The organism is Nonlabens sp. (assembly GCF_051251825.1).
Classification (GTDB): Bacteria; Bacteroidota; Bacteroidia; order Flavobacteriales; family Flavobacteriaceae; genus Nonlabens.
Genome location: NZ_JBPOGG010000007.1, coordinates 1 through 115343, shown reverse-complemented (window position 1 = coordinate 115343; position 115343 = coordinate 1). Strand labels below are relative to the sequence as shown.

Here is a 115343-nt window from a genome sequence, read left to right as displayed (position 1 = left end):
TCCCGAAGTTGTTTCTCATAACATGGAAACCGTAAGGCGTTTAACTCGTGAGGTACGTATCCAGGCAAAATATGATACAAGTCTTGAAGTTTTAAGATACTTAAAGCAACAAGGAATTAAAAGAACTAAATCTGGGATCATGCTAGGTTTAGGTGAACGTGAAGAAGAGGTGATTCAAGTAATGAAAGACTTGAGAGCAAATGATGTGGATGTTGTAACAATAGGTCAGTATCTACAACCTTCAAAAAAACATTTACCTGTAAAAGAATTTATCACACCAGAGCAGTTTAAGAAATATGAAACAATAGGTCTTGAAATGGGTTTCCGTCATGTGGAGAGTGGTGCTTTAGTGCGTAGTTCTTATAAGGCTCATAAGCACATATTATAGGCGTGAAGTTTTCCAAAAGAACTTTAAAAATACTACTGATTTTTACAGTCATTATTACTGTAATTCAAATAGCAATGGCAATTGATAGAAGTAAGTTTGACCTAGATTTCTATTTAATTAGTTTAAGTGGGATTTGCACTAGTTTAGTCTTTTATTTAGCTCTAAGACGAAAAAATGATTAAAGTCGCCATAAATGGATTCGGTCGTATAGGACGTACTTTTCTAAGAACAGTTCTTGATAATAAAGACATTGAAGTTGTCGCTATTAACGATCTTGCTCCTACTCATGTCATGGCGCATTTATTAAAGTATGATTCCATTCATGGGACTCTTATGCATGATGTTACTCATACTGACCATTCCATTATTGTAAACGATAAATCGATACAATTTACACATCATAAAAACTTAGACGATTTAAATTGGCATGATGTGGATGTAGTCATTGAATCTACTGGTAAATTTAAGACTCGTGAAGACCTAGACAAACACTTAAAAGCTGGTGCTAAAAAAGTGATTCTAAGCGCGCCACCAATAGATGACGATATAAAAACCGTGGTTCTCGGAGTTAATGATCACATTATCAATGATGATGACACTATTCTTTCAAACGCTAGTTGCACTACTAATAATGCGGCTCCATTTATAAAAGTCCTCGATGAACTATGTGGTGTGGAACAAGCCTACATTACAACGGTTCATAGTTATACTACAGATCAAAGTTTGCACGACCAGCCTCACAATGATTTGCGACGAGCTCGTGCTGCAGGACAATCCATCGTTCCTACTACCACAGGTGCTGCCAAAGCTCTTACCAAGATTTTTCCTCACTTAAGCAATGTCATCGGTGGTTGCGGAATACGTGTTCCAGTGCCTAACGGTAGTCTTACAGACATGACCATTAATGTAAAACGTGACACCAGTATAGAAGAAGTTAATGCTGCTTTTTTAGCTTTCGCGAAAGCGAATCCTAATACATTCTCTTACACAGACGTACCTCTTGTTTCTATAGACATATCTGGCAGTCCTTACTCCTGTATATTTGACTCACAAATGACATCTGTCATCGGGAAATTAATTAAAGTTATAGGCTGGTACGACAATGAAAGTGGTTACAGCAATAGGCTCAAAGACCTCACTTTGTTGATAAGAAACTCATAACTACAGAGCAAAATTCACGCACTTGGCAATCCATTATTACCCACAAGAATTTTAAAACAATCTTTTACTCTGAGAGAAAGACTGGTATTTTCCTATCTAAAACATCGATGAAATACACTCTATACTAGGTAAATCACCATGTTTTAAGGCTATTGAGCTACGGAATTCTATATTTGCTTTAAAGCAAAACAGGCAGTTATTAGTACTTTAAAACAAATATCATTTATTCTAATCCTTTTCATAGGTGGATTGTGTCTCGCCCAGAGCGATGATGACTCAAGTTTATCTATAGATAGTCAAGAGATTGCTGTAGACGCTATGCAGGATAAAGCTCGTATGGCTTTACAGAAAACTGATTATTTAAAAGCACAAAAAATCATCAATGGTGCAGTAGAAATAGCAAAAGATTCTGTTTTATATGCACACACACAGCTGTTACAGGCTGAGTATCACTTAATAAATAATCAAACAGATATTGCAAATTCTAAGATCGCTAAAATTGAGCATCTTATACCTGCAAAATCCATAGACCAAACCAGGTTATTTCTTTTACAAGCAACTATATTCCTGAAGAATAAGAATTATGTAGAAACTGATCAAACTCTTAATAGTGCAAAAATCAGTGCATCACAATCTTCAAATTCAATTACAAATGCTCAAATAGCTTTTTTAAGAGCTCAACTTCAACTAGAGACAAACAATCTGACTGAGGCTGTGAATGGTCTTAGAGCTGTGATTCCTCAGCTAGAAGATCAAAATTTACACTACTATAAAGCTCAGGCAACTTTATACCTTGCTCAAGCATATTACAAGAAACAAGAGTTTGACGAAGCAAATGCTGCCACAAATGAGGTTCTTAAAACGAGCAAGCAGTATGGATTTACATTTACAGAACTAGAAACTTACAATCTTAAATCTGCTATAGCTAGAGATCAAGGAGATTATAAGAAAGGTCTAGAATATATGGATCGTTTTCTTGAGCTTAAAAAATCCAGTGAATTTAAAAGTGAAGGTAGCAACGCAACGTCAATTAATAATCAAGAAATTGATTCCTTAAAAAAACAACTTGCCAAAAAACAAAAAGATTTAGATAGACATGATTATACTAATATCATGTTCTTCGTTTTATTGACACTATTGTCATTATTAACGATGTCATTATTTAAAAATAATAAGTTTAGACTACGAGCAAATAAAACACTTGTCGTTAAAAATAAATCCCTAATTGAAGAAAGAGATCGTGCTCAAGATGCTGCAAAAATAAAAGCCGATTTCCTTTCTACAATCACGCATGAATTAAGAACACCTATGTATGCTGTGACTGGATTAACTCATTTATTGCTTGAGAATACTCCTAGAAAAGACCAAAAGGAACATCTAGAGACTCTACAATCCTCAGGAGAATATTTACTATCCTTAATAGACAACATACTTAATTTCAACAAACTTGAAGCAAATAAAGTAGAACTGGAATCTATACCGTTTGGTCTCAAAAAACGTATTACAGATCTTACTAATTCACTTTCTAGTCAAGCTACAGATCGTAACAATAAACTACAACTAGAGTTTGATAGCGCTATTCCTAGTCGTATTAATGGTGATCCTGTAAAAGTCTCTCAAATTCTTATAAACCTTATAGGAAACGCTATTAAGTTTACTCAGAATGGTAATATATGGATAAGAGCAAATCGTGTAAAGCAACTTGATGATCGCTGTTTAATAAGATTTGAAGTAGAAGATAACGGTAAAGGAATATCCCAAGAAAAGCAAGAAGCTATTTTTGAAAACTTTGCTCAAGAAGAATCGAGCACCACTCGTGAATATGGAGGAACTGGTCTAGGACTTGCGATTGTTAAAAACCTAGTAGAATTAATGGGTAGTGATGTAAAGCTAGATAGTAAATTAGGTCGTGGTAGTATTTTCTCATTTGACATTTGGTTTGAATTACCAGATTCAAATAAATTCTATGATGAGTATCAATCGAATGCCGCAGAAATACCTGAAACTACTAATACAGCATTACCTGTTGAAGAAGAAATTACCGATAATATCCCTGCAGAGAAGACTATTCAACAAGATGTTATTGCAGAAAAACCACTTGCTCCTGGCGAACTGCTAGAAAAAAAGATTCTCGTAGTTGAGGACAATAAAATTAACCAAATGATTACTCGTAAAATTCTTGAAGGCAAGAACTTTACATGTGACGTGGCAAACCATGGCGCACAGGCCTTGAGAATGGTTCAAGATAAAGAGTATGATTTAATTCTTATGGACATTCACATGCCTGTTATGGATGGGAAACAAGCCACTAGAGAAATACGTAAAATAAACAGAGAAATTCCTATAATCGCACTTACCGCTGTAACTCTTAATGATTCTGAAAAGGAGCTTTATGAGATAGGATTTGATGATATTATTCCTAAACCATTTAAGATAGAAGAATTTTTTGGCAAGATTCAAAAAGCTTTTACTAACTATCAGGTTTTATAAAACGGGTTTCTTCCCTAGAAACTGCATTTTCATTCTTACATAATACACATTAGATAGTTCGTGAGAACTTAGTCTTGTATAATCCTTCTCGGTCGTGATGACCATTTTTTTCTTTTTGATGTCATTTATTTCGCTTTCGCGGAAGCGGTGATGGTCTCCATACTCTATATGTTCCACATCAAATCGTTTCTCCAGAAAATCTATAAAAGGTGCTGGCTTTGCGATTCCAGTAACTGCAGTAATCGAGTTAAAAGTGACATCATTCCATTCAATTTGAGAATCTTTACTAATCAAAACCTCATCATAAGCTATGGTTGAAAAACATACTTGTTGAGATGGTTGAGGCTTTATCTTTTTAATAATCGCCGCCTTTTCATCATCAGATATATCAACAGGACATTTAGTAACAATAATGGTATGAGCACGATTTGCTCCTTCTCTAGACTCTCTTAAATCGCCCGTAGGAAGTAAATAATCATTGTAATACGGTTTATCGAAACTGGTAAGTAAAATGTAATGACTGGCTTTTACATGTCTATGTTGATAAGCGTCATCAAGTAAAATGAGGTCAAGTGAATGATCAGAAAGCAGTTTTTGAATACCGTCCACTCTTTTCTCACAAACTGCACTTACTATAGAATCGCCAAATTTATTTTTTATTTGCAATGGCTCATCTCCTACTTCAAGTGCTGTGTGGGAATCATTAATCTCTATAAAACCGCTCGTTTTACGACCATAACCTCTGCTTAAAACTGCTATTTTTTTTCCTTGATGATGATTTACAAGCCACTCAATCATAGGAGTTTTTCCAGTACCACCAGTTGATAAATTACCAACTACAATAACAGGAACATCAAATGATTCTTGTTTTAAATAACCTTTTTCAAATGCCCAATTACGTGCAGTTGTGATGCCGTCATAAAGCACAGAAAACGGAAACAATAAATTTCTTAGCAATTGCATGATTCAAAAGTAGGTTAAATTTTATCTTTAGCTTTTTAAATACAGCTATGAAGATTCAAGAAGTACTTTCCTATATCGAGAAACTCGCACCTAGATACTATGCCGAAGATTTTGACAACACAGGTTTATTAACGGGTGATGCTAGTGATGAGATAAAAGGAGTTTTAGTAACACTCGACTGCCTTGAAAATGTAGTTGATGAAGCGATTGAAAAAAATTGTAATCTCATCGTTGCCTTCCATCCTATTATTTTTAGTGGATTGAAAAACTTGCGACCAGACGATTATGTAAAAAAAGCAGTTGTAAAAGCAATCAAAAATAATATTGCTATTTATGCAACACATACCGCACTTGATAATGCAAAGTATGGTGTGAGCTATAGAATGGCGCAAGAATTAAATCTTGAAAACATCAGCACTTTAATTCCTCAAAAAGGAATAATTAGAAAGCTACAGACTTATGTTCCTAAGGATGCATTTGAGGCTGTAAGAGAAGCGTTATTTCAAGTCGGTGCTGGACACTTAGGTAATTACTCAGAATGTAGTTTTACCATCGACGGATTAGGAACATTTAAAGGAAATGAAAACAGCAATCCAGTTATCGGTAATTCAGGTGTGCGATCTACGGTAGATGAAAAATTACTATCAATGACGTTTCTGCCGCATTTAGAGAATCAGGTACTCAAAACACTTCTTAAAAGTCATCCTTATGAAGAGGTAGCTTACGAGTTAACGACATTAAATAACAATTATGAGCATATAGGAATGGGAGCGATAGGTGATTTAAAAAAACCTATGAACATCAATGATTTTCTTAAACTCACAAAATCGACCTTTAAAACTGGAGTAGTTAGACATTCTCAACCTGATATAAAGGAAATCAAAACAGTAGCATTACTAGGTGGTTCAGGAGCTTTTGGGATAAAAAATGCTTTACAATCAGGCGCAGATGCTTACTTAACTGCTGACCTGAAATACCACGATTTCTTTCAAGGTGAGAACATCCTTTTATGTGATGTGGGACATTATGAAAGTGAACAGTTTACAAAAAACCTTTTACACGAATATCTTAGCAAAAAATTTAGTAATTTTGCAATCCTTTGTGCAGATGCGCAAACAAATCCAGTAAACTATTATTAAACAGATGGCAAAAAAGACTGAAGCTACTGTAGAAGACAAGCTTAGAGAGCTTTACAATCTACAAATAATCGATTCCAGAATAGATGAGATTCGCAATGTGCGCGGTGAATTACCTCTTGAGGTAAAAGATCTAGAAGATGAAGTGGAAGGATTAAACACACGTGTGGTTAAGCTGAGCGCTAAACTTGAAGAACTTACAGATTCTATCAAGGATAAGAAAAATAGAATTGAAGAATCTAAAGGTCTTATCAAAAAATATACAGAGCAACAAAAGAATGTGCGTAACAATCGTGAATTCAACTCTCTTTCTAAAGAAATAGAATTTCAAGAACTTGAAATGGAACTTGCTGAAAAGCACATCCGTGAATTTAAGGCTCAAATAGAGCAACAAAACGAAGTTGTTGATGCAAGTAAAGAACGTATGTCTCAACGTGCTGAGCACTTGAAACATAAAAAAGCTGAACTTGAAGAGATTCTTAAAGAAACAGAAAAGGAAGAGCAAGCTCTTTTGAAAATGTCTCAAGATCACGCAACATCAGTAGAACCTCGATTGATTAAAGCTTATACTCGCATCAGAACTAGTGTACGTAACGGTCTTGCAGTTGTGCCTATTGAGCGTGGAGCATCAGGAGGATCGTACTTCACTATACCGCCACAAGTACAGGTGGAAATTGCAAGTCGCAAAAAAATCATCACAGATGAGCACTCAGGACGTATCCTAGTAGATGCTGCTCTTGCAGATGAACAAGTTACAGCAATGGAAAAAGTTTTTGCTAAGTTGTAAAAACTAATTAGTTATATAGAGATCCCTTATTTAGTAATAGATAAGGGATTTTTTATTTAACGATGTTTTAATAGATGTACCTACATCAATTTATAACTTTACCTTTCTAAAAGTTGAAAGCTATGAAATTATTAAGCACATTACTATTTGTCATCCTCGCATCCACATGCAATGAAAAAGCAAACACTGAAATTGCTGAAGTAACATCCTCACCTGTAGAAGTCCCATCTCAAGACGGAATGGAACGCGCTTATTTTGCGAGCGGTTGTTTCTGGTGTGTTGAAGAAATTTATGAAAGCGTAGAAGGTGTAAGTGAAGCTATTTCTGGATACAGTGGTGGAAATACTGAAAACCCATCATATCGCAACCATGCAGATCATGCAGAAGCAAATGAAGTGATATACGACCCAAACAAAGTAAGCTTTAAAACACTAGTAGATGTATACTTTGCTTCTCAAAACATAGAGCAAGTAAACGGCCAAGGACCAGATAACGGAAAATCCTACCGCAGTATCATATTTTATCAGAATGATGAACAAAAGAAAATTATAGATGATAAAATCGCAGATTTAACCAAAGAAGGATATGATGTTGCAGCCGAAGTAAAAGCTTTTCAAAAATTTTGGGTAGGTGAAGATTATCATCAAGATTATGCAAAACTCCATCCTAACCAAGGTTATATCCAAGGTGTATCCATACCTCGATGGAGAAAATTTGCAGCAAAAATGCCTGAAGTAATTAAGAAATCTGTCAGCCATTAACATAATTAATACAGAGAATCATTCATTTATTCTTAATTAGAATTTGTTTCTCTCAATAATTTCTTTACATTTACCATGTTATGTTAAACAATAATAATTTCAGAACTAATAATAATCCTTCACAAACGTAGGGTAGTCTCTGATATTTAAAATATTTATAAGGTCTACTTCACAGTAGGCCTTTTTTCATTTAAAAACTAAAATTATGTGCGGAATTGTAGGGATGTTCCAGCTGAAGAAAGACAGCCAGGACTTAAGAGAAACAGTACTAGAACTGTCAAAAAAACTTAGACATCGAGGACCAGACTGGTCAGGAATCTATTGTGGTGATAATGCCATTCTAGCTCACGAGAGACTTACCATAGTTGATCCACAATCTGGTGGTCAACCATTATATAGTCCTGACGGGAAAATAGTTCTTGCAGTAAATGGAGAGATTTATAACCATCAAAACATCAGAGAGCAATACAGCGATTATGATTTTAAAACAAAATCTGATTGTGAAGTTATTCTTGCACTCTATCAAGATAAAGGTGTCAACTTTATGGATGAGCTTACTGGCATGTATGGTTTTGCGCTATATGATAGTGAGAAAGATGTTTTCCTTTGTGCTAGAGATCATCAAGGAATCATTCCATTGTATTATGGAACTGACGAGTTGGGACAATTTTATGTGGCTAGCGAACTCAAAGCTCTTGAAGGAACTTGTAACGAAATAAGCCCATTTCCACCTGGACATTATTATTATAGTGAAGATGGAGATTTCACAAAATGGTATGATCGTGAATGGAAAGACTATGATGCGGTAAAAGATAACACGAGCTCTGTCGCTGAACTTAAAAAAGCAATGGAAGATTCTGTTCACAGACACTTAATGAGCGATGTACCTTATGGCGTGCTACTTTCTGGTGGACTTGACAGCTCTATAGTTAGCGCTGTGGCAAAAAAATATGCAGCAAAACGTATTGAATCTGGAGATAGTAGTGACGCATGGTGGCCTCAACTCCACTCTTTTGCAATAGGTCTTGAAGGTAGTCCTGATCTTGCTGCGGCACAAACCGTAGCAGATCACATAGGCACCGTACACCACAGTGTGAACTTCACTATTCAAGAAGGACTAGATGCTATTAGAGATGTAGTATATTACTTAGAAACCTATGATGTAACTACCATAAGAGCTTCCACACCTATGTATTTGCTCGCTCGAGTCATAAAATCCATGGGAATAAAAATGGTATTATCTGGTGAAGGAAGTGATGAGATTTTTGGAGGTTATTTGTATTTCCACAAAGCTCCTAATGCCGAAGAATTCCATAAAGAAACAGTTAGAAAACTGGACACGCTCCATCTATACGATAACTTGCGAGCAAATAAATCTCTTGCTGCATGGGGAATTGAAGGTCGTGTACCGTTTTTAGATAAAGAATTTATGGATGTGGCGATGCGTTTAAATCCACAAGATAAAATGTGTGGTGGTGGTAAAATGGAAAAACATATTTTACGTGAAGCATTTGAAGATTATCTACCGCATAGTGTTGCATGGAGGCAAAAAGAACAATTTAGCGATGGTGTAGGTTATAGTTGGATCGACACTTTAAAAGAAGTCGTTAATGAAGTGGTTAGCGATGATATGATGGAAGCAGCTCCATTTAAATTCAAAATTAATCCACCACAGAACAAAGAAGAATATTACTACCGCAGTATTTTCAGTGAACACTTCCCTAGTGATGCTGCCGCAAATTGTGTTCCTTCTTTGAAATCAGTAGCATGTTCTACGCCAGTTGCTCTAGAATGGGATGAGGCATTTAAAAACATGAATGATCCATCTGGTCGTGCAGTGAGCGGTGTACATGATGAAGGTTATTAAAATTAGGTTAAGGACTTGTATGTTCTTTAAAGCCTACTTACTTTTACATTTATAATGAAGAATACAAATCATACTTGGTGGTGGAATCATACAGCTCAACAGCCGTAAAGTTACCCGTATGTTTATATAACAAAAGGTCTGCTTAACGGCAGACCTTTTTTATTTTATCAAGATTAAATTGAATTAATGCAAAAATTTACCGCTCAGACCACTCATCAATCCCTACTAGCAGACATGCTCACGCCTGTCGCTATTTACATGCGATTGCGCGATAAATATCCAGGCAGCATTTTACTTGAAAGTAATGAATATGGAGAGCGCAGTAACAGCTATTCCTTTATTTGCTGTAATCCAGTAGCGCAATTTTCAGTGAGCGATAAAAGTATTGATAGTGAATTTCCCGATGGAACACATGAGCAAATACCATTTAGCACAAACTATGACCTAGCAGCTGGACTTACAGAATTTAAAGATTCATTTGAGCATTCATCCGGCAGTTTTCCTTTTCCTGATCATGGCCTTTTCGGCTATTTAGGGTATGATGCTGTTCAATTGTTTGAGTCGTTGGAATTCCGCTTTCGCGAAAGCGAGAACAACATACCTCTAGCTCATTATCAAGTATTTCAAAATGTAATGGTTTTTGATCATTATCATAATCAATTACATGTGTTTGAGCATCTTTATGATGGTAAAGAACCTAAACTTGATGAACTGCTGAGTGTTATAAAACATAAAGATGTGGCGCAATACGGTTTCAACACTACACATCAGGAAACCTCAGAAATGACCGATGAGGATTTCAAAAGTCTAGTAGAAAAAGGCAAAGAGCATTGCCGCCGTGGAGACGTATTTCAAATCGTTTTGTCACGTAAATTTTCGCAGGAGTTTCAAGGAGACGACTTTAATGTGTACAGGGAATTAAGAGCTATTAATCCGAGTCCATATTTGTTCTACTTTGACTACGGTAATTATAGAATCTTTGGTTCATCGCCTGAAGCGCAATTAATCATCAAAGGTAATCACGCCAGTATACAACCTATCGCTGGAACTTATAAAAGAACTGGAAACGACACCGCAGATTTAAAGGCAGCCGAAGAACTTAAAAAAGACCCTAAAGAAACTGCAGAGCATGTCATGCTCGTAGATCTTGCGCGTAATGATTTGAGTAGGCATGCTCGTAAAGTTACGGTCACTGATTATCAAAACATTCATTTCTACTCTCACGTCATCCACATGGTAAGTAAAGTTACCGGTGTTATAGATGAAAACGACAAAATTGAATTAATAGGAGATACATTTCCCGCAGGAACATTGAGCGGTGCACCTAAATATAATGCCATGCAACTTATAGATAGATACGAGAAATCTAATCGTAGTTTTTATGGTGGTGCTATAGGATATCTAGGATTCAATGGGGATTTTAATCATGCTATAATTATACGTAGTATTCTATCTCAAGGTAAAACACTTAATTTTAGAGCTGGAGCTGGTGTAGTAGTACATAGCGACATTAATGATGAGACTCAAGAAGTATATAATAAGACCAATGCCCTAAGAAAAGCAATTAATCAAGCAACTCAAAACCATTCATAACATGAACACTATTTTTAAGACAGCTGCCATTTTATTAATCCTAGCACTAGGTTCTTGCTCGCAAGAAAAGAAGATTTTTAAAACAGACGTCATAACTGAAAACGAAAAAAACTCAATAACCTTTACTCCAAATATGGATTTTAAAAAATCTGTAGACAGTGCCTTTTATTATTTCAATCAGGACGATTATAAAAAAACACTTTCTGGTGAAGTGAAATTAGGAGAAGACATTTATAGCAATAATAACTTCAAGGTTAAAGTAATTCTAAGAGAATTCCCTAAACCAGATAGGATTGACTACGAGATCTTATTACGCACTTATGGGAAAGACCTTAGAATCATAGACAGTTTTGTGATAGGAAGCACGGTTAAAGGAGAATTATGTCATGGGTATTTAACAAATGACTTAAACGTAATCCGCTATCGCAAAAATGGAACCATGCTTGCAGGTCACATCAATGAGTTAGGTAAATTTTTAATTCCTAAAGAATGAAAAACATACTCATCATCGATAACTACGACTCATTCACCTTTAATCTTGTTCATTATTTAGAAGATTTAAACGTGCGAGTTACGGTCATACGCAATGATAAAATCACGCCTCAAGAATGTGAGAAATATGACGCAGTGGTACTTTCTCCAGGACCAGGAATCCCAAGCGAAGCTGGAAACCTCATTCCTATCATTGATTATATGAAAGATAAAAAACCACTATTAGGAATTTGTTTAGGACATCAAGCGATTACTGAGGTTTTTGGCGGTAAAATCATCAATCTAGAAAAAGTGTATCATGGTATTTCTACCCAAATGACTCATAATGGTAACACTATTTTTAAGGATATCGATTCAAATTTTGAAGCTGGTAGATATCATTCCTGGGCTGCCGAAAACAGTAGCTTTCCAGATAGTCTAGAAATCACTGCAACCGATGAAAACGGTCAGATTATGGCTTTAAAACATAAAACATTACCTCTCTACGGTTTACAATTCCATCCAGAAAGTATCATGACGCCTCAAGGAAAAACGATGTTGAAGAATTTTATAGATACCTTATAGGATGAAAGATATTTTAAACGAACTCTTTAATCACGGTACGCTTTCGCGAAAAGCGGCATACGACATTCTCACTGCTATAACTAGCGGTACTATTAATGATGCACAAATCGCTGCATTTCTTACCGTTTATGGTATGCGTAGTATTACGGTTGAAGAGTTAGCTGGTTTTAGAGATGCCATGTTAGAACAAGCTAACCTGATAGACCTATCTGAATTTAATCCAATAGATCTATGTGGTACTGGTGGCGATGGAAAAGACACTTTTAACATTAGCACGCTGGCTAGTTTTGTTACTGCTGGCGCTGGAATTCCTGTGGCAAAACACGGTAACTATGGAGTAAGTTCTGTAAGTGGTTCAAGTAACGTTATGGAACATCTAGGATTTGTATTTACAAATGACCATGAGGTTCTTAGAAAACAAATTACAGAGGCAAACATTTGCTTCCTGCACGCACCATTATTTCATCCAGCGATGAAAGCCGTTGCGCCTATTAGAAAACAATTAGGTGTAAAAACCTTTTTCAATATGTTAGGTCCATTAGTAAATCCAGCAAGACCTAAATTACAAAGTGTAGGTGTTTTTAATTTACAGCTCGCACGTAATTATGAATATCTTTTTCAATCAGAAGCCGATAAGAAATACGCAATTCTTCATGCTCACGCAGGCTATGACGAAGTGAGTCTTACTGGTAAAGTACGCATGGCTAGAAATAATGGAGTAAGCGATTTATCTGCTGCAGACTTTGGTATGAAAGCTTTAAAACAATCTGACATTTATGGAGGAGATACAGTAGAAGATGCCGCACAAATTTTCATAGCTGTTTTAAATAACGCGGCGACAGATGCTCAAAAAAACGTAGTCATCGCAAATGCTGCAACCGCAATTTCAGTGGCAAAAGATATAGACATTTTAAATGCGGTGGAAACAGCAAAAGCATCTCTAGAATCTGGAAATGCCTTAACAAGCTTTCAAAAACTCATGGAAGTGAAGCCTTAACGATTCCATTCATTCAATTTTCAAATTCGATTTCAAGTTCAAGTGCTCATGGAAGACATACTAAAAAAAATAACCACTCAAACCGCTCAAGACTTAAAAGCTAGAAAGACTAAAACTTCACTTGCTGACTTGAGAGCGATGTCAGGTTATAGTCGCAAAACTATTTCCCTACATGCTAGTTTAAAAAACGGCAGTGGTATTATTGCCGAGCATAAAAGGCAAAGTCCAAGCAAAGGTTCATTTAGCTGCCCAGCGAGCTTGCAGGATGTAGTTACAGGATATGAGAAAGCTGGTGCGAGCGCCATAAGTTGTTTGACAGACCAACCGTTTTTCGGTGGTACGTTAGAAGATTTATTAGAAGCTAGAGCACAAGTTAACATTCCTATTCTACGCAAAGATTTCATGATCGATTTGTATCAAATTCATGAAGCCAAAGCCTATGGAGCAGATGCTATTTTATTGATTGCAGCATGTTTAACTAATGAAGAGATTAAAACCATGTCGCTAGAAGCCATGAATCTAGGTTTAGAAATTCTTTATGAAGTTCATGATCTGGAAGAGCTTAACCACATAAAAGAAATTACATCTTCATTCAACACTGAAAAGTTTGTCATAGGCGTGAACAATCGTGATTTAAAACGTTTTAAAACAGATATCCAAAACAGCAAAAACCTCTTACCTCATTTTCCTAAAGGCGTTCTCGCCATAAGTGAAAGTGGTATTTCAAATCCTGAAGTGGTAAAAGAGCTGAAATCTTTAGGCTTTCAAGGCTTTCTCATTGGTGAAAACTTCATGAAAACAGATCATCCTGGAAAAAGCTGCGGTAAATTTATAAAAGCTATAAACTCATGATGATTAAAGTATGCGGCATGCGCGACATAGAAAACATCAACCAGCTACAAGAACTGGATATTGATTTTATGGGCATCATTAGGTATCCTAAATCGAAGCGTTTTGTTAGCGATTCTCAAAAAGAACTTGTCTCTCAACAGACCATGAATAAAGGAACTGTAGGCGTTTATGTAAATGAAACTCTCGAGAACATCTTGCAGGATTTCATACCATTGCAACTAGACGTTATTCAATTACATGGTGATGAGAATCCCGCTTTCGCGAAAGCGTTACTAGAAATAGATATCAAAGTTTTTAAAGCGTTTCAGATTACAGAAACATTTGATTTTGACAGCTTAAAGGAATGGGAAAAACTTGCAAAACAACACGTTGGAAAACTATTCTTCCTATTTGACACCGCAACTCCAGATTATGGTGGCAGTGGCAAGAAATTTAATTGGGAAATTCTCGACTCTTACAACGGCGAAGTTCCGTTTTTATTAAGCGGCGGTATCTCAAAAGAAGATGTGAAAGCCATAAAAGAAATCAAACACAAGATGTTTCTAGGTGTGGATTTGAATTCAAAATTTGAGTCAGAACCTGGCGTTAAAAACATATTAGAAATTAAGAATTTCATAGAAAAATTAAGATAATGAGCTATCAAGTAGATGAAAAAGGGTTTTATGGTGATTTTGGCGGTGCGTTCATTCCAGAATTGCTCTACCCTAATATTGAAGAACTTCAAGAAAATTATCTAGCGATTGAAAAATCTGCAGAATTTCAAGAAGAGTTTCATCAGTTACTTAAGGATTATGTAGGTAGGCCTACTCCACTGTTTCATGCAAAAAGATTATCAGCAAAATACGGTGCAGAGATCTGGTTAAAGCGTGAAGATTTGTGCCACACAGGTGCTCATAAAGTGAATAATACCATAGGTCAAATTCTACTTGCTGAGAAATTAGGCAAAAAAAGAATCATTGCCGAGACTGGCGCAGGACAACATGGCGTTGCTACCGCTACAGTTTGTGCCCTAAAAGGATTGGAATGCATCGTCTATATGGGCGAGAAAGACATAGAACGTCAAGCTCCTAATGTGGCTAGAATGAAAATGCTAGGCGCAACGGTAAAACCAGCAACGAGTGGTTCTAAAACCTTAAAAGATGCTACTAACGAAGCGATGCGTGACTGGATCAATAATCCTGAAGATACACATTACATTATAGGTTCTGTCGTAGGACCACATCCTTATCCAGATATGGTGGCGCGTTACCAGTCAGTAATTTCAGAAGAAATTAAAAAACAAATGGATGGATTACCAGATTATGTGATAGCTTGTGTAGGTGGTGGCTCAAATGCTATGGGCGCCTTTTATCATTTTTTAGATGATCAAAGTGTGAAACTTATAGGAGTTGAAGCTGCTGGATTAGGTGTTGATACTGATAAAACAGCAGCAACATTAACCTTAGGAACACCAGGTGTTTTACACGCCAGCCGTTCTTTTATGATGCAAGATAAAGATGGACAGGTCATAGAGCCGCACAGTATAAGCGCAGGACTGGACTATCCAGGAATAGGGCCAGCACACGCATGGTTAAAGGTTTCAAATCGTGCTCAATACATGGCAGTGACTGATGCTGATGCATTAAAAGCCGCAGTTGAAGTTAGCCGTCTAGAAGGAATCATTCCAGCTCTAGAAACCGCACATGCATTTTCAGTATTAAAAAACCTTGACTTAAAATCTACCGATCGAGTGATTATCAACTTATCTGGTCGTGGTGACAAGGATATGAACACTTATATGGAAGAGCTAGATCTGTAGACTGAGCTCTGCAAGGGCGGATTGCATCCGCCAGTAACCGCAATGAACGCAATGCATCGAAAACAAGTCGCAGGTGATGATCTCCAAGAGATTCCTGCCTACGCAGGAATAATATGAAAAACAAACTCACACAACTACTTCAATCTAAGCCTCAAAACTTATTGAATATATTCTTCACAGCTGGTTATCCTAAATTGGATGACACCACTACTCTACTTGCTGCACTTGAAAATGCAAACGTAGATTTAGTAGAAATCGGTATTCCATTTAGTGATCCACTAGCAGATGGACCTACGATTCAAGAAAGCAGTAAAATCGCCCTTGAAAACGGAATGTCTATCGAGAAACTATTTTCTCAATTAGAGCATCATTCTCCTAAAGTTCCCGTTTTATTGATGGGCTATTTAAATCCTGTGACGCAATACGGTCTGGAGGCATTTTGTAAAAAGTGTCAAGAAGTAGGCGTCGACGGCCTTATCGTTCCAGACTTACCCATGGCTATTTATCAAACTGAGTTTAAGGAAGTATTTGAGAAGTACAACATCAGCAATATATTTCTGGTAACGCCGCACACCTCAGAAAAACGGATTAGAGAGATTGACGAGAACTCAAACGGATTCATATATGCAGTAAGTTCTGCAAGCACGACAGGTTCTAAAACAGACTTCTCTGCTGCGGCAGATTACCTAGGCAAACTCAAAGAAATGAACTTAAAAACTCCTATTCTTACTGGTTTCAACATAAAAAATCAACGAAACTTTCAGGATGCTTGTGAGTATGTAAACGGTGCTATTATTGGCAGTGAATTCATTAGACAGATTACCGATGTGGAAGACATAAGTACGGCAGCAACTCGTTATGTAAAATCGATTAAAAGTTAATTTAATGTGATTTTTTAAGAAATCGCTTTCGCGGAAGCGTTACACAACTTACATTTGTATCCACAATGAAAACAATTAACCTACATCATCATCTTTTCACTTACCGACAGGCGAGCTAAAAGTGTATGGATGTAATTCAAACATATTTTAAAAACCGTCTGTTTCAGGCGGTTTTTTTGTTTTTAATTCCCACGAAAGTAGGAATCTCTGACTCAAAAAGCGCAAGCAAATGGAATCAGACATAACTAACAACAATGAACAACGACATAAATTCAAAAGATTTGGACAACAATAAAAAGACATCTACCGGCTCAGGTATTCGCATAGCAGTACAAAAATCAGGAAGACTCTCAGATAAATCTTTGCAACTCTTAAAAGATTGCGGGATCAAATTTGACAATGGTGGTCGTAAATTATCAACTCAAGCAAAAAACTTTCCCATGGAAATACTTTTCTTGAGAGATGATGATATTCCACAATATGTTGCAAATGGTGTTGCTGACCTTGGAATTCTAGGTCTTAATGAAGTTGAAGAAAAAGATCAAAACGTAGATGTGATTAAACAACTAGGTTTTGCAGGTTGTCGTTTAAGTCTTGCCGTTCAAAAAGATGTTGATTATACAGGACTAGAATGGTTTAATGGTAAAAAAGTAGCGAGTAGTTACACGACTATCGTAAAAAAATTCTTTACAGACAAAGGGATCAACGCCACTACTGAAGAAATAGGTGGATCTGTAGAGATTGCTCCAGGAATAGGTCTTGCAGAAGGGATTTGCGACATCGTTTCAACAGGATCAACTCTTATAATGAATGGTCTTAAAGAAGTAGAAACAGTGATGTATAGTGAAGCTGTTTTAATTTCAAATCCTGGTTTAAATGCAGAGAAAAAGCAAATACTAGATAAGCTGACCTTTAGAATAGAAGCTGTTCAAAACGCGCAAAAAAGTAAGTACATATTACTTAATGCGCCTAATGATAAGATTGCTGAAATATCAGCACTATTGCCAGGCATGAAAAGCCCAACGGTGCTACCTCTTGCAGAAGAAGGCTGGTCTAGTTTACACTCTGTAATTGAAGAAAATGATTTTTGGAACGTGATCGATCAATTAAAAGAAGCTGGAGCACAAGGTATTTTAGTGAGCCCTATTGAAAAATTAATTGCATAATGAAAATCATTTCAAATCCAGATATCTCAAAACAGCAAGAGCTTTTGCAGCGTCCACAGCAGGAACGAGCAAATGTAGATGCAGCAGTGAAAGATATTATTAAACTAGTGCAAGAAAGTGGTGATCAAGCCTTATTTGCTTTTGCAGAGAAATTTGACAACGCAAAGCTGACCACTCTTAGAGTTACAGAAGCAGAAATTGAAAAGGCTAAAAGTCAAATCGCTACAGAGTTAAAAGCTGCTATTCAAACAGCTTATCAAAACATTTATAAGTTTCACGAGGCTTGTTTTACTAGAGAATATCCAGTCGTAGAAACTATGCCTGGAATGACCTGCTGGAGAAAGTCATTACCTATTCAAAAAGTAGGACTATACATTCCTGGTGGCTCTGCTCCTCTTTTTTCTACCGTTTTAATGCTTGCCATTCCCGCAAAAATAGCCGGAAATAAACGAGTAATATTATGCAGTCCTACTGACGCAAATGGAAACATTAATCCAGCGGTTTTATATACAGCAAACCTATGTGGCGTTACTGAAATATATAAAGCTGGTGGCGCACAAGCGATTGCTGCCATGACTTATGGTACAGAAAGTATTCCAGCAGTCGATAAAATTTTCGGTCCTGGAAATGCCTTTGTAACTCGAGCTAAAGAACTAGCACAACAACAAGGTGTTGCCATTGATATGCCTGCTGGTCCATCAGAAGTTTTGGTGATTGCAGACGAGGATGCAAATCCAGCTTTTGTGGCAGCAGATCTTCTCGCTCAAGCAGAACATGGTCCCGATTCTCAGGTAATATTACTCACAGATTCCATCTCGTTAGCCGAAGCTGTAAATGAGCAATTAAGCATTCAATTGAGTACGCTTTCGCGAAAGCAAACAGCAGAAAAAGCAATTGATAACAGTAAAACGATCGTTCTAGATAACATGTCAGCATGTATCAAATGGTCTGACGCTTATGCACCAGAACACTTAATCATTAATACAACAAATGCTGAAGAAGTTGCTGAGCAAATTCAGGTTGCTGGATCAATTTTTATAGGTTCTTACACTTGCGAAAGTTTAGGCGATTATGCCAGCGGTACTAATCATACTTTACCAACTTATGGTTATGCTCGCAATTACAGCGGTGTTTCTGTTGATAGTTTTGTAAACAAAGTAACCTATCAAAAAGCAACCGCTCAGGGAATAAAAAACTTAGGACCTGCCGTTGAAATAATGGCAACAGCTGAAGGTCTTGATGCGCACAAAAATGCGGTTACTTTAAGGTTAAACACATTGAAGAATGAGTAATTTTAATTTAAAAAACATAGTGCGCAAAAACATCTGGGAATTAAAGCCCTACTCCAGCGCGCGTAGTGAGTTTGACCTTTACGGTAGTGATAAGAATGATTTGACTTTACTGGATGCAAATGAAAATCCTAAAGGAGATTTGAACCGCTATCCAGATCCATTGCAGACTTCCATAAAGAAAGAACTTGCAAAACAAAAAGGCATTTCTGCCAATCAAATTTTTGTAGGTAATGGAAGTGATGAAGCTATTGATTTACTATACCGCATTTTCTGTGAACCTGGAAAAGATCAAGTAATTACTTGTCCGCCTACTTACGGAATGTATGAAGTAAGTGCTGGGATTAATGATGTAGAAGTTTTGAAAGTTCCGTTGAATGAGCGTTTTGAATTAAATGTAGATGAGATCTTGAAACAAGTTCAGGATGACAGTTCCATAAAAATGATTTGGATTTGTTCACCTAATAATCCTACAGGAAATGTATTACTTAAAGCCGACTTAAAACACGACTGGCAAGCACAAAATTACACGCGTGGTGGCATGATGGATATACCATTTGCACCAGAGTTTGAAGCAGAAATGCTAGAAAATCAACGACAGCTAGATCGTTTATTCGGTAATTTCAACGGAATTATTGTGGTAGATGAAGCTTATCAAGATTTTACTGAGAACATGAGTTTTATAAAAAGACTGGAAGACTATCCTAACCTTGTAGTATTACAAACCATGTCTAAAGCTCATGGACTAGCCGGCGCACGTTGCGGATTTGCATTTGCATCACCAGAAATAATTGAATTATTCAATCGCACAAAACCACCTTACAATGTAAATGAATTGACACAACAAGCTGTTCTTAAATCATTACAAAACGAAGAAAAAACAAAAACTGAAATACAAGAAATTATCCATAACAGAGACTTTTTGGTAGAACACTTAAATAGTTTTGACTTTATAAAAGAAGTATATCCTAGTGAAGCAAATTTCGTTTTGGCAAAAGTAGAAAACGCCACACAAGTTTATAATTACCTACGTGATAAAGGTATTATTATACGTAATCGCAGTAGTCAGATTGAAGATACGTTGCGATTTACCGTTGGGACAATGATGGAATGTAAAGCGGTTGTTACTGCATTGCGAGAAATTAAAAAGATTTAGATTAATAAAAACCGAAGCCGTTATGCAACGGCTTGACCTATGAAAAAAGTATTATTTATAGATCGTGATGGAACGATAGTGAAAGAACCACCAGTGGACTATCAGCTGGATAGTTATGAAAAATTAGAGTTCTTGCCTATGGCTATTACACAATTGCACCGTATTGCTCGTGAGTTGGATTATGAACTTGTGATGGTGACTAATCAAGATGGATTAGGAACGGACAGTTTTCCTGAAAATACCTTCTGGCCAGTTCATAATTTAATGATGAACGTGCTCGAAAACGAAGGTGTTACTTTTAGCGAGGTTTTAATAGACCGTTCTTTTCCTGAGCAAAATGCTCCTACTCGCAAACCACAAACTGGTCTAATAACTCATTACATTAAAGGTAATTACGACCTAGAAAATAGTTTTGTCATAGGTGATCGCAATAGCGATATGCAACTGGCAAAAAACTTAGGCTGTAAAGGAATTCAGTTGCCATCGATTACTGATGATAGCGAATTTGAAGACGAGTTAGTAGTTCTTAAAACCGACAGCTGGAAAGAGATTTTTCAATTCCTTCGTGGGCAACCACGTAAAGTATCGGTAAGTCGTAAAACGAATGAAACCGATATTAACATCACTTTAAACCTAGATGGTTCTGGTAATGGAACGATTGATACAGGTCTTAAGTTCTACGACCACATGCTGGAGCAGTTACAACGTCACGGCTCTTTGGATCTGGACATTAAGGTAAACGGCGATTTAGAAATAGACGAGCACCACACTATTGAAGATACGGCGATCGCTTTGGGTGACGCTTTCGCGAAAGCGTTATCCTCAAAAAAAGGAATCAATAGATATGGCTTTTTGCTACCTATGGATGACTCATTAGCCCAAGTAGGAATCGACTTCGGTGGAAGACCATGGATCGTTTGGGAAGCCGAATTTAAACGTGAATATGTAGGTGACATGCCTACAGAATTGTTCTTTCACTTCTTCAAATCTTTCAGCGATGCGGCAAAATGCAACCTGAATATAAAAGTAGAAGGCGATAATGAGCACCATAAAATAGAGTCACTTTTCAAAGCGTTTGCCAAAGCCATAAAAATGGCCGTAAAACAAACGGGCGACGGAAAATTACCGAGCACAAAAGGTACGTTATGATTGCAATCGTAAAATATAACGCGGGAAATATAGGTAGTGTCACAAATGCACTTAATAGACTAGAAATAGACAATAAAGTGACCGATGATCCTGCTGAATTAAAAGCGGCGGACAAAGTGATTTTCCCTGGTGTAGGAGAAGCTGGAACGGCTATGAAATATTTGCGAGAACGTGGACTGGACAAAATTATTAAGGAACTTAAGCAACCGGTTTTAGGAATCTGTTTAGGGATGCAATTGATGTGTAATCATAGTGAAGAAGGTGATACAAATTGTCTTGGGATTTTTGATACTGATGTGAAGAGATTCCCGATCAAGTCGGGAACTAAGGTACCGCATATGGGATGGAATAGTTTGAGTTATGAGTTAGGAGTTCAGAGTTCAGAGTCACTCATAACTCCTAACTCTGAACTCTTAACTTCTCTGCACAACAGTGATGATGTTTATTATGTTCATTCTTATTATGCCGAAGTTTGTAAATCCACAGTTGCGGCTTGTGATTACATTTTACCTTTTAGTAGTGTGTTACAAAAAGACAATTTTTATGCGACACAATTTCATCCAGAGAAGAGTGCTGATGTTGGAGAACAGATATTGAAAAATTTTATCGCAATTCCTGCGTAGGCAGGAATCTAGCTGGTTGAAAAAAGCCGTTTCAATAGGCGATGAGAATAATATAAAGCGAAGCCATCCTGTGACGGCTTGACATAAGTAATTAACTAAATAAAAAGTAGGTGATGAATCGAAGAGATTCCCACCTACGTGGGAATTCATGAGAATAATACCAGCAATAGATATTATAGACGGTAAATGTGTACGTCTATCACAAGGTGATTATAACCAGAAAACGATTTATAATGAAGATCCGCTTGAGGTCGCAAAAGAGTTTGAGGCAAATGGAATCAAGCACCTACATTTAGTAGATCTCGATGGCGCAAAAAGTAGTCACGTAGTGAACTGGAAAGTACTAGAGCGCATTGCTGTACAGACTGGATTGCAAGTCGATTTTGGCGGTGGCGTGAAAACTGATGAAGATATTAAAGTGGTTTTTGAAAGTGGTGCGAAACAGGTTACTGGCGGAAGTATTGCAGTTAAAGATGCAGCAATATTTGAAGGTTGGATTTCAAAATATGGCAACGATAAAATCATCCTCGGAGCAGATGCTAAAGATGGTAGGATCGCCACACACGGCTGGCTAGAAAGCAGTGAGCTAGAAGTGGTAGAGTTCATTAAGGAATGGAACAAAAAAGGAATCGAATACGTGATTTGTACTGATATTGCAAAGGATGGAATGCTTGCTGGGACTAGTAATGAGTTGTATGAGGAGATACTTGGTCTTAACAAACTTCGCGACAATAATATAGCGAAGCCGTCCTTCGACGGCTTGACAAGTAAGGATGAGATTCCTGCCTTCGCAGGAATTAAACTTATAGCTAGTGGTGGTGTTGCGGTAGTGGATGACTTATATCGCTTGCGCGAAATGGATTGTGAAGGAGCCATAGTAGGAAAAGCATTCTATGAAGGAAGAATTACATTTAAGCAATTGAGAGAATTTGTATAGTGAACGATTGACATACCAGCTTTTAGAATCAAGTGATTTAGAGGATTTGCATGAATTGAATTTAATACCTGAGGTAGATAGATTTAATACGATGGGAATCCCTGATAGTATCGAAGTGACTAAAGATTTATTAGATGACAAAATCAAAGATCACCTAGAAGAAACGATTAGTAAACTCACCTACCCGATCCGTTTGAAAGATAGAAATGACTTTATTGGGATCTGCGGAATACTATTCGGTCAACCCAAGTATAAGAAAGCAGAGCTTTGGATGAAGTTCAATCCTAAGTTTTGGAATCAAGGTTATGCGACTGAAACCATAACTCGATTATTGAAGTCTTGTTTTGAAGAACACCAACTTCATAGAATAGAAGCTGGTTGTGCTATTGAAAATCACGCATCGAAAAAAGTACTAGAAAAATGTGGTTTTGTAGTTGAAGGAATTCAAAGAAAGAACTTGCCTTTAAAATCTGGATGGAGTGATAACTATGAGTTTGGGATATTAGAAGATGAGTGGAATAATAAGAATAGAGATTAATTTATAGCGAAGCCGTCCTGCGACGGCTTGACAATATGAGTTTAAAGAAAAGAATCATACCATGCTTAGACATCAAGGATGGACGTACCGTAAAAGGAATCAACTTTGTAGGATTGCGTGATGCTGGTGATCCGGTAGAACTGGCAAAGCAATATGCTGCTCAAGGTGCTGACGAGTTGTGCTTTCTAGACATCACCGCAACTATAGAAAAACGAGATACGCTCGTACCATTAGTTCGTGAGATTGCGGCAGTTTTGAACATTCCGTTTACCGTAGGTGGTGGCATCAACGATGTAGCGCTTGCAAAAGAAATCATCAAAGCTGGAGCTGATAAAATTGCGATTAATAGTGCTGCCGTAAAAAGACCAGAATTAATTAGTGAACTTGCTGCTGAGTTAGGCAGTCAGTGTGTTGTGGTTGCAGTGGACACGAAGAAAGTTCAGAGTTCAGAGTTAGGAGTTCAGAGTAATCGCAAATCAAACACTGAGATAACAGAAGAGCAGATTCCGCATCAAGTGCGGAATAAGGTGTTTGTCGCTGGTGGAAGTGTGGAGACAGAGCTTGAAACTATTGCTTGGTGTGAAGAGATTGAGCGACTTGGAGCTGGAGAAATCTTGCTAACCAGTATGGATCATGATGGTACTAAGAATGGGTTTGCTCTTGAGATCACAGATTTGATTTCTAGAAAATTGAGTATTCCTATCATCGCTTCTGGTGGCGGCGGAACAAGTGCTCACTTTGAAGAATTATTTAAAGACACTGAAGCCAGTGCTGGACTTGCTGCAAGTATTTTCCATTTTGGAGAATTGCCAGTTCCAGAATTGAAGAGGCAATTGGTTGCGGCTGGAGTTGCTATCAGAATTCCTGCGCATGCAGGAATCTAGTTGGTTAGTAACTTGCTTTACGATTGAAATTAAAGATTTCCGCCTTCGCGGAAAATAAAACTGATTCCGCTATGCAGCGGAATGACAAATTAAATGTCGCCCAACGACGGCTTGACAAAATGAATTAAAAACATTGCAGTGGAAACCAAAGATTTCTGCTTGCTTAAATAAAATCGGAAGTGCTGAATCGAAGAGATTGACACTTTCGTGGGAACTTATATGAAAATAGACTGGAACAAAGGAGAAAACGGATTATTACCTGTAATCGTACAAGATGCTACAAGTAAACAAGTGCTCATGTTAGGTTACATGAATGAAGAGGCATTTGATAAAACCAAAGTTGAGAAAAGAGTTATTTTTTACTCGCGTAGTAAACAACGACTTTGGACTAAAGGAGAATCTTCAAATAACTTTCTAGATGTAGTTTCCATACAAGTGGATTGTGATGCAGATACTATTTTAATTCAGGCAAATGCTCATGGACCGACTTGTCATACAGGAACAGCTTCTTGTTTTGATAATAAGGTGAGTGAAGGAAATTTAGGTGATGAAGCCACAGAGATTTCGCATCAAGTGCGGAATGATCATGACAATTCTAAAAATTTCACTATAAATGATTTAGAAAAGACGATTCACCAGCGTATTGATGATAAAGTAGAAGAATCTTATACCTATTCTTTAATTCAAAAAGGAATTAATAAAGTTGCTCAAAAGGTAGGTGAAGAAGCTGTAGAAACAGTAATTGATGCTATTAATGGCAATGACGAAGACTTCTTATATGAAGCTGGAGATTTAATGTATCATTACCTCGTTTTATTAAAAGCAAAAGGATATTCTCTTGCCGATATTGAGAAAGAATTGGCTAAAAGGCATTAAAATAAATACCGCAAGCTCCCTACAACTTGCAGTATTAGAACTAGGTAATTGTTACCAAGTTTTAATCGCTTCTATTTTCCACCGTTAGCGTTCCATACAAAAGCATTTACGTGAAATTTCATAAACTTTTTCATGGCCATTTTAGCACCTTGAGCATATTGTGATGGATCTACTTTAACAGTTTGATAACTACGTTTTGTAGTTTCCATGTCTGGTGTAGCGTAACTGAAGCTAGTAGTGCCTTTGTATATACCGTTAGACTGCGACACTTTAATTGTTTCTTTTTCTAATACACCATTTACCTCCAGTGGCTTTTTGAGAGTTCCTTCAAAATAATTTCCTTTTTGATCTATAAAGCTGATGCTACTTTTAATAGGATGAGAAGTGTAAGCACCTTTAAATCTGAGTCCTTTTTTCTTTTCTGCAGTTACTGTGGTGGCGCCTACCATTCTGAGATTAGTTTTAATCTTAACCTTTGCACCACCTGGACTCCAACCTTGTTTTTGATCTGAGAACATAAGGAATAAATCAACTTTTGCAACTATTATATTTCCAAGATCTTTGGCTACCTTTTTATTCATTTTAAGATCTGGATCTCCTACTAGACTGTATTTCTTTTTTTCAACACCATTTTTATCAAGCCCTTTAACAAAATAAGAATGACCTACCGGAGTCACTGACACAAAGCCTGGAACGTCAGTAGGAATTAATTCTCCACCTTCCATACGTTGATAATCAGCATAAGAATCCGCTTTACTTGCGGCATCGGCTGTAACGATTTCAAATCCTTGAGCTATCAATTGGTCTTTAAAATCAATAAAGAGCTCATTAGTCATATTCTGAAGATCTAATGGATTTATGCTATCCAGTGCTAGTGCTAGTTTTGCTTTAGCATTTCCACCGCCGAACATTCCTTTTGCCTTGTAGCTAGATGCATCCTTATAGACTTCATAATTAGTCTTGAATTGTGCTATGTAGATTTTCTTTTGTGAATCTTTGAGCTTTTTGGAACGCTGTCCTGCATATTGCTCTTTAAATTCTCCTAACGATTGAGCATTCACCGTAATAAATAATGTGGAAAAAAGTAAGCTTAAAAATAACGATCTAGTTTTCATAATTCTGTTTTTAAATATGTTCCAAAGATGCGGGCACTTCTTAATTTGAGCAATACGGCAATTGTCGTATTATAAAAAAACTCTAATTAACGCAGCCTTAACCCTATTTCCTTGTACCTACAATATCTTTATAAAAAAGATATTATGAACGATAGGCAACCTTTACTTCAACCTATACAATTAGGAGCAATCCAATTAAAAAACAGAGTCATTATGGCTCCACTAACTCGATGCCGAGCGACTAATGAGCACCAAGCTCCAGACGAAAAACATATAGATTATTATACCCAAAGAGCTGGTGCTGGATTAATTATCACAGAAGGAAGCGAGGTCTCAGAAAAAGCGAGAGGTTATCCTTTTGTAGCTGGAATCTTTAACGATGCACAAGTTGAAGGATGGAAAAAAGTAACAGAAAGCGTACATAAAGCAGACGGAAAGATATTCTGTCAGCTATGGCATGTAGGTCGTACTTAACTTCCAGATTATCACAATGGACAGTTGCCATGGGCTCCAAGTGCCGTTAATCCAGAAACGGAATTAAGAAACGATAAAGGCGAAAAGAAAAAAACAGCAACGCCACACGCCATGAGCGTAGAAGAAATTAAGCAGACTGTTAAAGAATTTGGTCAGGCCGCAGCAAATGCCAAAAAAGCTGGATTTGATGGTGTAGAAATTCACAGTTCTAACGGTTATTTAATCCACCAGTTTTTTAATAATAAGTCCAATTTACGTACCGATGAATACGGCGGTAGTAATGAAAATAAAGCTCGTTTTTTCTTTGAAGTCTTAGAAGCGGTAAAAGAATCTTTCCCAGAAAACAGAATAGGTTGTAGAATGAATCCATCGCTTAATGGCGTTTTTGGAATAGAAGGAACACCAGATACGATCCCGTTTTTTGAATATATTATTGATCGATTGAACAATCATGATTTAGTTTATCTACATTTATCTGAGCCGTTTACTGATGTGAGCGAGATACAATTTTTAGAAAGTGATATTGCAAAGCATTTCCGTCCTATTTACAAAGGTAATTTGATGATCAACAATGAATTTGATCAAGAATCTGGAAATAAAGTTATTGAAGAAGATCATGCAGATTTGGTTGCATTTGGAAAATTATTTATTTCAAATCCAGATTTGCCGCATCGTTTTGAGTTAAAAGCTGAAACGGCAGATTGGAATCAAGATACTTTTTATACTCAAGGACGTGAAGGTTATACAGATTATCCTAGACTGGAAGAGTCTAAGAACTAATTCCTGTAAGTAATATTTGAGGCAACTCTTTTTTAAGGTCGGCTACTTCGGTGGCCGACTTTTTTGGTATCCATAAATAGATGGATCTCAATGTGCTTAGTAAATTGAATAGCATCGTTTCTATATTCATCGATTTGAATTCGCCAGATTCCACACCACATTGCAAGATGTTTTTAAAATCTAGCTCGTAGGTTTTTCGCAACGATATATATTCTTGATATTTTGCACCTTCTAAATGCATCCAGTCGGTATTCATGACTGCGAGTGCGTTTGTGTATTCCAGAGCTATTTTTATGTGGAGTAATATTAACTGTTCCGCTTTCGCGAAAGCGGACTTATCATCCAACTCTACGGCATCCATACCAGCCGTAAATTCATGAGCCACCTCGAGAATAAGCGTAGCGAGAATCTCCTGTTTTCCCGAAATATGATTGTACAAACTCGCAGCTTTCATGTCCATAGCCGCAGCGAGATCGCGCATGGTAACAGCGCTGTAGCCACGTTCTTTAAAAAGTTGAGCAGCGGTTTTGAGAATTTGTTTTTTACGAGACATGTGATGCAAATATAATAGATGCTGACTATCTTAAAATTGGTTAAAAGTCAATTAATGCAATTAAGAATAATTGATTTTAGAGTAGCTTTGACCTTTATCCTATGAGAATGCTAGAGAAAATAGAAACAAATCCGCTTATTGAGCGATTGCCACCGCACTTGAAACAGTTTATAAAGCCTCAAAATTATGAGCTTTATACGTATCAAGACCAAGCGGTATGGCGTCATGTAATGCGCAAGAATGTAGAATTCTTGAGCAAAGTGGCACATGGTTCTTATCTCGCTGGATTGAAAAAAACTGGTATTTCTATAGATAACATTCCGTCTATGTATGGAATGAATCGCATTCTTAAAGAGATAGGTTGGGCAGCTGTTGCTGTTGACGGATTTATACCACCAGCGGCATTTATGGAGTTTCAGGCTTATAAAATTCTTGTGATTGCAGCCGATATTAGAAAACTAGATAACATAGAATACACGCCAGCACCAGATATAATTCATGAAGCTGCTGGGCACGCACCTATTATAGCAAGTCCTGATTATGCTGAGTATTTGAGACGATTTGGCGAGATAGGAAGCAAAGCAATTTCTAGCGCGCACGACCATGAAATGTATGAAGCAGTGCGTAAGATCTCTATACTTAAAGAAGTACGTAGCGAGAAAAAAGATGCTGCACTAGATAAAGAAATAGAAGCCGCCGAAGCTGAAATAACTCGCCTCCAAAACAAAAAAGTAGAACCTAGTGAAATGTCTCTCATAAGAAACTTACACTGGTGGACAGTGGAATATGGACTCGTAGGAACTTTAGAAAACCCTAAACTATATGGCGCCGGATTGCTTTCAAGCTTAGGAGAAAGTAAAAGCTGTCTAGAATCAGAAGTTGAGAAAAGACCTTACACGATTGAAGCGGCTTATCAGGATTTTGATATCACGAGAAAGCAACCTCATCTTTATGTAACACCTAATTTTGCCACTTTAAGCGAAGTGCTAGAAGAGTTTGCCAATACCATGGCTGTGCGTAAAGGTGGTCATCGAGGATTGCAAAAACTGATTAATTCTAAATCCTTAGGAACTATAGAGATAAGTACTGGCTTACAAGTAAGCGGCATGTTTACTCGCATGATTAAAAATGATGATAATGATGTCGTGTATTTTGAAACTACAGGACCTAGCGCTCTGGCATATCGAGAAAAAGAATTGATAGGTCATGGAACAGCAACTCATAAACAAGGCTTTTTATCGCCACTAGGGAAATTAAAAGGAATTAATCTTGCCATAGAAGATATGGGTCCTCGTGATTTACAGGCTTATAATTTCTATGATAACGAGCGTATCGAGTTTACTTATGAAAGCGGTATTAAAGTGGAAGGATTGAACGTTACTGGTCAACGTAATGTGAACGGTAAATTAATGTTGATTCAATTTATAGATTGTACCGTTACTTACAAAGATGAAGTTCTCTTCACTCCAGAAGATGGAATGCTCAATCTTGCGGTAGGTAAAGAAATCATAAGTGCATATGCCGGCCCAGCAGACTATCATAGTTTTGACTTGGTATATCATGAAAGCGATACCAAAACTGAAAAACGTCATATTTCTAAAAGAGAAATTGCAATTCAAGCGCTTTATGAAAAAGTACGCCATTACAGAGAAGAGGATAAAATCAATAAACCGCTTTTGGAAAAATTAAAAACTCAGGTGGAAACCGAATATCCTGAGCAGTGGTTGCTTATTGAAGAGATAGAGGAATTGCTGTAGTTAATGGTTAATGGTTAATGGAATTTAGAAAAAATTAAACAGTTTTCTCAAAATTCACAATAGTTCCATTTCCTATTGTACTTGTCAATTTCAAATCGCCATTTAATTTTTCTGTGGCTTCCCGAATTTTTTGAATTCCATTTCCATCATCTATTTCCTTTCTATTGTAACCTATTCCGTTATCATGGGTAATGATATTTAATCGGTTATTTTCTACGGAGGCGATGCTAAAAATGAAATTGGCTTGGGAATGAATTGCAGCATTATGCAATCCTTCGTTGATGATGTTGAGTATATGTAAAGTTTCTAATGGGAAGAACTTTAGCATTTCTTTTTCTGGAAAATTGAATCTATAAATAGAATCTCCATCGAGACTACGTTTATACCAATCTTGTAATTCTATTGTAGCTTTTTCTATGTCTTTGAGCGCAAATCTATTTTGAGACAGGCAGAATTCGTAGCACTTTTCAATCGCTGTATATTTGACAGGATCAGGATGTTTCTGAAGACGTTGAAGTTCTTCTTTTATGGTAAGATGTTCCTGTTTTGAGCGGTTCCACAATTCGCTTTTTTGTAAAGATGTCCTTGAACGTTCCAACTCATCCCATAAAAATGCAATGACGCTTCCTAGAATTAAACCTAAAACGACATATAGTAAGCAGTTTTCCATACCTCTAAATTTAAGTATTTATACTGGAATGAATAGTTGAATTGATGTTCCTTCATCTGAACTATCAAACACTACTTTAGAATTAATTAATCTCGCTCTTTCTTTAATATTTTTAATTCCGTTACCAGGTTCATAATTATTTAGGTCAAATCCTTTTCCATTATCTGTTATGGTAATGATCAAATGACTATTCTGGCTTTCAATCTTCAAAATAATCAGTGATGCCCCTGAGTATTTAATGGCATTGTTAACAGATTCCTGGATGATTCTAAATATATGCATACCATATACTGTAGAAAAAATATATTCATTTCTAATATCAAAATCTACTTCTATACTTTGATTAAGAGATAATACAGTGTTAAGTCTAGAAATCATGGAAGTGGATCGCTCTTCAATATCCTTGAGACTGATTTCTTTTTTATTCATTGCCCAGATGGTATCTCTCAACTCGCCCATAGTGTTTCTCGTAAAATCACTTAAGTTTTCGAGACTATTATTTGCAGTAACTTGATCTACATTTTTTGCATATTTCAAATTGTCAAGAGACGAAATTAAAAATGTAAGTTGACTACCTATGTTATCATGTAAATCTCTAGAAATGCGCAATCGCTGTTCTTGTAATTTGTTTTGAGTTTCTATTTTGGCTATTGCTAGTTGGAGCTCTGATTCTTTTGCTTTCTGCTTATTCTTTAATTGTTGATGTCTATATAAAAGAATTCCTAACATTAAAATTAAGATAGCGATACCCATAAGTATGGCAATGGTTTTGTTTCTTTTTTCAATGTCAAGGTCACGTTCTGCAATTCTAGCACGTTGTTCTGCTATTTCCTGCTCTTTCTGCGCCGCTTGGTACTTTTCATAGTATTCCTGAGCCTGTGCCGTGCGCTGTGTTTCTTCATAGGAATCTCTGTATTCTATTGCTCGAGCATAGGCCTTGGCACTTTCTTTATGATTGTTTTTATAAGCTAAAAGTTTGGCGCTAATGACTTCCATCTCTGCCAGGCGCTTGTACTCGTTATTATCTATTAGATTAATTCCAGATTGAATACTGGCTAAACCATCATCATACTTTCCTGAAAGCATATACATTTCTGCTATTGTTACAAGGTTATTGGCAAGCAATCTTTTATTACCTATTTCTTCATAAAGCAGTTTTGCTTTTTTAGTATAAAACAACGCACTATCTAGTTCTCGGCTTTCTCTGAAGTCTACTCCTAAATTTTGATATGCAATGGCAAGTCCTCTCTTATCATTTGATTCTCTTTTTGTCTCTATAGCTTTTTTCATATAGAACATGGAGCTGTCTAATTTCTGTTCTCTCTTTAAAGAATTTGATAGATTAGAGTAGCTAGCGCCAAGACCATAGGTGTCTTTTATTTTAAGTCTAATTTTGAGTGCTTTATGGTGTGAAGCCGTGGATTCTTCATACCTGCCTAAATCATATAAGATTAAGCCTATATTATTGTAAATACTAGCGAGTCCATTTTCATTTTTGACCTGTTCAAATGCATTAGCTCCTTTTATGAATTGTTGCATAGCGCGCTCCAGCTCATCTCTGTTCCAATAAACCAATCCTTTATCATTGTAGACATTCCCCATGGAAATGAAATCCTTGCGTGGTGCAGCAATCGCATAAGCTTGATCATAAAGAAGTAACGCACTATCCTTTTTAGACGTAACATCATAATATATCCCTTTTCTAATCAATGCTTGAGTATGTAAAAAGGCTGATTTTTCTTCACTAGTTTGATTTACGGTAAAGTCTGAAATTGTACGAGCTACATCAGGTCGTGAATACACATACTTGAAAAAATCTTTGTGTAATTGATCTATTTTTAAAGAATCTGAAGACAATTGCGAGGCATGATTCACTAAGGAATCCAATACCTCATTTTGAGAAAAAGATATAAAGCAGAAAAAGAAAATGAGCAGGGATAGTCTTTTGTACATCTAAAAATGTTTTACTATAGTTTATTAAATAAGGTTGTTCTTTTTTGCCTTTTCTACCGCTTCTAGTTTTGAATGGACTTGCAGCTTTTTGTAAATGTTCTCAATGTGTTTGCGCACCGTACTGGGTGATAAAAAGAGGTTGTCAGCAATTTTAGTATAGCTCAATCCTTTACCTAGTTGCTCCAGCACTTCCGTTTCCCGATCGCTTAATTTAAAATCTTCCTTGACATCTGTTTGAAACTGTGTTGGGTTGCGGAGCAGTTTCAATGTTTTTAAAGCGATTGAAGGTGTCATGGCTGCGCCACCATCTATGGTTTCTAGTATTCCATTTTTAAGTGATTCTGGATCTACATCTTTGAGTAAATAGCCATCTGCTCCTGCTTGTATGGCGTTAAAAATAAGCTCGTCATTATCAAAAACCGTTAACATAATCACCTTTATCTGAGGATATTTTTTCTTTACCAGCGCTGTTGCCGCTACACCATCCATGACTGGCATTTCAATATCCATTAAGAGAAGATCGATATGATTATTTTTATCTAATTGTTCTAGACAGTCTTTTCCATGAATGGCCGTAAACCGCAAATCAAAATCTTCAAAGAAGGACAATTTCTCTTTTGTAGAATGAATCAAAAAAGAATTATCGTCGATAATGGCATATCTTATTTTCATGGTTGGGTATTATATTTTATTCCAGATGCGATGGTAAACACCTATAATTATTGAACAAGTTCTGGCATTTTCAAATAGCTGCATTTGTTTAAGTTTTGGCTCGTTGGTCTCTATAAATTTACTAAAAGATTTATTTAGTATTGCTAACTCATTGTTCATCAATAACTTTTGTGATGACTCTTTGAGTTGTTGTTCATAAATATCCTTATTAAGGATCTCTTTTTCAAGATTCAGCTCAGTAAACATTCTAAGTGCATTGATTTCTTGTCTTAACATCAGAAAAACAATGGTGCCAAATAAAATTACATTCAATAGAACAAATTCTAAGGAAAGACTTTTATATACAGAACTAGCTATGTAGGCAACATTTCCCAAAACATTATCTTCTTCTCATGCGCATTTCAAAAAAGGTATCATATTTAGTAGATCCTGCTTTGGTTCCATCTGTATAGACGACCTCTCTAAATAGGAATCGAGTCATGCTACCTTCTTTTACATATCGTTTCTCCCAATCTGGAAAATTGACATTCTTGGACTCTGCAATAGAAAGAAGAACATCATGTTTAGTGAATTTTTTCCTCATAAAAGTTCCAAATCCATCAGGATTACGATCATATTCTTCTAGTAAATTGCGTATTTCCTTAGTAGTATCATCGCTGTCTAATTCAATACCCATAGTGTAAGCAGGTCGCAAGAAATACATTGCTCTATTCTCACCATCTACTGCTTTAAAAATCGGTCTGCCATTTCGATAATAAATGTAGGATGTGGTCAGGTCATCTTCTTCTGGATAACCACTCGATTCTGCTACATATTTTAAGTCTCCATCCTTGTAAAAATAATCGGTCATAGTCTGTAAACCGTTTTTATGTTTGTAATGAATACGGCTTATGTTTCCATCTCGCAGATAGGTATAAGTGGTTTCATGGTTAGCATATTTACCAGTGGCAATAGATTTAGTTAGTTGACCTTTTTCATTATTAATATAATTGACGGCTGTGTTGAAAGCCGCTGAACTCGCAGTGGTATTCAAACTATCCAACTTTTTCCCGTCATATGTAAAATTATGAGCCGTCTCGCTACCGTATTCACCTACTATTCTTATATATCTCGTTTCAAGCATCTGATGGTCATTAAACACTAAAGCTTCTACCATTTTAGCTTCATAACCGGTGCTATCTGATTTATAATAAACTGTGGCTGTTTTTTGCACTGGTTTGGAAAACCCATAATCTGCCTGATGTATCAAAGGCAACATCTGGTGCAAGTTACGGTCTTTTTCATAAGGTGTTTGTTGTGATTCCGCTTTCGCGAAAGCGAAACATAAAAAAATTAAAGTGACTATATATTTCATATGGAGTTGCATTAAAAGTGTGAAAATTGGATTGTAGAAAAATTATTTTTTTGTGGCATTAGAATGAGCACCACTGTATTTTTGAAGTTCTTTTTTTGCCCGAGCCCTGATAAAAGTTCTTTTTTCTTGGGTTAAAAAACTCTGTGTTTTTTGAACATAGGTATTATTCATATTCATCATTAATTCAAAGGCATATTCTTTATCTATCAGGTATAATGCGTTAAATAAATCTGCGTATTTCTGCGATTTTTGAGTAAAATCAAGACCTTTTTGTGTCATTGTAGATTCCATTTCTGCGAGCATTTTTTTAGTGGCTTTTGCAGGCCAACTTTCTTTTTGTGCTGCAAGAAACTGATTTGTAAATTCTGATTTAATAGCATTAGAACTTGACATTTTTTCAATAGACTGTCCTGAATGAGGTTCTAACTTATAGACCTGATTTACAGGTTTATCGTTATAACCAGACAGAAAATAGGCAGGTTGATTATTCATGTAAATGTGTGCGTTACCATCGTTGTCCCTTTTCCATTTATAATCTGCACCTTTAACTAATGTGCCATTGTTGTAGAAATAAATCCCATTCTCTCCTTTTTCTAACCAAGCGTTATTGATATAAGTATAAGCGCCTTTGTAAACCACATCATCAGGTTGAGTTACTTTCACTAGAGCAGATTTCTTGATGTTTGTTAAATAAATTAAATATTGATCATCTGCCACTGTTGACAGCACATAATCCTCTGCTCCTAGAGCTTTACCGTTGTTATACAAATAGGTAAGTTTACCATTGATGTACTGTGTGATAATTTCATTCTCTCTTGCGATTTGTCTAGCTCTAACTCTTTTATTTAACGGTAAACCTGCATTATCAGCAATCATGAAATCTGCCAGACCGTAACCGAAAATCACATCCTTTTTACTAGCGTCGATAATTACATAACTAGGTAGTTTGATTTGGTTTCCATTCTGAAAAAAGGTGTAGGTGTTATCTTTTATTTTTTGCACATCGATGCTCAATTGTGGATTATATTCTGCAAGAATGGCGTTTTCTGATGAAGGTTGTTTGTTACTAATAGCCCTTAAAGCCTCACCTTTATAGGGAACAGCAGGCATAAGTCTTTTCTCTTCCATTTCAAAGTAGCCCTTGAGAATTAAAATAGGTTTACCATCATAAAAGACAACTGGATCGCCATTTTCTGTGTATTTGTCTTTTTTGATACGTGAGTAGTCTGGTGTTTTACCATTAATGAATAAAATATAATTCCCACCTTTTTTATCATGACCGAAAAATGAAGCATCCATCACATATTTCTTTGCTGGATTCACATAATTGGATGCGTCCACATTTTTAACTAGGTACTGCTTTTGATCTACGGTATCTATGACGAGGTAATCTTTTCCGTAGCTCTTGTATTTAAGTTCCTTTTTCGACTTTCCTTCGTCAAAAAGTCTTGCATATCTACCGTCATATAACATAATAATCTTATCGCCTCTGTGGAGAAATAATGCCTCGCCAGTAGAAGTTTTGTCAAATTTATCTGCATAGGCATTTTTACCAGAGTAGTATGATTGATCTATATCGAGATAAAAGATGACCTCGCCTCCTATTCCTCTACCAGGCGCAATGTTTCTTATTGTTTTATTGTATACATAGATATAAGGTGCGGCGATTTTGCTGCCAGGAACAATTTCTTCCTTCTTCCAAGGAATTTTACCTTTTTTATTAAAACGATCTAGATCTTCATAATACATAACAGATATAGGTCTAGGATCTGCATAGCTACCAGTATAATCTTTGGATATGTAGTTGCCTTTATGGTCAAATTCATAAGTCCATTTAATGACACCCATTCCAGAAAGATTTTCTACCAGCAATCCGTTTTTGAAGATTTTATAATAATCGTATTCTTTTTCTTCTTGGTCAGTCGTACTAATGTCAACTCTAAGCAGGTCGCCTACAGTGGAGTACTTGTATTTGGTAACTTTATCATAGCGATCTTCTTTGTTAAAAGCTGTTTCTTTAATCACTCTACTTTTAGAATCATACTCGTATTTATATTTCCAAAACTCGTTCTCATAATAGGTGATTCTATCCTTATCATCATAAGCAAATAAATCAATATCAGTAGCATAATAAATCTTACGCTCTGTAATCAATCCATTTTCAATTTTGAAATACGTTTTGTTTTCTTTTTTAGCTCGTTCTAGGTCTGCTAATACTTCCTTTTCATGTATGTAATTACCGTTTCTATCATAGTTTCTGAATCCTGCTTGGAACACATCACCTTTAAAATTATTGGCCTCTTTTGTAAATGAGTAAGGCCCGACTTGGTTCAAGGGCGCATTTACCATATCTATAAATGGCTTCTTGATTTTGGCAAGTTCTTCTTGAGGGATTTGTGCTGGTAACGCTTTTGCAAAAGCGAGACATAAACAAACTAACACTAATTTTTTCATGGTCTTGAGTTATATATCAAAAATGCCCTATTCCATTAGTAATTGAAATAAGGCAATTGCCTTAACCTGTCATCTGTTATTTGATCAGGGATTTTTTGAGTTCGTTATTTTCAAAAACTCCTGCTTTATACTGCTTTCCTTGAGAAAAATACCCAAGCCCATTCATTGCGTTATCTTTATAGCTAGCTAGCACGCGTATTTTGTTAATCTCACCGTTGAAAAGCAGCAGTCCGTTTTCATCGCTGTAGGCATGTGCATTTATAGAGCGGTTGGTCATAAAAGATGGCCCAATAGGTTTCCCGTTCTTGAAAAAACTATAACTATAGGTATTATAACCTTGCTCCTTTTTGCGCTGGAATCCATCGGGACAGGTTTCTTTTTCTTTGCAAGTGGTCTCATCTGATAACGCGGCAGTTATATCATTTGATTCTATAAGTTTTCCTTTCTTATAAATACCTGCTTCCACTGGACTTCCATTCTCAAACGTCATCCCACGACCATCGAGAAGTCCATCTTTAAACGTCCCAGATATAAAAGTTTCAAATTTTGAAAGGTCTTGAATCATTCCATAACCATTTAATTTTCCATCTTTAAAATTTCCTTCCCATCGTGTTCCATAATCTACCAGCCAGCCTAAACCGTTAAGCTTGCCTTTTTCATAAAAACCTTGGGAAATAGAAACCTCATTTTTGAATCCGTTCCAGTATAAACCGTTATCCTTGATGACTAATCCATCGGTTATATCATCGTGTGGATATGTACTTACAGTTCCATCTTTATAATAAAACTTCTTGACATCAGATATTTTTTGATCTACATCTGAAAAGTTATAAATAACGTTTCCTTTTTTATCTCGTACGTAAGTGAAGTTAGTCACCTTAGGAGTTTGTGTCCAGTAACTGGTAGTAGAGATCAAGTCGCCATATCGATCATATACATATTGAAAAGACTGTTTATCGCCTTCCATGACATCTATAGTCAGCTTTTTGCCTTCTACGGTATATTTGAAAACATAATCATCTTCTTTAATCAACCTGCCTACCTCATCATATTCATAGGTTCTGGTATCATCTTCTACCATTCTATAAACTCCTTTTCTCACTTGCTTACGTTTCCATTTGGTATAGGTTTTAAGCAATCCACTTGCGTAATAGGAATAGGTTCTTTTACTTTCGTCTCCATCTGATTCTGACCTGGATTCTTCGATAATAAGCCCTTGTTCATTCTTAGATGGAGTGTACTTATCAAAACTGTATTCGTTTATTTTATCATTGGTAGATATTGAATCCAAAACTCCATCACGATTATAATGACTGGAAGTCAGCACTTTTCCAGATTGCCATATTTTATCTACTCTGACCACATCGCCTACATAATTATGAGCAACTGGTGCCATGAGCATATAAGGTTGCGGATTTTTAGGCGCATAGGTATCCAGATCTACCTTTTTCTGGGCGTGTGATAAGTTCGCTTTCGCGAAAGCGAAACATAAACAAACTAAAATTATATTTTTCATGATTGAATTATTTAAAACAAAATTGCCCTATTCCATAACGAAATGAAATAAGGCAATTGACCTAAAACTAACCCCAATTTATATGTTGTTGACACTCAAAATCACCTGGCTTCTGGGCGCCATAACCAATCTTACTACGGCATGAAGCTCACATTTTTTGATCTGTTTGGACGACAGGTGAAATATCTTATCAGAAATAATAATGTATCGTGTTTGGTTATTTCTATTCCGCTTTCGCGAAAGCGAACTACTTTTAAAATGTACCAGTTTATTAATCCTGCCGGTATATTCAATGACTTCATTTGCCGTGATATCCTGTATTTTCTTAAAATGATGCTGTGTAAAAATAAACGTCGCTGCTGTAGGGATGATAACTGCTGCGGCACGCATGACCACCGGCAATGAATCAAAATAATAAGCAACCGTTAGAAACAGAATCAATTCTGAAATAATCAAGAAAATAATCCAGCTGGACTTTTTGAGTTGAAGCGCTTCCTGTGGCAGCATGGTCCTGGTTTTCTTTTTAAGTTCCATTATTAGATGACCCTAAAAAATAAAGCGCCCAACAATCCTATGAAAATAGCTGCCATCTGGACGATAAGGAGTGGTCTTATCACACGCCAATTCCTACTAATCCTGAATGCTAGAAATCCCAACAAAAGAGAAACTATTAATGCTGGCAAACTACTGTACAAACTAAAATAGTACAGCCAGATCCAACTGGTCATCAAAGAGAAAATAGCTAATAATAGAGCTGGAACATAAAACCAGTTAAATAGCTTTTTCTCATTTTTACGAGTCAAGAAATAGCCAGCCGAAGCCAGAATTATAAGTCCTAAGGTTACTAATATAATGCTGCCTACAGACCCCATTTTACTCTACTACATCTAGAGAACGTTTTTTATTGAATACCTCATCACAAACATGCAGTTGAACTTTTTCACCTTTAAAAATTTCTAATGCAGACAGCATAGAAACCGCATTGAGCGCATAATCCATGGAAGTGTCAGTGTAGTATTTTTCTTGAGTCACCATATTAATATTGATGATGCTGTCCTTTACTATTTGAAAGCTCACATCGCCGTCCTTTCCATATCCGTTTTCAGAGAGCATTTCAGATAATTCTTGAGCTTTTTCTTTTAAGGTATCTGGTTTATAGTAAACCTCTACTCCATTAGTTTTTACCTTAGGTCCATATCCATCGATGTCACAGGAAACAAGTGTGCACAATAAAATGGTAAGTACAATTAATTTTTTCATTTCAGTATGTTTAAGTTGACTTCACTGAACTCTATCAGTGATTACAGGTACAAAACTGAAGTTTTATAGGTTTTACATCAATAGGGCAATTGTCTTAGTTTATTTTGGGCAATACGATCTTGATATAGCAAAATTGCAATCACAACTACATTTTCACTACATTGCTGTTAAGAAATGAAAAAAGTATCGTCTCAAGAAAGAAATCATGTTCGGATTATTTAAAAACAAAAAGAAGGAAATTATTCAAAAATATTTGGCAGAAAATGCCCAATTGCTAGATGTACGCACCGCATCAGAATTTAACGGCAATCACATAGAAGGTTCAAAAAACATTCCTGTACAAGTTATTGATCAAAAAATGAACAGTCTCGATAAAAATAGACCTGTGATTGTATATTGTGCTATGGGTGGTCGTAGTAGCGTAGCTGCAAACAAATTAAAAGCAAATGGATTTAAAGTAGTAAACGCTGGTGGAATAGGTTCTATGAGAAAACATTTATAAGCGTGAACTTTTTATGATATATTCTTCCTAGTTTTATCACATGAAATTAGACTATCATAGTATAAAAGAAGAAGGCAGATTTACTATTACCAGTTTCCAGTGTGGTCCATCACTACAATTGTTACAAGAGAAAGGACTTTATAAAATTGTATGGTGTACTGAAGGTGAAGAAAAACTAGTCGTAGATGGTTATGATGTGGTTCTTAAAAAGAATCAGGTTCTTTTTTGTACACCAGTAAACGTAGTGGACATCCCTAAGGATAATTATGGCTTAATTGCTTTTGTGTTTAACCGTGAATTCTATTGTATCCAGCACAGTGACTCTGAGGTATCTTGTATGGGACTTTTATTCTACGGTTCATCAAGTGCTCCTATCATTAATTTATTTCCAAAGGAGCAAGCCAGCTTTAATGCCATGCTTGTTATTTTTCAAGAAGAGTTTGAAACTAGAGACCACATTCAAGGTGAAATGTTGCGCACTCTACTTAAAAGAATGCTTATCACTTCTACACGATTGATTAAACAAGAGACTCATAAAGCTGATTTATCAATTAAACAAGTTGATTTAATTAGAAAGTATAATATTCTTGTAGAACAACATTTTAAAGAAAAACATCAAGTGGCTGACTATGCTGACTTGCTTTTCAAATCTCCTAAAACATTATCTAATTTCTTTAAAAAGCATAATGCAAGGTCACCGCTTAAAATCATTAACGACCGCATAGCCTCTGAAGCTAAAAGACTACTGAGATACTCTGATAAAAGTGCAGAGCAAATTGCCTATGAACTAGGCTATAACGAACCTAGTCATTTTTCAAAGTTCTTTAAAACTCAAGTGGGCAAATCACCATTGAGTTATAGAAAAGAGGCTTAAAACAAGCAATTGTCACATTTGTCATTATTACTTATCCTAGGTCAGGTTTTCTATTATTCCCTTTCCTTGATTTATGCACGCTGTGTATTATCTTTAAATCAAATTATCATTTCCATGAATAAACTTCACTACCTCTTATTTGTTTTTACTGTTCTCGCTTTCGCGAAAGCGGACTCACAACAATTACCAGAACCACCAGAAGAACAAAAATTCTATGAATCTCAAGAATTCAGACTGCTAGGACCATTCCGTGGTGGACGAAGTGCTGCGGTTACAGGAGTTCCTGGGAAACCTAACTTGTTCTATTTTGGTAGTACCGGTGGTGGCGTATGGAAAACAATGGATGGTGGACGCACGTGGAGCAATATCTCTGATGGATTTTTCGGTGGCTCAATAGGAGCAGTAAGCGTGGCACCTAGCGATCATAATGTAATTTATGTAGGTGGTGGCGAGAAAACTTTACGTGGTAACGTATCGAGCGGTTACGGAATATGGAAAACAGAAAATGCAGGTAAAACTTGGACACAAGCTGGATTACCTAAAAGTAGACACGTACCTCGAATTGCCATCGACCCTAACGATCATAACACCATTTATGCAGCGGTTCTCGGTGATATTTATAAGCCAACTGCAGAACGTGGCGTTTACAAATCTACCGATGGTGGTAAAACATGGAACAAAAAATTATATGCAAATGATCTTGCTGGAGCTGTAGATTTAATAATCGACCCTAGTAATCCGCGTAATTTATATGCTACAACATGGCGCGTGCAACGTACACCTTATAGTTTATCAAGTGGTGGCGATGGTAGCGCTATCTGGAAAAGTACCGACTATGGAGAAACCTGGAAGGAAATTTCAAAGAATGAAGGTTTTGCAAAAGGAACACTTGGAATTATGGGAATTACGGTTTCACCAGTTAGCTCTGACCGATTATATGCCATCGTAGAAAACAAAGATCAAGGTGGATTGTACCGCAGTAACGATGCAGGATTAACCTGGAAAAAGACCAACGATGATCGTAGTTTAAGGCAAAGAGCTTGGTATTATTCTCGTATTTATGCCGATACGGAAGATGTCGATAAACTATACGTAGTGAATGTATCCTATCATAAAAGTACTGATGGTGGAAAAACATTCTCTAGCGCAAGAGCACCACATGGCGATCACCATGATTTATGGATTGCTCCAGAAGATCCTAATCGCATGATTATGGGAGATGATGGTGGCGCACAAGTCACATATGATGGTGGCGAGACCTGGAGCACCTATCACAACCAGCCAACGGCGCAATATTACCGTGTTACTACAGATGACTCATTTCCTTATAGAATATATGTAGCACAACAAGATAACGGAACGATAAGAATACCTCATCGCACAACAGGTCGCAGTATTACAGAAGATGATTGGGAAGGAACTGCTGGTGGCGAGAGTGCACATATCGCTGTGGACCCTAAGGATAACGACATCGTTTATGGTGGTAGCTATGGTGGTTACTTAACACGCTACAATCACAAAACAAAATCCCAACGTGCCATAAACGTATGGCCAGACAACCCAATGGGACATGGCGCCGAAGGAATGAAATACCGTTTTCAATGGAATTTCCCAATTCTATTTTCAAAACACGAACCTAACAAACTTTATGCGTTTTCTAACAACGTACACGTAACCACAAATGAAGGTCAAAGTTGGGAAACCATCTCACCAGACCTCACTAGAAATGATCCTACAAAATTAGTTTCTAGTGGTGGACCGATTACACAAGATAACACCAGTGTAGAATATTACTGTACCATTTTCGCGGCTGCAGAATCGCCATTAAATGCTGGTGAGCTATGGATAGGTAGTGATGACGGTCTTGTGCATCTTTCTAAAGATGGTGGTAAAAACTGGAATAACATTACTCCAAAAGGATTGCCAGAATGGGCACAAATTAACAGTATAGAACCTAGTCGTTATGATGCTTCGACTTGTTATCTAGCCGCTACTCGATATAAACTAGGTGATTTTACTCCTTATTTATATAAAACTACTGACTATGGTAAAAGTTGGAAAAAGATTACGGACGGTATTCCTTCAGAACATTTTAGTCGTGTGATACGAGAAGATGATCAAGTAGAAGGAATGTTGTACGCAGGTACTGAAACTGGATTGTATATCTCCACAAACGATGGGAAATCGTGGAAATCCTTCCAGATGAATTTACCTATTGTTCCTATAACAGATTTGGCTGTAAAAGACAACAATCTAGTTATTGCCACTCAAGGAAGAAGTTTATGGATTCACGATAATTTAGGATTAGTGAGACAATCTTTTACTGCCAGTTCAAGTAAAGCGCAACTTTTTAAACCTAAAACAGCTTACCGAATGAGTGGAAGCGGTAGAGCTGGATCGCTTACTGCTGGAGCAAATCATCCATCTGGAGTTCAAGTGCATTACTTTCTTCCAGAGATGAAAGAAAAAGACAGTGTTTCTTTGAGTTTTTACGATTCTAAAAACGAGTTGATAAAAACATACTCAACTTATGACAAGAAGAACAAATTGGACACTAAAAAAGGAGCCAACTTATTCAACTGGAATACACAATACGATGGTGCAGAAAAGTTGCCAGGCATGATCTTATGGTGGGCAAACCTTTCTGGACCTCAAGCAACACCAGGTAATTACAAAGTAGAACTCACAGTAAATGGAGCAAAGCAATCACAACCTATTACTATAGTTCCAGCTCCAAATGCTGAGGCTAGTGTGGCCGATATGCAAGCGCAATTTGACTTTGTAAAAGAAGTCAACGCTACCGTAGATAAAGCTCATAAATCCATTAAAAACATACGTGCTTTCAATAAAAAACTAAGTGCGTTTGAATCGCTTTATGGTGATCGAGAAGAACAAGGCATCAAAGACATGATAACTATGTCCAAAGAGATGAAAGAGAAATTCAGCGCCGTAGAAAAAGCTTTATATCAAACTAAAAACCGCAGTGGTCAGGATCCATTGAATTTCCCTATTAGATTAACTAATAAACTAGCTCATTTAAATAGTCTGGCTCAAATAGGTGACTTTGCTCCTACTTCTCAAAGTATTCAAGTTAAAGATGAACTTACTGTGGAAATTGAAAAGCAATTATCTGTTTTTGACGAAGTATTGAACTCTGATATCAAGAAATTCAATACAGCGTTTAATAAGTTGCAATTGGATTATTTAATGATCGATCGAGAATAGTTTAGAGTAAATAAAATAACAATCATGAGTGATTTCACAAGCATTTCTTCAAAGGAACACAGCAAGCGTTTTGCACATTTCTCATCACTAGTTTACATGGCACAATCTGATGGTGTCATAGACGAAAATGAAAAAGCATTTTTAAAACCTATCGCCGTCAAGCTAGGTATTACTGAAGAAGAGTATAATCAACTCATTCAGGAACCTAAAAAGTATCCTGTTGAAAAAACATCTGACATCAATAAACGACTACGTAGATTATTTGAAATGTTTCAGGTCATTTATGCAAACGGTATTCAGGATGACTTGCAAAGAGGCATTGTTTATGAATATGCGCTAGAGCTAGGTTTCTCTAAACAATACGCAGAAAAAGTGGTGGACAAATCCATTTCTCTTTTCTCTGGACAGTTTACTTTCCATGATTATCATTCGGTGATTTCAAAGGAATAGTTTTATTTATGAGTTTACTGATTAATCATACTAAAATTTAAAAATATTGGAAGAACTAAACGGCTACTGGGAAGGATATTACATCTATGGATTAGGGTATGACCTGCCGTTCTTTGGCGAGAAAGTCATTCTATTTGCAGAGCTTGAATTTAAGAATGGCATTATCACAGGCTATCATACAGAAAAAAAAGGTCCGTTTTCTACCGGTAAAACAAGCACTTTCAATGGATACTGGGAAGATGATTTTGTTTCTTTTACAGCACAACATTCCAGCAATCCGGTCATTTTAGATGATGGTGTTTCTACTCAAGAACTACAACACGATTTTGAAATAACATATAACGGTTCACTCAACTTGCAAAAGAAAACCATCAATGGGTTATGGTACATGGAGAATGACCTTAATCCAGCATTAGAATTAGAAATTCCAATAGCCGAAGGATTATGGATGCTCAAAAAAATGAAGAAAAAACCAGTAACTGATTTTGACTACTCACTTCTAGGATAATAGAAGAAAACTGAGTCGTGATTTACTTTCAAAAGCTGATTTTTATCATGTTTTACGGTAAGGATGGAGTGTAAATTTGTACTTATTAATACAAATGATAACAACATGAAAAACATTCTTATCCCTATAGATTTTTCCAGCACATCTCATAAAGCCCTTGAGGTAGGAGCTAGTATTGCAAAACGTATCAATGCAAAACTAGTTTTAATCCACATGACTGGACTAGAAGAAGGTTTGAATGGTAAAAACAACAGCTTTGAACAAGCCATTTATTACAGCAAGGTCGTAGGTAAAAAGTTTGAAGAGTTGAATGAGTTACCTTTTCTAGATGGAGTTGTTGTTGAACCTTTAATGCAAAAGCACCTAGATTTTGAAGGAATAAATGATCTTGCAAAAGATATAGATGCTGCACTCATAGTGATGGCTTCAAACGGATCAAGTGGTATTACTGAAATTATTAAAGGAAGTAATGCAGAGAAGGTCGTGCGCCATTCAGAAGTTCCAGTACTGGTTGTAAAAGATAACGACATCAATTTTGCACCAGAACGTCTTCTTTTTGCAAGCGATTTTAACATAGAAGCTATTAAGGCTTATCATAGAATGGTTGAAGTGGCGACTATTTTAAAAGCACGCATCGATTTCCTTTACGTGAATTTACCTGGTAAAAATTTTAAAAGTACTAGTGAGCTCGATGAAACCCTACTTCAATTCTTTAAAGAAGTAAATCATCCAGATCCTGTAAAAGCGATAAATACCGTAAATCGCTATGCAGACTATACGGTAGAGCAAGGCGTTATGAATTATGCAGCCATATCTGGTGCAGACATCATCGCCATTCCTACACATGGTCGCACTGGTATCTCACATCTTTTACAAGGTAGTATAAGCGAGGACATTGCAAATCATGCCTTGATGCCTGTGCTTACTGTTAAGATGTAGTTGTTAAAAGCGCCTCACTACATTTTTGACATAGGAAAAATTTAATTAATGTTCATCAATATTGATTATAGAGAAGCTCTAAAGCGAGAAGCTTTTGAACGATTTGGAACGATGTCACTAACAGAAAGATTAAAGTTAGATAAACTAAACTGTGTAACTTAGGTTACATAGACGTAAGGCTTGTGTATGTAGTTTTGAAATAAAAAGATGTTTAAGAAATCTATTATACACAGTATCCTTTTTCTGAAGTGTCCACAATGTAGACAAGGAGAGTTTCTTGAAGCGAGTCCTTATAATTTTTCTAAAATGAATAAGGTAAAAGAACACTGTCCTAAATGTGAATTAAAATACAGTATAGAACCCAGTTTTTATACCGGTTCTATGTATGTTTCTTATGCAGTAGGAATAGCATTTGCCGTAGCGACTTATGTTTTATTACTTATTTTTGGTTACGCAAGTAACCCAATGACTATATTTATCTCAATAGTTGCTGTACTAGCAGTTAGCTTTCCTTATATAGGCGCTGTTTCTAAGTCTATATGGGCACACTTGTTTTTCAAGTACCAGCCACAGATTGCAAAACAGGTTAAAGATGATTCAAGAGCTTAAAGAATATTACGGTTCACAATTCGAACTAGCACTTATAAAAGAAATAAACGAGGTTGCCACTTTTAAAGAAGTTGCAGCTGGCCATGAATTAATGAAACCTGGACAGTATATTAAATCCATGCCTCTATTACTCTCTGGTAGTATAAAGATATTGCGACCTGATACTGAAGGTAATGAGCTCCTACTCTATCATCTAGAACGTGGAAACACATGTGCGATGACCATGACCTGTTGTGTGGGAAATTCTAAAAGTGAGATCCGTGCGGTTACAGAAACACCAGTAAAACTACTGATGATTCCCGTGGCCAAAATGGAAGAATGGTCCAGTAAGTATAAAACCTGGCGCAACTTTGTATTTTCTAGTTACCACACGCGCATGATGGAATTGCTGGAAAGTGTAGATAATATTGCTTTTAATAACATGGACGAGCGCTTAGAAAATTACCTCAACGATAAGATTAAGATTCTCAACAGTAAGCATATATACACCACACATAAAGAAATCGCCGCAGACCTCAATACCAGTCGTGTGGTGATTTCGAGATTACTTAAAAAAATGGAAAATTTAGGTAAAATAGAACTACATCGCAGTTTTATAGCAGTGCTGTAGTTGTTGTTACGCTTTCGCGAAAGCGCACTCAATACCACCTAAACTCCTTTAAAATGATGGTTGTGTAACTTAGGTCACAAATACTATAGACACAATTGATTAACTTACTCTTTAAATCAAACTCCTATGAAAACGACCATCATTGTACAAAATTTAAAATGTGGCGGTTGCGCAAATACGATCATCACAAAAATAGGCGCACTGCCCAATATTACTGACGTAACAGTAGATAATAAAAATGCTGCTGTGAGTTTTGAAAGTGTCCAGACTGAAGATGTGCTCCTGGTAAAAGAGAAGCTTAAATCACTAGGTTATCCATCTATTGAAGAAAATAATAATGTAGTTTCAAAAGCAAAATCGTTTGTGAGTTGTGCTACTGGTAAACTATCTAACTAATGAAAAATATCCTTCTCACATTAAGCGCGGTTGCGCTTCTAACAAGTTGTAATCCAGCACCAAAAACCGTAATAAAAAGTGACATGAATCTCGCTTCACAAATTGAATATGGTGATAAAACAGCAAATAAAGTCGTGTTTGAAAGTAATGCTTATAAAATGATCCTGTTTGCCATGAAAAGCGATCAGGTTTTAAAGCCACACTCTGCACCTATGGACGCGCCGCTTTATATGATTGAAGGTAGCGCAAAAATTACCATAGGAAAAAAAGAACACACCGTAGTAGCTGGAGATTTGATAAATCTACCTAAAGATATAGATCATGGAGTTTATCCCATTACAGATTGTAAATTTTTATTAGCAAAATAATTACTAGATGAAACACTACAGCTCTTTACTATTAACTGCATTAATGCTCCTTTTATTCACGAGCTGTAATGATTCAAAAAAAACTACCTATACAGATAATACAGCCGTTAAGGAATCTTTACCAGCAACAAACCATCCAGGTAAAAAACTAATGGAAACACAGTGCTATGTGTGTCATAATCCATCTACACATGAGAAAGGACGCATCGCTCCACCCATGGTAGCAATAAAATCTCATTACATGACAGACGATATTACTCAACAAGAATTTGCTGACGCTATGTGGCGATTTGTAGAAAAACCAAGTGGGAATAAGTCCAAAATGCGCGGTGCTGTTAATCGTTTTGGCGTTATGCCTTATCAGCCTTTTGTAGAAGAAGAAATAAGACAAATCGCAGACTACATTTATAACTATAAAATAGATGAACCAGACTGGTTCAAACAGCATGTAGAAGAAGAAAGCCAAGGGAAAATGCAATATCGTAATGAAGGTAAAGTAGTAGATAAAACTACCGCAAAAAATAATTCTCCGGTAGATCGTGGTCTGGAATATGCCATGAGTACTAAAAAGGAGCTAGGTAAAAACCTGATGGGCACCATACAGAAAAAAGGAACTAAAGAAGCAGTCCTATTCTGTAATAAGCAAGCTTATCCTATTACAGACAGTATGGCTATAGCACAAAACGCAACTATTAAAAGGGTAAGTGATAAACCTAGAAACCAACAGAACCAAGCAAATCAAAAAGAACTCAAAATCATTGATCAGTTTAAAAAAGCAATAGCAAGTAAAGAAGATTATCAACCCATAACTGAGCTCGTGAATGGAAAAAATCATTTTTATTATCCCATAACTACAAACTCGATGTGTTTACAGTGCCACGGTACCACAGATAAAGATATTAACCCAACGGTTCTCACTGCAATCTCAAAATTATATCCCGAGGATAAAGCGACAGGATATGATGTTAACGAAGTGCGCGGTATATGGAGCATTACTTATGAATAGACTTTTTTTAACGTCTTCATTCATTTGGTTCTTAGTCTATAATATTTTGAAACTAAACCTTATTTAGTGTTAAAAGGCAACATTTATTAGTGTCTTTGAATCGCTTAAACTCCACCTATTTGCTTAGGCTGCGCTGGAGAGGACTGAGGTGAGGTTTCTATAATCAATTTCCTTTTACACGAGTCCATAATTCACTCAGCAGCTTTTTTGCATCTCTGGTATCTTTAGGAGCTTCTATAAAATGAACTTCTCCTGCATCATCTACGGTAATTTCATATTGAAACACAAAATTCTGAGCTTGCGGTGCGGTGCTCATTAAACCAAATCGCAAATCATTAAAGTAAAGCTTCTCGTCTTTTTTAGTTATGGTGAACCAGTTTTCGGAATTATGAATCATGCGCTGGACTTTTTCATTTTCAATGAGGTTACCGAGTAATTCATGATTTTTAGGATAGCGTTCAAAACTGATGGGTTGAGAATCAAAAAAAGAATAATTACCTAGTAGATAAGCATTATCAGTTTCCACGTTGGCACTCCATAAAATCGTGTTGAGTGGCGCTGGTCTAGTGTCTATTTGTAGATAACTGATATTTTGGTTTTCTAGTGCGGTTTCAAATTGGTGAAACGCGGCCCATTTCAATAATAATGTAATTACTAAATAAGAGGAACTCACGATCAATCCCATGTTGTTATAAAAAGCTCTTTTAGGCGAGGTGCGTTTTTGACGCATCGCAAAAATTAAGAATACTAAAAACGGAATTGTATATAAAGGATCGATTACAAAGATGTTTTTAAAAGCCAGTCTCAAATCAAACGGCCAAAACAACTGTGTTCCCCAAGTCGTACAAGAGTCTAACATAGGATGTGTCACAAATGCCGCAAAGAATAGCCACACCCAATCTTTTAAATCTTTGTGACTTTCATAACGTGAAACAATCCAACCAAACAAAAGCCCAAAAACTACTGAAAACAGAACAGAATGTGTAAAACCTCTATGCATAGAAAGAGCAGTAACAGTATCTGTGACTTGTGAAGCGAGGACATCTAGATCTGGAATAGTACCAGCAATTGCACCATAAAGCATTGCTTTATTTCCTACTTTCTTTCCTAACACAGCTTCTCCTACCGCTGCACCTAGAACTATTTGCGTTAATGAATCCATATTGTGGCAAAATTAAGCCTTGCAGATTAAAAAGTCTCAAGTTTTACAGGAACTTATACTTAGGTAACCTATGTTACCAACCTGCACTTTTAATAGAATTAACTTTGTTTTTATCAAAACATGAACATGAAGAAAAATCTAGTTTTATTATTATGTATGCTGGTATTCGTGACTCAAGGACTTGCACAAAACATCGTGCTCATTTCTAAAGACGATGTCGCACTCAAGGTTACTGAAAACAACAACTCCATTAAGATTTCTGAGCAAGAATTTCTAGAAGCAAAAGCAGATTTTGATCAGACTAAAGCTGTTTTCTTGCCTAATATAACGGCAAGTCACACAGGTATTATTACCACTAATCCATTAATGGCTTTTGGTTCTAAATTGAATCAAGGTATTTTAACTCAAAGCGACTTCAATCCAGACCTACTCAATAATCCAGATCAAGTTCAAAACTTTGCAACGGTCATAGAAGTACAACAACCACTCTTAAACCTGGACGGAATTTACCAGCGCAAAGCAGCTCGTGCGTCTATGGAAGCCATGTCATTAAAAAGCCAGCGCACGGCAGAGTACCTCACCTTTGAGGTAGAAAAAGCTTACATGCAATTACAACTCGCTTATAAAGGTGTAGTCGTTCTAGAAAAAGCTCTTGAAGCTGCAAATGCTAACCTAAAACTTGCGCAAAATAGATTCAAGCAAGGTTACCTACAACGTGCAGATGTGCTGAATGTAGAAGTACGTGTAACTGATTTAAAAAATCAATTACAAACCGCGCAAAGTAATGTAGAAAACGCATCTAACTATCTTTCTTTTTTAATGGATGATGAAGATGATGTCATTTATCAACCTAGCGATAGCCTTCTAGTATCATCACTGGTTGTAAAAGAGGCACAACTATCAAAAAACAGATCAGACATAAAAGCGATGGAACTAGCAACAAGCGCTTATGAAGCCGCAAATAAGGCAGATAAGATGGCCTTTCTTCCACGTCTCAACGCATTCGGTAGTTATGAGATGTTTGACGATAATTTATTTCAAGCCAGTGCAAATGGTTACGTGGTAGGCGCACAATTGAGTTGGGATCTTTTTAAAGGTTCACAACTTATAGGAAAAGCTCAAAAAAGTAAAGCATCACTTGAAAAGTCTAAATTAGAATACAACCAGTACGTTTCTCAAAGCAAACTAGAAATCAACAAGACGCAGCGATTAATTAAAGATGCTGCAAACCGCTTAAAACTATCTGAACTAGCTCTGGAGCAATCTCAAGAATCTTTACGCATACGTACTAATAGATTTAAAGAAGGACTAGAAAAAATATCAGATCTACTAAGCGCCGAAACACAATTTGCTCAAAAACAATTAGAGTATTATCAAACTATTTATGAGTTCAATTATGCTCAAGCTTACCTTACTTTTTTAACAGCATCAAACTAAGAAATTTCCCATTCAATACTATTTCAAATGAAAAAACATATATACCTCTATATCGCAATTACAGCAGCCATAGTGTTAACGAGTTGTGGTGAGAAAGAAATGCAACCTGTTGTAGATAACTCACCAGCAATACCAGTAACGGTAGAGGCTGTAGCTAGTAACGGTAATAGCCCATTCCTAGCGGTGAGCGGTAAAGTTCAAGCTGCAAACAGCGCGCAGCTTAGTACTCGCATGATGGGCTTTGTGAATAATGTACCCGTTAATGTAGGTGATCAAGTACGTAAAGGACAGTTACTTGTTGCTATTAATAACACAGACTTACAAGCAAAAAAAGCTCAAGTAAATGCTAGTATCACAGAGATTACTGCTGCATTTAAAAATGCTCAAAAAGATTACAATCGTTTTAAAAACCTGTTTGAAGATAACAGCGCTTCACAAAAAGAGCTAGATGATATCACCGCAAACTATGACATGGCCAAAGCTCGTCTAGAAGGCGCTCAACAAATGAAAAATGAAATCAATGCTCAATTTGCCTACACAAACATCACAGCACCGTTTAGCGGTGTCATCACCAGTAAAAATGTGAAAAAAGGAGATATGGCAAATCCTGGACAACCACTAGTTTCTCTAGAATCTCCTAGAGAATATGACGTGATCGCTATGGTTCCAGAGACTGAAATCTCCCAAATCAAGACAGGTACTCAAGTAACAATCACCATTTCATCTATGAATGAAACACTTACTGGAAATGTAAAAGAAATCAGCCCGTCTGCACAATATACTGGTGGACAGTATTTAGTAAAAATTGCGCTTGATGAAACGGCAGTTTCTGTACGTTCTGGAATGTTTGCTACGGTAGCTTTTCCCGTTGAAAAGAAATCTACAGTGGAGCAAATAGTAATTCCTAACACAGCACTAGTTACTCAAGGTCAACTCTCTGGAGTTTATACAGTTAGTGAGAGTAATACAGCTATTTTACGCTGGTTGAGATTAGGTAGAATTACTGGAGATCAGGTAGAAGTACTCTCTGGTCTTAGTGCAAATGAACGCTATATAACTACCGCAAACGGTAAGCTTTATAATGGTGCAAAAGTGTCTATTCAATAACTACATTCTGCGTTAAGGATAGCAGTGGAAATCCTTTTTGAGATGGTTTTCGTTTATGCGAAAAGTGCCTCAAAAAGATTGAAACGGATAGCCTGTTAAAACGCCCAAAACAATACAGATAATCTCGTTTGAGATACTAAAAATATAATGAAATGAAAGAAGGAATAGCAGGTAAGGTTGCCAAGGTCTTTATGAATTCAAAGCTTACGGTACTTTTGATGATCGTTTTTATGGTCATAGGAGTTTATGCTTCATTTTTAATACCTCGTGAAGAAGAGCCTCAAATAGATGTGCCTATGGCAGACATATTTGTGGGATATCCTGGCGCAAGCCCTACTGAGGTTGAGTCTCGTGTGATAAAACCACTAGAGCAACTTATCTCAAATATAAAAGGAGTAGAATATGTTTATTCTACGTCCATGAAAGAACAAGGAATGGTGATTGTCCAGTTTTATGTAGGCGAGGATATTGAGCGCAGTTTTGTAAAACTATATAATGAAATTAACAAGCACATGGACCAAATGCCTGAAGGTGTAACCATGCCGCTAGTTAAAACTCGTGCGATTGATGATGTTCCCATGCTGGGTTTAACTTTATGGAGCGAAAATTATGACGATTACCAGTTAAGCCAAATAGCACAAGAACTGGAAGCCGAAATCAAAAAAGTAAACGATGTAGCCATCACTCATAAAATAGGTGGAAGAGAACGTCAACTGCGTGTGGTGCTCGACAAAGAAAAACTTGCTGGTAGCGGTCTGGACTTCATGCAGGTTTCTAAAATGATAAAGGCAAATAATGCCCAACTGAGCGCTGGAACATTTGATAAAAATGATACTGAATTCATAGTAAACACGGGCAGTTTCCTAGCCAGTGTGAGAGATGTAGAAAATCTCGTGGTAGGTGTGCAACAAAATCAGCCCATATATTTAAAACAAGTCGCTCAAATTATAGACGGACCTGAGGTTCCACAAAGTTATGTGAGTCTAGGATTCGGTCAAGGAAGCGATAAGAAAGCAACTTTCTTATCAGAATATCCTGCGGTGACACTATCTGTAGCAAAAAGAAAAGGCGCCGATGCTATGAAAATAGCTGATGTTATTATTGCCAAAGTAGAACACCTGCGCAAAACTCTAATTCCAGATGATGTTCATGTAGAAATTACCCGAAATTATGGTGAAACAGCTTCTCAAAAAGTGTCTGAATTATTATTGCACCTCATAGGTTCTATTATTGCTGTGACTTTTGTAGTAATGCTTGCCATGGGATGGCGTGGTGGACTGGTGGTGTTTTTATCAGTTCCTATTACGTTTGCATTAACCTTGCTGAGCTATTACATGCTCGACTACACCTTGAATAGAATCACACTATTTGCACTCGTGTTTGTTACTGGAATAGTCGTGGATGATTCCATAATTATAGCAGAGAATATGCACCGGCATTTCAAGATGAAACGGCTGCCTTTTAAAGACGCCGCACTTTATGCTATTAATGAAGTAGGAAACCCTACCATTCTTGCTACGTTTACCGTAATTGCATCGGTATTACCTATGGCATTTGTATCTGGTTTAATGGGTCCATATATGGCACCTATGCCTATAGGTGCTTCTATCGCAATGATTCTATCACTCTTTGTAGCGTTGACGATTACACCTTATTTAGGGTTGATCTTTTTGAGAGAAAAAGAGAAAAGGAGTAGTAAAAATGGTGAGGATAACGCTTTCGCGAAAGCAGAGAAACCACTAGAAGAAACTCTTATCTATAGAGTTTATAACAAACTAGAACGTCCTCTTATAGAAAGTAGCGCAAAACGCTGGTTATTTTTAATCGGAACTTTTGTGGTGTTACTAGCTACCATGGGATTGTTTTTCACAAACTCAGTTGCTGTAAAAATGCTTCCATTTGATAATAAAAATGAGTTCCAAGTAGTCATAGACATGCCTGAAGGAACGACTCTGGAACGTACTGGTGTAGTTGCTCAAGAAATTGCGCAATACCTAGCCACGCGACCAGAGGTTGTGAATTATCAAAACTATGTAGGAACGTCTGCTCCTATTACTTTTAACGGCTTAGTACGCCACTACGACTTACGTGGTGGAAGTAACATGGCAGACATTCAAGTGAACCTGATCGATAAAGGGCAACGTACCGCTCAAAGTCACGATATAGCCAGTTTGCTGCGACCAGATATTCAAAAAATAGCCGCAAAATATAACGCAAACGTAAAACTGGTAGAAGTTCCACCAGGACCACCAGTACTATCCACCATAGTTGCAGAAATCTATGGACCAGATTATGAACAGCAAATTATTCTTGCATATGAGGTTCAAAACATCTTAAAAAACACAGATGATGTCGTGGATATAGACTGGATGGTAGAACACGACCAGACTGAATATCAATTTACGATTAATAAAGAAAAAGCAATGCTCTACGGAGTTGCACCACAGCAAATTGCATATACTATGCACTTAGCATTATCTAACAGACCTGTAACATACCTCTATGATGAAGATGCCGTGCAGCAAGTAGGACTGGTTCTCGCACTGGATGAAAAAGAAAAATCTACCGTACAGGATATTTCCCAATTGCGCGTAGCCTCAAATCAAGGCACGATGATTCCTATTGCAGATTTAGTAGATATAAGTGAGAGAACAAGCCCTAAAAGTATTTACCGTAAAAACCAAAAACGTGTGGTATATGTTATGGCAGACATGGCTGGAGAACTAGAAAGTCCTGCTTATGCGATTCTAGGAATGGAAGAAAAGTTAAAAGATATTTCTATGCCAGCAGGTTACACGGTAAATGAAATGTATCTAGGTCAACCCGATTTTGAAGATGATTATACCGTGAAATGGGATGGAGAATGGCAAATCACACTTGAGGTGTTTAGAGATTTGGGAATTGCTTTTGGCGGTGCACTTATCTTAATCTACATTCTTATTGTAGGATGGTTCCAAAATTTTAAAGCACCTATTGTCATGATGGTGGCGATACCGCTATCCCTAATAGGTATCATTTTAGGTCACTGGATGATGGGCGCATTTTTTACAGCAACTTCTTTTATAGGTATGATTGCCCTAGCTGGTATCATGGTACGGAACTCTGTACTCCTCATAGACTTTATCAATCTAAGAACTGAAGAAGGTGTTCCTCTCAAGCAAGCAGCCATAGAGGCTGGAGCAGTGCGTACTACTCCTATCCTACTTACCGCTGGAACAGTAGTGATAGGTGCATTTGTGATATTATTTGATCCTATTTTCCAAGGTCTCGCGATATCTCTTATGGGTGGAACAATCGTTTCTACGGTACTGACTTTACTAGTGGTCCCACTAGTATATTACATGATAGAAAAGAAAAATTATAAATAAAAAAGAATATTATGCTTAATACATATTTCAGAATTATCGTGGGGTTTATGGTGCTACTTAGTGTGGTGCTTACCGTTTATGTAAGTCCACACTGGATGTGGTTTACAGTCTTTATAGGAGTTAATTTAATCCAGTCTGCATTTACCAAGTGGTGTTTACTGGAGACTATTTTACAAAAACTAGGCATCAAGAAAGAAGGATCTTCTAGCTGTTCTGTAAAATAATTCAGTTAGCAAATTAGTAATTCTAGTGACTAGGATTCACCGTTTTTTTAACATAATCCTTTAGCTAGAATTACATTATGTATTTAAGCCAAGTTCACACCAAACAAATATCCTATCAACGCAGTTGCTCCCATGGCGAGAGTTCCCCATAAGGTAATTCTTAGAACGGCTTTGAGTATATTAGAACCACCAGCACGAGCGGCAACTATTCCTAAAACAACTAGAAACAATATCGCAAACACATACTGCGTATATTCCATAGTTTTCAATGGTGCTAGATAAGCCACTAATACAGGTAAAAACCCACCAATCGTAAACGCAATTGCCGATGAGAATGCCGCTTGCAACGGTTTTGCCTCAGTCATTTCATGGATTCCTAATTCATCTCTAGCATGAGCTCCAAGAGCGTCATGAGCAGTTAATTGTTTTGCTACTTCCAGAGCTGTTTCTGGTGTTAATCCTCGTTCTTCATAAATCTTTGCCAGCTCGATAAGTTCTTCCTCTGGCATATCAATGAGTTCTTGCCGTTCTCTTTCTAGATCTGATTTCTCAATATCTGTTTGTGAACTTACAGAAACATACTCACCAGCTGCCATGGATAATGCTCCTGCGACTAAACCAGCCACTCCAGCAAGTAAAATAGGTTCTCTAGTACTACTAGCAGCGGCAACTCCTATGATAATACTGGCTGTTGAAAGTATTCCATCATTTGCGCCCAGTACGGCAGCTCTTAACCATCCACTGCGATTGATATAATGTCTTTCTTGATCTTGCATAATTAAAGTAGATGATTATTTGATCCTGCGTTCAATGATATTAGTTCCATTCTTACAGGCATTGTACTTTAGTGACCTCGAAGAGACAGAGTTCAAACTTTTTGAATGATGATATTAACTTAATTCTCTCAAAATCAATGATTATGAATAATGCTTCCTCGCAAAGATTTAACCCCACTTCATCTTCTGTAATCTAACAGCATTTAAAATTGCAAGCAAGGCAACACCTACATCTGCAAAAACGGCTTCCCACATTGTGGCTAGTCCACCAGCTCCTAAAATGAGAACTATAATTTTTACGCCAAAGGCTAGAACAATATTTTGCCAAACAATACTTCTGGTAGAACGTCCTATTTTTATGGAGCGCGCAATCTTTGAAGGTTGGTCATTTTGAATAATAACATCTGCAGTTTCTATAGCGACGTCACTTCCTAGACCACCCATTGCCATACCAACATCACTTGCTGCCAAAACTGGTGCATCGTTGATACCATCTCCTATAAAAGCGACTTTTGTATCCGGTTGTGCTTTAAGCTTTTCTACTTCGTTAAGCTTATCTTCTGGCAACAAACCACCTTTTGCCCAATCAATGCCTAATTCTTTAGCAACCTGTTGGGTAATTGAATCCTTATCGCCAGAGAGCATTATAATTTTTGAAATTCCAGATTCCCTGATCTGTTTAATCGCTTGATGGGCATCTTCCTTCAGTTCATCGGCAATGGTAACATAGCCAGCAAATTTGCCATCGATACCCACCATCACGATGGACTCAATAATGCTATCGGTTTCAGCAGGAACATCTATGCTATTTGAAGTCATCAATGCTTTATTTCCTACCAAAACGGTTTTCCCATTTACACTTCCTTTTAATCCCTTACCAGCAATTTCAGATACTTCTGTAGCTTCATAGTCGGCACCTTCGGCTTTGTATTCCATTATGGCTTTGGCGATGGGATGTGTGGATTGCTCTTCCATTGCCATTAGGTATTTCATAAAGTCCGCTTTCGCGAAAGCGGAATCATTTACAACTTCCTTAATTTTAAAAACACCTTTTGTAACTGTACCTGTTTTGTCCATTACTACGGTATTTACCTTGGTCATCGCATCCAAAAATGATGCACCTTTAAACAGGATTCCGTTGCGAGATGCAGCACCCAATCCACCGAAATATCCCAGCGGAATAGAGATTACCAATGCACAAGGACAAGAGATTACAAGAAAGATTAAAGCTCGATATAACCAATCTCTAAAAACGTAATCATCTACAAAAAAGTAAGGAAGTAATGTGAGACCTACCGCTAAGAAAACTACAATAGGCGTATAAACGCGAGCAAATTTTCTAATAAATAATTCAGTTTTAGATTTACGAGCTGTGGCATTCTGTACCATATCTAGAATACGCGCAATAGAACTGTCCTTAAATTCTTTAGTGGTTTCCATCTCAATGACACCGTCCAGATTGATACTTCCAGCATATACAGACGCACCTTTTTGAACGGTATCTGGTTTGCTTTCGCCGGTAAGCGCAGCGGTATTAAAGGAACCTTTATCTGAAAGTAATATTCCGTCAAGAGGTACTTTTTCACCTACACGCACCTGGATTTTTTCACCTATTTCTACCGTTTCAGGATCTACAGAAATAAAATTGCCATTGCGATGGACCAGTGCTTCATTAGGTCGCACATCTAGCAGTGCTTTTATATTTCCTTTGGCACGATTTACCGCGGCTGCCTGAAATAATTCACCTACAGCGTAAAAAAGCATCACTGCCACACCTTCTGGATATTCACCTATGGCAAATGCGCCCAAAGTTGCGATGGACATTAATAAAAATTCTGTAAAAAAGTCTCCATTTTTGATACTGTTCCATCCTTCTTTAATTACTGGAAAGCCAACAGGGATATACGCCACTGTATACCATACAATTCTCACCCATCCTTTGAAAAATGGTAAAGCGTCAAAATAATCAACTCCAATACCTATCATAAGCATTACAAAGCTGAATATCGCAGGTACATAGGTCTTGAATTTTGAAACACTTTCTGGACTACTATGATTGTGACCATCATCGTGGCTGTGCTCTCCTGAATGTTTCTGCGCGTCTATATCTCTTAAGTTTAATTTTTTCTTTTTCATTTAATATTGAATAAGTTAATTATGTCATTTGGTATAGGCATACGTTTTAATGGTGGCACATTTGAACCTCCTGTATTTCCTAGTGGCACGTGATTAATAAACGACTTCCAACCACCAACGATTAATCTAATTATTTGACCAAATACTTCTTTAGTATTTTTCTGCATAAACCCAAATTTCAACATTAACAAATGTGAATAGGTATGCTCAATTGGATACGATTGACCTATAATATGACTCCTTTCTAAATGATACCAAGCAATTGCAAATTGTTCCATTACCAAATTATTGCGGTACAACTCTAATTCTTTACTATATGCCTGTTTTAGATGTTTTGGTATTTTAATATTAAACCTCATATCCATTGATTTTGGATAAAAGTAGTTTAATAACTAGTGCAATGGAAGTGCATTTATTGACCACTGCATTTGTCGCATATACCTTTTACGACTAGGTTTACATTTTCTGAAACAAACCCATCAGGCACTTTTATTTGAGGGATTTTATGTTCCGTAAGACACACCGTTTCGTTGCAATTGTTACAATGAAAATGCAAGTGTAAATCTTGTTCAATCTCACAGTTGCAGCCACTTTCGCATAGAGCATATTTTGAAATGCCTGTACCATCATCTATTTGATGCACAATTTTCTTTTCTTCAAAGGTTTTGAGTGTGCGATATAGTGTGGTGCGTTCTGCTTTCGCGAAAGCGGACTCAATATCTGTTAACGCTACTGCGATTTCCTTTTCTGCCAAGTACTTATAAATCAAAATGCGCATCGCCGTAGGACGGACTTGATGATTTTCTAATGTTTTTTCTATTTCTGTCATTTGATAGTTTTTAATGGCTATGTTCTGCTTCTCCTTTTTTCATTTCGGCCATTATGTAATAGGCATTATTCATAGCATATTGCTCGTCTTTTTTATTGGTTTTCAGAAAGCTAACTGCTATCCAATCTCCATCTTTAGCTCCTGTTATAATCTCTACAGGGACAAAGCTCCAGTCATCACCTTCTTTTATAGCTTTGAAAACAAAAGCTTTTTCTCCTTCAATAGATATCGCACTTTCTGGAAATGCCATAGTAGTTGAATTATCCGTTTGAATACGTCCTTGAATATACATTCCAGGAATAAGGTTTCCAGCCTTGTTTTCTATTTCTGCGTGCACGTGCAGTGCTTTTGGGTTTTCCTCAAAAGTTTTGCTTATCGAGTAAATTTCTGCTGTTAGTTGCTTTCCAGGGATGGATTGAACGTTGAACGTTACTTTTTGTCCTTTCTCAATTTTATAGACATCTTTTTCAAAAACCATCAGATCTGCGTGAACGTGATGCGTGTTTACTATGTCCATTAAGTCTGTTTGTGGTTCTACATACTGACCAGTTTTGATTTCTACTTTTTGCACAAATCCTTCAATGGGACTGCGTAGCGCTACACGCTGATAAATCGTTCCATTTCTGACACCAGAAGCGTTAATATTAAGTTGCTTTAATTGCGCTTCAAGTCCATTTACCATCGCAAGCGAGGCTTTATATTCAGCTTCTGCGCTTTGAAAGTTAGCACCGCTACCTACACCAGCATCATAAAGGGTTTTCTGTCTATCGAATGATTTTTTTAGAAACTGACTATTGCTATATGCGTTAAGATACATCGTTTGTTTCTCAATAATAGTAGGATGCGATATGTAAGCAACAGCTTGCCCTTTCTTAACTTCATCTCCTTCTATAACTTCGATAGAAACAACATTTGCTCCTATTACAGTTGTAATGGTTGCCTCATTTTGTGGTGGCACTTCTAGCCGTCCATTAGCCTCTACATAACCACTCATACTGCGCGTTTGTAATGTATCTATAGACATTTGCAAGGCTTCGTACTGTCTTGCAGTTAACATTACTTCTTCGCCTTCAGCGTGATTTTCTTCATTATGTTCACCATCGCTATGTTTAGATTCAGATTCCGAATGCTCATCACCCTTTTTAGACGTTTCATTTTTTGTGTCTCCACAAGCTGTCATTGTTATAACGAGCAATAACAGCCCAATCCATTTATTTGTTTTTAAGTTTTTCATTTTTATAGGGTATAATATTCAAGTTTGAATAATGCGGTTAAATACTGGTCTAATGCTTCTAGCGCGTCCATTTCTGTTTGGATAGCATCACGAATAATCTGAGTAAATGCAGCATAATCTACCGCGCCTTCCCGATAGGCTAGTAATGCTCCTTTACGTTGCTCTTGTGCAAGTGGTAAGGATTCATTTTTGTAAAATTGCCACGCTTCTTCCCACTTTTGATAGGCCTGTACCGCTTGTTGATATTCCGATTCAATCTGCCGCTCTTTAAAATCAGCATTAGCGGTAACGATTTGGCTTTCAATTTTTACAGCATTAGCTCGACTTTTATCAGAACCTGAAAAAAGAGGTATTGAAATACCTGCTTGATAGGTGTAAAATCCACTATTTCCATTTACTTGCTGTATGCCACCTTGTAAATTAAATGTAGGTAACAAGTTTGCTCGTGCTACATCATAATTAGCTTCGGCTTCTTCTACACGCTTCCGCGAAAGCAATAGTTCTGGATGCTGACTTACATTCTTATTTAAATAGGAACCAAGGACATTAGATTGATAGTCATCGGGCACTGTATAAATAATCTCTGAACCTAACCAGAGATTTAATTTCTGTAATGCTATGGTATAATCTCGTTGCGCTTGTTGATACTTATTTTTAATTTGCAATGCCTGATTTTTTGCAGAGGCAAATTCTAATCGTGAGATGGCCTCTACTTCCAGATTAAGTTGGACTGCTTTTGAAAACTGACTATAAATAGAGTCTAGTTCCTTATAGAGTTTCATCTTACGTTTTTGCTGAAAAGCTTCTGACCACGCATTTTTTACTTCTTGAGTAACCTGAAGCTCTGTAAGATTATAAGCGGCTTCAGCGAGTGCAATACGTTGTTTTTGCAATCGCTTTTTTGCACCAATACCAAGTAAGTCAATATTCTGCTGTCCGATTCCTATTAAGGTATAAATTCCCTGACCATTTGCTATTTCTTCTCCACCAGTGAAAAATTGCGTGTTTCCCAAATCATATGCACTAGCTTTGAGTACATTTTGGCGTTCTATTTCTAGTTTACCAGTTTGCAATGAAGGGTAGTTCTGTTTTGCCAATGTTACTGCGCTATCTAAAACAATCTCTGGATAGTTTTCTCGCTGTATAATAGTTGTATCCGTTCTACTCGTCACTTCTTGCGCTTTTGCACTTGGTATGATAAACAATAAACAGACAACTGCTGTGGCAGTTACATAGTGTGGATTAAGCTTCAATTTGCGTTCCGAACGCTTTTCTACCCATTGATAGAAAATAGGAAGAATAAACAGTGTAAGTAAGGTAGAGGTTAATAATCCACCTATAACTACGGTTGCTAGTGGTCGCTGCACTTCTGCACCAGCAGATGATGATATGGCCATAGGCAAAAACCCAAGGATGTCTGTCAATGCGGTAAGCATAATAGGTCGTATTCTACGCTTTGTACCTTCTACAATCCTGTCTCTTAAATTAGTGATGCCTTCTTCTTTAAGCTCATTAAGACCGCTTATCATAACAAGTCCATTAAGAACCGCAACTCCAAAGAGCACAATAAAACCAACACCTGCAGATATACTAAATGGCATATCACGTAACCATAGGGCAAACACACCACCAATAGTTGCCATAGGAATTGCGAGATAAATCATTAAAGTCTGTGGAAATGATTTTAATGCAAAATAGATAAGAATAAAAATGAGTAAGAGTGCAATAGGCACAACAGTTTGTAAGCGATTGCTAGCGCGTTCTAAATTTTCAAATGCACCGCCATAGCGCAAGAAATAGCCAGGAGGCAATTCAAATTGCTCATCCAGTCTTACTTGTATATCCTCTACAACAGATTTTACATCGCGACCTCTAATATTTATACCTACATACGTTCTTCTATTTGTATTATCACGACTTATTTGCATAGGTCCAGGTTCATAAGAAACGTTTGCCACTTCCTTTAAGGGGATTTGAACTCCTGAAGGCAAATTGATAAATAGGTTTTGAATGTCATTGATGCTTGTCCTGTTTTCTGCTTTTAACCGCACAACAAGGTCAAATCTTTTCTCTCCTTCAAATATTACACCAGCTTTGCCACCAGCAAATGAGGCTTGAACCACACTATTAAGCTGATTGATGTCAAGCCCATATTGTGCCAGTTTATTGCGATTGTAGTTTACAGTGATTTGAGGCAAACCGTCTATCGCTTCCACCTTCATATCTGCCACACCAGGAACGCTTGCAATAATTTTGCCCATCTCTTCAGCTTTGCTTGCTAATATATCTAGGTCTTCACCAAAAAGCTTTATTGCAACATCTTCACGCACTCCTGTGAGCAGTTCATTAAATCGCATTTCTATAGGTTGAGTGAATTCAAAATTCACACCAGGCACAATGCTTACAGCTTCCTTCATTTTGTCCAGCAATTCTTCTTTTGAACTAGCAGATGTCCACTCATCACTAGGTTTTAAAATCACAAATACGTCTGCAATGTCCATAGGCATTGGGTCTGTAGGCACATCTGCAACACCTATACGACTTATAATGGTTTTTACCTCTGGAAACTCAGATTTTACAATACGTTCAATCTTTGTTGTGGTTTCGATAGTTTCAGTAAGTGAACTTCCCGGTTTTAAAATAGCGTGAAATGCTAAATCACCTTCATCTAATTGTGGTATAAATTCTCCACCCATTCTTGTAAAGGCAAAAATGGCAACCGCAAAAAGTGCAACAGCAACACTTACAATTATCTTTCCTTTGCTAAGGGATTTAGTGAGAAGCGGTTCGTACTTACGTTCTACCCAATGGACTAATTTATCTCCGTATGATTTTTTATCGTTCTTAGGCACTCGTAAGAATAATGCCGAAACCATTGGGACATAAGTAAGACACAATATCATTGCACCGATCATTGCAAAAATGAATGTGAGCGCCATAGGTTGAAACATTTTACCTTCAACTCCTTCTAGAGCTAGAATAGGAAGAAATACAATAAGTATAATGAGCTGACCAAAAAAGGCCGCATTCATCATTTTTTTGGATGCCTTTGCAGCTATTTCGTCATTAAGTGATTTTCTGTTTTCCGCTTTCGCGAAAGCGTTACTCTTATCAACTTCTTGTTTTTTAACGATGTAGGAATACATCAAGAAAACTGTGGCTTCTACAATAATTACAGAGCCATCTACAATGATTCCAAAATCGATAGCACCTAAGCTCATTAAGTTTGCCCATACATCAAAAACGTTCATCAAAATGAATGCAAAAAGAAGAGATAGCGGAATGGTAGAGGCTACAATAAGACCACCACGCCAGTTTCCTAGTAAGAGAACTAAAACAAAAATGACTATTAAACCACCTTCCAGTAAATTACCAGTTACCGTTCCAGTAGTCTCTGCAATTAACTCACTTCGGTCTAGAAAGGGAACAATGCTCACGCCTTCTGGTAGAGATTTTTGAATTTGCTCCATTCGAGTCTTCACATTCTCAATAACCTCGTTAGAATTTGCTCCTTTAAGCATTAGAATCATTCCACCTACGGCTTCGCCTTTACCGTCCTTAGTTAGTGCACCATAACGTACAGCGCTTCCTATATTTACAGTCCCAACATCCTTAACTTTAATTGGAATACCGTTTATGGTTTTTACAACCATATTCTCGATGTCAGAAGTAGTTCTTGCTAGACCTTCGCCACGTATAAAGTTTGCTTGATGATTACGCTCTATATAAGCGCCACCAGTATTTTGATTGTTGTTTTCTAAGGCAGAAAAGACGTCAGAAATTGTGATACCTATGGCACGGAGCTCATTAGGATCTACAGCCACCTCATATTGCTTTTGATTACCACCAAAGGCATTGACTTCTACCACACCTGGCACCATAGACATCTGGCGACGTACAATCCAGTCTTGCATCGTACGCAGTTCTGTTGCGGTATATGTATCACGCATTTTATCATCTACCTCAAGGGTATATTGATAAATCTCTCCTAATCCAGTAGATATAGGCCCCATAGCTGGTTCTCCAAATCCTGCTGGTATTTGTTCTTGTACTTCGGGCAGTTTTTCGGCAACTAACTGTCGTGGTAAATAGGTGCCAATATCGTCATCGAATACGATAGTAACTACTGATAGCCCAAAACGAGACACAGAGCGTATCTCTTGAACGTTAGGCAAATTACTCATCGCAATTTCGACAGGATAGGTTACAAATTGCTCTATATCTTCTGTCCCTAGATTAGGTGATTGAGTGATTACCTGTACTTGGTTATTTGTAATATCGGGCACAGCATCAATAGGTACTTGTGTCATACTCCATATACCTGCACCGATAAGTGCAAATGTGAGTAACCCAATAATAAATTTATTATTGATTGAAAAATCAATGATTTTATTAATCATTTAATTGTGGTATTAATTCAGTTAATAAATGGGTGTACGCTTTCGCGAAAGCGAAAACAAATAATATCTCCCAAAGGGAAACATTACAACAGGATATAGCTATCCTATAAAAACTGAATTATGCCCGTGGTGGTTGGAATAGGGAAAGGGAAATATCCTTGCCTATACTGTCAAAATAAACCGTAGAAAGTTTATAGTCTGCTGGATGGTAAAGGTCTAAGACATTTAACCCAAAATCCAACGTGTGAACGTGACAGCAGTGACAATGACAAAAAGGGGAACACATATCAAGTAGATTGTGGTCGTGATCGCCTGTATCACTTTGTGAAAATTCTATTTGCGTGCTATCCTCAGAAGAGTCAACATTTGCATCACTGCAAGGCGCAAAATTGAGCGCGAGCAGATAAAATGAGAATATGAGAGTAAAAATTTTCACAATACAAATATAACAGAATTATAATGCAACTGGATTGCATTTTAGCATACTTAGATTTCTGTGAATCTGCATTTAGTTTTCAAATTGAATTTAGTGCTCAAAAAAAGTGACAATTGATTATTTAATTTACAGTAAGTTCAAACTTTTAAAACGTTAAATATCAAATAAATATGCATTTATTATAAATCGAGGTAGAATAAAAAAACGCTTTAAACATTTAGTTTAAAGCGTTTTAAATAAAATTGTGACTACGACAGGATTCAAACCTGTGACCGCTGGAGCCGAAATCCAGTGCTCTATTCAGCTGAGCTACGTAGCCATTATTTCTGTAAAGACAGAAATCTTTATTGGTATTACTTAACCTAGCTGTGCTTTAACAATTGTACTGATTGTTCTACCATCTGCTTTACCAGCGAGTTGCTGGTTTGCCATTCCCATGACTTTACCCATATCTTTCATTCCTGCAGCACCTGTTTGTGCAATTATAGCAGTGATTACTTTGGTGATTTCTTCTTCACTTAATTGTTCAGGTAAGAACTGTTCTAGAACAGCTGCTTGTGCAAGTTCTGGCTCAGAAAGGTCTTCTCTATTTTGTTCTGTAAAAATGCGAGCGCTATCCTTGCGTTGTTTTACTAATTTTTGAACTAGTTTAATTTCATCTTCACTAGATAACTCGCCACTATCACCCGATGTTTTAGCGAGTAAAATTTCGCTTTTAACGGCACGTAACGCGGCAAGTGCAGTTTGATCTTTAGCTTTCATGGCTTCTTTCATAGCCGTCATGATATCTTTTTCTAAACTCATAGCTTTTCTTCTTTAGGAGGATAAAAATAGACAAAAGACTGCTGCGCTCAAAGATTAAAGACAAAAGACCATTTTAAAACATAGAGACTGCCAGCATCCACTTCTTTAAACCTAAAATGCCATGTATGGCACAACTAACTAGCCATAAAATTATGCATAAAAAAACCCGAATTCTATTTAAAGAAAATCGGGTTTATCACTCTTAGGGGAAAGCAATACTTTAATCTACATTATCATGTAAAAATGAGTTGTTTTTAGTACGTAGCTGTATTTCATCATTCTCGTCTGTAGAAAGAGTTGTTCTTGAACGGTCAGACTCGCTAGGCAAGTCGTCTAGTTGTACTCCATGACGTTCAAAGGCTGGTTTTCTTTCAATCTCTTCCATGCGATGAGAATTCTTGAATTTGAAATTGTAAGCGTGTAATTTACGCTTGCGTTCCTCAGCATTTTTGATAAGAACTTCATTAATAGGTAAATCTGTTAAATCTACGTTTTCAGAAATATCTTCGGCTACCTCTACTTGTAGTAATGGCTCTGTAGGCTCTGTTTTTGTGATGAGTTGTATTTCATCTTCGGCCACTTGAATAGGTTGTTGACTCATAGGTTTTGCCTGGTTCATCGTTTCTTCCACTTCCATGTAATCATCAAGTGAGTATTTAGTCACACCTTCTGGAGAAACATCAGTTACAGGAATTACGTTAATAGGATCATGCACCTCGATATCTTCTAGATTATGTACAACAGGAGCAGTTTCTTCTTCAGTTGTTTGTGAAATAGGCATATCAAAGTCCAATAAAAATTGGTCTTCTTCCTCTTCTTCTACCACTTCGATTTCCATGATGGAAACTTCAGGTTGTTCATCTCTTATAACAAATGCTTCAGGTTGTACTTTATCTAGCACTTCTTCATACACTACGTTCAAGTTTGTTATAAACTCTGTTGTAGGAATTAACATGTTTTCTTCTTTCACAGCTGGCATCATTGGTTCTGGCTCTTCTTCACCTAAACTGTGTATGATTTTTAAAGGTTCTGCTGGCTCTGTTGCCTCGATTTGTTGTGGTGAATCCGCTTTCGCGAAAGCGTTATCAACACCATTATCTCCTTCTTCCTCATCTCCTAGATCCATGATAATCTTACCTGGAATAGCTTGAGCAGATTCTTCCAAAACTGCGCTAGCACGTTGCTCATCTTCCAGCGTGTGGATGATGCGCTTAGCCTCAGTGTTTGAAATATCGTTTTGCTGCTCTTTATTAAATCCCGTAGCAATTACCGTTACAGCGATAGCATCACCTAGTGACTCGTCCTCACCTACACCCATAATGATGTTTGCGCCACCACCAGCTTCTACCTGAATCAAGTCGTTTATTTCACCTATTTCATCAATAGTAATTTCCTCTGATCCTGAAACGATGAGTAGCAATACATTCTTTGCTCCTGTGATCTTATTATCATTCAATAAAGGTGAATCAAGTGCCTTAATAATACCTTCCTGCGCACGATTTGCACCGGTAGCTTGAGCACTTCCCATAATGGCAGTACCTGAATTAGAAAGCACCGTTTTTGCATCACGTAAGTCAATGTTTTGTGTGTAGTGATGTGTGATCACCTCAGCAATACCACGTGAGGCCGTAGCAAGAACCTCATCAGCTTTTGAGAATCCAGCTTTGAAACCTAAGTTTCCATACACTTCTCTAAGCTTGTTATTATTTATGATAATTAATGAGTCCACTTGTGAACGGAATTTCTCAATTCCCAGCTGTGCTTGCTCGTTACGTACTTTACCTTCAAAGTTAAATGGAGTGGTCACGATTCCCACGGTTAGAATATCTAAGTCACGAGAAACTTGGGCAATCACTGGCGCAGCACCAGTTCCTGTTCCTCCACCCATTCCAGCGGTGATAAAAACCATTTTAGTATTAGTATCCAGCATAGCGCGTATTTCCTCGATACTTTCTTTGGCAGCAAGCTCACCTACATCTGGATTTGCTCCAGCTCCTAATCCTTCAGTAAGAGATACTCCTAGCTGAATTTTATTAGGTACCGGACTGTTATCTAGCGCTTGTGAGTCTGTATTACATATCACAAAATCTACTCCTTTAATTCCTTGCTGGAACATGTGTTTAATGGCATTGCTACCACCACCACCTACACCAATTACTTTTATCACGTTTGACTTATTTAATGGTAAATCAAATGCTATATCGTTAAAATCTTCATTACTCATATCGCTGCTACTTTATATGGTTTAAGTACTCTTTTATTCTTTTATATCTTAAATCATTTACTAAACTTCTATATTTTAAGTTTCGATTTAGATTTATTTTTATTTTTATTTTTACTCTGCCTGGTCTAAAAAGTCTTTTAGTTTAGTAGTCCAGTTTTCAAAAAAGCCTCTTTTCTTCTCTTCTTCGGCGGCTTTTTCTTCTTGTTCTTGAGCAGTTTCAGGCTCAGCTGCTGATTCTTCAACAACTTCTTCTACAGGTTGCTCTTCTAATTGTTCATCTAGATAGCTATCTTCTAATCCTTTCATTACTAATCCTACTGCGGTTGCAAATACTGGACTTGTACTCTCAGCATCACTATCTCCTGCAAGATGCTCATTAGGATAGCCTATACGACTAGGCATTCCAGTTACATATTCAGCTAGTTGCTTGATATGCTTTAACTGGCTACCACCGCCTGTAAGCACTACTCCAGCAATTAATTGCTTTTTAGGATCTTCATGTCCGTAATTTTTAATCTCTACAAAAACAGTTTCTAGGATTTCAATAACACGAGCATGTATAATCTTACTTAGATTCTTTAAGGTAATTTCCTTAGGCTCACGACCACGCAATCCTGGTATGGAAACAATCTCATTCTCTTTATTTTCACCTGGCCATGCGCTACCAAATTTTGTTTTCAATAACTCGGCTTGCTTTTCAATAATTGAGCAACCAGCTTTAATATCATCAGTAATGATATTTCCACCTTGAGCAATTACTGCTGTATGACGTATGATTCCATCTTTAAAAATGGCCAAATCTGTTGTTCCACCACCTATATCGATAAGTGCAACACCAGCTTCTTTTTCCTCTTGACTCAATACAGCGTCTGCACTGGCAAGTGGTTCAAGAGTTATTTTCTTTAAATCAAGATCAGCACTTTTTACACAACGGTAAATATTTTTAATGGATGCTACTTGACCTACTACTACATGGAAGTTTGCCTCAAGACGACCACCATACATTCCTATGGGTTCTGTAATCTCAATCTGTCCATCAATTTTATACTCTTGTGGTAATACATGAATAATTTCCTCACCTGGAAGCATTACTAACTTGTGAACTTGTCCACAAAGAAGATCGATATCCTTTTGATTGATAACTTCTTCAGAATTTCCTCTCGTGATGTAATCGCTATGTTGTAAACTACGTATGTGTTGCCCTGCAATACCTACGGTAACCTCTTTTATTTTTATACCACTGACAGCCTCAGCCTGATCAACGGCTTGTTGAATAGACTGAATAGTTTGAGTGATGTTATTTACTACACCTCTATGAACACCAAGGCTCTTAGATCTTCCTACTCCTAGGATTTCAAGTTTGCCGTATTCATTTTTACGACCTATCATAGCCACGATCTTTGTGGTTCCTATGTCTAGTCCAACTGCATATTCTTGTAGATCCATTTCCTTACTTTTTAATAGTCACGACCTGATTTTTATACCTCAAGTCGATCGTTTTAACTTGATTTAAGCGATTGTCCTTTTCCATTTTTGCAATGAAACCTTTATAGTTCATTGCTTTATGATCTAAATCCTCTACTGTGCCTAATAAGACCTCATAGTCATGAGCTCTCATTAACAATGTGACTTCTCCTTTTGTATCAAAAGAAACTTGTGTCACTGCTGGCTTTAAAAACTGATCGTCGTTAATAAAATTAACTAGTTTATAAAGCGACTCTTTTAATGATTCTTTATAACCATAAACCAGTGGCACAAAAGCAGTGTGTTCTCTAGACAATGGCATGAGCTCATTGTCTTGATCTAGATACATTTGAGATGGCAACATCAATCTAGCAATAGGCAATCGCTGCTCTACTACAATATTAACTTTACCATCCAGAGAAACAGAAACCTCTGCCGCTCTGACCATTGCGTTTTCAACGATGCGCAATTCACCTTTATTCAAATCTAAATTTTCTACCGCTACCGATTGGATGCTATCGATATTTTGTATCAACAATTTATTAACGTTTTTCTCAGATATAAAAAGCGCGCTATCATCTGTAAATGAAATAGTTACATCTTTTACTTTTCTTTTCTCAAAACGATGTCCCGCAAAAGCATAAGCACTGAAAATCAATACCATACAAAAAACAACTTTTAAGACGCTTTTAATTCCCATGACTCAAAGTTTTTGCGGTTAACTTTTGAATCTCCACTCCTATATCTCCAGCTCCTATCATGACCACAACTCGTGTATTCATCTCTTCCACAAATTCTGCTATATCGTCTTTATCTAAAACTGTTGCAATCGCAGGTTTGTTATCTAAGTTTAAAATTTTACTACACAGTGCTTTAGAATTAATTCCTTCTATGGGCAATTCTCTAGCTGGATAAATTTCAAGTATGGCAAGCTTATCAAACTGCGCTAAGCTTGTTGCAAATTCATCCATAAAATCTCTAGTACGAGAGAATAAATGTGGCTGAAAAATAGCCAAGACTTCTTCATCTGGATACATTTCTCTTACCGCTTGATGTACCGCATTAATCTCTGTAGGATGATGTGCATAATCATCGATAAGAACTCGATTCTCTGTATTTACTCTATAAGTGAATCTACGTTCAACACCTTGAAAAGTTACAAGTGCCAATTTTAATTTTTCAATATCCACTCCATATTCTATGGCCATAGCTAGTGCTAAAACAGCATTAGATAAATTATGTTTTCCAGGCAACTGCATGCAAAAACCAGAATGAATTACAGCACCTATTTGTAAATCAAAATGATATGCTCCTCCAGCAATAACAACGTTAATCGCTTTATAATCTCCTTTTTCAAGCCCTACTTTAATTCCGTTGATGGCCACTTGCTCATTAACTATGAGCTTTTTACCATCAAGCAATTGAGCAAAATCATGAAAAGTTTGTTCAAAGGTTGCAACGTCTCCATAAATATCGAGATGGTCTGCGTCCATAGCGGTGATTCCAGCAATATCTGGCGATAATTGCATGAATGATCTATCAAACTCGTCTGCCTCTACAACCATCACGTCAGTTCCTGAGCACAAATAATTTGTCTTAAACTCTTCTAGAATCCCGCCACAGAATGCGGTCATCTTCACACCACTTTTATAAAGCAAATGAGTAAGTATCGCACTCGTAGTTGTTTTACCATGTGTTCCCGCAACAGCAAGACAAGTCATCGTTCTTGAAATTTGACCTAATAGTTGTGCACGTTTGATGGTGGGAATTCCGCTTTCGCGAAAGCGTATTAACTCATCCATTCCTGCTGGAATAGCTGGTGTAAATATGACCTGCGACGTTGCTGGATTCTTAAATTCTTGTGGAATCGAATTATAATTATCATCGTAATGAATATCGATTCCTTCATCTTCTAGTTGCTTGGTAAGCGCGGTAATCACCTTATCATAACCTGCTACAACTTTTCCTTGCTCATGCAAATAACGAGCGAGCGCACTCATCCCTATTCCACCTATCCCGATGAAATAAACATGTGTTATGTGTTGCAGACTAGTCATTTATAATGGATTCTAACTGATTAACAATTTGTGTGGTTGCGTCTGGTAACGCCAGTTGCTTGATTTGTGAAGAAAGGTCGTTTTGTAATTTCTCGTTTTCAATCAATCCTTTCCAGATGGTCGTGAAATTTTGATCTAAATCTGCTTCTTTTACTAACAATCCGGCTCCTTTTTCCACTACTGCCATGGCGTTTTTAGTCTGGTGATCTTCTGCCACGTTAGGTGATGGAATGAATATCACTGGTTTGCCTACAATACATAGTTCTGAGATTGTTCCTGCTCCAGCTCTAGAGATTATGAAATCTGCTGCGCTGTAAACGAAGTCCATTTTACTTATAAATGCATGAACCTGAACATTTGAGTTTGCTCGATCTTTATATTGCTCATAATAGAACTTTCCACATTGCCAGATCACTTGAACGTCTTGTGATATGTTTTCTAGCTGTGCAGCTATCAGTTGATTGATTCTGCGAGCACCTAAACTTCCTCCTAAGACCAGTAATGTTTTCTTAGCTTTATCTAGCTTGAAATACTCTAGTGCTTCATCTCTTTTAGAATCTATATCGAGTAAATCTTGACGTACAGGATTGCCAGTTAGGACTATTTTTTCTTTAGGGAAGAAACGTTCTAGCCCAGTACTGGCAACGCATATTTTCTGTACTTTTTTTGATAGTAATTTATTAGTAATTCCAGGATAGGAATTTTGCTCTTGAATTAAACACGGTATTTTTCTCATACTTGCCATTTGCAATAAGGGACCACTGGCATATCCACCAGTTCCTATTGCTGCAGTAGGTTTGAAATTTTTTAAAATGCGTCTTGCATCCCACAAACTTTTAGTCACTTTTAACGGAAAAGCAAAGTTGTCTAAAGTCAGCTTGCGCTGTAATCCACTAATCCACAACCCTTTTATTTCATAACCAGCTGCTGGAACTTTTTCCATTTCCATACGGTTGCTCGCTCCTACAAAAAGGATTTCACAATCGGGCCAGCGGCGCTTGCACTCGTTTGCAATAGCAATCGCTGGATAAATGTGGCCACCGGTGCCACCACCTGATATGATAAATTTATAAGGCTTCACTGAGTACATCTAAAGGGTTCAACTCTTCTTCGTTATTAGTTTCTTTATTGCGCAGTGTCTGTTTCTTAGTACTTACACTTAATATAATCCCTACTGCTAGACAAGTCATCCATATAGAGGTTCCACCACTACTTAAAAGTGGTAAGGTCTGTCCAGTTACTGGAAATAAATTTACTGCTACGCCCATATTTATCAAGGCTTGAAAAACGATAGGTAGTCCGACTCCTATGACGAGCAAGCTTCCGAAAATCGTTTCGGCTTTATTTGCGATGACGACAATCCTAAATAGAAATAAAAGATAGACTGCTAGAACAGTCAAACCACCTAATAAACCAAATTCCTCTATGATAATGGCATAAATAAAATCACTAGAGGATTGAGGTAAAAAATACTTAGTAGTACTTTTTCCAGGCCCAACTCCTAACGGGTAACCGTTTGCAATTGCTGTTTTTGCCTTCTCTACTTGATATACAGAATCATTATCTCCTTCACCAGCAAAACTTGCGATACGTGAAACCCAGGTATCCACACGATTAGGAAGTAATCCGGGAAAGGCTTTGGCTGTGAGCACAAAAAGTCCTAAGGCTACAATTCCAACTCCAATTATTCCTAATAAATATTTCCAAGGATAGCCACCTATAAAACATAAAATCAATACCATTAAAAAAATAAGTGCTGTGGTGGAAAAGTTAGATGGTAAAATAAATATTAAGGTCAAGCCTACAGGAAGCCATAACGGCAACAGAGACTGTTTAAATGTGACCACTTTATCTTTTATACTGCTCAAATATTTTGCTACATAAGCCATTAAGACCACACTAGCCAGTGTACTGGTTTGAAAACCTACGCCTATCACTGGAATACGTATCCATCTACTGGCATTTGCACCGTTCATGGTTGTGCCTTGAAAAGCGGTGTACACCAACATCAAAATCACACAGGGCAATAACAACAAACTCAATCCCTTGAACCAATTGTATGGTGTTTTATGAACCGCATAAGCGATACTTAACCCGAGAACTAAATGGACGAAATGTTTGATAATATATTTAGCCGTATCTCCTTCTCCACCGCTTAAGTAGGCAAGGTTACTGCTAGCACTGTAAACTGGTAAAAATGAAAATATAGCAAGCGCTAGGACGAGTGCCCATAGAAATAAATCACCTGATATGTATTTCTTAATCCACATTATTATAGTGCTCTTACGGCATTTTTAAATTGACGCCCACGATCTTCATAATTCTCAAAAAGATCAAAACTTGCACAAGCTGGAGATAACAATACATTATCACCAGGACTCGCAAGTTTATAAGCAACTCTTACAGCATCTTCCATAGAAGATGTTTCTACCATTTGTTCCACACAACCACCAAAGGCATCCACAATTTTTGAATTATCAGCTCCTAGACAAACGATAGCTTTTACATTTTTATTAACCAGTGCAAACAACTCACTGTAATCATTTCCTTTATCGACACCACCTACAATCCATACCGTAGGTTTTTCCATACTATCAAGCGCATAATAAGTTGCGTTCACATTAGTTGCCTTGGAGTCGTTGATATACTGCACCTTATTAATTTTCAAAACCTGTTCTAAACGATGTTCCACACCTTGGAAAGATGCTAGACTTTGACGTATGGTTTCCTTACGGATTTGTAAAAGCTTTGCAGTCGTTGCAGCTGCCATAGCATTTGCAGTGTTGTGTTGACCTTTAATAGATAGATTTTGAATAGGCATAGTAAATGTGTTTGAGTCTAGGTTAATATTAATATTGTTGTCTTGTATGTAAGCTCCGTATTCCAGTTTTCTAGTCATAGAAAAAGGAACTAATCGAGATTTAATCGTATTGTCTTTAAGTGCGTTTTGAATGGCAGAATCATCTGCATTATAGATGAAGAAATCGTTTTCATCTTGATTCATGGCGATGCGCATTTTACTCGCCACATAATTATCAAAATTATAATCGTATCGATCCAGATGGTCTGGAGTGATATTGAGTAATACCGCAATCTTAGGCTTGAACTTGTTGATTCCGTCAAGCTGGAAACTACTTACTTCAAGCACACGATATTCTGCTGGACCAGCTGCAATCTGGGCTGCATAACTTTGCCCTATATTTCCTCCTATAGTTACGTCAAAATCTGCATACTCAAGCATGTGACCTATAAGGCTAGTAACCGTTGTTTTACCATTACTTCCAGTTATTGCAATCTCTACCTCATCTGTAAATCTTGAAGCAAACTCAATTTCAGAGATTACAGGTATTCCTGCACTGAGAATCTTTTGAACAATGTTTGCCGTATCCGGAATCCCAGGACTTTTCACGACCACGTCTGCATTGAGAATTTGTTCCATATCGTGACCGCCAGTTTCATGCGGGATATGTTGGTCTTGTAACGCTTTCGCGAAAGCGTCTTTCAAAACACCACCATCACTTAAAAACACATCATGACCACGCTGAGTTGCCAGCATAGCAGCACCAACACCGCTCATGCCGCCACCCAATATGACGATCCTTAATTTATGTTCTGCTTGCATCCAAGTCATTACCTAAGTTTAAGTGTTACGACGCTTATAATTGCGAGTAAAATCCCGATGATCCAGAATCTTACTACAATTTTGCTTTCGTGAATTCCTTTTTTCTGATAGTGGTGATGTAGTGGTGACATCAAGAATATGCGCCTTCCTTCTCCATATTTATTCTTTGTGTATTTGAACCAGCTTACCTGCATCATTACTGATAAATTCTCCATCAAGAAAACTCCACATAAAATTGGAATCAATAATTCTTTACGTGTTGCAATAGCCAGTACAGCAATAATTCCACCTATAGTTAAACTACCTGTGTCTCCCATAAACACCTGTGCTGGGAATGTATTATACCATAAAAATCCAACTAGTGCTCCAGTAAACGCGGTGATGAATACCACCATTTCTCCAGAGTTAGGGATATACATAACGTTGAGATAGTCTGCAAAAATGATGTTACCAGAAATCCAAGCAAATAGTGCTAGCGTTATAACGGCTATCGCACTTGTTCCAGCAGCGAGCCCATCAATTCCATCAGTAAGATTTGCTCCATTTGAAACTGCTGTTACTATAATAATCACGATAGGAATGAAAATTAACCATGCCCATGAAGCAAGACTAGGATCAATCCAATCGATTAAAGATGTGTATTCAAACTCATTATTTTTAAGAAAAGGTATAGTAGTTTTAGTAGATTGATGAGCTTTACCAAATGCCACAGGAAGATCTGACGTTTCCATGATTTGTTGAGCAAGAACTGGATCTTTTACTTCTTCCTTAATTGTAATTCCAGGATGGAAAAACATAGTAGCTCCTACTATCGCTCCTAAACCTACCTGACCTAATACTTTAAACTTCCCTTTTAGACCACCTTTATCCTTCTTAAATATTTTTATATAATCATCAGTAAAACCGATTAATCCCATCCAAATAGTAGTTACTATCAAGAGTACCACATATATATTATCTAGTTGAGCAAATAACAATACTGGAATTAAGGTTGCCATTATAATGATTAATCCACCCATAGTAGGTGTTCCAGCTTTTTCTGCCTGTCCATCAAGTCCTAAATCTCTCACTGTTTCACCTACTTGCTGACGCTGTAAAAATGCGATAATGCGTTTTCCATAAATGGTTGATATCCCTAACGATAACAAGAAAGCAACGGCTGCTCTAAAGGTGATAAAACCAAACAACGAGGCTCCAGGAAACTGGAACTGTTCTTCTAGATATTGAAATAAGTAGTATAACATTTGTTGAGTGGTTATTTATTAAGTTGGTTAAGTAAATCAGCAACAATCCTACGATCATCAAAATCTGATCGCACGCCGTTAATTTCTTGATAGGTCTCATGGCCTTTTCCTGCTATGAGGATGATGTCATTTTCTTGTGCCATTTGCACGGCAGTTTTAATCGCGTTCTTACGATCTGTAACAGTGAGTGTCTTTTTAAAATCGATAGGCTCTACTCCAGCTTCCATGTCTTCTAGAATAGCGTCTGGATTTTCAGTACGTGGATTATCGCTGGTAAAAATGACTTGATCACTAAGAGCCGCTGCGATGTTTGCCATTACAGGTCTCTTGGTTTTATCTCTATCACCACCACAGCCTACCACAGTAATTAATTTTTCATTACGAGTACGAATTGCGTTTATGGTTTCCAGTACGTTTTTCAACGCATCTGGTGTATGAGCATAATCTACTATTGCAGTGATGCGCTGTGCTGCTGTTGTGAAATATTGAAATCTTCCAGAAACACCATCTAATTGAGAAATAGCTTCCATCACTTCCAATGAATCTAGCCCTAATTCCATCGCACAACCATAAATAGCGAGGACGTTATAAGCATTAAATTCACCTATCATCTTAGTCCACAGTTCCTGATTATTCACCTTTAACTGCAAACCGCCAAATTGGTTTTCTATGATTTGAGCTCTGTAATCTGTATATGTTTTAAGTGCGTAACCTAATTTACGAGCACGCGTGTTTTGCAGCATGAACTCACCATTCTTATCATCACGATTAGTAAGTGCAAATGCCTGCGACGGCAACATATCAAAGAATCTTTTCTTTACATCTCTGTACTCTGCAAATGAATTATGATAATCTAAATGATCGTGAGTAAGGTTTGTGAAAATTCCGCCTTTAAAATGCAATCCAGTAACTCGTTCTTGATCTATTCCATGACTACTTACTTCCATAAAACAATAATCTACTCCAGCATCTCTCATAGAAGCTAAGTGGTTATTTATAGTAATGGGATCTGGTGTAGTATGTTTAGTAGGTATTACTTTTCCATCTATTAATATTTCAACGGTAGAAATCAATCCGGTTTTGTAACCTAGTTTTTTGAATAATTGATACAGCAAACTAGTGGTTGTCGTTTTACCGTTTGTACCAGTAACTCCTATCAATTTTAAATCTTTAGAAGGATTTTCATAGAAATTTGCAGCGATAAGTGCAAGTGCTTCATGAGCATTTACGACTTGTACATAGGTCACCTCTTCTGACTGATAATCTGGTAATTCTTCAAGAATCACCACTCTAGCTCCAGATGCTACAGCTTTCTCTATGAACTGGTGCCCATCTGTTGCAGTGCCTTTTAAAGCGATAAACACATCACCAGACTGTATAGCTCTGGAATCAAAGTGTACTTGATTTACATCTACATCAGTTGAACCTATCACTAATTCAAGGCTGACCTTATACAATAAGTCTTTTAAATTTTTCATGATAAGGTTAATGTGATTTTATCGTTAGTTTTCACTCTAGTTCCAGCAGTGATACTTTGAGCTTTTACTTTTCCTTTTCCTTTTAAAATCACTTGTGCCCCTAGATTCTCTAATAAAGTAACGGCATCCATCGCGTCCATTCCTTTTAAATTAGGAATCTTGTTTGAGGTGGATTGTGCTTGAGCATAAAATGCTTCTTGCGATTTCACTACTTCTTGAGGAGCCGTTTGCGGCATAGGAACCTCATCGAGCATAGGATTATTTGCATATATTTTTTGAGCAATTTTTTTAAAAACTGGTCCTGCAACTATATTTCCATAGTAACCTTTTGAAACGTTAGGCTTATGGATTACAACTATGCAACTATACTTTGGCTCATCAGCGGGAAAGTAACCTGCAAAAGAAGCTATATAATTACCTGGGCTCTTCCAGTATTCTGCCTGACAAGTACCTGTTTTACCAGCCATAGAAAAGCTTTCAGAGTAGAGATTATCTGCCGTCCCACGTTTTACCACATTCTCCATCATCACTTTTACCTTATCTATGGTTTCCTGAGAACAAATCGATGGATTTAAAATACTGCGCTCATATTTTTCTAAGAGTTTATCCTTGGCACGTACTTCTCTAATCAAGCGTGGTTTTACCATCACTCCATTATTTGCTACCGCATTATAAAAAGTCAAGGTTTGTAAAGGTGTTAATTGAACTCCATAACCAAATCCCATCCACGGTAAAGAAAGTCCACTCCAGTTTTTATCATCAGGATGCGGAATCATAGGTGCGCCTTCTCCAGCGATAGGCAATTCAAGCTTTTTATTCAAGCCCATACTGTATAATCTATCAACGTATTTACTGGCGTCATCTTTATAGTTATCGTGAATCATCTGCACCAATGCAGTATTGGAAGAAACCTCAAAAGCTTTGGCAACACTTATTTTACCATATCCACCATATTTAGAATCTCTCACGTTACGACCGTAGAAAGATATTTTCCCGCCTTTAGTATCAAAAACAGTACTGGTGTCTACCACTTTATCTTCAAGTGCTGCAATCACGCTCATCAGTTTAAAGGTGGAACCTGGTTCATGAGATTCCCAAACAGCATAATTGCGCTTTTCAAAATACTTACCACTTTTTCCACGACCTAGATTAGACAATGCTTTAATCTCACCTGTCGCTACTTCCATAACTACGGCCGTTCCGTGATCTGCTTCAAAATACTCCAGCTGTTCTAACAAAGCGTGATGAGCAACATCCTGCATGTTAACATCAATCGTGGTGTACACATCATAACCATCTTTAGGCTCAATCTCGTTTGCACTACTAATAGGTTTCCATTGATTTTGAGAAATCTTTTGCTTTTGACGCACGCCATTACTACCTCTTAAAAAAGGCGCAAATGCTCCTTCTAATCCAACTGGAGCGCTGCCTGGACGATCGTATCCTACAATACGTTCTGCCATTTTACCTAATGGATGCTCGCGTACCATGCGTTGCTCCACGATAATTCCACCACGATAAGGACCTTTTTCAAATAATGGAAAAGACTTTACAGCTATATAATCTGCATAATCAAGATTAGTAGCTATTAGTAAATAACGGTTTCTATTGCTTCTTGCCGCACGTAGTTTTTTAGTATAATAAGCTTTAGGACGATTGAATTTTTTCCCCAGCGCTTCACATAGAGGACTTATAAACTCTGTAAAATCTTTATCGTTAGGCGCTACTGCATCAAAACGGATATCATATTTAGAAATAGAAGCCGCTAGCAATTGCCCATTTGCATCATATAAGTTTCCACGATTTGCGGGAATGGTATCGTTTTTAAAAATGCGTTGCTCAGCCTTTGCACGATATTTTTCACCATCCACAAACTGAATATTTATAATGCTATAAATAATACCACAAGCAATCAGTAACAAAAGACCGACTACTATATAAACCCTACTCAATATACTTTTCTCAGTTGTTGCCATCTGGTGTAGTGGATTTAATGATTATTTTTTGTGGCGGATTTTGCGGTGGAGCAATCCCTCTACTCTTTAATTTATTGGCAACAGTTGACTCCATTTGTAAAAACATCAGCTCTTTCTGTCCACCCATGTACTGACTGCGCAATTCATTTTCATGCTCTGCCAGCTGTCCTATATAATGTACTTTCTTCTCAAATCTATGACCTGTATATATCATTCCTATGGATAACACGACCGCAAAAATGATAAAGCGCCAGTTTTTAAAAGCGTCATCACTTGTCAGGAAAGTACCTTTTAATATGTCTATTACTTTAGACGCCATATTAATCCTCTATACGTTCTGCGATGCGCAGTTTTGCACTACGCGCTCTGTTATTCTCTTTTATCTGTGCAGCACTAGGAACGATTAATTTTCCGGCTTTTTTAAACGGCACACTTACTCTACCGAATACGTCTTTCTCTGGTTGCCCTACAAACATTCCATCTCGCATGAAACGCTTCACAGGACGATCCTCAAGTGAGTGATAAGAAATCACACTCAGTCTACCACCTATCTTAAGAAGTTCTTTGGACTGAATTAAAAACTCTTCAAGAACTTCCATCTCTTGGTTCACTTCTATACGTATCGCTTGAAAAACCTGAGCATGTATTTTATGCTGGATACGTTCTGGAACAAATGGTGCGCATATCTCTTTCAATTGAGCAACCGTTTCTATAAGTCCTTCTTCCCTTTTTTGTAAAATCGCACGAGTTAACTTGGGCGCGATACGCAATTCTCCATATTCTTTAAAAATGCGATTGAGTTCATCTTCATCATAATCATTTACAACTTTAATCGCATCGAGATCACCTTCTTGATTCATGCGCATATCAAGTTTTGCATCAAATCGAGTAGAAAAACCACGCTCAGCCTCATCAAACTGGTGAGAACTTACACCTAGATCTGCAAGAATTCCATCCACCTCTTTCACACCATACATGCGTAAAAAACGCTTCATGAATCTGAAATTTTGATTAATTAAAGTAAATCGAGGATCGTCGATCTCGTTTTCTAACGCGTCTAGATCTTGATCAAAGGCAAACAATCTTCCATTCTCATCAAGTCTAGAAAGAATTTCACGCGAGTGACCACCACCACCATAGGTAACATCTACATAAGTACCTGATGGGTTGATAGCGAGTCCATCTACAGACTCTTCCAGTAGAACTGGTTTATGATATGAGGTCGGTTGTGTCATCTCCCATTACTTCTTCTGCGAGATCAGCAAAATCCACGGCAGCCTCATCAATAGCCTGCTCATAGCTTTCCTTATCCCATATTTCTATAATATTAATCGCACTCGATACGGTGAGATTTTTAGTAATGCTAGCGATCTGAACTAAGTCTTTTGGGATTAGTAATCTACCGTTTGCATCTATTTCTACAGTTTTTACACCAGCAGTAAAACGACGTATGAAGTCGTTGTTTTTCTTTTTAAAACGATTGAGCTTATTCATGCGCGCCATCATCTCATTCCACTCTTTCATGGGATACAACTCTAAGCAAGGCTGGAATACAGAGCGCTTGAGCACAAAGCCTTCTTGTAAGACTGGTGCTAGCTGTTTTTTCAATGAAACAGGCATCATAAAACGCCCTTTTGCATCGATTTTACACTCGTATGTTCCTATGAAATTGATCAAGCTTAATGAGTTATGAATTCAAATATAAAATTATTACTCCACAATTTACCACTTTTTACCACATTGTTAATAAATGCCCTGTATTCTGAATAACTATGGCACTTATGAACAATTTAAAACTTAATGAACAGTGGGAAGAGAATGTTGTTTTAGTCTCGCTTTCGCGAAAGCGGAACCCAAAAAACCACTCATGTTTCACAAAGTAGGAAGTCTTAAAAAAATCCTACACGCACAATTACAATGCATGCATTATATCATCAAATAAGCTATATTTGCTTACTGTGCTAAATACAGTATATGACGCAAGAGCTGATTACCGAAGGAAAATTTGAATACTTTACCACAGGTGAAGGAACACCTATAATCATCTTACATGGTTTAATGGGTGGATTGAGTAATTTTCAAGGTGTTATCGACTATTTTCCTGCAAAAGGTTATCAAGTTGTTGTTCCTACTCTACCGCTTTACAGCATGCCTTTACTGAAAACAAGTGTAGGCACATTTGCAAAGCATATCAATAAATTTATAGACCACATGGGTTGGGATGAAGTTATTCTCCTGGGTAACTCTTTAGGCGGTCATATAGGTCTAGTTACCACAAAGCTATTTCCAGAAAAAATTAAAGCACTTATCATTACCGGAAGCTCTGGTCTATATGAAAGCGCTATGGGAGAAAGCTACCCTAAACGAGGTGACTATGAGTACATTAAGAAAAAAGCTGAAGGTGTTTTCTATGATCCATCAGTAGCGACTAAGGAGATTGTTGATGAAGTTTTTGGCGTGGTAAATGACCGTAATAAGTTGATCAAAACTCTTGCTATCGCAAAAAGTGCGATACGTCACAATATGGCCAAAGACCTTCCTAAAATGAACACGCCTGTATGTATCATTTGGGGAAAGCAAGATGGCGTTACACCACCAGATGTTGCTATTGAATTTGATGAGAAATTACCTAACAGTGATTTATACTGGATTGATAAATGTGGCCATGCTGCCATGATGGAACATCCAGATGAGTTCAATGAAATTCTAGACGCTTGGCTTGAAAAGCGTGAGCTTTAATACAGCTCTCAGTCAGAGTTTTCAATTATAATTACCTTATGATATTATAGCTTGATATTTGAAGTATAAAACTTTGAATCACAGCTCATGACTATTCCTTAATCATTCTTTTATCTATCAATCTTTTAAACCTATTAAGTCTTGTTATGGCTTTAAAAGGGATGACTAACTTATCTTTGCAGCATGAAAATAACCAGTTCAGAATTTGTCATTTCAAATCAAGACGTTAAAAGATGTCCAGATAGTAAGCTACCAGAATATGCTTTTATAGGTCGATCTAACGTAGGTAAGTCTTCATTAATTAACATGCTCGTTAATAAAAAGAGTCTTGCCAAAACATCTGGAAGACCAGGAAAAACACAGCTCATTAATCATTTCTTGATTAATAAGAGTTGGCATCTCGTGGATTTACCTGGTTATGGTTATGCTCGAGTTTCTAAGACGAGTAAAGCAAAGTTCCAGAAATTCATTACTAATTATTTTCAACAGCGTGAGCAACTTATTTGTGCATTTGTACTGGTAGATGTGCGTCATGATCCACAACCCATTGATACAGAATTCATGGAATGGTTAGGTGAGAATGATATTCCTTTTGGGATTGTATTTACTAAGGCAGACAAGTTAAAACCCAACGCACTATCACGCAACGTAGAAAAATACAAACAAAAATTACTAGATGGCGTTTGGGCAGAAGTGCCTCCATACTTCATTACCAGTTCTACAAATGGTGAAGGACAAGAGGAATTATTGAACTATATAGGTTCCATTAATGATAATATGGAGTAGTTATTAGCTGTTAGCTGTTAGCAAAAATAGAAATTCGCCCTCAAGATATTTTAAATAAATTATTTGATTGAGAAATTGTGTTATTAGATCTAATCATAAAATGCTATAATAATTGAGCTGTATCAGAATGCACAAGCACTAAAAAACCGGTCTGTCATTAACGGTTTTACGTCTTATTTCTCTTAAAATATCCTCGATGCCGTTGACTTTCATATCATAAACGGTGGTCATATAACGACCTAGTTTACCATCTGGAAATCCTTTTCTTCTAAACCAGACATAGTAAGGCTCTGGTAACTCACTTAAGAAACGACCTTTGTGCTGACCAAACGGCATTTTATACCAAGCCAGTTCTATTAATTGTTTATGGTCGAAGAAAGGTTCCAAATTAGGTATTAAGTATTAAGTATTAAGTTAAAAAACAAAATGTCAGTTCGAGCGCAGCCTGCCTGGCGGCAAAGGCAGGTCGAGAACAGATTTAATTCTACCATATTCACCACAATTAACTACTGAAAACTGCAAACTAAGACTAAGACTAAGAGTGTAAACTAAATTACTTCTTCTTCAAGTCCAGTTTCTCTGCAAAGTACTCGCAAAAATCAAGCATAGTATCTCTCATCTTGTCGTCATTTGTAGCGCGATGATAAGAGTCTGCCATGGAGACTAGAGTTTGATGGAAGAATACTCTCATTTCATCTACCGGCATGTCCTTAGTCCATAAATCAATACGGAAACTTTCTTTTTCTACAGAATCCCACATGGATACCATCATAGCTTTAGCCTCAGCACTTGTAACGCCACCATCTGGTGCGCTCCATCTAATTTGTTCTGGAACACGATTTTCATCAAGTTCAATTCCTATTTTAATTTCTGACCTATGTGTTTGTGCCATTACTGTTTTGGTTTATAACCTGATTTATTAAAAATAACATCGGCAGGAAGTGATAACATCGTGTCGAGATCTTTATCATTATTTTCCATGTATGCCTTAACGATGCGATATCCTATATATTTACCTACTCCACCAGGCGTTTCTTGATCTACCTCTAGATAGAATTTTGAAAAAGGCGCTGGTAATATGAAACGTGATTGTAACTTAGGATTAGTACTATAAAGTAAACTTTCATCTACAAAAACACGCCACATTTGAGACTCGTTTGCCACAGTAAAATCATATTCAGCATTTGTATATGAAAAGCGTTCTGCTCCAGTTGCAACTGGTACAAAGAGCTCTTGTAGATAATGTAATTTACCAAAATAGACCATACTACCTATAAAAGAACGATCCACGGACGGCTCGACAAATAAATGCGCATAAGCCAGAGCAACGTCTGCAGGGAGATTTTCAACGTTGAGATGTTTTCTCCTATAATCACTTATCCCATCATATAGTTCATTCTCTTCTCCTAGATAAGTATCTATTGCTATTAAAAGCTGATCATTTGTAGGCGTCACTTTACGTCTATAATCTACCTGAGACAGAACTGTAACAATATCTGTGAACTCAAATTCTGGAAAATAATACTCCACATGACGCATGACATCATTCACTTGAGTATGAATTTCTTCATAATCAAATTTGCGATCGCGCACTGCGTTTTCTAATATGTTTTGTATGGTGTCTGTTCCCGTGATTTTTGCAATCCACACGCTGTCTGGGAATTGTTGTGGAAATAACATGGGATAATTTTCTTTCAGACCTTGTAAATCAGCTGGTGTTGCTGCTGCAAACTCTTCATGAAACAATTTCATTTCTGTTTGAACAGGTATTGCCGCTATTTCTTGAGCTACTTGAGAGCTGTCGTTGCAGGATGTTGTGAGTAATAACGCTTTCGCGAAAGCGAGATAAATCAAACCTCTGTGAATCTTATACTTCATAGACCTATAACGACACTTTTTTTAATTAATTTTAAGGCTGTAAAAATACGGCTAATCTGAATCAAAATAAAGAGAATGAAAGTAGATAAAGTAACTCAACATATTGTAAAATGGCTCAAAGACTATGCCGATAATGCTGGAATTAAAGGATACGTTATAGGTGTAAGCGGCGGAATAGACAGCGCTGTGACCTCAACTCTTTGCGCGATGACTGGACTGGAATTACTGTGCGTAGAAATGCCTATCCACCAGCATCAAGATCATGTGAGTCGTGCACAAGAGCATATTGCACAATTGAAAAAGAGATTCCCTAATGTGAGTGAGGTGCGCAGTGATCTTACTCCAGTTTTTGACACTTTTATAAATGCTATGCCAGCTACAGCTGACAGTGCACTCGTGGAATTAACGAGAGGAAATACTCGAGCTCGACTAAGAATGACGACACTGTATTATCATGGTGGAGTGAATGGGTTGCTAGTTGCCGGGACTGGAAATAAAGTAGAAGATTTTGGCGTAGGGTTCTATACTAAATATGGTGATGGAGGCGTAGACGTGAGTCCTATTGCAGACCTTATGAAAAGCGAAGTTTATGCTATAGGTGAACACGTAAATGTTCCAGCTAGCATTATGAAAGCAGCTCCTAGCGATGGACTTTATGGTGCTGAGCGTACTGATGAGGACCAAATAGGTGCAAGTTATGACGAGCTAGAATGGGCAATGCATCAAAATGACGCTGGAAAAACTTCAAAAGATTTTACAGATAGAGAACTCGAAGTGTTTAACATTTATAACGATTTCAATAGAAAGAATCAACATAAAATGAACCCAATTCCAGTGTGTATTATTCCTACAAACCTGCGTTAGTGTAAGATAAACAGCTCATAAGCAAGGAAATACTCACAAATTTATGGATTGTAAAGCATAATTAATCGTTGTACATTTGTAACTACAAATACCCCTTAAAAATGAACGTTTTATTAGCAGACCATCATCCAGTGTTCCGTAGAGGAATAAAAACTTTGATGAAGGATAGTAAGCGTTTACGCTTCACAGGAAAGGTAGAAAATGGAGAGGTGCTCTTATCAAGCATCAAGGAGCATAAACCAGATTTACTTATTCTAGAAATAGATTTACCCAACTCAAATGGAGCTGGCGCAGTGAGAGAAATACGCTCTCAATTCCCAGATCTAAAAGTCCTAATCGTAAGTTGTCATCCCGAAGAGATTTATGCAATCAGCGCTATCAAGGCTGGAGCAAACGGATACATCGCAAAAACACGATCTTCTAAAGAAGTAAAAAGAGCCATTCTAGAAGTTATGAAAGGTGAAACATTCTTATCTGATGATATCAGGGAAGTAATGAACACTAAGAATAAAAATGGCAAGCCATCTGTAACATTACGTTATAAGAAGCTATCTGCCAGAGAAATAGAAGTGCTTAATTTGCTATCTAGAGGAAAAAGGAATAAAGAGATCTCTCAAATTTTAAGTATCAACGAGAAAACAGTTAGTACTTATAAAACTCGATTACTTAAGAAATTGAATGTAGATAATATCGCAGATTTAATACACCAGTCGCGACTTCTTCAAATTACTTCTTAGATCACGCGATTCAATCGTTTAGCGAGATAATTTTTCAACTTATCATAAGACTTTATGGTAGATAATATTTCCATATTATCTACCATAACATCTTGTGACATACTTTCAGATAGGGATTTAATCTTATCCTCAATCATCAATCTACGGAAATTGAGAATAGTAGTCATCGTATGTAAAGCGACTGACTCGTGTTTCAACTTCACAAAGATCATTTTCTCATCCCATTTGTGGAGTTCATATTTATCTTCTTGCATTACGAGATCTGCAACAAGTTGCGCCTCGTGTTCATTAAGCGTGGACATGACTTGATTTAAATCTACTCTACCTTCCATGAGCAATAGATCTATCAACTTAGGATACAAGCTTTTAAACACCTCATTTGAAAACTCAATTTCATCACTTTGAAGGTCTAAAAATATCTTTTCATAAACCGGCAAAGTGTCTTTCTTAGGCTCTGCAACCAGCTCACCATCTTCAGACTCTTGCAGGTATTCTTCTTGAAAATCTTCTACTTTGTCTCCATACAACAATAGTATTTTAATAATACTATGCTCTAGAACAGATCGTCTATCTACTTTAAGTTCTGGTTCTTTATTTTCTACTTTCTTTAAGCCTTGAGCCTGTTGATCTCTACGTTCCTTTTTACGCTGCTCATTGATTCCTGCGTTGCGCGTTTGTGCAAGTGATGAGAACAGTACATCTTCACCTATATCAAGAATGGAAGCACTTTCTCTTACATAGATTTCTCTTGAGATATCGTCAGGCACCTTTGCAATGCTCTGTACTATATCGCGGATCATCTCTGCCTTTTTAATAGGATCGCCAGCAGCTTCTTCTTTTAATAAATTAGATTTGAAACTTATAAAATCAACCGAATTTGATTTTAAAAAGGCCTCTATTTCAGTTTGTGTATGCGCTTTGGCATAACTGTCTGGATCTTCACCTTCAGGAAAGGTGCAAATGCGCACATTCATTCCAGCTTCCAGAATAAGATCTATTCCACGTATAGCGGCACGCATACCAGCAGCATCACCGTCATAGAGTACTGTAATGTTTTTAGTAAGCCTTTGTATTAATCGTATTTGCTCTTTAGTAAGTGCTGTTCCAGAACTGGAAACAACATTCTTGACACCAGCTTGATGCATTTGAATCACATCAGTATATCCTTCAACCAGGTAACATAAATCTTCTTTGGCAATGGATTGTTTTGCCTCATAGATTCCATATAGCACCTTAGACTTATCATAGATATCACTTTGCGGTGAGTTGAGATACTTTGCGGCTTTCTTATCATTAGTAAGAATCCTACCACCGAAGCCTAGAACCCTACCAGAAAGACTACGTATAGGAAACATCACTCGACCTTTAAAACGGTCAAACTGTTTTTCTTCTTTAACTATAGTGAGTCCCGTTTTATCTAGAAACTCTAACTGGTAACCTGCTTTAATTGCCGCATCTGTAAATGCGCTCCACTGGTCTGGAGAATATCCTAGCTGGAAATACTTAATGGTCTCATCTGTAAAGCCACGTTCTTTAAAATAGCTGTAACCTATCGCCTTACCCATTTCAGTTTTGAGCTGTGACTCAAACCACTCTGCAGCAAATTTAGAAACGAGAAACATAGACTCTTTTAGGTCCTGAGATTGTTTTTCTTCGTTAGTTTGTTGGGTTTCTATAATCTCAATGCCGTACTTATTTGCAAGCCATTTAATCGCTTCAGGGAACGTAAAATGCTCGTGTTCCATTAAGAATGTAACGGCATTTCCACCTTTTCCAGAACTAAAGTCTTTCCAGATTTGCTTCACAGGAGACACCATAAAACTAGGCGATCGCTCATCTGAGAATGGACTGAGTCCTTTAAAATTTGAACCTGATTTTTTCAATTGCACAAAATCGCCTATCACCTCTTCTACTCGAGCGGTTTCAAAAACGTTGTCAACTGTGGTACGTGAAATCAATGGTTACAATTAAAATTAAGTAGTCTGTAAAAATAAGGATTTGAAATGATTGAGCTTTGTTTTATTTCGCTTTCGCGAAAGCGGAATTACCAGAACTTATTACCCCACAAAAACCTATAAAAAAAGCCCTTATTTACATAAGAGCTTATAATTATTTACATCAATTATTTTATCTAAATCTTATTCCTAAGGTAACATACTGTTGTTGCACTGGCGAGTTTTTAAAAATATCATTAAGCCCATAGGTGGCAAACAACTGCATGTCATTCCATCCAGCGTATGCACTTAATCCGTATTGAAAATTATTAACTTCAAAATCATTTGTAAGTGTTGAGGTCACATCTCTTCCTTCTCTTTCATATTTAACCTCTTGAGAAGATGTAGAAACAAGTCCTACATAGCCACCTACTCCTACTACAAAAGGTTTATCACCACCGTAACGTTTAATTCCATCTTCATAATTCTTCAATTCACGACTCCCAAATTCAAGGTGTAATGGAGCTAGAATACTCACTTGAGTAAATCGAGAACGATCTATGTCAAATCCAGCATCTTGAAGATCTGTCACATTATTGAATGTAGAGAACACCTTATTATCATTTATTCTCAAACTTTGCACACGCATGGTTAATCCATAGTTGAATCTTAAACAATCATCTTCTTTTTTAAGTCTTGTAGAAAACTCTAGACCTAAATCAAACACTCCAGAACCCCAGAAACGGTAGTCATCACCTATTCCGTTTCCATCTCCAAGCGCTTGATTAAAGCCAAAGCCGACAATGAATTTAGTATTTGTCATCACCATTTCTTGATCTCTTCTAGAATCATCAAATGCATCTAGAAAATCGTATGGAGCTTCATCAAGTTCTTTTTCATCTTGTGCATGCCCCAAATTAAATACCGCAACCATAGCGATTGCAAAGAGTAGTTTCTTTTTCATAATTATTTTTTTTTTGATTTAATTAAAATTAATCTTCAATCGTGTATCCAAAGTTGTCTTTAACTGATTTTTAACCAAAGAAAAACTCTTGTTTCTCAAGAGTTTTTCTTTCATCAAATAGGTGACTGAAGGCTAATTCAAACCTAGTTCTTTAGTTCTGTAATCTTATACCTAATGAAACATACTGTCCATCTATCGCGTTGCTTTTAAATACATTATTTAAATTCATACGACCAAATAAAACCACATTATCGTATCCTACATAAGCATCTAATCCATACAAGAAAACATTATTATCAAAATTATTTACTGTAATATCCTTAACGGTACGACCATCTAATTCATACTTAAGTTTAGTGCGTGAATCCATGTTGAAACCTACAAATCCACCGATACCAAACTTCCATTTATTATATTCTTGATACCTTACTCTTCCATCTTCAAAATCTTTGCGATCACTACCACCTATTTCTAAGTGTAGAGGAAATACTAATTGATTTTGTCGGAACACGGCATACTTTACATCAAATCCTATGTCTATGGTTTGAGTATTATCGCCTTGAGTAAAAACTCGATTCCCATTAAGCTCTGTTTGCTGCGTTTGAAACTCAACACCGTACATCAATCTAAAATGATTTTTATCATCTAGTCTAGTTTTAAATTGATATCCTATTGAAGAGTAACCGTTTTTAGCATAACTAAAATCATTTATTCCCAGATTATCTCCATTTATAAAATTATATCCAAAACCAAGTGTAAGTCCAGAACTTGTTCTTAATTCCTTTTTATACTTACGCTTTTCTGTCTCAACTCCTATTATACTATTATTATTTAATATTAATAGAACATTTCCTTCATCAGAAAACTTTTTATGTTTTCTGATATAATCTGCTTCTAAGTCAGCATTTTGAGTGAAATACTTAATATCTAGGGCAGCTTTTGCAGCAGCAGCTTCTTTAAGCTCATCAGCTTTTTCTTGTGTGATCTCGTTATTTTTAAGTTGATTATTAATCACTTTAATAGTATACTTCAAATTTCTTTTTACTGATTTGATGTCACGAGTCTTTTTATTTTCTAACTCTGCGAGTCTTGCATTTATAGATACAGAATCTTGTGAAATTTCATTTTGTGCTTGAGCAATTTGCCCTATTAAAAGGCTTAAAAAAAAGCTTGCGATAAGTAGGTTAATTTTCATGATAATTGATTTTTAGATATAATTATGGCTGTCCGTTTGTAATAAACAGCTGTATTTAATATTGATTTATATTTGATTATTTATGTGGAACGACCATGGTCACAGCCTCAGATTTGATAAAATCCCATCCGTCTTGAAGCTTATTTTGAATGCGACTTCTTCTGTCTGATTCTACATCCCATTCTGCTTCTCTTAATAATTTATTGGGATCAATGGATTTCGCAGCTATTTCTGTTGGTTGAGTTTTTTGAAGTGCCTCGTTCAGCAATAACTCCATTTCTTCCTCTGCCGTAAGCGTTTTTTCTACGATTACATTAGTCTCCATATGAGCGATTGTCGTTTCTTCTTGACTATCAATTAATAACTCTTTGTTACCCGATAAAGGAACCTGAGCGATTTCAACTTCTTGTGGACTAGATATACTTGAAGGTTTAGATTTTTTTGTACCCTTAACAGATGACTTATTTTTTGATTGAACTTTAACTTCAAGTTCTTTTTTAACAGCAGTATTTGCGATAGAGACAACTTCTGTGACTTGCTCATTTACTAATTCATTTTCAATAACTTCTGGATTGAGTTTACCCGATTCTTCTTTAACAGCGTCTTCAGTAATAACTATTTGATGAGTACTCTCATCGTTAATATTTAAATCATCACTTAAAGATGGATATAATAAAACCGCAGCGATTAGCACAGCAGCAATTGCACCTAACCAATAAATCACCACTGGTTTCTTGCTTTTCTTCTCTTCTTGATCAAGTCTAGAAGAAAGCGCGTCCCAAGAGCTAGCACTAGGCTTGATCTCACGATTATCAAAAGTTTCTTTTATATTTTTAAGCTTCATAACTATGCTTTCTTGTCGTTTTTAGTTTTTCTTGTAATAGCAATCGGGCTTTGCGGTATTGTGTCTTAGAAGTATTTTCACTTATGTTGAGTGCCTGTGCAATCTCTGCATGTTTAAATCCGTCTACTACATACATTATGAATACAGCTTTGTAACCTGCTGGCAATTCATCTATTAATTGCTGTATTAAATTGACATCTATAAGGTCTTCTTCCTCATCCTCAATTTGAGCTGGTTCTTTTTCTTCATCGATACTGGATGAATATTTAAATGGATCTTTCTTGCGCAGGAAATCGATACATTCTCTTACCATAATGCGACGCACCCAACCTTCAAAACTTCCTTCATGTGAAAAACTATCCAGTTTTGTAAAAACCTTAAAAAAACCATTGAGCATTAACTCCTCTGCAGTTTCTACTGGTGATATATACTGTCTACACACGCTCAACATTCTAGCCGAGTGCTTATCATAAAGATGCTTCTGCGCTTTTCTATCGCCAGTCGCAGCTTTTTCAATAAGCTTTTTTTCGTTTGTATATAGTTGTATCACTTTCACAATTTACAGCCTTTCTACTTACATAGACGAGTACTTTTTTAAAAGGTTGTCTGAAACATAAAAAAAGTTTAAATTTTATAGTTCAACGCTTAAAATTTCACTAATCAATATACTTAAATCAGGATTAGATATTTAATAGCACTGCGACTGTGACTGGAAACCGCGATTATTAAGGACACGCTTTCGCGAAAGCGTATAAAAAAAAACCTCTCCTAATCATAATGATTAAAAGAGGTTCAAAGAGTAATTCTAGGGAAAATTAAACTTTACTACTACTATATTTACTTACAGAATCATACCGATACTCGTTCTACAACTGTCACGCATAACAGACTTAACAATAATCTAATGATCCATTTGTGCAATCACACTATTTATAATTCTAAAATGCGATACTGATGCAATTTTTGTTCAATTTTCAATGTCGTACTTTTAAATCACCAAAGTGTTACTCGCAACTATAGCTTATACGCTGGCAAATGAGAATTGGATTTATGACGAATCTTAAATAAATGTTAAAAAAGAATTGACACCTATATTAGAACAACATATTATAGAATTATTACAGCAAGGTGACCAGCGTGGTATGAGTTTACTCTATGACCACTATGGACCAGCATTATATGGTTGTGCCCTAAAATTAACTCGCGATAAAGATGCGTCTAGTGACATACTACAGGACGCATTACTTAAAATATGGAAAAAAGCAAATACGTATCAATCAGAGAAATCTAAATTTTTCACTTGGTGTTATGGAATTACTCGCAACACAGCGATTGATTATCTAAGAAAAGTGCAAAAAAAACAGCTCAAAGAAATCCAATTGCAAGATTGGGACGTATACCCTATAGAGGACTCTATAAATCAAGAAGATAGAGATGAAGTTAAAAATCAATTAGGCAAGCTGGATTCTAAATATCAAGTAGTTCTAGATGCTGTATTTTATAAAGGAATGACACATATGGAGGCTGCAGACTATTTGAAAATGCCTCTAGGCACTTTTAAGACTAGAGTGCGCAGTGCTTTAAAAGAATTAAGAAATATCAATAAAGGAATCATTTTAATTATATGGAGCCTGATCACATCATGAGAAACGAAGAAAAAAATATAAAGGACTTTTTAGAATCTGGATTACTGGATCAATATGTTATAGGTGCTACTAATGAGAAAGATACTCTGGCTGTGGAATACATGATATCAAGATATCCAGAGATTAAAACAGCTTTTCAAGAGCTAGAAGAAGAATTACGCTTATATGCTACCATGAATGCCGAGCCATTACCAAACAGCCTTAAAGAACGTGTATTACAAGAACTAGCACCTAGCTCATTACCTACTAAGGTGAATGAACCTAACTGGTTAAGTGTGGCTGCTGCTATTGTTGCTCTCGTTGCTCTTGCTGGTTTAGGCTATTTATATAATCAGAATAGTGCTTTAAAAGAGGAAATTGTAGAAAGCACGTTTGAATATGAAAAACTAGAAAAGGATTATGAGCTCAATGATTCTCAAAAACGCATTCTAGAAATGCGACTAGCTTTCATAGAGTCTGCAGACACTGATAAATATCTCATGCGAGGTTTTATTAATGAAGAACCATTAAGAGTCATCGCTTATTACAATCAACCAGCTGGAATGGCTCAAATAGAAATTGCAGCTTTACCAGATTTAAAAGATTCTCAAGATTACCAATTATGGGCAGATGTGAATGGCGAAATGAAATCTCTAGCTATCATAAATGATTTAAAGCCTAAAACCATAAGCGCAGAGCTTCTCAAAAACGCTAGTGATTTAAACATCACCATCGAGAAAGCTGGCGGCACTAAAACGGCAAGCGTAGAAAACCTGGTTGCCACTATACCGTTGAATAAAAGACCTTAAAGCGATTCACTTACAGTTGATTAAAATCACAAATTCAAAAATTGCCGATTTGCTTTTCACACAGTGAAAATTTGATTGCCGATTAAAGATTCTCTTTTTATTTTCTGAAAACTTAATTTTAATTAACGTTTTTATACTTCTAATGTAGCTCCTTCCTTCAGAAGGAAGGCTGGGATGGATGTTGGCACGAATGCTAGGTAAAAACCAAAATTGCCGATTTGCTTTTCACTTCGTGAAAATTTGATTGCCTATTGCTGTTTCTAATCGCAAAAGATGCTATAATAAAGCAGCATCACAAGAAATGTACAGGACTGCTTACTATGGACTTAAATACTGTCTACTATTTATTCACTCCTTTATACCCAAAACGTTTTAACTGCTGTTCACTACTACGCCAATTTTTATTCACTTTTACGTAAAGCTCGATGTGAACTTGCTTACCAAAGAATTTTTGCAAATCCTTACGTGCCTCAGTTCCTACTCGTTTAATAGCACTTCCTTTGTGACCTATTATAATCCCTTTTTGGGTTTCACGTTCTACCATAATCACCGAGCGGATTCTTATGATATCTTCATCTTCAAAGAATTCCTCTGTATCAATCTCCACAGAATAAGGAATTTCTTTTTTGTAATGGATTAAGATTTTCTCGCGGATGCTCTCATTCACAAAGAAACGTTCTGGCTTATCAGTAAGTGTATCTTTAGGATAGAATGCTGGTGAAACTGGAAGTATTTCAACAATACGTTGTAGCAGTTGTGGCACACCAAAATTCTCTAGTGCGCTAATTGCAAAGATCTCTGCACCTGGCAATCTTTCTTTCCAGTGTGCTACGGCTTCTTCCAGCTGGTGAGGTTGACCTTGATCGATTTTATTGATAAGGACAATTACAGGCACCTCAGCAAAGGTTAATCTTTTTTCAAAAGCTTCATTCTTGAGTTCTTTCTCACCTAGCTCTACCATATATAGAATACAGTCTGCATCTTCAAAGGCATTTTTCACAAATTCCATCATGCTTTCTTGAAGCTTGTATGCAGGTTTGATAATACCAGGTGTGTCACTTATAACCGCTTGAAAATCTTCTCCATTTACAATTCCTAGAATACGGTGACGTGTCGTTTGCGCCTTTGAGGTAATAATAGATAAACGCTCACCTACAAGCGCATTCATTAAGGTAGATTTCCCTACATTAGGATTACCTACTATGTTTACAAAACCTGCTTTGTGTTCTACTGGTTGCTCCACTTTTTCTTCCATGTTGCAAAGGTAGCCGTTTTAAAATTGTGGCTTTTCAATTAAGGCTTTTAAAAAGGTAGTTTCAACTTTTTTAACCTCATTTTCTAATTGTGCAATTTTAGTCTTTGAAGCAATAGCCGGGAAACCTTTAAAATTATAAGACAACCAGTCTACGGTATCTCCATCTCTATTTAAAACATCATCTATTTTAAAAGATTTCTGGGCTAGTTTTTCTGCCTCGGGAAAGAAGAATAGTTGATCACTTGACGTTATATTGTAATTCTTTATGGCTTGCACAAATCGAGTTCCAACTTGAGAGTATTCATCACCGTTAAAAAAAATAGCATCAGTAGAGGTGTCCCATTTTTCATAATCACCTGTTTCACCTACTTTTTCATTTATGAGCTCGCGAGCGTGTTGTAACTCTGTAAGTAATAGCGATGTTTTATTATGAAACTCATTACTGTGATTAAACGCACTAGCATATACCGCTGGATTTGCCATCGCACTATCTTTAATTGTTTCCATTAAAGATTCAATTTCAATAGTTTGCTCTTTATTAGATGCTGTAACGCTAGACTCTATAGCTTCAAAGGACTCTATGGTTTCATTTGCAAAATATTTGCAAGATGTAATTGCAAGCATGATTACTATACAGCTTATAACAAATAATCTCTTTTTCATATGTTGATTTATTAAGTTTCGCTTTCGCGGAAGCGTGATTAAAATCACCTTGTTTAAAATAAAATAGATGCATTTTCCATTATTAAAGGTACGTTATGTTTTTACAATTTGAACTAAACAACGCTAAGCACTGCTGTAAATGTTAACAAAACATATTTTAAATACAAAAAAAGCCACAATTATAAAGCATATTAGTTAAAGCTTGTTAAATACAACACGATATCACAATCAGATTATTAAATTTGATTCTATGAATTTTTTACAACAAGCTGACCAAGCTGCTAAGAAAGCAGAAGAATTACCAGAATTAAAAGATAGCGGTGTCCTAATATGGGAACAATTAGCTGGCTGGTATAATTCATTCATCACATTACTTCCTAATCTGGGAATTGCAATTATAGTGCTTATTGCCGCATATTTTATCTCAAAATATGTAGATAAAGGCGTGCGCAAATTGATGGGTAATAAAACTCAAGCAAGTGTTAAACGACTAGCAGGTAAGGCAATTGCCATAATTGTGGTGCTGGGTGGTATTTTCATCGCCATGAGTGTTTTGAACCTTAATAATGCGGTTCAAGGTATAATTGCTGGTGCTGGTATTTCTGGTTTAGTAATAGGTCTTGCCTTGCAAGGTTCTTTATCTAATATAATAAGTGGTATTGTACTATCATTCCGTAAACAAGTTAAAGTGGGCGATTGGGTAGAAACAACAGACTACTCTGGAGAAGTTATGGAAATCCAATTGGATAAATTCATAATGAAACAAGCAGATAATAACATGGTGATTATCCCTAATAAAACCATCATCGATAATCCGTTAAAAAACTGGACACTTACACCTCGCATGAGAATTACACTAAACTGTGGTGTGGGATATGAAAGCGACCTTGAGGCTGTGAAAAGTCTAGCTGTGAAAACTATTGACGGAATGTTCAAGCAACAAGGTAATGAAGAGGTTGAATTCTATTATAACGAGTTTGGTGATAGTAGTATTAATTTCATGTTGCGTTTTTGGGTCAATGCAAAAAAAGCCAAAGAAAAACACATCGCACTTAGTGATGCCGTGATAGGTCTTAAAAAAGCATTTGATCAAGAAGGAATCAATATACCGTTCCCTATAAGAACCTTACAGTTTGATAATCAATTGCAACTTCAAAAAGAAGGCCCTACAGATAAGGCTGAATAAACTTAAAAGTTTTATATAATATAAATGCCCTTAAAATATTTAAGGGCATTTTTTTTACTAATCCTAAAATACTAATGTTCTCTAGCATTAATCTGACTCCATTGTTGATAAAAGAGAATGATTAATAAAATCTCAAAGGCTGCATAAGATATCACTCCAGGCACTACCAGTATAATGGTAACAAGACATATTCCGCCTATCAGACCAGTAATTCCTGCCCATTTCCCTAAATTCCCTAACTCATTTCTTTTTAAAAAGAAACCAGCACCTAAAAAGGAATACAGCAAACCAAAAATCACAATCCTAGAGATATGATATCCCATATGACTATGGAATTCATGCACATAGATAAACCCGTCTACCGTTCCTATTATCAAACAAACGATTATAAAACAGAGCGCCGTAATCTTAATCATCGCACTATCATATGCCTTACCTATCATAAAAACGCCATACATAAAAATGGAACTCGCTATTAACGAAGTTAACTTGAAAGAGATGTAAATAGGGTTGGTAAATATTTTTCCTCCATCTGCGGAATATGTGGTATCTGCAATTACCTCAAAAGTACTGGCTATGAAATAAATGATTCCAGCAATCATCGCATAAATCAAAAACGTTTTACTCTTCTCTAATCTATGGGAAACTTTTTTCTTCTCTTGATCTACCTTAAACACTTCATCAAATGAGGTTCCTAGAGCTTCTAAAATATTTTTAACGGTATAGGATCGAGGTGTTACTTCACCAGCCTCTATACGCTGGATGGTTCTCACATTAATATTGCATTTTTCTACAAGTTCTTCCTGAGTAAGACCTTGCTCTTTTCTAAGGTTGGAAATGTAATTCCCTAAGTCTGGCTGGTTCATGAAATAGATTTTAAATTCATAGGGCAATGTTAGGCACAGAACTCAATTGTTTCAAAATTTTTAAATGCTTTTCTACCCGACTTTTACACGACAAGCGCTTGTAAAGGCTGTAAATACTGAAAAGTTCAGTTTACCTAAAAAAGGGATTCATTGAAAATATAATTACTTTAAAATACTTTGAGGAACTAATTTAAGTTTAAATCTATCAAGTGAAGGATAGTTGTAAATTTGCAACTCTTAAAATAGGCTATTGAAATACTACATCCTACTTCTTTTTATTGCTCTGGGAACTCTTTGTGATGCTCAAACTGAGCCTGAAGACAACTCTACAAATCGCAAAGGTGATTTCTATGTGTATTGGGGCTGGAACTTGTCTGCCTATGGCAAGTCTGACATTACGTTTACAGGAGATGATTATGATTTCACATTAAATGACGTGGTTGCATATGACAGACAATCTGATTTTGACCCTAAGAAATACTTAAATCCTGCGAGTATTACTATCCCGCAGTATAACTTTAGAATAGGTTATTTTATTAATAATAAATATAACATTTCCATAGGAGCAGATCACATGAAATATGTCATGCTGCGTGATCAAACCGTGCGTATAAATGGACACATAGATGACACTTCAACGTTATATAATGGTGTCTATAATAATGAAGACATCGTCCTGGAGCGTGCTTTTCTTCAGTTTGAACATACTGATGGGCTTAATTATCTCAACCTGAGCTTGCGCCGCATGGATCACATATGGGATTATAAATTTTTCAGTTTGCAAGTCGTTACAGGTCTAGAAGGTGGAATTCTTATTCCTAAAACAAATACTAAACTATTGGGTCGCCAGCGATATGATCAATTCCACGTTTCTGGATATGGAGCAAGCGCAGTTTTAGGTCTTAATTTTGAATTTTTTGAGCATTTCTTTGTTCAAACTGAGTTAAAAGGTGGCTACATTAATATGAATAAAGTGAGAACTACTGCAGACCCGTCTGACTCTGCACATCACGATTTTTTATTCCGCCAGGTGAATATGGTATTTGGAGCTCGTTTTAAATTGTGGGATTAGTTTCTTTACGCTTTCGCGAAAGCGTGCATACTTTACTTCACCCATTATTACTAACAAATTATTTAACTACTGATATTCATTTAGTTGAATTATTTGAAAGTATAAATTATTCTTAAAACTGGCATTTCCCAGAAAAACAAACATCCATAGAATTGATTTGGTCGTATAACGATTGAGGGCACTTGTGATATCACATTTCCCTCAATAATTAAATAAATCAAAATTCTTAACTATGAAAAAATCACATTTAATCATTGCCTTATTTACAACAGTAGTTTTAGCTAGTTGTGTATCCAAAAAGAAATATGTTGAATTAGAAAACAACTACAATAACACACGATCTGAACTTCAAAAAACTCAAATTGAAAAAGAAGATCTCGAAAATAAAATGAATCAAATTGAAATGCGTGTCGAGCGATACAATGCAAAAATTGCCTCACTCAATACAAAACAAGATGGCATGATGGTGAGCACAAATGATGGAGATCTAGTGCTGTCTGAAAATAATAGAAGAGCTATGCGTAGAACTTTAAAAGAAGTTCCAGCTGCAAAACTTGCAAATGCGACTACCTTAAAAGATTCCTTAAACATCGCGATTGCACACAACATGGCAAAGAAAATGGGCTCCACAGCCGATGGTAAAAACCTTAATCTGTCTATAGAAGAAACGGTGATCAAAATCAACATCGATGACGATCTATTATTTAAAGACAGTAGCTTTAAGGTAGGAAATGATGCAGACCATATCCTCGCAAAAATTGCCGAAATAGCCATTTCAGAGCCTTCACTAGAGATTCTCGTAGAAGGTCATACAGATAATCGCACGGTAAAGAAAGGAAGTTACATTAAAGACAACTGGGATTTAAGTACGGAGCGCAGCGCAGCCATTGCTAGAAGATTAGAAGAAAAATTTGGCGTATCACCACAACAGCTTATAGTTGCTGGAAGATCTAGTTTTGATCCTATAGTTGCCAATGATAGTAAAGAAAACATGGCAAGAAACCGACGTACTCAAATCATTATAATGCCTAATCTAGATAAATTCTTTGCCATGTTAGGCCAAGATGCAGATGAACTAAGCGAGAATGATAAATAAAATTTAGATTTAATTAGCTTAGAGATTGGATTTCACCACTTACATTTAATTAAAAATAAACTTTATGAAAACTGTAAAACTTGTAGTAATTAGCGCAGTAACAGCTAGCATCATCCTTGCTTCGTGTAAAAAAGACGTTGATAAAACAAACGCTGATTCAACTTCAACTGAGGTTGAAATGGAGCAAGACATGAGAGATGTAAAGGAAGATGCTCAGATGATAGAAAGAGAGTCTACAGAATTAGTAGATGAGCTTCAAAAGGACACTAATAAAGTCATAAATCCATCTGATAGAACCATTGTACAAAATGTGAATATGAATAAAGACTTTTCAACTCTTGCCGCAGCCATTAAAGCAGCAGAACTAGAAGAGATATTAAATGGAGATGGACCGTTTACAGTATTTGCACCTAACGATACGGCCTTCAATAAGCTGCATGATGATTCTATAACATCTTTACTAAAAATGGAGAATAAGGAAAAGCTAGCAGGAATACTTACCTATCATACGGTTTCTGGCGACGCGATGGCCTCTGATTTAATGAAAATGATTAAAGATGGTAAAGGGAAAGCTACTATCTCAACAGTTCAAGGTAAAGAATTAACTGCAACTCTCAAGGATGGTAAAATAATTCTTAAAGATGCTAACGGTGGTACCGCAACTGTTACAACCGCTGACCTGAAACAATCAAATGGTGTAGTTCATGTGATTGATAACGTCTTAATGCCTAAGTAAAATCAATAAATTTTTAAATTAAAAAGGCTCTCTGTAACCAGAGAGCCTTTTTGTATTTATACAATACTGAAATGTTTACTTTTTCAAATTATCAGTTTCTGCATTCAATAAGATAGGAGCTCCATACCCTAATTCTTTCATACGATTCATTTGTGTTGCAGCATCACCTACAATGAGATAAATCATTTGATCTGGATTCAAGTATTCATCACTTAACTTCTTGACATCTTCTATAGTCATATTTTCTACTTCCTGCTCACGTTTCTTCAAGTAATCTGCTGTGAAACCATAACTTGCCATATCGTCTAGCATTCCTAGTTTAGCTCCAGCAGTTTCTAGTTTACGTGCATTACTTTTAATCATGTAACTTTTTGTCACATTAAGATCCTCTTGACTGAAGTTTGTTCCATAATTAGAAACGATATCCTTAACTAAATCTGCAGACTCGTAAGTTACATTAGTACGTACACTACTAGAGATTCTAAAAGAACCTGACAGATCTGTTCCACTAAATCCAGAACCTATTCCATAAGTATATCCTTTACCTTCACGCAGTTGTTGCGTTAATAAAGAAGCAAAACCACCACCACCTAAACGATAATTCATTACTTGAGCTGCATAAAAGTCTTTATCTGTAGACTTTAAAGCTGGATACCCAAAGTTAATTACAGATTGCTTTGCTCCAGGAACATCATAGAAATATACAGCCGCTTTTTCTGGTCTATTGACCACGGGAAGTTCTGGGAAAGTAACTTCCTTAACAGCCCATGATTGATTTAAGGTCTTCAAACTAGAAGCTACTTTAGACTCATCAATGGCACCTACTACTTTAAAGGTGGCAAGATTTGCACCTATATTCTTATGGTAATAATCCTTTAAATCTTGAATTGAAATCGCGTTTACACTTTGCTCATTTCCAGAATTGTTTTTAGAAAGAAGATTATCCTCACCATAGAGTAATTTAGAAAACTCATTTGAAGCGATTGCATTAGGGTTTGCTTTTCTTTGCTCGATTTGACTTAACACATTTTGCTTGAGTAACTCAAACTCAGTCTCATCAAATCGTGGTTCCAATAACATTTCTTGGACTAATGCCATCGTTTTATCATAGTTACGAGCTAGTGTGGTTCCTCCTACTGTGATGGATTGATCTCCAGCATAGAAGTAAATACTAGCGCCTAGAGACTCGATAGCATTTTCTAATTCCTCAGTAGTTTTAGTCGCTGTTCCTCGCATCATTAAATCTGCTAGTAAATTAGACACACCTATTTTATTAATATCTTCGAGAAGCATTCCTCCTTTTATGTCCATGCTAAACTCTACTAAAGGAACTTCATTACTTGTGATTCCATAATACTTCATTCCAGTAGATAATTCATCCTTCCACACATCAGGAGTTTTTAAACTAGGTGTATCACCATAAGCTGGCTCTACCGATCTATCAAAAGTAGATGATGTTTTTTCATAGGTTGCAACCGCGCTAGCATCAAAAGAGTCTTCAGCACCTGGAACGATTTGCTCTTCTACAACCTCAGCAAGTGTCGAACCTGCAAGCATTAAGTCTTTTTGTCCTTGTGGAACGAAGCTAGTTGCTACAAAAGGTTTTCCTTTCACATAGGTATTATAAACTCGCATTACATCATCTTGAGAAACGGCAAGAATATTTTTAACGTCTTGAGTTACAAAACCAGCATCACCTGCAAACATTTCATATTGCGCCAGCTGGAATCCTTTTCCAAGCGCACTACTTAAACCTCTATAAAAATTAGTCTCTTGACCAGCTTTGATACGATCAAGATCTGCTTGAGAGATTCCTTCTTTTTCAAATAATGCAAATCCCTTTTCTATTGCCATTGCAACGCTATCAAGCGAGGTTCCATTAAAAGCATTTATAGAAATGGTGGTTTCTCCAGCAAGTTCAGATCCATAATTATACATCGTTACGTTACTGGTTAATTGTTCTTGATCTACAAGCACTTTATTTAAAGGTGCTTTCTTTCCAGATGATAGATATTGTGTTAATATATCAAGTGCATAAGAATCTTTATCATACTCAGCAACCGTAGGCCACGTATAAGTTAATTGAGGAACACGCGCAAAATTATCTTCATAGTATAGTTTCTTTGTAGAAGATAGTGTTACTGGTTGTTTCTCTAAAGGAGCAACTACAGTTCCAGCAGGAATCTCATCAAAATATTTATGGACCCAAGCCTTTGTTTCTTCCATGTCAAAATCTCCAGCTATGGTAAGCACTGTATTATTAGGTGTGTACCAGCGTCTATAAAATTCTTTCACATCATCTAGAGTAGCATTTTGCAAATCTTCTAGTGAGCCTATCACTTGCCAATTATAAGGATGATCTTTAGGATACAAATTCTTCCCTACTACGTAGCGCACATGACCATAAGGTCTGTTATCTACACTTTGTCTTTTTTCATTTTTAACCACTTGCTTTTCTTTAGCAAGCACAGGATCTGTTACTGTGTTTACAAACCATCCTAATTTATCAGCCTCAGCCCAGATCATTTTTTCAAGCGCATCTTTAGGAACGGTTTGATAATAATTAGTACGATCACGATTTGTAGAACCATTTGCACCTGATCCACCTATGCGAGCACTCATAGCATCGAGTCCGCCTTTTCCTAGGTTCTCAGATTCTAAAAATAATAAGTGTTCAAAGAGGTGTGCAAAACCGGTACGACCTTCTTTCTCACGAGCGCTTCCTACATGAACAGTAAGTGCCACAGCGGCAACCGGATCTGAATGATCCTGATGTAGAATGACTGTCATTCCATTATCGAGTGTCATTTTTTCAAACGCGACATCGAGATTGACTTCACTAGAATCGGTAGCAGGTTTGGTATCGTTTTTACAGGATAGTAAAAAAGCGACCATACATAAAGCCGCAAATAATCTGATTTTCATGGTAGATGATTTAAGGCCATGAAGTTAATCAAATCTTAAATTAGCTAGTGTTAATTATAGTTAATGAAAAATGTGTTGTTGGATACGCTTCCGCGAAAGCGTAGACCATGAAATCGTGCTATGAACCTATATCATCACTTGAAGAATCCTCAGTGACTTTAAAGAACAGATAATAAGCATTAATAGCAATAATGGCCAAATTAGTGATGACAACCGGCATACTGTCCAGCATGAATCCATAAACCACAAAAAGGAGACAACCTAGTGAATTGAACCAGCGTAATTTTTTTAAATCTTTGCGAGTAAATGATAATAATAATACAGCACTGGCCGCATAACCTATCAACTCTGTAGTTGTGATATCCATGATTTTATTTTAAATTCAAAGGTAGCTCTAAAGGAAATAAAAAAAGCCGATTCAAAATGAATCGGCTTTTACTTAGTAGCGGGAACTGGACTCGAACCAGTGACCTTCGGGTTATGAGCCCGACGAGCTACCTACTGCTCTATCCCGCGATGTAACGTTTTGTTTTTCTTGGCTCTCAACCTTCAAGTAATAAACTTGATAAAACTCTCCGTTTTTATGGATGGCAAATATACAACTACTTTAAACATCTCACAAGTACAAATCTTAAGATAAATATAAAAGCTGTTAAGCTTCTACCAATTGAGTTCATATTAAGAATTAAAACAGCGCTCCAGAGTTATCTTTAAGATAATCAAACTAATTAAAATCAATACTATGGACGCTAAAGTAAAAACAGAACAATACCTTAATGACTTACTAGAAAAAACTTATGATGCCCAACGTGGTTATGCAAACGCCGCAGAAATAACTAATCATGTAGAACTCAAAAGATGGTTTGCAGAGCAAGGTGCTAAAAGAACCGTTTACGCTGCATCACTTACTAAGGAATTAAAAGATATGAATCAAGATCCTGAACTAGATGGAAGTTTTAAAGGTGATATGCACCGTGGATGGATGAATCTTAAAGCAGCTCTAAGTTTAAATAAAGATGAATCTATTCTTGAAGAGTGCATCACAGGTGAGAAAAAAGCGATTGAAGAATATACTCAAGTACTTGAGCATAAATCTCAATTACCACCAACTGTAGTCTCTATACTTGAAGCTCAAAAAGATGAAATTCAAGCTACAGTAAATACTATTAAAAGACTAGAAGACGTTGCAGAAAACAATAATCTGTAATAGTTTCAAAACATTACATCTAAAAGGTCAGTGTCAACGCTGGCCTTTTTTTATTGACCTATTTCTTTAGCTTCAAATGAAGCCAACTCGCCTTCTTCAAATGACACTTGCAATTCTATAGGATTACAGCAAACCTCACAATCCTCAACATAAGTCTGCGAGTATGCCGGATCTAATAACATTGAAATTTCTTGCCAGCAATGTGGACACATAAAAAAGTGTTCTATCATAGCGGCACATTTAGTATTTGCCCAGCCAGCTGTAGTAATTGATACTCTGCAAGCTTAGCATCATATTTTGCAAGATTTTTAACAGTAACGGCATTAATTAGATTCACTTGCGCTTGTCTAAACTCGATACTACTCACTTGACCTAACTTGAAACGTTCTTGTGTACGGTTGAAGTTATCTTCATTAGTAGTAACATTTTGTTCTTGCATTCTATAAATTGCGAGTGCGTTTTTATAATTCCCTTTGGCGTTTTCAATATCACGTAACACTTCTTGTTCTAGTTGACTTTTGAAAAGAGCTTCGTTTTCATAAGAGATTTTTGCATTGCGCAAACTGGTGATGGAACGTCCACCATCAAATATATCCCAAGTTAAATTTGCTCCTATTGCAATACTCGAACCTGTTCTAGTAGTCGCTGGAAAAAACGCACTCGGCGGATTTTGAGATTGATTCCAACCATAAGATCCTGATAATCCTACACGCGGTAATAATAATGCTTTGGTAGTTTTAATGTCATACTCACTTATCTGTAACGTACTTTCAGACTGTAATAATCGCACATTATTTTCGGCAACCTTTTCTAGAAAACTATCTATGACAAGCATATTTTGTAATGTCACTATAGTATCTACCGCAAATTGAGCATCTAGCTCTCTATTTAATAAAAGGTTTAGATCACGCTTAGTGTTGCGCAATTGCTGTTGTGCATTCATGATATTGATACTATCTGTATTAATATCTACACGAGCATTAAGAACTTCTAATTTGTTCACTTGCCCGTAGTCAAACTGATATTGGGCACGCACTTCACGCTTTGTTGAAATTTCTAGATTTTGTTCAAACACTTTTACGTTTTCTGTTAACCTGGCAATTTCTAGATACACACTCATTAATTGCACTGTTGTGTTTTCAATTGTGGAGCGCGCCTGCAACTGGCTTAGTTGATATTGTTCCTGGAGCCTTTTAAAATTGTACAACCTTCCTAATCCATCAAACAAGGTATAGTTTAAAGACACACCAGCATTATACTGCGTGGTTTGCGCATTATTTATTTCTATATCACCTCTAGGCATTCCGTTTTGATCTAGCGCACCATTAAAATCAGTTCGTGAGTCACTTTCGTCGATGGATCCTCCAGCTGTTCCTTGTATGGAAGGTAAGTAGCCTGAGTTTAGAATACTCGTATTATTCTCGGCTATCAGTTCTGAATTCTTAGCTATTTTGATACCGTAATTATTTTCCAGCATCAACTCAACGGCTTGCTCACGTGTTAATAGAGACTCCATAGATTGTTGTGCGTCCGCTTTCGCGAAAGCGAGATACAACAAAGCAATAATCCCATATAATAATCTATGCATCATCATATTCCTTTAATTCTTCTTGTTCTTTTGCAATACTCGTCACTTGAGTTTTATCAACGGTTTCTCCAGTACGCAACCAATGAATCCAGACTTTTACATTATTCCCAAAACTTAAGAAAAGTGGTAATAATAATAGCGTTAAGATGGTAGCCATACCTATTCCATAGGAAATGGAAATTGCCATAGGTTTCAAGAATTGAGCCTGTCGACTTTTTTCTAGTAATAATGGTGCAAGTCCTGCAATAGTAGTTATAGATGTTAAGAAAATCGCACGGAAACGGCTTTTCCCTGCTTCATACAGCGCCTCGTTAAATCCTAATCCTTCTTTAATCAAGGAATTAAATTTACCTATTAGAACTAATCCATCATTAACCATAATTCCTATTAAAGCGATAATTCCTAGCATGGATAAAATATTTACTGGAAAACCATGAATCCAGTGTCCCCAAGCAACTGCGGTAAAACTCAACGGTATTAATAGTATGAGCATGATAGGCTGCGTTCCACTTCTAAAGGTAAAGGCGATGGTAAAATATATAAGCAGTAATATGGTCAAACCTGGAATAGTGGCGCTGCTGCTAATCTTTTCGGCCTCGCGAGCTTGACCACTCAAATAATTTGGAGAAATGGTAGGATATTTTTCTTGTAATCCTGGAATGACGTTAGCCTTGATATTATCTATAATATCTGTGTTACTATCATCAGGATTTTTTAAATCTGCGGTTAGGAGTATTTCTCTTCTACCTTCTAAGTGGTTAATCACTACATCACCACGAGCTATGGTATAACTAGCAATATCTCTTAATGGAACGCGCTCACCTGATGGTGTGGTTATTCTCAACTCGTCTAGATCTTTAATACTATTACGATTATCTAAATCATATCGTACCCAAACTCTTATCTCATCCTGTCCACGCTGGAAACGTTGTGCTTCTCTACCAAAAAACGCTGCTCGCACTTGAGTCATCACCAGTCTAGAATTTAATCCTAGCGCATACGCATTATCATTAAGATCAAGCTGAATTTCCTTAATACCAGCTGGGTCGTTATCTTCAATATCTTTCAATTGAGGATTTTGCTGCATGATTTCTTTGAGCTCAGCAGTGGCAGCTTTCAACTCTGTGATGTCATTACTTAATAGCGATATGGAGATAGGACTACCACCAAAGTTTCCTCCAGACCCGAAAGTCAAACTCTCAGCACTAGGAACCTCACCTACTAATTCTCTTAATCGGTTTGCAACGATAGCTGTGTTTAATTCATCGGGCCTGTTTTCTCCAGGAAGTAAATTAATCGATAAACTTGCCGATGATGATGAGGTTTGCGACTTGATTATATTCTCAAACAATTTAGTGGTGTCACCATAAATCGCTGCAGATAAGTACTCCTCAGTCAATTCCTCATTAACGACGAGAGCTTTGTCTTCAATCGAGGAAATAATCGAATCTGTAATATGCTGCGCAGTTCCATTAGGCATAGATAGATTTACTGAAACCTGATCACTCGAGATTCGTGGAAAAAGTGATTTCCCTATAACTCCACCACCCATCGCACCTAAGGTTAAAATAAAAGCCGCTATAAAAAATGAAAACACTAATAGTTTATATTCAAGCGTAAATCGCAATGCTGGCGCATACATTTTATCACGCATCCAGTTCATGAATTTATCACCATATTCATTAATCACACGCATTTTTTGAAATAGTGCGGCAATACCCGTTTTGGGCTTGTTGTCTTGTTTTTGAAGCGCTTTGGAATGTGCTAAGTGAGCTGGTAAAATGATTAAAGCTTCTACTAATGAAACAACCAGTGTGAGTATTACAATTACAGAAACCTCACTAAAGAAATTCCCTATTCTACCATCTAAAAATAAAAATGTAGAAAAAGCTAGTATGGTGGTAATTATAGCACTTAATATAGGCGGAATCACTTCCATAGTTCCATCAACCGCAGCGGTAATAGGATCTTTTCCTTTCTCATAATGCTGATAAATATTTTCTGCGATAACAATACCATCATCTACCAATATTCCTATCACGATAATCATCCCAAAAAGCGATAGCACATTTATAGTCACATCAAAGTGACCTGCAAATATGAACATTCCTAAAAACGCGATAGGCAACCCAAACGCAACCCAAAAGGCTAAACGTGTATTTAAGAACACGGACAAGAATAGCAACACGAGAAGCATTCCTATAATTGCATTTTCTGTAAGTAAAGCAGTTCTTTGATTTAATGTTGTAGAACGATCACTCACTATATAAAGCTGCGCATTTGTAAATCGCTGATTATATTCTTCGATATATTCCTTTACAGAATCTGCGCTTGAAATAAGATCTTCAGAGTTTGTACTCGTAACTGTAATACTGACAGATAAATTCCCATTGAAATATGATGCATTAGGAGTTTCTGCAAAGCGATCTCTTACTATTGCTACGTCTTTAAGAAATACCGTTGTCCCATCAGCACTGGTTCTTACCGGTATGTAATTAAGTTCATCTCCATAGTAAGAACGATTATTTGCTCTTATGAGATATTCTTCAACATCGGTTTTTATATTTCCACCAGTGGTAATGATGTTTGAATTTGAAACAGCATCTGCTACTTCTTGAAAAGTTAAGTTGTAACCTAATAAACTATTTTCATTTACTGCAATTTCAATTTCCTCAGCAGGATATCCTGAGATTGATATTTGAGAAATTCCATCAATCGCTCTTAAATCATTTTCAACATCGCGAGCAAGTTGTTTTAAAGTTGCTAGAGGAATGTTGTTCCCGCTTAAAGCAAAAGTTATCGTAGGACGTGAATTTTCTTGTTTTGCCACCACCAGCGGTTCCATACCTACAGGAAATGAGGAAACACGATCTACAGCGTTCTTCACCTCTAGCAGCATAAAATCTATATCATAACCTTTAAGAATCTCGACTACAATAGAACCAGCATTCTCACGAGAAGCTGATGTCACTCTATCTACACCTTCAAGACCTTTTAAATTATCTTCCACCTTGAGCACTACTCCTTCTTCTATTTCTTGTGGTGAAGCTCCTGGATAGACTACGTTTATAGTAATAATTTGTGAGTCAACTAATGGAAAAAAGGAAGACTTCAATGAAAGCATTCCCATGATACCAAAAATCGCAAACGCCGCAATAACAACGTTTACCGCAACATGATGCTTTATAAAATAAGTTATAATTTTCCTCATCGCTTAGTTAGAATCTGAGGTTGAAGGTTCTTTTTTCTTATCAGCGCTAGCTTGAGCCTCGGTTTTTACGATCATTCCTTCATAAGCTCCAGGAACCATTTTAGAAATAATCACCGTGCCATTTTCTAGCCCTTTTACCACAACGGTTTTATCTGAGAAATGAACCGGCTGGACATCTACTAGTTTTAACAAACCATCAGTTACGGTGAATAATTGATTCCCATTTTGCAGCAAGCTACGATCTAACTCGATAGCATTTTCTATTTTTTGGGCTTCAAGATTTGCCGTTAAGTACATACCATCTTTTAAATCGGGATGACTTACTTCTATTACTGTCGTGATGGTTTGTGATGCTTGATCGATTTTACCATTAATACGAGTTACTTTACCCGTATATGTTTTTGTACCTGTTATATTTTGCAAGGCAACTTGTTTCCCAACTTTCAATAAGTCTGCAAACTCACCACTTATAGCTACTTCTAACTCATAAGTTCCCGATTGAATAAACTCACCTAATTGCTGTCCGTTTCTAACTAGTGTTCCTTCAGTAACTAATGCTTCAGTAAGAACACCTGTAAACGGAGCTCGTATTCTATATTTCCCGAGTCTGCTTTCTAGGTTTTTAATGTTGTAATAAGTCGTGTAGATGTTACGACCTGTAATGAAGTACTTTTCTTTATCATTTTGTGCCTCTGGCAAGGCCGGAACACTAGAATTCATATCCCAATTATCGAGATAAGATTGCCATTGTTTAAATGACTCCGGATAGTCCAATCGCAAATCGGGCATGATTGCGGTAATTTGATTATTAAGATTACTGCGAGCACTTTGCACTTGAGCATAGAACTCTGTATTCTCGATAATAATCATGGTCTGTCCTGCTTTATATTCTTGACCTGTTTTAAAAAGAGTTCCAGTAGGTTTGAAAACACCTGTAACTTCAGAGAATAGTTCAACACGACGCTTAGCTTGTAAATTACCGTTTGCAGGAATAACAATAGCTACAGTTGTGTTAACAATAGTATCTGTTGTAATGATTTTCACCTCTTTTTTAACTCGAGGTTTTGGTGCTTTCTTATTATCAATAAGCGTTTTTGCGCCGAATAATGCACCACCAATAATGAGTAGCGCCAAAATGGCAATAATAATCTTACGCATGAAATAGTTTTAGTTGGTCCTTAGACTTGTAAAACTACTCAAGGTCTAACCTTAAGAGGTTAAAATTTCCTTAAAGGTATTTAGAATTTATCCAACTGCTCAGAGATTTCTTCCCATTTAGTCATCCATTCCTCAAGGGATTTCTTTTTGGCTTGATAGCCATCAAAGAAACCTGGCTGTACCGAAAGTTCATCATAGTTTGCAGCTAGCTCATTATCTAATTTTTTAATATCACGCTCGAGTTGATTGATTTCTGACTCTGCTTTTGAGAGGCGATTATTTAAAGATTTTTGCTTCTTCTGATCATCGTAGGAGAGCTGTTTCTTTTCTGTTTCCTGCTTTCGCGAAACCGGATCCACCTTAACCTCAGTAGCTTTTTCTATCTCACGCATATCACGAGCCTTGCGTTGCTTGAGATAATAGTCGATATCACCCAAGTGTAGATTTAACTTATGATCGCGGAATTCATAAACAACCTCAGTTAACCCTTGTAAAAACTCTCTGTCATGCGATACAACGATGAGTGTTCCATCAAATTTTACTAATGCAGCCTTCAAAACATTCTTAGATTGAATATCTAAGTGGTTAGTAGGCTCATCCATGATCAAAACGTTGAACGGCTGTAATAAAAGTTTACATAGAGCTAGTCGATTACGTTCTCCACCACTCAATACTTTTACTTTTTTCTCAGCCTCATCTCCACGGAAAAGAAACGAACCTAACATGTCACGCACTTTCACACGGTTACTATCGTCGGCAGCGTCTATCATGGTGTCAAGAACGGTTTTCTCGCCATCGAGGTACTCTGCCTGGTTTTGTGCAAAATATCCCAGTTTTACATTATGACCTAAATTGACTTTACCATTTGCATCTTTAATCTCACCTACGATGATTTTTGCAAGTGTAGATTTCCCCATTCCGTTCTGTCCTACAAAAGCTACTCGAGCTCCACGTTCTATCATCAAGTCCACACTGCTTAGGACTTTTTTCTCACCATAGGATTTACTAACTTTTTCAATTTCTAGTACTACTTTACCAGGCTGTATAGACTTAGCAAAGTTGATGTTCATGGCCGCATTATCAGTTTGCTCAATTTCTACCACGTCCATGCGGTTTAATTTCTTAACCAGTGATTGTGCCATGGTGGCTTTACTAGCTTTGGCCTTAAATTTTTGAATTAACTTCTCAGTACGTTCAATCTCCTTTTGCTGGTTCTTGAAAGTCGCTTCTTGCTGCTCACGCATCTCTGCTCTTAATGTAAGAAACTGAGTATAAGGTTTAGGATAATCATAGATACGTCCTAAACTGATTTCAATCGTACGATTAGTCACATTATCGAGAAACATCTTATCGTGACTTACAATCACTACGGCACCAGGATAGGTTTGTAGAAACTGCTCTAACCACAGAATTGAATCTATATCCAAGTGGTTAGTAGGTTCATCGAGTAATAAAATATCATGATTCTCGAGAAGTAACTTTGCAAGCTCAATTCTCATGCGCCATCCACCAGAGAGCTCATCAGTAAGCATATCAAATTGCTGTGGTTTAAATGCAAGTCCTTTTAAAATTTTCTCGGTTTCACCTTTGTATTGATAACCACCTATAATTTCATATTCATGAGTTAAAGTACTCATGTCTTCAATGAGTTGTGAATAAGAATCGGTCTCGTAGTCGGTTCTTTCTGCTAACTGGATGTTTATGGCGTCGAGTTGAGCTTCTATTTCTCTCGCTTTCGCGAAAGCGGTATAAGCCTCTTCCAGCACCGTACGACCTTTTTCAAAATCAATATCCTGACGTAAGAACCCAATACTAGTTCCTTTTTCCATAGCTAGCTGACCTTGATCATACTCCAAGTCTCCTGCAATCACCTTTAATAAAGTGGATTTTCCAGCTCCATTTTTACCAATCAAGCCCACACGATTCCCACCGTTAAGCCGGAACGTAATTTCTTCAAAAAGCGGCTCACCGCCGAAACTAACATGTAAATCGTGAATATTGAGCATAGTGGTTTTTGTATCTTTGCAAAGATGCGTAACTGCGCGTAAACACTAAAGCTTTCTCATGCTAAAAGGAACAAAATTATACAGTATTTTCACAGGAACTTGCCCAGTCTGTCAAAATGAGTCCATGTACACGAGCTCTAACATGTATAATCCCAAAAAGACGCAAGAAATGCACGAAAGATGCTCTCACTGCAATACTAAATATAAAATTGAACCTAGTTTTTTTTACGGTTCGATGTATGTAAGTTATGGAGTAGGAATTGCGATTGCGATGGCAATTTTTGTGATTGCCTATTTCGTGCTCGATATGTCTCGATGGAATATCTTCTGGTTCATTACATTAGTATCTGTTGTATCTCTACCTGTAGTCATACGTATTTCAAGAAATATATGGATTAATATATTTATGGATTACGATAAAGAAAAGGCTCGTAAGTCCTGAGTTTTTTTTAGTCCTCAGTCATTTAGTATTAAATCGGCAGCCTTATTTTCTTTAGAGAGATTCTCGTTGATTATGGGTGAGTTTCCCAATAGTCATTGGGAGAGTTTGTGAGTTTGTGAGTTTGTGAGTTTGTGAGTTTGTGAGTTTGTGAGTTTGTGAGTTTGTGAGTTTGTGAGTTTGTGAGTT

General features: G+C 36.8%; 104 protein-coding genes, 2 tRNA genes and 1 pseudogene (1 of these 107 running past the window's edge). 53 read left to right on the top strand and 54 right to left on the bottom strand.

Annotated features, from left to right (window positions below; all coding sequences use genetic code 11):
• The 3 genes from lipA to ACSHWW_RS10260 all read left to right on the top strand — a co-directional run.
• Positions 1-388, top strand: partial view of a lipoyl synthase gene (gene lipA / locus ACSHWW_RS10270; protein WP_435682363.1) — the 3' end only. Its footprint begins 488 nt before the window's first position; the window shows 388 of its 876 coding nt (coding positions 489-876); the start codon falls outside the window, past its left edge; the stop codon is at positions 386-388.
• A gap of 174 nt (positions 389-562) precedes the next feature.
• The gene (gene gap / locus ACSHWW_RS10265; protein ID WP_435682362.1) at positions 563-1549 is read left to right on the top strand and encodes a type I glyceraldehyde-3-phosphate dehydrogenase; all 987 of its coding nucleotides are present in this window, start codon (positions 563-565) and stop codon (positions 1547-1549) included.
• A gap of 249 nt (positions 1550-1798) precedes the next feature.
• Positions 1799-4039, top strand: a complete 2241-nt coding sequence (locus ACSHWW_RS10260) for an ATP-binding protein (protein ID WP_435682361.1) — start codon at positions 1799-1801, stop codon at positions 4037-4039.
• Here ACSHWW_RS10260 and lpxK read toward each other — a convergent pair.
• The gene (lpxK, locus tag ACSHWW_RS10255) at positions 4034-5002 is read right to left on the bottom strand and encodes a tetraacyldisaccharide 4'-kinase (protein ID WP_435682360.1); all 969 of its coding nucleotides are present in this window, start codon (positions 5000-5002) and stop codon (positions 4034-4036) included. The genes ACSHWW_RS10260 and lpxK overlap by 6 nt on opposite strands.
• A gap of 47 nt (positions 5003-5049) precedes the next feature.
• Between lpxK and ACSHWW_RS10250 the strand changes: the two genes are divergently transcribed.
• The 21 genes from ACSHWW_RS10250 to hisIE all read left to right on the top strand — a co-directional run bounded on the left by ACSHWW_RS10250 (position 5050) and on the right by hisIE (position 25348).
• Entirely contained in the window at positions 5050-6141 is a 1092-nt protein-coding gene (locus tag ACSHWW_RS10250; protein ID WP_435682359.1) for a Nif3-like dinuclear metal center hexameric protein, read from the top strand.
• A 4-nt stretch (positions 6142-6145) separates the two neighbouring features.
• Positions 6146-6925 (top strand): zinc ribbon domain-containing protein, encoded by a 780-nt coding sequence (locus tag ACSHWW_RS10245; RefSeq protein ID WP_435682358.1) that lies wholly within the window; start codon positions 6146-6148, stop codon positions 6923-6925.
• A 122-nt stretch (positions 6926-7047) separates the two neighbouring features.
• Positions 7048-7686 (top strand): peptide-methionine (S)-S-oxide reductase MsrA, encoded by a 639-nt coding sequence (msrA, locus tag ACSHWW_RS10240; RefSeq protein WP_435682357.1) that lies wholly within the window; start codon positions 7048-7050, stop codon positions 7684-7686.
• 205 nt (positions 7687-7891) lie between these two features.
• Positions 7892-9553 carry an asparagine synthase B gene (gene asnB / locus ACSHWW_RS10235; RefSeq protein ID WP_435682356.1) on the top strand — a complete coding sequence of 554 codons (1662 nt, stop codon included), beginning with the start codon at positions 7892-7894 and terminating at the stop codon, positions 9551-9553.
• Between the two features lie 186 nt (positions 9554-9739).
• Positions 9740-11146, top strand: coding sequence for an anthranilate synthase component I family protein (locus ACSHWW_RS10230; protein ID WP_435682355.1), 1407 nt, complete (start codon positions 9740-9742; stop codon positions 11144-11146).
• A 1-nt stretch (position 11147) separates the two neighbouring features.
• On the top strand, positions 11148-11639 hold the full coding sequence (locus ACSHWW_RS10225) for a hypothetical protein (protein WP_435682354.1): 492 nt from the start codon (positions 11148-11150) through the stop codon (positions 11637-11639).
• A complete protein-coding gene (locus tag ACSHWW_RS10220; RefSeq protein ID WP_435682353.1) occupies positions 11636-12202 on the top strand; it encodes an anthranilate synthase component II in 567 nt (188 codons plus the stop codon). The genes ACSHWW_RS10225 and ACSHWW_RS10220 overlap by 4 nt, the downstream gene beginning before the upstream one ends.
• Position 12203: 1 nt before the next feature.
• A complete protein-coding gene (gene trpD, locus ACSHWW_RS10215; protein ID WP_435682352.1) occupies positions 12204-13199 on the top strand; it encodes an anthranilate phosphoribosyltransferase in 996 nt (331 codons plus the stop codon).
• Positions 13200-13247: 48 nt separating this feature from the next.
• On the top strand, positions 13248-14051 hold the full coding sequence (gene trpC, locus ACSHWW_RS10210) for an indole-3-glycerol phosphate synthase TrpC (protein ID WP_435682351.1): 804 nt from the start codon (positions 13248-13250) through the stop codon (positions 14049-14051).
• Between the two features lie 17 nt (positions 14052-14068).
• Entirely contained in the window at positions 14069-14683 is a 615-nt protein-coding gene (locus tag ACSHWW_RS10205; RefSeq protein WP_435682350.1) for a phosphoribosylanthranilate isomerase, read from the top strand.
• Positions 14683-15849, top strand: a complete 1167-nt coding sequence (gene trpB, locus ACSHWW_RS10200) for a tryptophan synthase subunit beta (RefSeq protein ID WP_435682349.1) — start codon at positions 14683-14685, stop codon at positions 15847-15849. The genes ACSHWW_RS10205 and trpB overlap by 1 nt, the downstream gene beginning before the upstream one ends.
• 113 nt (positions 15850-15962) lie before the next feature.
• A complete protein-coding gene (gene trpA / locus ACSHWW_RS10195) occupies positions 15963-16730 on the top strand; it encodes a tryptophan synthase subunit alpha (protein WP_435682348.1) in 768 nt (255 codons plus the stop codon).
• Between the two features lie 254 nt (positions 16731-16984).
• Positions 16985-17896: an ATP phosphoribosyltransferase gene (hisG, locus tag ACSHWW_RS10190; protein ID WP_435682347.1), complete on the top strand. Its 912-nt coding sequence runs from the start codon at positions 16985-16987 to the stop codon at positions 17894-17896.
• Positions 17896-19188: a histidinol dehydrogenase gene (hisD, locus tag ACSHWW_RS10185; RefSeq protein WP_435682346.1), complete on the top strand. Its 1293-nt coding sequence runs from the start codon at positions 17896-17898 to the stop codon at positions 19186-19188. The genes hisG and hisD overlap by 1 nt, the downstream gene beginning before the upstream one ends.
• On the top strand, positions 19181-20341 hold the full coding sequence (locus ACSHWW_RS10180; protein ID WP_435682345.1) for a pyridoxal phosphate-dependent aminotransferase: 1161 nt from the start codon (positions 19181-19183) through the stop codon (positions 20339-20341). The genes hisD and ACSHWW_RS10180 overlap by 8 nt, the downstream gene beginning before the upstream one ends.
• A 39-nt stretch (positions 20342-20380) precedes the next feature.
• Positions 20381-21490 carry a bifunctional histidinol-phosphatase/imidazoleglycerol-phosphate dehydratase HisB gene (hisB, locus tag ACSHWW_RS10175; RefSeq protein ID WP_435682344.1) on the top strand — a complete coding sequence of 370 codons (1110 nt, stop codon included), beginning with the start codon at positions 20381-20383 and terminating at the stop codon, positions 21488-21490.
• Positions 21487-22113 carry an imidazole glycerol phosphate synthase subunit HisH gene (hisH, locus tag ACSHWW_RS10170; RefSeq protein ID WP_435682343.1) on the top strand — a complete coding sequence of 209 codons (627 nt, stop codon included), beginning with the start codon at positions 21487-21489 and terminating at the stop codon, positions 22111-22113. Before hisB ends, hisH begins: the two co-directional genes overlap by 4 nt.
• Before the next feature lie 148 nt (positions 22114-22261).
• Positions 22262-23050: a HisA/HisF-related TIM barrel protein gene (locus ACSHWW_RS10165; RefSeq protein ID WP_435682342.1), complete on the top strand. Its 789-nt coding sequence runs from the start codon at positions 22262-22264 to the stop codon at positions 23048-23050.
• A 7-nt stretch (positions 23051-23057) separates the two neighbouring features.
• Positions 23058-23588: a GNAT family N-acetyltransferase gene (locus tag ACSHWW_RS10160; RefSeq protein ID WP_435682341.1), complete on the top strand. Its 531-nt coding sequence runs from the start codon at positions 23058-23060 to the stop codon at positions 23586-23588.
• Positions 23589-23623: 35 nt separating this feature from the next.
• Positions 23624-24472, top strand: coding sequence for an imidazole glycerol phosphate synthase subunit HisF (gene hisF / locus ACSHWW_RS10155; RefSeq protein WP_435682340.1), 849 nt, complete (start codon positions 23624-23626; stop codon positions 24470-24472).
• A 219-nt stretch (positions 24473-24691) separates the two neighbouring features.
• Positions 24692-25348, top strand: coding sequence for a bifunctional phosphoribosyl-AMP cyclohydrolase/phosphoribosyl-ATP diphosphatase HisIE (hisIE, locus tag ACSHWW_RS10150; RefSeq protein WP_435682338.1), 657 nt, complete (start codon positions 24692-24694; stop codon positions 25346-25348).
• A 71-nt stretch (positions 25349-25419) separates the two neighbouring features.
• Here hisIE and ACSHWW_RS10145 read toward each other — a convergent pair whose 3' ends face one another.
• Entirely contained in the window at positions 25420-26463 is a 1044-nt protein-coding gene (locus ACSHWW_RS10145; RefSeq protein ID WP_435682337.1) for a hypothetical protein, read from the bottom strand.
• A gap of 144 nt (positions 26464-26607) precedes the next feature.
• Here ACSHWW_RS10145 and ACSHWW_RS10140 point away from each other — a divergent pair.
• Positions 26608-27717 (top strand): annotated as a pseudogene (locus ACSHWW_RS10140) (alkene reductase).
• On the opposite strand, the gene ACSHWW_RS10135 reads toward ACSHWW_RS10140, so the two are convergent.
• Positions 27707-28270 (bottom strand): TetR/AcrR family transcriptional regulator, encoded by a 564-nt coding sequence (locus ACSHWW_RS10135; protein WP_435682336.1) that lies wholly within the window; start codon positions 28268-28270, stop codon positions 27707-27709. The pseudogene ACSHWW_RS10140 and the gene ACSHWW_RS10135 overlap by 11 nt on opposite strands.
• A 107-nt stretch (positions 28271-28377) precedes the next feature.
• Here ACSHWW_RS10135 and ACSHWW_RS10130 point away from each other — a divergent pair, with 107 nt between their 5' ends.
• Positions 28378-30027, top strand: coding sequence for an aromatic amino acid hydroxylase (locus ACSHWW_RS10130; protein WP_435682335.1), 1650 nt, complete (start codon positions 28378-28380; stop codon positions 30025-30027).
• Positions 30028-30061: 34 nt separating this feature from the next.
• Here ACSHWW_RS10130 and ACSHWW_RS10125 read toward each other — a convergent pair whose 3' ends face one another.
• The 9 genes from ACSHWW_RS10125 to ACSHWW_RS10085 all read right to left on the bottom strand — a co-directional run bounded on the left by ACSHWW_RS10125 (position 30062) and on the right by ACSHWW_RS10085 (position 39906).
• The gene (locus ACSHWW_RS10125; protein ID WP_435682334.1) at positions 30062-30697 is read right to left on the bottom strand and encodes a histidine kinase; all 636 of its coding nucleotides are present in this window, start codon (positions 30695-30697) and stop codon (positions 30062-30064) included.
• 18 nt (positions 30698-30715) lie between these two features.
• Positions 30716-32650 (bottom strand): tetratricopeptide repeat-containing sensor histidine kinase, encoded by a 1935-nt coding sequence (locus ACSHWW_RS10120; protein ID WP_435682333.1) that lies wholly within the window; start codon positions 32648-32650, stop codon positions 30716-30718.
• Positions 32651-32674: 24 nt separating this feature from the next.
• A complete protein-coding gene (locus ACSHWW_RS10115) occupies positions 32675-33322 on the bottom strand; it encodes a response regulator (protein WP_435682332.1) in 648 nt (215 codons plus the stop codon).
• Positions 33323-33331: 9 nt separating this feature from the next.
• Positions 33332-33697: a hypothetical protein gene (locus tag ACSHWW_RS10110; protein WP_435682331.1), complete on the bottom strand. Its 366-nt coding sequence runs from the start codon at positions 33695-33697 to the stop codon at positions 33332-33334.
• 4 nt (positions 33698-33701) lie between these two features.
• Complete coding sequence (locus tag ACSHWW_RS10105; protein WP_435682330.1) at positions 33702-34676, bottom strand: hypothetical protein; 975 nt, start codon at positions 34674-34676, stop codon at positions 33702-33704.
• Between the two features lie 42 nt (positions 34677-34718).
• Complete coding sequence (locus tag ACSHWW_RS10100; protein ID WP_435682329.1) at positions 34719-37130, bottom strand: hypothetical protein; 2412 nt, start codon at positions 37128-37130, stop codon at positions 34719-34721.
• A gap of 76 nt (positions 37131-37206) precedes the next feature.
• The gene (locus ACSHWW_RS10095) at positions 37207-38646 is read right to left on the bottom strand and encodes a hypothetical protein (RefSeq protein ID WP_435682328.1); all 1440 of its coding nucleotides are present in this window, start codon (positions 38644-38646) and stop codon (positions 37207-37209) included.
• 78 nt (positions 38647-38724) lie between these two features.
• Positions 38725-39153, bottom strand: a complete 429-nt coding sequence (locus ACSHWW_RS10090; RefSeq protein ID WP_435682327.1) for a hypothetical protein — start codon at positions 39151-39153, stop codon at positions 38725-38727.
• A 366-nt stretch (positions 39154-39519) separates the two neighbouring features.
• Positions 39520-39906 (bottom strand): hypothetical protein, encoded by a 387-nt coding sequence (locus ACSHWW_RS10085; RefSeq protein ID WP_435682326.1) that lies wholly within the window; start codon positions 39904-39906, stop codon positions 39520-39522.
• 205 nt (positions 39907-40111) lie between these two features.
• Here ACSHWW_RS10085 and ACSHWW_RS10080 point away from each other — a divergent pair, with 205 nt between their 5' ends.
• The 11 genes from ACSHWW_RS10080 (at position 40112) to ACSHWW_RS10030 (ending at position 49393) form a co-directional block, all read left to right on the top strand.
• A complete protein-coding gene (locus ACSHWW_RS10080; protein ID WP_435682325.1) occupies positions 40112-40408 on the top strand; it encodes a rhodanese-like domain-containing protein in 297 nt (98 codons plus the stop codon).
• Between the two features lie 40 nt (positions 40409-40448).
• Complete coding sequence (locus ACSHWW_RS10075; RefSeq protein WP_435682324.1) at positions 40449-41282, top strand: helix-turn-helix domain-containing protein; 834 nt, start codon at positions 40449-40451, stop codon at positions 41280-41282.
• Positions 41283-41396: 114 nt separating this feature from the next.
• Positions 41397-44507 (top strand): WD40/YVTN/BNR-like repeat-containing protein, encoded by a 3111-nt coding sequence (locus tag ACSHWW_RS10070; protein WP_435682323.1) that lies wholly within the window; start codon positions 41397-41399, stop codon positions 44505-44507.
• Between the two features lie 24 nt (positions 44508-44531).
• A complete protein-coding gene (locus ACSHWW_RS10065; protein WP_435682322.1) occupies positions 44532-44957 on the top strand; it encodes a TerB family tellurite resistance protein in 426 nt (141 codons plus the stop codon).
• A 46-nt stretch (positions 44958-45003) separates the two neighbouring features.
• Positions 45004-45465 (top strand): hypothetical protein, encoded by a 462-nt coding sequence (locus tag ACSHWW_RS10060; RefSeq protein ID WP_435682321.1) that lies wholly within the window; start codon positions 45004-45006, stop codon positions 45463-45465.
• A 105-nt stretch (positions 45466-45570) separates the two neighbouring features.
• On the top strand, positions 45571-46404 hold the full coding sequence (locus ACSHWW_RS10055) for a universal stress protein (RefSeq protein WP_435682320.1): 834 nt from the start codon (positions 45571-45573) through the stop codon (positions 46402-46404).
• 306 nt (positions 46405-46710) lie between these two features.
• Entirely contained in the window at positions 46711-47013 is a 303-nt protein-coding gene (locus ACSHWW_RS10050; RefSeq protein ID WP_435682319.1) for a DUF983 domain-containing protein, read from the top strand.
• The gene (locus ACSHWW_RS10045) at positions 46997-47623 is read left to right on the top strand and encodes a Crp/Fnr family transcriptional regulator (RefSeq protein ID WP_435682318.1); all 627 of its coding nucleotides are present in this window, start codon (positions 46997-46999) and stop codon (positions 47621-47623) included. The genes ACSHWW_RS10050 and ACSHWW_RS10045 overlap by 17 nt, the downstream gene beginning before the upstream one ends.
• Before the next feature lie 126 nt (positions 47624-47749).
• Positions 47750-48019 carry a heavy-metal-associated domain-containing protein gene (locus tag ACSHWW_RS10040; protein ID WP_435682317.1) on the top strand — a complete coding sequence of 90 codons (270 nt, stop codon included), beginning with the start codon at positions 47750-47752 and terminating at the stop codon, positions 48017-48019.
• A complete protein-coding gene (locus tag ACSHWW_RS10035) occupies positions 48019-48387 on the top strand; it encodes a cupin domain-containing protein (RefSeq protein ID WP_435682316.1) in 369 nt (122 codons plus the stop codon). The genes ACSHWW_RS10040 and ACSHWW_RS10035 overlap by 1 nt, the downstream gene beginning before the upstream one ends.
• A gap of 7 nt (positions 48388-48394) precedes the next feature.
• Positions 48395-49393 (top strand): Tll0287-like domain-containing protein, encoded by a 999-nt coding sequence (locus ACSHWW_RS10030; protein ID WP_435682315.1) that lies wholly within the window; start codon positions 48395-48397, stop codon positions 49391-49393.
• Positions 49394-49556: 163 nt separating this feature from the next.
• On the opposite strand, the gene ACSHWW_RS10025 is transcribed toward ACSHWW_RS10030, so the two are convergent.
• The gene (locus ACSHWW_RS10025; RefSeq protein ID WP_435682314.1) at positions 49557-50555 is read right to left on the bottom strand and encodes a metal-dependent hydrolase; all 999 of its coding nucleotides are present in this window, start codon (positions 50553-50555) and stop codon (positions 49557-49559) included.
• A gap of 126 nt (positions 50556-50681) precedes the next feature.
• Between ACSHWW_RS10025 and ACSHWW_RS10020 the strand changes: the two genes are divergently transcribed.
• The 4 genes from ACSHWW_RS10020 (at position 50682) to ACSHWW_RS10005 (ending at position 56691) form a co-directional block, all read left to right on the top strand.
• Positions 50682-51992, top strand: a complete 1311-nt coding sequence (locus ACSHWW_RS10020) for a TolC family protein (RefSeq protein WP_435682313.1) — start codon at positions 50682-50684, stop codon at positions 51990-51992.
• Positions 51993-52019: 27 nt separating this feature from the next.
• Positions 52020-53099, top strand: coding sequence for an efflux RND transporter periplasmic adaptor subunit (locus ACSHWW_RS10015; RefSeq protein WP_435682312.1), 1080 nt, complete (start codon positions 52020-52022; stop codon positions 53097-53099).
• A 152-nt stretch (positions 53100-53251) separates the two neighbouring features.
• Positions 53252-56467, top strand: coding sequence for an efflux RND transporter permease subunit (locus ACSHWW_RS10010; RefSeq protein ID WP_435682311.1), 3216 nt, complete (start codon positions 53252-53254; stop codon positions 56465-56467).
• Positions 56468-56478: 11 nt separating this feature from the next.
• The gene (locus ACSHWW_RS10005; RefSeq protein ID WP_435682310.1) at positions 56479-56691 is read left to right on the top strand and encodes a YgaP family membrane protein; all 213 of its coding nucleotides are present in this window, start codon (positions 56479-56481) and stop codon (positions 56689-56691) included.
• Between the two features lie 83 nt (positions 56692-56774).
• On the opposite strand, the gene ACSHWW_RS10000 is transcribed toward ACSHWW_RS10005, so the two are convergent.
• The 22 genes from ACSHWW_RS10000 to mraZ form a co-directional block, all read right to left on the bottom strand.
• The gene (locus tag ACSHWW_RS10000; protein ID WP_435682309.1) at positions 56775-57467 is read right to left on the bottom strand and encodes a VIT1/CCC1 transporter family protein; all 693 of its coding nucleotides are present in this window, start codon (positions 57465-57467) and stop codon (positions 56775-56777) included.
• Positions 57468-57635: 168 nt separating this feature from the next.
• The gene (locus ACSHWW_RS09995) at positions 57636-59603 is read right to left on the bottom strand and encodes a heavy metal translocating P-type ATPase (RefSeq protein WP_435682308.1); all 1968 of its coding nucleotides are present in this window, start codon (positions 59601-59603) and stop codon (positions 57636-57638) included.
• Complete coding sequence (locus ACSHWW_RS09990) at positions 59600-59962, bottom strand: DUF3703 domain-containing protein (protein WP_435682307.1); 363 nt, start codon at positions 59960-59962, stop codon at positions 59600-59602. Before ACSHWW_RS09990 ends, ACSHWW_RS09995 begins: the two co-directional genes overlap by 4 nt.
• 53 nt (positions 59963-60015) lie before the next feature.
• Positions 60016-60432, bottom strand: coding sequence for a Fur family transcriptional regulator (locus tag ACSHWW_RS09985; RefSeq protein WP_435682306.1), 417 nt, complete (start codon positions 60430-60432; stop codon positions 60016-60018).
• A 10-nt stretch (positions 60433-60442) separates the two neighbouring features.
• Complete coding sequence (locus ACSHWW_RS09980; protein WP_435682305.1) at positions 60443-61666, bottom strand: efflux RND transporter periplasmic adaptor subunit; 1224 nt, start codon at positions 61664-61666, stop codon at positions 60443-60445.
• 2 nt (positions 61667-61668) lie between these two features.
• Complete coding sequence (locus tag ACSHWW_RS09975) at positions 61669-66066, bottom strand: CusA/CzcA family heavy metal efflux RND transporter (protein ID WP_435682304.1); 4398 nt, start codon at positions 66064-66066, stop codon at positions 61669-61671.
• Positions 66067-66184: 118 nt separating this feature from the next.
• Positions 66185-66502, bottom strand: coding sequence for a DUF6660 family protein (locus ACSHWW_RS09970; RefSeq protein WP_435682303.1), 318 nt, complete (start codon positions 66500-66502; stop codon positions 66185-66187).
• Positions 66503-66747: 245 nt separating this feature from the next.
• Positions 66748-66821 (bottom strand) — tRNA-Arg (locus tag ACSHWW_RS09965).
• Positions 66822-66859: 38 nt separating this feature from the next.
• Positions 66860-67306 (bottom strand): GatB/YqeY domain-containing protein, encoded by a 447-nt coding sequence (locus ACSHWW_RS09960; RefSeq protein ID WP_435682302.1) that lies wholly within the window; start codon positions 67304-67306, stop codon positions 66860-66862.
• A 220-nt stretch (positions 67307-67526) separates the two neighbouring features.
• A complete protein-coding gene (gene ftsZ / locus ACSHWW_RS09955; RefSeq protein WP_435682301.1) occupies positions 67527-69530 on the bottom strand; it encodes a cell division protein FtsZ in 2004 nt (667 codons plus the stop codon).
• Positions 69531-69641: 111 nt separating this feature from the next.
• Complete coding sequence (ftsA, locus tag ACSHWW_RS09950) at positions 69642-70976, bottom strand: cell division protein FtsA (protein WP_435682300.1); 1335 nt, start codon at positions 70974-70976, stop codon at positions 69642-69644.
• 4 nt (positions 70977-70980) lie between these two features.
• Complete coding sequence (locus tag ACSHWW_RS09945; protein WP_435682299.1) at positions 70981-71694, bottom strand: cell division protein FtsQ/DivIB; 714 nt, start codon at positions 71692-71694, stop codon at positions 70981-70983.
• Positions 71684-73051 (bottom strand): UDP-N-acetylmuramate--L-alanine ligase, encoded by a 1368-nt coding sequence (gene murC / locus ACSHWW_RS09940; protein WP_435682298.1) that lies wholly within the window; start codon positions 73049-73051, stop codon positions 71684-71686. Before murC ends, ACSHWW_RS09945 begins: the two co-directional genes overlap by 11 nt.
• Positions 73044-74132 carry an undecaprenyldiphospho-muramoylpentapeptide beta-N-acetylglucosaminyltransferase gene (gene murG / locus ACSHWW_RS09935; RefSeq protein ID WP_435682401.1) on the bottom strand — a complete coding sequence of 363 codons (1089 nt, stop codon included), beginning with the start codon at positions 74130-74132 and terminating at the stop codon, positions 73044-73046. Before murG ends, murC begins: the two co-directional genes overlap by 8 nt.
• Entirely contained in the window at positions 74119-75321 is a 1203-nt protein-coding gene (locus tag ACSHWW_RS09930; RefSeq protein WP_435682297.1) for an FtsW/RodA/SpoVE family cell cycle protein, read from the bottom strand. Before ACSHWW_RS09930 ends, murG begins: the two co-directional genes overlap by 14 nt.
• A 2-nt stretch (positions 75322-75323) precedes the next feature.
• The gene (murD, locus tag ACSHWW_RS09925; RefSeq protein ID WP_435682296.1) at positions 75324-76682 is read right to left on the bottom strand and encodes a UDP-N-acetylmuramoyl-L-alanine--D-glutamate ligase; all 1359 of its coding nucleotides are present in this window, start codon (positions 76680-76682) and stop codon (positions 75324-75326) included.
• Positions 76682-77917 carry a phospho-N-acetylmuramoyl-pentapeptide-transferase gene (mraY, locus tag ACSHWW_RS09920; protein ID WP_435682295.1) on the bottom strand — a complete coding sequence of 412 codons (1236 nt, stop codon included), beginning with the start codon at positions 77915-77917 and terminating at the stop codon, positions 76682-76684. The genes murD and mraY overlap by 1 nt, the downstream gene beginning before the upstream one ends.
• 11 nt (positions 77918-77928) lie before the next feature.
• Positions 77929-79395: a UDP-N-acetylmuramoyl-L-alanyl-D-glutamate--2,6-diaminopimelate ligase gene (locus tag ACSHWW_RS09915; protein ID WP_435682294.1), complete on the bottom strand. Its 1467-nt coding sequence runs from the start codon at positions 79393-79395 to the stop codon at positions 77929-77931.
• Positions 79392-81371 carry a penicillin-binding protein gene (locus ACSHWW_RS09910; RefSeq protein ID WP_435682293.1) on the bottom strand — a complete coding sequence of 660 codons (1980 nt, stop codon included), beginning with the start codon at positions 81369-81371 and terminating at the stop codon, positions 79392-79394. Before ACSHWW_RS09910 ends, ACSHWW_RS09915 begins: the two co-directional genes overlap by 4 nt.
• On the bottom strand, positions 81358-81690 hold the full coding sequence (locus tag ACSHWW_RS09905; protein WP_435682292.1) for an FtsL-like putative cell division protein: 333 nt from the start codon (positions 81688-81690) through the stop codon (positions 81358-81360). Before ACSHWW_RS09905 ends, ACSHWW_RS09910 begins: the two co-directional genes overlap by 14 nt.
• Position 81691: 1 nt before the next feature.
• Positions 81692-82606 carry a 16S rRNA (cytosine(1402)-N(4))-methyltransferase RsmH gene (gene rsmH / locus ACSHWW_RS09900; RefSeq protein WP_435682291.1) on the bottom strand — a complete coding sequence of 305 codons (915 nt, stop codon included), beginning with the start codon at positions 82604-82606 and terminating at the stop codon, positions 81692-81694.
• Complete coding sequence (gene mraZ / locus ACSHWW_RS09895) at positions 82581-83048, bottom strand: division/cell wall cluster transcriptional repressor MraZ (RefSeq protein WP_435682290.1); 468 nt, start codon at positions 83046-83048, stop codon at positions 82581-82583. Before mraZ ends, rsmH begins: the two co-directional genes overlap by 26 nt.
• 297 nt (positions 83049-83345) lie before the next feature.
• Here mraZ and ACSHWW_RS09890 point away from each other — a divergent pair, with 297 nt between their 5' ends.
• Together ACSHWW_RS09890 and yihA are read left to right on the top strand one after the other, a co-directional pair.
• The gene (locus ACSHWW_RS09890; protein ID WP_435682289.1) at positions 83346-84110 is read left to right on the top strand and encodes an alpha/beta fold hydrolase; all 765 of its coding nucleotides are present in this window, start codon (positions 83346-83348) and stop codon (positions 84108-84110) included.
• A 183-nt stretch (positions 84111-84293) separates the two neighbouring features.
• Entirely contained in the window at positions 84294-84896 is a 603-nt protein-coding gene (yihA, locus tag ACSHWW_RS09885; RefSeq protein WP_435682288.1) for a ribosome biogenesis GTP-binding protein YihA/YsxC, read from the top strand.
• A 138-nt stretch (positions 84897-85034) separates the two neighbouring features.
• On the opposite strand, the gene ACSHWW_RS09880 is transcribed toward yihA, so the two are convergent.
• The 3 genes from ACSHWW_RS09880 to ACSHWW_RS09870 form a co-directional block, all read right to left on the bottom strand.
• Positions 85035-85283 carry a DUF3820 family protein gene (locus ACSHWW_RS09880; RefSeq protein ID WP_435682287.1) on the bottom strand — a complete coding sequence of 83 codons (249 nt, stop codon included), beginning with the start codon at positions 85281-85283 and terminating at the stop codon, positions 85035-85037.
• 166 nt (positions 85284-85449) lie between these two features.
• Positions 85450-85788 (bottom strand): gliding motility protein GldC, encoded by a 339-nt coding sequence (gene gldC / locus ACSHWW_RS09875; RefSeq protein ID WP_435682286.1) that lies wholly within the window; start codon positions 85786-85788, stop codon positions 85450-85452.
• Positions 85788-86774 carry a gliding motility lipoprotein GldB gene (locus ACSHWW_RS09870; RefSeq protein WP_435682285.1) on the bottom strand — a complete coding sequence of 329 codons (987 nt, stop codon included), beginning with the start codon at positions 86772-86774 and terminating at the stop codon, positions 85788-85790. The genes gldC and ACSHWW_RS09870 overlap by 1 nt, the downstream gene beginning before the upstream one ends.
• Positions 86775-86849: 75 nt before the next feature.
• Between ACSHWW_RS09870 and nadE the strand changes: the two genes are divergently transcribed.
• Entirely contained in the window at positions 86850-87638 is a 789-nt protein-coding gene (nadE, locus tag ACSHWW_RS09865) for an NAD(+) synthase (protein WP_435682284.1), read from the top strand.
• Between the two features lie 101 nt (positions 87639-87739).
• A complete protein-coding gene (locus tag ACSHWW_RS09860) occupies positions 87740-88375 on the top strand; it encodes a response regulator (protein ID WP_435682283.1) in 636 nt (211 codons plus the stop codon).
• Here ACSHWW_RS09860 and dnaG read toward each other — a convergent pair.
• The 5 genes from dnaG to ACSHWW_RS09835 all read right to left on the bottom strand — a co-directional run bounded on the left by dnaG (position 88372) and on the right by ACSHWW_RS09835 (position 93862).
• Positions 88372-90333: a DNA primase gene (gene dnaG, locus ACSHWW_RS09855; RefSeq protein WP_435682282.1), complete on the bottom strand. Its 1962-nt coding sequence runs from the start codon at positions 90331-90333 to the stop codon at positions 88372-88374. The genes ACSHWW_RS09860 and dnaG overlap by 4 nt on opposite strands.
• Before the next feature lie 169 nt (positions 90334-90502).
• Positions 90503-91273, bottom strand: a complete 771-nt coding sequence (locus ACSHWW_RS09850) for a hypothetical protein (RefSeq protein ID WP_435682281.1) — start codon at positions 91271-91273, stop codon at positions 90503-90505.
• Positions 91274-91424: 151 nt separating this feature from the next.
• On the bottom strand, positions 91425-92468 hold the full coding sequence (locus tag ACSHWW_RS09845) for a hypothetical protein (RefSeq protein ID WP_435682280.1): 1044 nt from the start codon (positions 92466-92468) through the stop codon (positions 91425-91427).
• 76 nt (positions 92469-92544) lie between these two features.
• On the bottom strand, positions 92545-93312 hold the full coding sequence (locus ACSHWW_RS09840) for a hypothetical protein (RefSeq protein WP_435682279.1): 768 nt from the start codon (positions 93310-93312) through the stop codon (positions 92545-92547).
• Positions 93302-93862, bottom strand: a complete 561-nt coding sequence (locus ACSHWW_RS09835) for an RNA polymerase sigma factor (protein ID WP_435682278.1) — start codon at positions 93860-93862, stop codon at positions 93302-93304. The genes ACSHWW_RS09840 and ACSHWW_RS09835 overlap by 11 nt, the downstream gene beginning before the upstream one ends.
• Before the next feature lie 532 nt (positions 93863-94394).
• Here ACSHWW_RS09835 and ACSHWW_RS09830 point away from each other — a divergent pair.
• Together ACSHWW_RS09830 and ACSHWW_RS09825 are read left to right on the top strand one after the other, a co-directional pair.
• Positions 94395-94958 (top strand): RNA polymerase sigma factor, encoded by a 564-nt coding sequence (locus ACSHWW_RS09830; RefSeq protein WP_435682277.1) that lies wholly within the window; start codon positions 94395-94397, stop codon positions 94956-94958.
• On the top strand, positions 94955-95746 hold the full coding sequence (locus tag ACSHWW_RS09825) for an anti-sigma factor domain-containing protein (RefSeq protein ID WP_435682276.1): 792 nt from the start codon (positions 94955-94957) through the stop codon (positions 95744-95746). Before ACSHWW_RS09830 ends, ACSHWW_RS09825 begins: the two co-directional genes overlap by 4 nt.
• Positions 95747-96086: 340 nt before the next feature.
• Here the strand turns inward: ACSHWW_RS09825 and era are convergent, their stop codons facing one another.
• Positions 96087-97001: a GTPase Era gene (gene era, locus ACSHWW_RS09820; RefSeq protein ID WP_435682275.1), complete on the bottom strand. Its 915-nt coding sequence runs from the start codon at positions 96999-97001 to the stop codon at positions 96087-96089.
• An 18-nt stretch (positions 97002-97019) separates the two neighbouring features.
• Complete coding sequence (locus ACSHWW_RS09815) at positions 97020-97664, bottom strand: hypothetical protein (protein WP_435682274.1); 645 nt, start codon at positions 97662-97664, stop codon at positions 97020-97022.
• A gap of 250 nt (positions 97665-97914) precedes the next feature.
• Here ACSHWW_RS09815 and ACSHWW_RS09810 point away from each other — a divergent pair, with 250 nt between their 5' ends.
• On the top strand, positions 97915-98850 hold the full coding sequence (locus ACSHWW_RS09810; RefSeq protein WP_435682273.1) for a mechanosensitive ion channel family protein: 936 nt from the start codon (positions 97915-97917) through the stop codon (positions 98848-98850).
• 71 nt (positions 98851-98921) lie between these two features.
• On the opposite strand, the gene ACSHWW_RS09805 is transcribed toward ACSHWW_RS09810, so the two are convergent.
• Positions 98922-99716, bottom strand: coding sequence for a helix-turn-helix domain-containing protein (locus tag ACSHWW_RS09805; protein ID WP_435682272.1), 795 nt, complete (start codon positions 99714-99716; stop codon positions 98922-98924).
• A gap of 250 nt (positions 99717-99966) precedes the next feature.
• On the opposite strand from ACSHWW_RS09805, the gene ACSHWW_RS09800 reads away from it, so the two are divergent.
• The 3 genes from ACSHWW_RS09800 to ACSHWW_RS09790 all read left to right on the top strand — a co-directional run bounded on the left by ACSHWW_RS09800 (position 99967) and on the right by ACSHWW_RS09790 (position 102620).
• A complete protein-coding gene (locus ACSHWW_RS09800) occupies positions 99967-100788 on the top strand; it encodes a hypothetical protein (protein ID WP_435682271.1) in 822 nt (273 codons plus the stop codon).
• A 232-nt stretch (positions 100789-101020) separates the two neighbouring features.
• Entirely contained in the window at positions 101021-101884 is an 864-nt protein-coding gene (locus ACSHWW_RS09795) for an OmpA/MotB family protein (RefSeq protein WP_435682270.1), read from the top strand.
• 64 nt (positions 101885-101948) lie between these two features.
• Entirely contained in the window at positions 101949-102620 is a 672-nt protein-coding gene (locus ACSHWW_RS09790) for a fasciclin domain-containing protein (protein WP_435682269.1), read from the top strand.
• Between the two features lie 75 nt (positions 102621-102695).
• Here the strand turns inward: ACSHWW_RS09790 and ACSHWW_RS09785 are convergent, their stop codons facing one another.
• The 3 genes from ACSHWW_RS09785 to ACSHWW_RS09775 form a co-directional block, all read right to left on the bottom strand.
• Complete coding sequence (locus ACSHWW_RS09785; RefSeq protein ID WP_435682268.1) at positions 102696-105545, bottom strand: M16 family metallopeptidase; 2850 nt, start codon at positions 105543-105545, stop codon at positions 102696-102698.
• 118 nt (positions 105546-105663) lie between these two features.
• A complete protein-coding gene (locus ACSHWW_RS09780; RefSeq protein ID WP_435682267.1) occupies positions 105664-105912 on the bottom strand; it encodes a uroporphyrinogen decarboxylase in 249 nt (82 codons plus the stop codon).
• Positions 105913-105988: 76 nt separating this feature from the next.
• Positions 105989-106061, bottom strand: a tRNA-Met gene (locus ACSHWW_RS09775).
• 226 nt (positions 106062-106287) lie between these two features.
• Here ACSHWW_RS09775 and ACSHWW_RS09770 point away from each other — a divergent pair.
• On the top strand, positions 106288-106752 hold the full coding sequence (locus ACSHWW_RS09770; RefSeq protein WP_435682266.1) for a ferritin-like domain-containing protein: 465 nt from the start codon (positions 106288-106290) through the stop codon (positions 106750-106752).
• Between the two features lie 50 nt (positions 106753-106802).
• Here ACSHWW_RS09770 and ACSHWW_RS09765 read toward each other — a convergent pair whose 3' ends face one another.
• From ACSHWW_RS09765 to ACSHWW_RS09745, 5 genes are all read right to left on the bottom strand, one after another.
• Positions 106803-106982: a CPXCG motif-containing cysteine-rich protein gene (locus ACSHWW_RS09765; RefSeq protein WP_435682265.1), complete on the bottom strand. Its 180-nt coding sequence runs from the start codon at positions 106980-106982 to the stop codon at positions 106803-106805.
• On the bottom strand, positions 106979-108343 hold the full coding sequence (locus tag ACSHWW_RS09760; protein WP_435682264.1) for a TolC family protein: 1365 nt from the start codon (positions 108341-108343) through the stop codon (positions 106979-106981). Before ACSHWW_RS09760 ends, ACSHWW_RS09765 begins: the two co-directional genes overlap by 4 nt.
• Positions 108333-111551, bottom strand: a complete 3219-nt coding sequence (locus tag ACSHWW_RS09755) for an efflux RND transporter permease subunit (RefSeq protein WP_435682263.1) — start codon at positions 111549-111551, stop codon at positions 108333-108335. The genes ACSHWW_RS09760 and ACSHWW_RS09755 overlap by 11 nt, the downstream gene beginning before the upstream one ends.
• Before the next feature lie 3 nt (positions 111552-111554).
• Complete coding sequence (locus ACSHWW_RS09750; RefSeq protein ID WP_435682262.1) at positions 111555-112709, bottom strand: efflux RND transporter periplasmic adaptor subunit; 1155 nt, start codon at positions 112707-112709, stop codon at positions 111555-111557.
• A gap of 80 nt (positions 112710-112789) precedes the next feature.
• Positions 112790-114715: an ABC-F family ATP-binding cassette domain-containing protein gene (locus ACSHWW_RS09745; RefSeq protein ID WP_435682261.1), complete on the bottom strand. Its 1926-nt coding sequence runs from the start codon at positions 114713-114715 to the stop codon at positions 112790-112792.
• A gap of 58 nt (positions 114716-114773) precedes the next feature.
• On the opposite strand from ACSHWW_RS09745, the gene ACSHWW_RS09740 reads away from it, so the two are divergent.
• On the top strand, positions 114774-115157 hold the full coding sequence (locus ACSHWW_RS09740) for a DUF983 domain-containing protein (protein WP_435682260.1): 384 nt from the start codon (positions 114774-114776) through the stop codon (positions 115155-115157).
• Positions 115158-115343 lie beyond the last annotated feature (186 nt).

What these genes read in the sequence shown, in the direction of transcription:
- ACSHWW_RS09795 (WP_435682270.1), top strand. Translation starts at nt 101,021, where the DNA reads ATGAAAAAATCACATTTAATCATTGCCTTATTTACAACAGTAGTTTTA.
- ACSHWW_RS09785 (WP_435682268.1), bottom strand. Translation starts at nt 105,545, where the DNA reads ATGAAAATCAGATTATTTGCGGCTTTATGTATGGTCGCTTTTTTACTA.
- ACSHWW_RS09740 (WP_435682260.1), top strand. Translation starts at nt 114,774, where the DNA reads ATGCTAAAAGGAACAAAATTATACAGTATTTTCACAGGAACTTGCCCA.
- ACSHWW_RS10085 (WP_435682326.1), bottom strand. Translation starts at nt 39,906, where the DNA reads ATGAAAAAATTAATTGTACTTACCATTTTATTGTGCACACTTGTTTCC.
- ACSHWW_RS09770 (WP_435682266.1), top strand. Translation starts at nt 106,288, where the DNA reads ATGGACGCTAAAGTAAAAACAGAACAATACCTTAATGACTTACTAGAA.
- ACSHWW_RS10000 (WP_435682309.1), bottom strand. Translation starts at nt 57,467, where the DNA reads ATGCAAGATCAAGAAAGACATTATATCAATCGCAGTGGATGGTTAAGA.
- ACSHWW_RS10050 (WP_435682319.1), top strand. Translation starts at nt 46,711, where the DNA reads ATGAATAAGGTAAAAGAACACTGTCCTAAATGTGAATTAAAATACAGT.
- ACSHWW_RS09745 (WP_435682261.1), bottom strand. Translation starts at nt 114,715, where the DNA reads ATGCTCAATATTCACGATTTACATGTTAGTTTCGGCGGTGAGCCGCTT.
- ACSHWW_RS10165 (WP_435682342.1), top strand. Translation starts at nt 22,262, where the DNA reads ATGAGAATAATACCAGCAATAGATATTATAGACGGTAAATGTGTACGT.
- ACSHWW_RS10045 (WP_435682318.1), top strand. Translation starts at nt 46,997, where the DNA reads ATGATTCAAGAGCTTAAAGAATATTACGGTTCACAATTCGAACTAGCA.
- hisB (WP_435682344.1), top strand. Translation starts at nt 20,381, where the DNA reads ATGAAAAAAGTATTATTTATAGATCGTGATGGAACGATAGTGAAAGAA.
- ACSHWW_RS10100 (WP_435682329.1), bottom strand. Translation starts at nt 37,130, where the DNA reads ATGAAAAAATTAGTGTTAGTTTGTTTATGTCTCGCTTTTGCAAAAGCG.
- ACSHWW_RS10015 (WP_435682312.1), top strand. Translation starts at nt 52,020, where the DNA reads ATGAAAAAACATATATACCTCTATATCGCAATTACAGCAGCCATAGTG.
- era (WP_435682275.1), bottom strand. Translation starts at nt 97,001, where the DNA reads ATGGAAGAAAAAGTGGAGCAACCAGTAGAACACAAAGCAGGTTTTGTA.
- ACSHWW_RS10005 (WP_435682310.1), top strand. Translation starts at nt 56,479, where the DNA reads ATGCTTAATACATATTTCAGAATTATCGTGGGGTTTATGGTGCTACTT.
- ACSHWW_RS10075 (WP_435682324.1), top strand. Translation starts at nt 40,449, where the DNA reads ATGAAATTAGACTATCATAGTATAAAAGAAGAAGGCAGATTTACTATT.
- ACSHWW_RS09985 (WP_435682306.1), bottom strand. Translation starts at nt 60,432, where the DNA reads ATGACAGAAATAGAAAAAACATTAGAAAATCATCAAGTCCGTCCTACG.
- ACSHWW_RS09910 (WP_435682293.1), bottom strand. Translation starts at nt 81,371, where the DNA reads ATGGCAACAACTGAGAAAAGTATATTGAGTAGGGTTTATATAGTAGTC.
- ACSHWW_RS09995 (WP_435682308.1), bottom strand. Translation starts at nt 59,603, where the DNA reads ATGAAAAAGAAAAAATTAAACTTAAGAGATATAGACGCGCAGAAACAT.
- ACSHWW_RS09840 (WP_435682279.1), bottom strand. Translation starts at nt 93,312, where the DNA reads ATGAAGCTTAAAAATATAAAAGAAACTTTTGATAATCGTGAGATCAAG.
- hisH (WP_435682343.1), top strand. Translation starts at nt 21,487, where the DNA reads ATGATTGCAATCGTAAAATATAACGCGGGAAATATAGGTAGTGTCACA.
- ACSHWW_RS10080 (WP_435682325.1), top strand. Translation starts at nt 40,112, where the DNA reads ATGTTCGGATTATTTAAAAACAAAAAGAAGGAAATTATTCAAAAATAT.
- ACSHWW_RS10090 (WP_435682327.1), bottom strand. Translation starts at nt 39,153, where the DNA reads ATGCTGCCACAGGAAGCGCTTCAACTCAAAAAGTCCAGCTGGATTATT.
- ACSHWW_RS10225 (WP_435682354.1), top strand. Translation starts at nt 11,148, where the DNA reads ATGAACACTATTTTTAAGACAGCTGCCATTTTATTAATCCTAGCACTA.
- ACSHWW_RS10250 (WP_435682359.1), top strand. Translation starts at nt 5,050, where the DNA reads ATGAAGATTCAAGAAGTACTTTCCTATATCGAGAAACTCGCACCTAGA.
- yihA (WP_435682288.1), top strand. Translation starts at nt 84,294, where the DNA reads ATGAAAATAACCAGTTCAGAATTTGTCATTTCAAATCAAGACGTTAAA.
- ACSHWW_RS09870 (WP_435682285.1), bottom strand. Translation starts at nt 86,774, where the DNA reads ATGAAGTATAAGATTCACAGAGGTTTGATTTATCTCGCTTTCGCGAAA.
- hisD (WP_435682346.1), top strand. Translation starts at nt 17,896, where the DNA reads ATGAAAATCATTTCAAATCCAGATATCTCAAAACAGCAAGAGCTTTTG.
- ACSHWW_RS10230 (WP_435682355.1), top strand. Translation starts at nt 9,740, where the DNA reads ATGCAAAAATTTACCGCTCAGACCACTCATCAATCCCTACTAGCAGAC.
- ACSHWW_RS10035 (WP_435682316.1), top strand. Translation starts at nt 48,019, where the DNA reads ATGAAAAATATCCTTCTCACATTAAGCGCGGTTGCGCTTCTAACAAGT.
- ACSHWW_RS09915 (WP_435682294.1), bottom strand. Translation starts at nt 79,395, where the DNA reads ATGAAAAATTTAAAAGACTTATTGTATAAGGTCAGCCTTGAATTAGTG.
- ACSHWW_RS10115 (WP_435682332.1), bottom strand. Translation starts at nt 33,322, where the DNA reads ATGAAAATAAGATATGCCATTATCGACGATAATTCTTTTTTGATTCAT.
- ACSHWW_RS09980 (WP_435682305.1), bottom strand. Translation starts at nt 61,666, where the DNA reads ATGAAAAACTTAAAAACAAATAAATGGATTGGGCTGTTATTGCTCGTT.
- ACSHWW_RS09945 (WP_435682299.1), bottom strand. Translation starts at nt 71,694, where the DNA reads ATGGGAATTAAAAGCGTCTTAAAAGTTGTTTTTTGTATGGTATTGATT.
- ACSHWW_RS10135 (WP_435682336.1), bottom strand. Translation starts at nt 28,270, where the DNA reads ATGTCTCGTAAAAAACAAATTCTCAAAACCGCTGCTCAACTTTTTAAA.
- asnB (WP_435682356.1), top strand. Translation starts at nt 7,892, where the DNA reads ATGTGCGGAATTGTAGGGATGTTCCAGCTGAAGAAAGACAGCCAGGAC.
- ACSHWW_RS09990 (WP_435682307.1), bottom strand. Translation starts at nt 59,962, where the DNA reads ATGAGGTTTAATATTAAAATACCAAAACATCTAAAACAGGCATATAGT.
- hisG (WP_435682347.1), top strand. Translation starts at nt 16,985, where the DNA reads ATGAACAACGACATAAATTCAAAAGATTTGGACAACAATAAAAAGACA.
- ACSHWW_RS10065 (WP_435682322.1), top strand. Translation starts at nt 44,532, where the DNA reads ATGAGTGATTTCACAAGCATTTCTTCAAAGGAACACAGCAAGCGTTTT.
- ACSHWW_RS09790 (WP_435682269.1), top strand. Translation starts at nt 101,949, where the DNA reads ATGAAAACTGTAAAACTTGTAGTAATTAGCGCAGTAACAGCTAGCATC.
- ACSHWW_RS09765 (WP_435682265.1), bottom strand. Translation starts at nt 106,982, where the DNA reads ATGATAGAACACTTTTTTATGTGTCCACATTGCTGGCAAGAAATTTCA.
- ACSHWW_RS09780 (WP_435682267.1), bottom strand. Translation starts at nt 105,912, where the DNA reads ATGGATATCACAACTACAGAGTTGATAGGTTATGCGGCCAGTGCTGTA.
- ACSHWW_RS09825 (WP_435682276.1), top strand. Translation starts at nt 94,955, where the DNA reads ATGAGAAACGAAGAAAAAAATATAAAGGACTTTTTAGAATCTGGATTA.
- ACSHWW_RS09755 (WP_435682263.1), bottom strand. Translation starts at nt 111,551, where the DNA reads ATGAGGAAAATTATAACTTATTTTATAAAGCATCATGTTGCGGTAAAC.
- mraY (WP_435682295.1), bottom strand. Translation starts at nt 77,917, where the DNA reads ATGTTATACTACTTATTTCAATATCTAGAAGAACAGTTCCAGTTTCCT.
- ACSHWW_RS10125 (WP_435682334.1), bottom strand. Translation starts at nt 30,697, where the DNA reads ATGGAAAACTGCTTACTATATGTCGTTTTAGGTTTAATTCTAGGAAGC.
- trpD (WP_435682352.1), top strand. Translation starts at nt 12,204, where the DNA reads ATGAAAGATATTTTAAACGAACTCTTTAATCACGGTACGCTTTCGCGA.
- ACSHWW_RS09975 (WP_435682304.1), bottom strand. Translation starts at nt 66,066, where the DNA reads ATGATTAATAAAATCATTGATTTTTCAATCAATAATAAATTTATTATT.
- ACSHWW_RS10130 (WP_435682335.1), top strand. Translation starts at nt 28,378, where the DNA reads ATGCTAGAGAAAATAGAAACAAATCCGCTTATTGAGCGATTGCCACCG.
- trpB (WP_435682349.1), top strand. Translation starts at nt 14,683, where the DNA reads ATGAGCTATCAAGTAGATGAAAAAGGGTTTTATGGTGATTTTGGCGGT.
- ACSHWW_RS09960 (WP_435682302.1), bottom strand. Translation starts at nt 67,306, where the DNA reads ATGAGTTTAGAAAAAGATATCATGACGGCTATGAAAGAAGCCATGAAA.
- ACSHWW_RS10180 (WP_435682345.1), top strand. Translation starts at nt 19,181, where the DNA reads ATGAGTAATTTTAATTTAAAAAACATAGTGCGCAAAAACATCTGGGAA.
- ACSHWW_RS10120 (WP_435682333.1), bottom strand. Translation starts at nt 32,650, where the DNA reads ATGTACAAAAGACTATCCCTGCTCATTTTCTTTTTCTGCTTTATATCT.
- ACSHWW_RS09810 (WP_435682273.1), top strand. Translation starts at nt 97,915, where the DNA reads ATGAATTTTTTACAACAAGCTGACCAAGCTGCTAAGAAAGCAGAAGAA.
- ACSHWW_RS10040 (WP_435682317.1), top strand. Translation starts at nt 47,750, where the DNA reads ATGAAAACGACCATCATTGTACAAAATTTAAAATGTGGCGGTTGCGCA.
- ftsA (WP_435682300.1), bottom strand. Translation starts at nt 70,976, where the DNA reads ATGGATCTACAAGAATATGCAGTTGGACTAGACATAGGAACCACAAAG.
- ACSHWW_RS10055 (WP_435682320.1), top strand. Translation starts at nt 45,571, where the DNA reads ATGAAAAACATTCTTATCCCTATAGATTTTTCCAGCACATCTCATAAA.
- ACSHWW_RS09850 (WP_435682281.1), bottom strand. Translation starts at nt 91,273, where the DNA reads ATGAAAAAGAAACTACTCTTTGCAATCGCTATGGTTGCGGTATTTAAT.
- msrA (WP_435682357.1), top strand. Translation starts at nt 7,048, where the DNA reads ATGAAATTATTAAGCACATTACTATTTGTCATCCTCGCATCCACATGC.
- ACSHWW_RS09905 (WP_435682292.1), bottom strand. Translation starts at nt 81,690, where the DNA reads ATGGCGTCTAAAGTAATAGACATATTAAAAGGTACTTTCCTGACAAGT.
- gldC (WP_435682286.1), bottom strand. Translation starts at nt 85,788, where the DNA reads ATGGCACAAACACATAGGTCAGAAATTAAAATAGGAATTGAACTTGAT.
- murD (WP_435682296.1), bottom strand. Translation starts at nt 76,682, where the DNA reads ATGACTTGGATGCAAGCAGAACATAAATTAAGGATCGTCATATTGGGT.
- gap (WP_435682362.1), top strand. Translation starts at nt 563, where the DNA reads ATGATTAAAGTCGCCATAAATGGATTCGGTCGTATAGGACGTACTTTT.
- murC (WP_435682298.1), bottom strand. Translation starts at nt 73,051, where the DNA reads ATGACTAGTCTGCAACACATAACACATGTTTATTTCATCGGGATAGGT.
- ACSHWW_RS10010 (WP_435682311.1), top strand. Translation starts at nt 53,252, where the DNA reads ATGAAAGAAGGAATAGCAGGTAAGGTTGCCAAGGTCTTTATGAATTCA.
- ACSHWW_RS10020 (WP_435682313.1), top strand. Translation starts at nt 50,682, where the DNA reads ATGAAGAAAAATCTAGTTTTATTATTATGTATGCTGGTATTCGTGACT.
- ACSHWW_RS10205 (WP_435682350.1), top strand. Translation starts at nt 14,069, where the DNA reads ATGCGCGACATAGAAAACATCAACCAGCTACAAGAACTGGATATTGAT.
- ACSHWW_RS10030 (WP_435682315.1), top strand. Translation starts at nt 48,395, where the DNA reads ATGAAACACTACAGCTCTTTACTATTAACTGCATTAATGCTCCTTTTA.
- ACSHWW_RS09845 (WP_435682280.1), bottom strand. Translation starts at nt 92,468, where the DNA reads ATGAAAATTAACCTACTTATCGCAAGCTTTTTTTTAAGCCTTTTAATA.
- lpxK (WP_435682360.1), bottom strand. Translation starts at nt 5,002, where the DNA reads ATGCAATTGCTAAGAAATTTATTGTTTCCGTTTTCTGTGCTTTATGAC.
- ACSHWW_RS10095 (WP_435682328.1), bottom strand. Translation starts at nt 38,646, where the DNA reads ATGAAAAATATAATTTTAGTTTGTTTATGTTTCGCTTTCGCGAAAGCG.
- ACSHWW_RS09890 (WP_435682289.1), top strand. Translation starts at nt 83,346, where the DNA reads ATGACGCAAGAGCTGATTACCGAAGGAAAATTTGAATACTTTACCACA.
- ftsZ (WP_435682301.1), bottom strand. Translation starts at nt 69,530, where the DNA reads ATGAGTAATGAAGATTTTAACGATATAGCATTTGATTTACCATTAAAT.
- ACSHWW_RS10025 (WP_435682314.1), bottom strand. Translation starts at nt 50,555, where the DNA reads ATGGATTCATTAACGCAAATAGTTCTAGGTGCAGCGGTAGGAGAAGCT.
- ACSHWW_RS09750 (WP_435682262.1), bottom strand. Translation starts at nt 112,709, where the DNA reads ATGCGTAAGATTATTATTGCCATTTTGGCGCTACTCATTATTGGTGGT.
- ACSHWW_RS09805 (WP_435682272.1), bottom strand. Translation starts at nt 99,716, where the DNA reads ATGAACCAGCCAGACTTAGGGAATTACATTTCCAACCTTAGAAAAGAG.
- rsmH (WP_435682291.1), bottom strand. Translation starts at nt 82,606, where the DNA reads ATGACACAACCGACCTCATATCATAAACCAGTTCTACTGGAAGAGTCT.
- ACSHWW_RS10220 (WP_435682353.1), top strand. Translation starts at nt 11,636, where the DNA reads ATGAAAAACATACTCATCATCGATAACTACGACTCATTCACCTTTAAT.
- nadE (WP_435682284.1), top strand. Translation starts at nt 86,850, where the DNA reads ATGAAAGTAGATAAAGTAACTCAACATATTGTAAAATGGCTCAAAGAC.
- ACSHWW_RS10105 (WP_435682330.1), bottom strand. Translation starts at nt 34,676, where the DNA reads ATGAAATATATAGTCACTTTAATTTTTTTATGTTTCGCTTTCGCGAAA.
- ACSHWW_RS10245 (WP_435682358.1), top strand. Translation starts at nt 6,146, where the DNA reads ATGGCAAAAAAGACTGAAGCTACTGTAGAAGACAAGCTTAGAGAGCTT.
- trpC (WP_435682351.1), top strand. Translation starts at nt 13,248, where the DNA reads ATGGAAGACATACTAAAAAAAATAACCACTCAAACCGCTCAAGACTTA.
- trpA (WP_435682348.1), top strand. Translation starts at nt 15,963, where the DNA reads ATGAAAAACAAACTCACACAACTACTTCAATCTAAGCCTCAAAACTTA.
- ACSHWW_RS09760 (WP_435682264.1), bottom strand. Translation starts at nt 108,343, where the DNA reads ATGATGCATAGATTATTATATGGGATTATTGCTTTGTTGTATCTCGCT.
- hisIE (WP_435682338.1), top strand. Translation starts at nt 24,692, where the DNA reads ATGAAAATAGACTGGAACAAAGGAGAAAACGGATTATTACCTGTAATC.
- ACSHWW_RS09930 (WP_435682297.1), bottom strand. Translation starts at nt 75,321, where the DNA reads ATGTGGATTAAGAAATACATATCAGGTGATTTATTTCTATGGGCACTC.
- ACSHWW_RS09815 (WP_435682274.1), bottom strand. Translation starts at nt 97,664, where the DNA reads ATGAAAAAGAGATTATTTGTTATAAGCTGTATAGTAATCATGCTTGCA.
- ACSHWW_RS10070 (WP_435682323.1), top strand. Translation starts at nt 41,397, where the DNA reads ATGAATAAACTTCACTACCTCTTATTTGTTTTTACTGTTCTCGCTTTC.
- ACSHWW_RS10145 (WP_435682337.1), bottom strand. Translation starts at nt 26,463, where the DNA reads ATGAAAACTAGATCGTTATTTTTAAGCTTACTTTTTTCCACATTATTT.
- ACSHWW_RS09860 (WP_435682283.1), top strand. Translation starts at nt 87,740, where the DNA reads ATGAACGTTTTATTAGCAGACCATCATCCAGTGTTCCGTAGAGGAATA.
- hisF (WP_435682340.1), top strand. Translation starts at nt 23,624, where the DNA reads ATGAGTTTAAAGAAAAGAATCATACCATGCTTAGACATCAAGGATGGA.